This is a genomic window from Thiohalocapsa sp. ML1 (assembly GCF_001469165.1).
In the GTDB taxonomy this organism is placed as follows: Bacteria; Pseudomonadota; Gammaproteobacteria; order Chromatiales; family Chromatiaceae; genus Thiohalocapsa.
Genome location: NZ_JABX01000003.1, coordinates 115,344 through 222,469, shown reverse-complemented (window position 1 = coordinate 222,469; position 107,126 = coordinate 115,344). Strand labels below are relative to the sequence as shown.

At 66.5% G+C, this 107,126-nt stretch carries 91 protein-coding genes; 55 read left to right on the top strand and 36 right to left on the bottom strand.

Annotated features, from left to right (window positions below):
• Positions 1-69: 69 nt before the first annotated feature.
• Entirely contained in the window at positions 70-1,998 is a 1,929-nt protein-coding gene (locus ML01_RS03275) for a propionyl-CoA synthetase (RefSeq protein WP_058553961.1), read from the bottom strand.
• A gap of 351 nt (positions 1,999-2,349) precedes the next feature.
• Here ML01_RS03275 and ML01_RS03270 point away from each other — a divergent pair, with 351 nt between their 5' ends.
• Positions 2,350-3,069 carry a hypothetical protein gene (locus ML01_RS03270; RefSeq protein ID WP_254045123.1) on the top strand — a complete coding sequence of 240 codons (720 nt, stop codon included), beginning with the start codon at positions 2,350-2,352 and terminating at the stop codon, positions 3,067-3,069.
• A 69-nt stretch (positions 3,070-3,138) separates the two neighbouring features.
• Here the strand turns inward: ML01_RS03270 and ML01_RS03265 are convergent, their stop codons facing one another.
• From ML01_RS03265 to ML01_RS28340, 7 genes are all read right to left on the bottom strand, one after another.
• Positions 3,139-4,437 (bottom strand): citrate synthase, encoded by a 1,299-nt coding sequence (locus tag ML01_RS03265; RefSeq protein WP_058553960.1) that lies wholly within the window; start codon positions 4,435-4,437, stop codon positions 3,139-3,141.
• Between the two features lie 219 nt (positions 4,438-4,656).
• Positions 4,657-5,601 carry a malate dehydrogenase gene (gene mdh / locus ML01_RS03260; protein ID WP_058553959.1) on the bottom strand — a complete coding sequence of 315 codons (945 nt, stop codon included), beginning with the start codon at positions 5,599-5,601 and terminating at the stop codon, positions 4,657-4,659.
• Positions 5,602-5,718: 117 nt separating this feature from the next.
• Positions 5,719-6,978: a malic enzyme-like NAD(P)-binding protein gene (locus tag ML01_RS03255; RefSeq protein WP_058553958.1), complete on the bottom strand. Its 1,260-nt coding sequence runs from the start codon at positions 6,976-6,978 to the stop codon at positions 5,719-5,721.
• A 328-nt stretch (positions 6,979-7,306) separates the two neighbouring features.
• Positions 7,307-7,507: a 50S ribosomal protein L31 gene (gene rpmE / locus ML01_RS03250; protein ID WP_058553957.1), complete on the bottom strand. Its 201-nt coding sequence runs from the start codon at positions 7,505-7,507 to the stop codon at positions 7,307-7,309.
• A gap of 569 nt (positions 7,508-8,076) precedes the next feature.
• Positions 8,077-8,499 carry a PIN domain-containing protein gene (locus ML01_RS03245; RefSeq protein ID WP_058553956.1) on the bottom strand — a complete coding sequence of 141 codons (423 nt, stop codon included), beginning with the start codon at positions 8,497-8,499 and terminating at the stop codon, positions 8,077-8,079.
• Entirely contained in the window at positions 8,477-8,719 is a 243-nt protein-coding gene (locus ML01_RS03240) for an AbrB/MazE/SpoVT family DNA-binding domain-containing protein (protein ID WP_058553955.1), read from the bottom strand. The genes ML01_RS03245 and ML01_RS03240 overlap by 23 nt, the downstream gene beginning before the upstream one ends.
• A 274-nt stretch (positions 8,720-8,993) precedes the next feature.
• Positions 8,994-11,570, bottom strand: a complete 2,577-nt coding sequence (locus ML01_RS28340; protein WP_058553954.1) for a tetratricopeptide repeat protein — start codon at positions 11,568-11,570, stop codon at positions 8,994-8,996.
• A 509-nt stretch (positions 11,571-12,079) separates the two neighbouring features.
• Here ML01_RS28340 and ML01_RS03230 point away from each other — a divergent pair.
• Complete coding sequence (locus ML01_RS03230; RefSeq protein WP_058553953.1) at positions 12,080-12,529, top strand: hypothetical protein; 450 nt, start codon at positions 12,080-12,082, stop codon at positions 12,527-12,529.
• 225 nt (positions 12,530-12,754) lie between these two features.
• Here the strand turns inward: ML01_RS03230 and ML01_RS03225 are convergent, their stop codons facing one another.
• Positions 12,755-13,519: a mobilization protein gene (locus tag ML01_RS03225; protein ID WP_216819097.1), complete on the bottom strand. Its 765-nt coding sequence runs from the start codon at positions 13,517-13,519 to the stop codon at positions 12,755-12,757.
• 492 nt (positions 13,520-14,011) lie between these two features.
• Here ML01_RS03225 and ML01_RS03220 point away from each other — a divergent pair, with 492 nt between their 5' ends.
• The 3 genes from ML01_RS03220 (at position 14,012) to ML01_RS03210 (ending at position 15,992) form a co-directional block, all read left to right on the top strand.
• Positions 14,012-14,371, top strand: a complete 360-nt coding sequence (locus tag ML01_RS03220) for a hypothetical protein (RefSeq protein WP_058553952.1) — start codon at positions 14,012-14,014, stop codon at positions 14,369-14,371.
• Between the two features lie 12 nt (positions 14,372-14,383).
• The gene (locus tag ML01_RS03215) at positions 14,384-15,016 is read left to right on the top strand and encodes a Uma2 family endonuclease (RefSeq protein ID WP_058553951.1); all 633 of its coding nucleotides are present in this window, start codon (positions 14,384-14,386) and stop codon (positions 15,014-15,016) included.
• A gap of 343 nt (positions 15,017-15,359) precedes the next feature.
• Entirely contained in the window at positions 15,360-15,992 is a 633-nt protein-coding gene (locus ML01_RS03210) for a Uma2 family endonuclease (RefSeq protein WP_058553950.1), read from the top strand.
• Between the two features lie 69 nt (positions 15,993-16,061).
• Here the strand turns inward: ML01_RS03210 and ML01_RS03205 are convergent, their stop codons facing one another.
• Together ML01_RS03205 and ML01_RS30975 are read right to left on the bottom strand one after the other, a co-directional pair.
• Positions 16,062-16,922: an SGNH/GDSL hydrolase family protein gene (locus ML01_RS03205; RefSeq protein WP_256363612.1), complete on the bottom strand. Its 861-nt coding sequence runs from the start codon at positions 16,920-16,922 to the stop codon at positions 16,062-16,064.
• A gap of 3 nt (positions 16,923-16,925) precedes the next feature.
• Positions 16,926-17,057 carry a hypothetical protein gene (locus tag ML01_RS30975; RefSeq protein ID WP_256363611.1) on the bottom strand — a complete coding sequence of 44 codons (132 nt, stop codon included), beginning with the start codon at positions 17,055-17,057 and terminating at the stop codon, positions 16,926-16,928.
• A 616-nt stretch (positions 17,058-17,673) separates the two neighbouring features.
• On the opposite strand from ML01_RS30975, the gene ML01_RS03195 reads away from it, so the two are divergent.
• From ML01_RS03195 to ML01_RS03180, 4 genes are all read left to right on the top strand, one after another.
• Positions 17,674-18,870 (top strand): metallophosphoesterase, encoded by a 1,197-nt coding sequence (locus tag ML01_RS03195; protein WP_058553947.1) that lies wholly within the window; start codon positions 17,674-17,676, stop codon positions 18,868-18,870.
• Positions 18,870-21,989, top strand: a complete 3,120-nt coding sequence (locus ML01_RS03190; protein WP_058553946.1) for an NACHT domain-containing NTPase — start codon at positions 18,870-18,872, stop codon at positions 21,987-21,989. Before ML01_RS03195 ends, ML01_RS03190 begins: the two co-directional genes overlap by 1 nt.
• 147 nt (positions 21,990-22,136) lie before the next feature.
• Entirely contained in the window at positions 22,137-24,695 is a 2,559-nt protein-coding gene (locus tag ML01_RS03185; RefSeq protein WP_156427530.1) for a tetratricopeptide repeat protein, read from the top strand.
• A gap of 511 nt (positions 24,696-25,206) precedes the next feature.
• Positions 25,207-25,596, top strand: coding sequence for a tetratricopeptide repeat protein (locus tag ML01_RS03180; RefSeq protein WP_058553944.1), 390 nt, complete (start codon positions 25,207-25,209; stop codon positions 25,594-25,596).
• A gap of 233 nt (positions 25,597-25,829) precedes the next feature.
• On the opposite strand, the gene ML01_RS03175 is transcribed toward ML01_RS03180, so the two are convergent.
• The 3 genes from ML01_RS03175 to ML01_RS03165 all read right to left on the bottom strand — a co-directional run bounded on the left by ML01_RS03175 (position 25,830) and on the right by ML01_RS03165 (position 27,812).
• Complete coding sequence (locus tag ML01_RS03175) at positions 25,830-26,132, bottom strand: DUF5615 family PIN-like protein (RefSeq protein ID WP_058553943.1); 303 nt, start codon at positions 26,130-26,132, stop codon at positions 25,830-25,832.
• On the bottom strand, positions 26,129-26,365 hold the full coding sequence (locus tag ML01_RS03170; protein WP_254045122.1) for a DUF433 domain-containing protein: 237 nt from the start codon (positions 26,363-26,365) through the stop codon (positions 26,129-26,131). The genes ML01_RS03175 and ML01_RS03170 overlap by 4 nt, the downstream gene beginning before the upstream one ends.
• A gap of 433 nt (positions 26,366-26,798) precedes the next feature.
• Entirely contained in the window at positions 26,799-27,812 is a 1,014-nt protein-coding gene (locus ML01_RS03165) for a GTP-binding protein (RefSeq protein ID WP_058553942.1), read from the bottom strand.
• A gap of 239 nt (positions 27,813-28,051) precedes the next feature.
• Between ML01_RS03165 and ML01_RS03160 the strand changes: the two genes are divergently transcribed.
• From ML01_RS03160 to ML01_RS03100, 13 genes are all read left to right on the top strand, one after another.
• A complete protein-coding gene (locus tag ML01_RS03160; protein WP_058553941.1) occupies positions 28,052-28,852 on the top strand; it encodes a DUF4198 domain-containing protein in 801 nt (266 codons plus the stop codon).
• A gap of 9 nt (positions 28,853-28,861) precedes the next feature.
• On the top strand, positions 28,862-29,482 hold the full coding sequence (gene cbiM / locus ML01_RS03155; RefSeq protein ID WP_058553940.1) for a cobalt transporter CbiM: 621 nt from the start codon (positions 28,862-28,864) through the stop codon (positions 29,480-29,482).
• On the top strand, positions 29,475-30,143 hold the full coding sequence (locus ML01_RS03150; RefSeq protein WP_058553939.1) for a hypothetical protein: 669 nt from the start codon (positions 29,475-29,477) through the stop codon (positions 30,141-30,143). Before cbiM ends, ML01_RS03150 begins: the two co-directional genes overlap by 8 nt.
• Positions 30,143-30,895 (top strand): cobalt ECF transporter T component CbiQ, encoded by a 753-nt coding sequence (gene cbiQ / locus ML01_RS03145; RefSeq protein ID WP_058553938.1) that lies wholly within the window; start codon positions 30,143-30,145, stop codon positions 30,893-30,895. Before ML01_RS03150 ends, cbiQ begins: the two co-directional genes overlap by 1 nt.
• Complete coding sequence (locus ML01_RS03140) at positions 30,892-31,668, top strand: energy-coupling factor ABC transporter ATP-binding protein (protein ID WP_058553937.1); 777 nt, start codon at positions 30,892-30,894, stop codon at positions 31,666-31,668. Before cbiQ ends, ML01_RS03140 begins: the two co-directional genes overlap by 4 nt.
• A 452-nt stretch (positions 31,669-32,120) precedes the next feature.
• Positions 32,121-34,208 carry an N-6 DNA methylase gene (locus tag ML01_RS03135; protein WP_082673908.1) on the top strand — a complete coding sequence of 696 codons (2,088 nt, stop codon included), beginning with the start codon at positions 32,121-32,123 and terminating at the stop codon, positions 34,206-34,208.
• A 94-nt stretch (positions 34,209-34,302) separates the two neighbouring features.
• Positions 34,303-34,563: a hypothetical protein gene (locus ML01_RS03130; protein ID WP_156427529.1), complete on the top strand. Its 261-nt coding sequence runs from the start codon at positions 34,303-34,305 to the stop codon at positions 34,561-34,563.
• Positions 34,560-34,796 carry a hypothetical protein gene (locus ML01_RS03125; protein ID WP_058553935.1) on the top strand — a complete coding sequence of 79 codons (237 nt, stop codon included), beginning with the start codon at positions 34,560-34,562 and terminating at the stop codon, positions 34,794-34,796. The genes ML01_RS03130 and ML01_RS03125 overlap by 4 nt, the downstream gene beginning before the upstream one ends.
• Before the next feature lie 2 nt (positions 34,797-34,798).
• On the top strand, positions 34,799-35,212 hold the full coding sequence (locus ML01_RS03120) for a putative toxin-antitoxin system toxin component, PIN family (RefSeq protein WP_254045121.1): 414 nt from the start codon (positions 34,799-34,801) through the stop codon (positions 35,210-35,212).
• Positions 35,213-35,266: 54 nt separating this feature from the next.
• Positions 35,267-36,670 carry a hypothetical protein gene (locus ML01_RS03115; RefSeq protein WP_058553933.1) on the top strand — a complete coding sequence of 468 codons (1,404 nt, stop codon included), beginning with the start codon at positions 35,267-35,269 and terminating at the stop codon, positions 36,668-36,670.
• A complete protein-coding gene (locus tag ML01_RS03110) occupies positions 36,670-40,833 on the top strand; it encodes a protein kinase (protein ID WP_058553932.1) in 4,164 nt (1,387 codons plus the stop codon). The genes ML01_RS03115 and ML01_RS03110 overlap by 1 nt, the downstream gene beginning before the upstream one ends.
• Positions 40,833-42,539: a hypothetical protein gene (locus ML01_RS28335; protein WP_156427528.1), complete on the top strand. Its 1,707-nt coding sequence runs from the start codon at positions 40,833-40,835 to the stop codon at positions 42,537-42,539. The genes ML01_RS03110 and ML01_RS28335 overlap by 1 nt, the downstream gene beginning before the upstream one ends.
• On the top strand, positions 42,536-48,103 hold the full coding sequence (locus tag ML01_RS03100; RefSeq protein WP_058553930.1) for an ATP-binding protein: 5,568 nt from the start codon (positions 42,536-42,538) through the stop codon (positions 48,101-48,103). The genes ML01_RS28335 and ML01_RS03100 overlap by 4 nt, the downstream gene beginning before the upstream one ends.
• Positions 48,104-48,263: 160 nt before the next feature.
• On the opposite strand, the gene ML01_RS03095 is transcribed toward ML01_RS03100, so the two are convergent.
• A complete protein-coding gene (locus ML01_RS03095) occupies positions 48,264-49,814 on the bottom strand; it encodes an ATP-binding protein (RefSeq protein ID WP_058553929.1) in 1,551 nt (516 codons plus the stop codon).
• Positions 49,815-50,125: 311 nt separating this feature from the next.
• Here ML01_RS03095 and nikR point away from each other — a divergent pair, with 311 nt between their 5' ends.
• From nikR to ML01_RS03075, 5 genes are all read left to right on the top strand, one after another.
• Positions 50,126-50,599, top strand: a complete 474-nt coding sequence (gene nikR, locus ML01_RS03090) for a nickel-responsive transcriptional regulator NikR (protein WP_058553928.1) — start codon at positions 50,126-50,128, stop codon at positions 50,597-50,599.
• Positions 50,600-51,083: 484 nt separating this feature from the next.
• The gene (locus ML01_RS03085; protein WP_058553927.1) at positions 51,084-52,718 is read left to right on the top strand and encodes a cytochrome ubiquinol oxidase subunit I; all 1,635 of its coding nucleotides are present in this window, start codon (positions 51,084-51,086) and stop codon (positions 52,716-52,718) included.
• A gap of 3 nt (positions 52,719-52,721) precedes the next feature.
• The gene (gene cydB / locus ML01_RS03080; protein WP_058553926.1) at positions 52,722-53,864 is read left to right on the top strand and encodes a cytochrome d ubiquinol oxidase subunit II; all 1,143 of its coding nucleotides are present in this window, start codon (positions 52,722-52,724) and stop codon (positions 53,862-53,864) included.
• Between the two features lie 128 nt (positions 53,865-53,992).
• Positions 53,993-54,115, top strand: a complete 123-nt coding sequence (gene cydX, locus ML01_RS26820) for a cytochrome bd-I oxidase subunit CydX (protein WP_082673907.1) — start codon at positions 53,993-53,995, stop codon at positions 54,113-54,115.
• A gap of 356 nt (positions 54,116-54,471) precedes the next feature.
• Positions 54,472-55,662: a Fic family protein gene (locus ML01_RS03075; protein ID WP_254045120.1), complete on the top strand. Its 1,191-nt coding sequence runs from the start codon at positions 54,472-54,474 to the stop codon at positions 55,660-55,662.
• 121 nt (positions 55,663-55,783) lie between these two features.
• Here ML01_RS03075 and ML01_RS03070 read toward each other — a convergent pair whose 3' ends face one another.
• Together ML01_RS03070 and ML01_RS03065 are read right to left on the bottom strand one after the other, a co-directional pair.
• Positions 55,784-56,437 carry a GDSL-type esterase/lipase family protein gene (locus ML01_RS03070; RefSeq protein WP_058553925.1) on the bottom strand — a complete coding sequence of 218 codons (654 nt, stop codon included), beginning with the start codon at positions 56,435-56,437 and terminating at the stop codon, positions 55,784-55,786.
• The gene (locus ML01_RS03065; RefSeq protein WP_058553924.1) at positions 56,434-57,477 is read right to left on the bottom strand and encodes a thioredoxin fold domain-containing protein; all 1,044 of its coding nucleotides are present in this window, start codon (positions 57,475-57,477) and stop codon (positions 56,434-56,436) included. Before ML01_RS03065 ends, ML01_RS03070 begins: the two co-directional genes overlap by 4 nt.
• A gap of 79 nt (positions 57,478-57,556) precedes the next feature.
• On the opposite strand from ML01_RS03065, the gene ML01_RS28330 reads away from it, so the two are divergent.
• Positions 57,557-57,841, top strand: coding sequence for a hypothetical protein (locus ML01_RS28330; RefSeq protein WP_156427527.1), 285 nt, complete (start codon positions 57,557-57,559; stop codon positions 57,839-57,841).
• Between the two features lie 48 nt (positions 57,842-57,889).
• Here the strand turns inward: ML01_RS28330 and ruvB are convergent, their stop codons facing one another.
• The gene (gene ruvB / locus ML01_RS03060) at positions 57,890-58,942 is read right to left on the bottom strand and encodes a Holliday junction branch migration DNA helicase RuvB (RefSeq protein ID WP_058553923.1); all 1,053 of its coding nucleotides are present in this window, start codon (positions 58,940-58,942) and stop codon (positions 57,890-57,892) included.
• A gap of 439 nt (positions 58,943-59,381) precedes the next feature.
• On the opposite strand from ruvB, the gene ML01_RS26815 reads away from it, so the two are divergent.
• Together ML01_RS26815 and ML01_RS03055 are read left to right on the top strand one after the other, a co-directional pair.
• Positions 59,382-59,570, top strand: coding sequence for a type II toxin-antitoxin system HicA family toxin (locus ML01_RS26815; RefSeq protein WP_082673914.1), 189 nt, complete (start codon positions 59,382-59,384; stop codon positions 59,568-59,570).
• Between the two features lie 107 nt (positions 59,571-59,677).
• Positions 59,678-60,115 (top strand): type II toxin-antitoxin system HicB family antitoxin, encoded by a 438-nt coding sequence (locus ML01_RS03055; RefSeq protein WP_058553922.1) that lies wholly within the window; start codon positions 59,678-59,680, stop codon positions 60,113-60,115.
• Here ML01_RS03055 and ML01_RS28325 read toward each other — a convergent pair.
• From ML01_RS28325 to ML01_RS03040, 4 genes are read right to left on the bottom strand one after another with little or no spacing between them, the layout of a single operon-like run.
• Positions 60,099-60,284 carry a hypothetical protein gene (locus ML01_RS28325; RefSeq protein ID WP_156427526.1) on the bottom strand — a complete coding sequence of 62 codons (186 nt, stop codon included), beginning with the start codon at positions 60,282-60,284 and terminating at the stop codon, positions 60,099-60,101. The genes ML01_RS03055 and ML01_RS28325 overlap by 17 nt on opposite strands.
• Positions 60,285-60,324: 40 nt before the next feature.
• Positions 60,325-60,693, bottom strand: a complete 369-nt coding sequence (locus tag ML01_RS03050; RefSeq protein ID WP_058553921.1) for a hypothetical protein — start codon at positions 60,691-60,693, stop codon at positions 60,325-60,327.
• 23 nt (positions 60,694-60,716) lie between these two features.
• Entirely contained in the window at positions 60,717-60,998 is a 282-nt protein-coding gene (locus tag ML01_RS03045) for a DUF2442 domain-containing protein (protein WP_058553920.1), read from the bottom strand.
• The gene (locus tag ML01_RS03040; protein ID WP_058553919.1) at positions 60,995-61,300 is read right to left on the bottom strand and encodes a DUF4160 domain-containing protein; all 306 of its coding nucleotides are present in this window, start codon (positions 61,298-61,300) and stop codon (positions 60,995-60,997) included. Before ML01_RS03040 ends, ML01_RS03045 begins: the two co-directional genes overlap by 4 nt.
• Before the next feature lie 316 nt (positions 61,301-61,616).
• Here ML01_RS03040 and ML01_RS03035 point away from each other — a divergent pair, with 316 nt between their 5' ends.
• The 7 genes from ML01_RS03035 to ML01_RS03005 all read left to right on the top strand — a co-directional run bounded on the left by ML01_RS03035 (position 61,617) and on the right by ML01_RS03005 (position 69,259).
• Complete coding sequence (locus ML01_RS03035) at positions 61,617-62,678, top strand: glycosyltransferase family 2 protein (protein WP_082673905.1); 1,062 nt, start codon at positions 61,617-61,619, stop codon at positions 62,676-62,678.
• Between the two features lie 35 nt (positions 62,679-62,713).
• On the top strand, positions 62,714-64,282 hold the full coding sequence (locus ML01_RS03030; protein WP_058553975.1) for a glycosyltransferase family 39 protein: 1,569 nt from the start codon (positions 62,714-62,716) through the stop codon (positions 64,280-64,282).
• Positions 64,275-65,162: a phosphatase PAP2 family protein gene (locus ML01_RS03025; protein ID WP_058553918.1), complete on the top strand. Its 888-nt coding sequence runs from the start codon at positions 64,275-64,277 to the stop codon at positions 65,160-65,162. Before ML01_RS03030 ends, ML01_RS03025 begins: the two co-directional genes overlap by 8 nt.
• A gap of 167 nt (positions 65,163-65,329) precedes the next feature.
• Positions 65,330-66,115, top strand: coding sequence for an ABC transporter substrate-binding protein (locus ML01_RS03020; RefSeq protein WP_254045119.1), 786 nt, complete (start codon positions 65,330-65,332; stop codon positions 66,113-66,115).
• A 23-nt stretch (positions 66,116-66,138) separates the two neighbouring features.
• On the top strand, positions 66,139-67,122 hold the full coding sequence (locus ML01_RS03015; protein WP_058553916.1) for an iron ABC transporter permease: 984 nt from the start codon (positions 66,139-66,141) through the stop codon (positions 67,120-67,122).
• The gene (locus ML01_RS03010; protein ID WP_058553915.1) at positions 67,119-67,901 is read left to right on the top strand and encodes an ABC transporter ATP-binding protein; all 783 of its coding nucleotides are present in this window, start codon (positions 67,119-67,121) and stop codon (positions 67,899-67,901) included. The genes ML01_RS03015 and ML01_RS03010 overlap by 4 nt, the downstream gene beginning before the upstream one ends.
• Positions 67,898-69,259: a cobyrinate a,c-diamide synthase gene (locus ML01_RS03005; RefSeq protein ID WP_082673903.1), complete on the top strand. Its 1,362-nt coding sequence runs from the start codon at positions 67,898-67,900 to the stop codon at positions 69,257-69,259. The genes ML01_RS03010 and ML01_RS03005 overlap by 4 nt, the downstream gene beginning before the upstream one ends.
• A 14-nt stretch (positions 69,260-69,273) precedes the next feature.
• Here ML01_RS03005 and mnmE read toward each other — a convergent pair whose 3' ends face one another.
• The 4 genes from mnmE to rpmH all read right to left on the bottom strand — a co-directional run bounded on the left by mnmE (position 69,274) and on the right by rpmH (position 72,986).
• Complete coding sequence (gene mnmE / locus ML01_RS03000) at positions 69,274-70,662, bottom strand: tRNA uridine-5-carboxymethylaminomethyl(34) synthesis GTPase MnmE (RefSeq protein ID WP_254045118.1); 1,389 nt, start codon at positions 70,660-70,662, stop codon at positions 69,274-69,276.
• Complete coding sequence (yidC, locus tag ML01_RS02995) at positions 70,659-72,353, bottom strand: membrane protein insertase YidC (RefSeq protein ID WP_058553914.1); 1,695 nt, start codon at positions 72,351-72,353, stop codon at positions 70,659-70,661. Before yidC ends, mnmE begins: the two co-directional genes overlap by 4 nt.
• 13 nt (positions 72,354-72,366) lie before the next feature.
• Positions 72,367-72,756 (bottom strand): ribonuclease P protein component, encoded by a 390-nt coding sequence (rnpA, locus tag ML01_RS02990; protein WP_254045124.1) that lies wholly within the window; start codon positions 72,754-72,756, stop codon positions 72,367-72,369.
• A 95-nt stretch (positions 72,757-72,851) separates the two neighbouring features.
• The gene (gene rpmH / locus ML01_RS26810) at positions 72,852-72,986 is read right to left on the bottom strand and encodes a 50S ribosomal protein L34 (RefSeq protein WP_082673902.1); all 135 of its coding nucleotides are present in this window, start codon (positions 72,984-72,986) and stop codon (positions 72,852-72,854) included.
• Between the two features lie 443 nt (positions 72,987-73,429).
• Between rpmH and dnaA the strand changes: the two genes are divergently transcribed.
• The 4 genes from dnaA to gyrB all read left to right on the top strand — a co-directional run bounded on the left by dnaA (position 73,430) and on the right by gyrB (position 79,596).
• Positions 73,430-74,773: a chromosomal replication initiator protein DnaA gene (gene dnaA, locus ML01_RS02985; protein ID WP_058553912.1), complete on the top strand. Its 1,344-nt coding sequence runs from the start codon at positions 73,430-73,432 to the stop codon at positions 74,771-74,773.
• Positions 74,774-74,976: 203 nt separating this feature from the next.
• Positions 74,977-76,080 carry a DNA polymerase III subunit beta gene (gene dnaN / locus ML01_RS02980; protein WP_058553911.1) on the top strand — a complete coding sequence of 368 codons (1,104 nt, stop codon included), beginning with the start codon at positions 74,977-74,979 and terminating at the stop codon, positions 76,078-76,080.
• 23 nt (positions 76,081-76,103) lie between these two features.
• Positions 76,104-77,117, top strand: coding sequence for an AAA family ATPase (locus ML01_RS31245; protein WP_082673901.1), 1,014 nt, complete (start codon positions 76,104-76,106; stop codon positions 77,115-77,117).
• A gap of 70 nt (positions 77,118-77,187) precedes the next feature.
• Positions 77,188-79,596: a DNA topoisomerase (ATP-hydrolyzing) subunit B gene (gyrB, locus tag ML01_RS02975; RefSeq protein ID WP_058553910.1), complete on the top strand. Its 2,409-nt coding sequence runs from the start codon at positions 77,188-77,190 to the stop codon at positions 79,594-79,596.
• Between the two features lie 49 nt (positions 79,597-79,645).
• Here gyrB and gmhB read toward each other — a convergent pair whose 3' ends face one another.
• Genes gmhB through glyQ form a run of 3 tightly spaced genes read right to left on the bottom strand, consistent with a single transcriptional unit; the run spans position 79,646 to position 83,197 of the window.
• The gene (gmhB, locus tag ML01_RS02970; RefSeq protein ID WP_058553909.1) at positions 79,646-80,188 is read right to left on the bottom strand and encodes a D-glycero-beta-D-manno-heptose 1,7-bisphosphate 7-phosphatase; all 543 of its coding nucleotides are present in this window, start codon (positions 80,186-80,188) and stop codon (positions 79,646-79,648) included.
• Entirely contained in the window at positions 80,185-82,266 is a 2,082-nt protein-coding gene (glyS, locus tag ML01_RS02965) for a glycine--tRNA ligase subunit beta (RefSeq protein ID WP_058553908.1), read from the bottom strand. Before glyS ends, gmhB begins: the two co-directional genes overlap by 4 nt.
• A 13-nt stretch (positions 82,267-82,279) precedes the next feature.
• Positions 82,280-83,197: a glycine--tRNA ligase subunit alpha gene (gene glyQ, locus ML01_RS02960; RefSeq protein WP_058553907.1), complete on the bottom strand. Its 918-nt coding sequence runs from the start codon at positions 83,195-83,197 to the stop codon at positions 82,280-82,282.
• A gap of 213 nt (positions 83,198-83,410) precedes the next feature.
• On the opposite strand from glyQ, the gene ML01_RS02955 reads away from it, so the two are divergent.
• From ML01_RS02955 to ML01_RS02925, 7 genes are all read left to right on the top strand, one after another.
• A complete protein-coding gene (locus tag ML01_RS02955) occupies positions 83,411-84,616 on the top strand; it encodes a cation diffusion facilitator family transporter (protein WP_058553906.1) in 1,206 nt (401 codons plus the stop codon).
• A 347-nt stretch (positions 84,617-84,963) separates the two neighbouring features.
• Positions 84,964-86,370 carry a glutamate--ammonia ligase gene (gene glnA / locus ML01_RS02950; RefSeq protein ID WP_058553905.1) on the top strand — a complete coding sequence of 469 codons (1,407 nt, stop codon included), beginning with the start codon at positions 84,964-84,966 and terminating at the stop codon, positions 86,368-86,370.
• A 196-nt stretch (positions 86,371-86,566) separates the two neighbouring features.
• Positions 86,567-87,151 (top strand): DUF4124 domain-containing protein, encoded by a 585-nt coding sequence (locus ML01_RS02945; RefSeq protein WP_162267952.1) that lies wholly within the window; start codon positions 86,567-86,569, stop codon positions 87,149-87,151.
• Between the two features lie 346 nt (positions 87,152-87,497).
• Positions 87,498-88,580 (top strand): nitrogen regulation protein NR(II), encoded by a 1,083-nt coding sequence (gene glnL / locus ML01_RS02940; protein ID WP_058553903.1) that lies wholly within the window; start codon positions 87,498-87,500, stop codon positions 88,578-88,580.
• Between the two features lie 8 nt (positions 88,581-88,588).
• Positions 88,589-90,022, top strand: a complete 1,434-nt coding sequence (gene ntrC / locus ML01_RS02935) for a nitrogen regulation protein NR(I) (RefSeq protein ID WP_058553902.1) — start codon at positions 88,589-88,591, stop codon at positions 90,020-90,022.
• 117 nt (positions 90,023-90,139) lie between these two features.
• Positions 90,140-90,532 (top strand): hypothetical protein, encoded by a 393-nt coding sequence (locus tag ML01_RS02930; protein WP_058553901.1) that lies wholly within the window; start codon positions 90,140-90,142, stop codon positions 90,530-90,532.
• Positions 90,533-90,961: 429 nt separating this feature from the next.
• A complete protein-coding gene (locus ML01_RS02925) occupies positions 90,962-92,329 on the top strand; it encodes a KamA family radical SAM protein (RefSeq protein ID WP_058553900.1) in 1,368 nt (455 codons plus the stop codon).
• Between the two features lie 161 nt (positions 92,330-92,490).
• Here the strand turns inward: ML01_RS02925 and ML01_RS02920 are convergent, their stop codons facing one another.
• Positions 92,491-92,715, bottom strand: coding sequence for a hypothetical protein (locus tag ML01_RS02920; RefSeq protein WP_058553899.1), 225 nt, complete (start codon positions 92,713-92,715; stop codon positions 92,491-92,493).
• Between the two features lie 187 nt (positions 92,716-92,902).
• On the opposite strand from ML01_RS02920, the gene ML01_RS02915 reads away from it, so the two are divergent.
• Positions 92,903-93,382 carry a tRNA (cytidine(34)-2'-O)-methyltransferase gene (locus tag ML01_RS02915; protein ID WP_058553898.1) on the top strand — a complete coding sequence of 160 codons (480 nt, stop codon included), beginning with the start codon at positions 92,903-92,905 and terminating at the stop codon, positions 93,380-93,382.
• Here the strand turns inward: ML01_RS02915 and ML01_RS02910 are convergent.
• The 4 genes from ML01_RS02910 to ML01_RS02895 form a co-directional block, all read right to left on the bottom strand.
• Positions 93,379-94,392, bottom strand: a complete 1,014-nt coding sequence (locus ML01_RS02910) for an NAD(P)H-dependent glycerol-3-phosphate dehydrogenase (RefSeq protein WP_058553897.1) — start codon at positions 94,390-94,392, stop codon at positions 93,379-93,381. The two genes, ML01_RS02915 and ML01_RS02910, sit on opposite strands and share 4 nt — an antisense overlap.
• A gap of 36 nt (positions 94,393-94,428) precedes the next feature.
• Positions 94,429-94,908 carry a protein-export chaperone SecB gene (secB, locus tag ML01_RS02905; RefSeq protein WP_058553896.1) on the bottom strand — a complete coding sequence of 160 codons (480 nt, stop codon included), beginning with the start codon at positions 94,906-94,908 and terminating at the stop codon, positions 94,429-94,431.
• Positions 94,909-94,995: 87 nt separating this feature from the next.
• Positions 94,996-95,418 carry a rhodanese-like domain-containing protein gene (locus tag ML01_RS02900; RefSeq protein ID WP_058553895.1) on the bottom strand — a complete coding sequence of 141 codons (423 nt, stop codon included), beginning with the start codon at positions 95,416-95,418 and terminating at the stop codon, positions 94,996-94,998.
• 133 nt (positions 95,419-95,551) lie between these two features.
• Complete coding sequence (locus ML01_RS02895) at positions 95,552-95,911, bottom strand: helix-turn-helix transcriptional regulator (protein ID WP_082673899.1); 360 nt, start codon at positions 95,909-95,911, stop codon at positions 95,552-95,554.
• Between the two features lie 85 nt (positions 95,912-95,996).
• Here ML01_RS02895 and ML01_RS02890 point away from each other — a divergent pair, with 85 nt between their 5' ends.
• The 6 genes from ML01_RS02890 (at position 95,997) to gspE (ending at position 104,941) form a co-directional block, all read left to right on the top strand.
• Positions 95,997-97,316 carry a murein hydrolase activator EnvC gene (locus ML01_RS02890; RefSeq protein ID WP_058553894.1) on the top strand — a complete coding sequence of 440 codons (1,320 nt, stop codon included), beginning with the start codon at positions 95,997-95,999 and terminating at the stop codon, positions 97,314-97,316.
• Between the two features lie 154 nt (positions 97,317-97,470).
• Positions 97,471-99,120 (top strand): S41 family peptidase, encoded by a 1,650-nt coding sequence (locus ML01_RS02885; protein WP_082673897.1) that lies wholly within the window; start codon positions 97,471-97,473, stop codon positions 99,118-99,120.
• Positions 99,121-99,170: 50 nt separating this feature from the next.
• Entirely contained in the window at positions 99,171-99,725 is a 555-nt protein-coding gene (locus tag ML01_RS02880; RefSeq protein WP_058553893.1) for a DJ-1 family glyoxalase III, read from the top strand.
• An 18-nt stretch (positions 99,726-99,743) separates the two neighbouring features.
• Positions 99,744-100,832, top strand: a complete 1,089-nt coding sequence (locus ML01_RS02875; RefSeq protein ID WP_058553892.1) for a glycosyltransferase family 4 protein — start codon at positions 99,744-99,746, stop codon at positions 100,830-100,832.
• Between the two features lie 22 nt (positions 100,833-100,854).
• Positions 100,855-102,744: a nucleoside-diphosphate sugar epimerase/dehydratase gene (locus tag ML01_RS02870; protein ID WP_058553891.1), complete on the top strand. Its 1,890-nt coding sequence runs from the start codon at positions 100,855-100,857 to the stop codon at positions 102,742-102,744.
• A complete protein-coding gene (gspE, locus tag ML01_RS02865) occupies positions 102,737-104,941 on the top strand; it encodes a type II secretion system ATPase GspE (RefSeq protein ID WP_082673896.1) in 2,205 nt (734 codons plus the stop codon). Before ML01_RS02870 ends, gspE begins: the two co-directional genes overlap by 8 nt.
• 359 nt (positions 104,942-105,300) lie before the next feature.
• Here the strand turns inward: gspE and ML01_RS02860 are convergent, their stop codons facing one another.
• Together ML01_RS02860 and ML01_RS02855 are read right to left on the bottom strand one after the other, a co-directional pair.
• Entirely contained in the window at positions 105,301-106,095 is a 795-nt protein-coding gene (locus tag ML01_RS02860; protein ID WP_058553890.1) for a SapC family protein, read from the bottom strand.
• 690 nt (positions 106,096-106,785) lie between these two features.
• Positions 106,786-107,067 (bottom strand): hypothetical protein, encoded by a 282-nt coding sequence (locus tag ML01_RS02855; protein ID WP_058553889.1) that lies wholly within the window; start codon positions 107,065-107,067, stop codon positions 106,786-106,788.
• Positions 107,068-107,126: the final 59 nt, after the last annotated feature.

The following is a 107,126-nucleotide window of genomic DNA, read 5'->3' as shown; positions in this document are numbered from 1 at the left end:
ATACAGCGCTGGCACCGACATCGCGGATCGCGGCTGAAGCCGCTCCCACGAGGAGCCGCACTCAGTGGCTCAATGCGCGCCGTAGCCGGCCCCGGTCAGCGCCTGCTCGATCTCTTCCAGGATGGCGGGGTCGTCGATGGTGGCGGGCATGCGGTACTCGGTGCCGTCGGCGATGCACTTCATGGTGCCCCGCAGGATCTTGCCGGAGCGGGTCTTCGGCAGCCGCTGCACCACCAGCACGCTTTTGAAGGCGGCGACGGGGCCGATCTCGTTGCGGACCTTGGCGACCAGCTCCTTGCCGATGTCGGCGTCGGTGCGGTTGACGCCGGCCTTGAGCACGACGAGCCCGAGCGGCAGCTCGCCCTTCAGTTGGTCGGCGACGCCGATGACGGCACATTCGGCGACGTCCGGATGGCTCGCCAGCACCGCCTCCATGCCGCCGGTGGAGAGCCGGTGCCCGGCGACGTTGATGATGTCGTCGATGCGGCTCATGACGAACAGATAGCCGTCCTCGTCGATGTAGCCGGCGTCGCCGGACAGATAGAACCCCGGCTCGGCGGCCAGGTAAGACGCGCGGAAGCGCTCGTCGTTGCCCCACAGCGTGGGCAGGCAGCCGGGCGGCAGCGGCAGCTTGATCATGATGCGACCGATGGTGCCGGGCGGCACGGGCTCGCCCTCGTCGCCGAGCACCTGTATGTCGTAGCCGGGCACGGGCTTGGTCGGCGAGCCGGGCTTGATGGGGAGCTGCTCGAGGCCGAGACAATTGGCCGCGATGGCCCAGCCCGTCTCGGTTTGCCACCAGTGGTCCACCACCGGCACGCCCAGGATCTCGCCGGCCCATTCCAGCGTGTTGGGGTCGCAGCGCTCGCCGGCCAGGAACAGCGCGCGCAGGCTTGAGACGTCGTAGCGCCCGAGATGCTGGGCCTGCGGGTCGTCCCGCCTGATGGCGCGAAACGCCGTCGGCGCCGTGAACAGCACGGACACCTTGTGCTGCTCGATGACCCGCCAGAAGGCGCCCGCGTCCGGTGTGCCGACGGGCTTGCCCTCGTACAGGATGGTGGTGCAGCCGTGCAGCAGCGGGCCGTAGACGATATACGAATGGCCGACCACCCAGCCGACGTCCGAGGCGGACCAGAACACCTCGCCGGGCTCCACGTCGTAGACGTTGCGCATCGACCACGTCAGCGCCACCGCGTGCCCGCCGTTGTCGCGCACCACGCCCTTCGGCTGGCCGGTGGTGCCGGAGGTGTAGAGGATGTAGAGCGGGTCCGTGGCGGCCACCGGCACGCAGTCAACAGGCGCGGCGTCCGCCATCAGCGCCGCCCAGTCCAGGTCGCGGCCGGCGATCAGCGTCGCCGGCTGCTGCTCGCGCTGCAGGATCACGCAGCGCTCCGGCTGGTGGCTGGCCTGCGCCAGCGCGTCGTCGAGCAGCGGCTTGTAGGCGACGACGCGGTTCGGCTCGATGCCGCAGGAGCCGGCGACGATGACCTTCGGCTTGGCATCGTCGATGCGTGTGGCCAGCTCTCGTGCCGAGAAGCCGCCGAACACCACCGAATGCACGGCGCCCAGGCGCGCGCAGGCGAGCATGGCGATGGCCGCCTCCGGCACCATCGGCATGTAGATGATGACGCGCTCACCCTTGTCGACGCCCAAGCCCCGCAGGGCGCCGGCGAAGCGGGCGACCTGATCTTGCAGCTCCGCGTAGGTGATGGTGCGGATGCTGTCCGTGACGGGGCTGTCGTGGATGATGGCCGCCTGCGCGCCGCGGCCCGCGGCCACGTGGCGGTCCACCGCGTTCCAGCAGGTGTTGAGCTCGGCGCCGGCGAACCAGCGGTAGGACGGCGCGTTGCTGTGGTCCAGCACGCGCTGCCAGGGCTTGATCCAGTCGACGGCCGCCGCGGCCTCGCCCCAAAAGCCCTCGGGGTCGGCGAGGGAGCGCGCGTGCGCCCGGTCTTGGGCGTTGCCCGAATCGCTGCCGGTGAAGGATGCGTCTGCCATGATCGTGCTCCTCAGTGGTGTGTGCGGCGGTCCGCTGCCGCCGCTGTTGTTGGTGTCTGCCGAAGCAGGGCACGTTAGCGCAGCCGCGAAACCACGGCAATCGCGCGCATGGGCTATGCAATGCATTGAGAAATAGGCCGGTTTCCGCGTGCGCGGCATGGGCTCCGCCACCCTGCAGAAGGTGCCGCGCCGAGCGGCTCCCGCGTCGCGGCGCCGGCGGCGGCCCGACGCAGGGCAGAGGCATCCCGCGGAGCGCGGGCGGCCATCACGTCGGGCAACGACGGGCGCAGCCTGGCCCCGTCGGCGGTTATGATGGCGGACGCGTGCTGCCACCTCAGAGCGAGAGAGCCCATGCCCAGGCGATCCGGATCCAAGGCCGTTGCGGCCGCCACCGCCCGACACCCGAAGCGGCGCGCTGCCACCGCCGCGGAGGCGCGCGGCCAGCACCATCACCGCTGTCTGCACGAGCGTCGCAGGCTCGCCTACGAGTCCGCGCGCATCCTGGCCGAGCAGGGCCCGGGGGAGTTCGACCGCGCCCGCCGCAAGGCCGCGGCGCGCTTGGGGATTACGGACAAGCGCTGCTGGCCGGACAACGAGGAGATCAACGACGCCCTGATCGCGCAGCAGCGGCTGTTCGAGCCGGACCTCGACGCCGACGTGGCCGATCTGCGTCGGCACGCGTTGCAGGCCATGCGCGAGCTGGCGGCCTTTCGGCCGCGGCTGGTGGGGCCGGCGCTGCGGGGCACGGCGACGCGTGCGCATGGGGTCGAGCTCAGGCTCTTTGCGGACAGCCCGGAAGAGGTGCTGATGGCGCTGATGGACCGGCGCATTCCCTGGCGCGAGCGGGAGCTGTCCGCGCGCTTCGGCAACGGTGCGGTGCAGATGCACCCGGTGTTCGAGTTTGTCGCGGGCGATGTGCCGGTGCACCTGCAGGTGCTGCCCTGGCATGCGCTGCGCCAGCCGCCGCTGGACCCGGTGTCGGACCGCCCGGAGCGGGGCATCGATGCCGAGGAGCTGGCGGCGCTGCTCGCGGACATGAGCGGGCCGAGCGCGGCCGACGCGGCCCCCTGAGCGCCGCGCCGCAGCGCCGCCAAGCCCCAGGCCGCCGGGCCGAAGCCCGGCACGAGACGGGAATCGGGCTCAGCGCTTGGAGATGGGCACGTACTCGCGGGTCGCCGGGCCGCAATAGATTTGACGCGGGCGGCCGATGCGGTTGGCCGGGTCGCTCATCATCTCGGTCCAGTGCGACACCCAGCCGACGGTACGCGCCACCGCGAACATGACCGTGAACATGTTGGTCGGGATGCCGAGCGCGCTGTAAATGATGCCGGAGTAGAAGTCGACGTTCGGATAGAGCTTGCGCTCGACGAAGTACTCGTCGTTCAGCGCGATCTCTTCCAGTTTCAGCGCCAGCTCGAACAGCGGGCTGTTGGCGGTGCCCGGCAGCTCTTCGAGCACCTGATGGCAGACCTCGCGGATGATCTTCGCGCGCGGGTCGTAGTTCTTGTAGACCCGGTGGCCGAAGCCCATGAGGCGGAACGGGTCGTCCTTGTCCTTGGCCTTGTCGATGAACTTGGGCACGTTCGAGACGTCGCCGATCTGCATCAGCATGTCGAGCACCGCCTCGTTGGCGCCGCCGTGGGCCGGGCCCCAGAGCGAGGCGATGCCGGCCGCAATGCACGCGAAGGGGTTGGCACCGGAGCTGCCGGCGAGCCGCACCGTGGAGGTGCTCGCGTTCTGCTCGTGGTCGGCGTGCAGGATAAAGAGCAGGTTCAGCGCCTTTTCGGCGAGCAGGGCCGGCTCGTAGTCCCCGCAGGGGGTCGCGAACATCATGTGCAGAAAGTTCGCGCCGTAGCGCAGGTCGTTGCGCGGATACATGATCGGCTCGCCGACGTTGTGCTTGTACGCTGCGGCGGCGATGGTCGGCACCTTCGCGATCAGCCGGTGCGCCGAGATCTCGCGGTAATGCGGATCATTGACGTCGATGGACTCATGGTAGAAGGCCGACAGCGAGCCCACGACGCCGCAGAGGATGGCCATGGGATGCGCGTCGTAATGGAAGCCGTTGAGAAAGTTCTTCAGGTTCTCGTTGAGCATCGTGTGCGTCATGATGATGCGCTCGAAGTTGACCAGCTCCCGATCCTTCGGCAACTCACCGTAAAGCAGCAGGTAGGCCACCTCCAGGAAGCTCGCCTTGGTGGCGAGCTGCTCGATGGGGTAGCCGCGGTAGAGCAGGATGCCCTGCTCGCCGTCGATGTAAGTGATGGCGCTGTGGCAGCTCGCCGTGGCCATGAAGCCCGGGTCGTAGGTGAAGATGCCGGCGTCGCGGTAGAGCGCTGAAATGTCTACCGCCGGTGGCCCCATGGTGCCCTCGTGCAGCGGGTATTCGTGACTCGTGCCATCGATGTTGTTGGTGATGGTAGCGGTCTTGTCGGTCATGGACAGGGCTCCTCGTGACGGCTGGGGAGGTGCGTTGGCCGCTCAGCGGCAACTACCGGGTTGCGCTGCCCCGCCTTGGTGCAGCACGCCGCGCCGGCGGTGACGGGCGAGGCCCGCCGGGCAGCGCCGATGGGTCATCGGCGCCCGTGTGGGCGCCGAACCATCGGCAGATCAAGCATGAACTGTGCCGACTTCGCGCAGGGCGCGCGGCCGCGGCGCTCAGCCCGCGTCAAGGGCCAGCTCGGCGAGGCGCCCGATGTCCGCGCGCACGGCGGCGACGGAGCTTGCGAAGTCCGCGCGCTCGCGCTCGTTCAGATCCAGCTCCACGACTTGGGCAATGCCGGACTCGTCGAGCACGCAGGGCACGCCCATGGCGATGCCGTGCTCCCCGTACTCGCCTTCGAGCAGCGCGACGCAGGGCATGAGCCGGCGGCGGTTGTGCGCCATTGCGTCCACCATCGCGGCGACGGCGGCGGCGGGGGCGTCATAGGCGCTCGAGTTCTTGCGCAGCGCGAGGATCTCGGCACCGCCCTTGCGCGTGCGCTCGATGATGGCATCGAGCCGCTCCGGCGGGATGAAGTTGCTCACCGGCACGCCGTTGATGGTGCAGTAGCGCGGCATCGGCACCATGGTGTCGCCGTGGCCGCCGAGCACGATGGTGGTGATGTCGAGCGCGGAGAAGCCGGTTTCCTCCGCGATGAACGCGGCCATGCGGGAGGCATCGAGCACACCGGCCTGGCCGAACACCCGCGAGCGCGGCCAGCCGGTGCGCTGCGCCACGCGGTAGGTCAGCGTATCGACGGGGTTCGACACCACGAGCACCGTGGTGTCCGGCGCGTGCGCCATGAGGTGGTCGGTGACCTCGTCGATGATCTTGACGTTGGCCGCGAGCACGTCGGAGCGCGACATGCCGGGCTTGCGCGGGAAGCCGGCGGTGATGATGACGAGGTCCGATCCGGCCATGATGGCCGGGTCGTTGCTGCCGGAGAGCCGGCAGTCGAACTCGAAGAACGGCGCGGTCTGAAAGATGTCGAGCGCGACGCCCTCGGGCACGTCCTCGCGGACGTCGTAGAGGGCGATCTCGCGACAGAGCTGCTCTTCGGCCAGGATCTGGGCGGTGGTCTCACCGACCCGGCCGGCCCCGACAATGCTGATCTTCTGCACGGTAACTCCTCCGATTAGGGGCCCGAATGGCGATGCATGTCGGGCGTTGCGGTGAGCGAGCGGGGGTCTCTGCCCCCGTTGTTCGGCCTTTGGCGCGCGTCGGCTCGACGCCGCAGATCAACCCTCGGCCGGCGCCTGGGCAACGCCGCTGCGCACGGCCGCGGCGGCCACCGCGGGCGCCACGCGCCCGCGCAGCCGCGGGTCGAAGGGCTTGGGGATGATGTACTCCGGGCCGTGCGCCAGGGCGTCCAGCCCATAGGCGTCGAGCACGGATTGCGGCACCGGCTCGTGCGTCAGGTCCTTGAGCGCGTGCACGGCGGCGATCTGCATCTCCTCGTTGATGCGCGTCGCGCGCGCGTCGAGCGCGCCGCGGAAGATGAACGGGAAGCCGAGCACGTTGTTGACCTGATTCGGATAGTCCGACCGGCCGGTGGCCATGATCATGTCGCCGCGGACCTTCCACGCGACCTCCGGGCGAATCTCGGGCACCGGGTTCGACAGCGCGAAGACGATGGGGCGCGGCGCCATGGACGCCAGCATCGCCGGCGGGATCAGGTCCGGCCCCGAGACGCCAATGAACACATCGGCACCGTCCATCGCGTCGGCCAAGGTACGCTTCTCGGTGTCCGCGGCGATGCCGAACTTGTACGGGTTCAGGTCGCGCCGGCCGGTGTGGATGACACCCTGGCGGTCCACGGCGAAGATGTTGTTGCGATGCGCACCGAGCGTGATCAGCAGCCGAATCGCCGCGATGCCGGCGGCCCCGGCGCCGAGCACGACGATGCGCGCGTCTTCCAGCTTCTTCTGCTGGAGCTCCAGCGCGTTCAGGAGTCCCGCGGCGATGATGATCGCGGTGCCGTGCTGGTCGTCGTGGAAGACGGGGATGTCGAGCTCCTCTTGGAGGATCTGCTCGATCTCGAAGCAGTGCGGCGCGGCAATGTCTTCGAGGTTGATGCCGCCGAAGGTTGGCGCGATGCGCCGCACCGTGTCGATGAACTCCTGCGGGTGGCGCGCGTAGACCTCGATGTCGAACACATCGATGTCCGCAAAGTGCTTAAACAGCACCGCCTTGCCTTCCATGACCGGCTTGCTCGCGAGCGGACCGACGCCGCCTAGGCCGAGCACGGCGCTGCCGTCGGTGATGACGGCGACGAGGTTGCCCTTGTTCGTGTAGCGATAGGCCGCGGCAGGGTCCTCGGCGATGCGCCGCACCGGCTCGGCGACGCCGGGCGTGTAGGCCAGGGACAAGTCGCGCTGCGTGCTCGCGGGCTTTTTGATCTCGATGGCGGTTTTGCCCGGCGTAGGCTCCGCGTGGTAGGTCAGCGCCGCGGCATTCAGCTCCGCATCGGCGTGGGCGAAGCTCTCGTCGTTCGACATGGTCGGCTCTCGGTGTGGGCTTGGGTACGCCGCAGGCAGCGGCGATGCGCGGGCATGGTGCGCCGCGCGTCGCTGGCAACGGGTCGGTTATGCGGCGCCCGGATCAAAGACGGAAGCATGTCCCGATCGTTGCGGCTTCGCAAGCCGGGCGCCCAATGAGAACCATTGCCCCCGCTGATACTTTGATCCGGGGCAATAGAAAACAGGCCCGGCTGCCGAGCGGCCCGGGCAGGGGTAAGGATGCAAGGAGGAGTCGCGGGCGACGCGTTGCGCGCCGGCGCGACGCCGGGTCAGCGGGCGACCCGGCGGGGGCGTCAAGGGCCTTCGCTCAGCGGCCGTAGCGACGGCGGAACTTGTCCACGCGACCGCCCGTGTCGAGCATCTTCTGCTTGCCGGTATAGAACGGATGGCAGGCGGAACAGACCTCGACATGCAGCTCGCCGGAGAGCGTGGAGCGGGTCGTGAATTCGTTGCCGCAGCTGCACACGATCTTGACGTCTTGGTACTTCGGGTGAATGTCGGCTTTCATGGCCCTGAAACCTGGAGGTTGTTGCCGGAGGGTCGAGCCCGGCGACGCATGTTGCTGTGCTGGGGCGACAGTAAACCGCGCAGAGTAGGCGAATCCGCGGGCTGATGCAACCGATCCGCGGCTTTCTCGGCGCTTGCCACGGCTTTGTGCGCCGTCGCGGTGGCGGCGTCCCGGCCGTGGGCCGCCGCATCTTGCCGCTCCGGCCAAGCGGCACCGACGTGTTGCCGCGGGTCATTCCGCGGGTCAATCTCCGGAGCGCATCAGAACCGACAGGCCAGGCGCAGACCGGTGCCCTGGGGGGGAGGGTTAGGTCTTGGGGGCGTCAGGGGACGTCAGGGTCAGGTCAGGCGTCAGGGTCAGGCCTTGCAATCCAGCATCCGGCCACCCAGCGCGGGAATGCGTGGATGCAAGCCCCCAGGCTTGCGTTGTTCTAATTCAGCAATTCGAGAAAAGGGCTCTGACCCCTTTTCCGCTACGCAGGCAGCGGCCAAGGTGCTCGGCGTGATCATCGAGGCCGCGCGATCCAGCACGCGTCAGATCCGACGGCGTGCAAGACCGACATCGGCGGATCAGTTCTCCTGGTCTTCGGCCACCACCAGACGCTGGGCTTCGGGCAGTTGTGCCATGCGTCGGTCGAGCGTGAGCGTCCGCAGCTCCACCCGCGCGTAGTCGTTGGCGATGAGGCGGTCGAGCAGACCGCAGCCGCCGGTCGCCGCCAGTGCGTCGAGCACCGCGCTGCCGTTCAGCGGCGCCACGAGTCCGCTGCGGAGCACGTCGCGCAGGCCCTCGCGGGCTTCGGCTTTGGTGATGCCGTAGTGGTGCTGGACGGCAATGTAGGCCTCGCCGATGACTTGATTCGACGCGAGCAGCACCGCGCCTTGGTCGGTCACCAGCCTCGTCAGACGCTCCCGAACCAGTGCGTAGAGATCCTCAGGGTCACCGGTCACGAGGCGCACCAGAACGGAGGTGTCAATCCCGTAACGCGGGGTCATGAGGCTCCTCGCGGAAGCGGTCCAGGTCGAAGGTGCCGCGTCCGCGCCGCAGCCTATTGCGCAGCGGGGCCAGGCGCTCCGGATGGATGCGCCGCGCTCGCAGCACATAGCCGTCCGGCCCGGGTTCCAGCTCCATCTGATCGCCGGGGCCGACGCCCAGTGCATCGAGCACCTTGGCCGGGAAGGTGACTTGGCGCTTGGATGTGATGCGAACGTACACGGACTTGACTCCTGGGCTGCTGTTGGGTTGATGCGGGGCGCTCACCCGACGCCTCCTTACTCACAGGCTACCGCTGTAAGGAGGTTGGCTCAACCGGCGCGTCATCGCGTGCCGCGAGCAGCGGTTGCGCGGCCCCGCTTCCGTCCGGTATCGCCGACGAGAATCGGGAGAAGACCTGCCGATCCCGCCGCTGCCGAAGGTGGCATGAAGATCAAGCTCGATGGGTCGGCGCGGCAGCGGGCCGGTGGCCTGTCGGTTGTCGGGTTGGGCCGTGCTAAGGCGCCCCGCCGGCCCCGGGCGGCTCCCCGAGCAGCTCCGCGAGCAGGGCCGCCCACGTCGCCTCGTCGAGACCGGCCTCGGGGCCGAGGGACGCGAGCCGCGGGGCGATCTCGGTCGGGTCCTCGGCCTGCGCCAGCAGCAGCCCGCGATAGTTGCCGATCGCCGCCCGAAGGTGCGGATGCCGGTGGCCGGTGTCGCGGGTGAAGGCGAGGAAGATCAGCACCATGCGTCGGGACAGCGGCTCGGCCTCGGCCAGGCGGTTGGTGTCCTGGAGCAGTTGGGCCAGGTTATTGAGGTCGCGGGCGACATCGGGATGCTCCGCGCCGTAGCTCGCCTCATCGATGGCCAGCGCCCGGCGCATCAGCGGCTCGGCCTCGGCGAGGCGGTTGGTGGCCATGAGCAGTAGGGCCAGGTTGTTGAGGTGGATAGCGACATCGGGATGCTCCGCCCGGTAGCTCGCCTCATCGATGGCCAGCGCCCGGCGCATCAGCGGCTCGGCCTCGGCCAGGCGGTTGGTGGCCTGGAGCAGTTGGGCCAGGTTGTTGAGGTCGCGGCCGACAGCGGGATGCTCCACCCCGTAGCTCGCCTCATCGATGGCCAGCGCCCGGCGCATCAGCGGCTCGGCCTCGGCCAGGCGGTTGGTGGCCTTGAGCAGAAGGCCTAAGTTGTTGAGGTCGCGGGCGACAGTGGGATGCTCCGCCCCGTAGCTCGCCTCATCGATGGCCAGCGCGCGGCGCATCAGCGGCTCGGCCTCGGCCAGGCGGTTGGTGTCCTGGAGCAGAAGGCCTAAGTTGTTGAGGTCGGTGGCGACATCGGGATGCCCCGCGCCGTAGCTCGCCTCATCGATGGCCAGCGCCCGGCGCATCAGCGGCTCGGCCTCGGTCAGGCGGTTGGTGGCCTGGAGCAGAGTGCCTAAGTTGTTGAGGGCGGTGGCGGTCTCGGCATGCTCGGCGCCGAGCCGCTCCTCGGCCAGCGCCAGGGCGCGGCGACAGAGCGGCTCCAGCAGCCCGTGGCGGGCGGCGTCATAGAAGACCGTTTGGCGCTGCCAGAACCAGCCCAGCGCCGCCTCGGCGTCGTCGCTGTCGCGATGGTCGAAGGCCTCGCGCAGCGCGGTCTCGTGCTCGGGGGTGATCTCCCGCGGGCTCGGCGGCCGGCAGCGGGCGTCGTACCACTCGAACAGGAAGGCGTGCAGGGCGCGGCGCAGGTCCGGGTCCAGGTCGGCGAGCAGGTGCGCGCGCATCAGCGCGTGCAGCCGCCAGCGGCCGTCGGCGCCGGGCTCGATGATGGACAGGTCGCACAGCTCGGGGAAGCGGGTGCTTGGGTAGCCGGTGCGAAAGTGCGCCATCAGCGCCCCGAACAGGTCGCGGTCGAAGCCGGCGGGGCCGGCCAGCACGCGCAAGGCCTCGATCTCGGCGGGGTCGCGGTGGCGCAGGAAGCGGGCGAGCACATCGGCATGGGTGCCGCCGAACTGGCCCGGGCGCGGGGGCGTGCCGGCGGCGCAGAGCTTGAGCCAGGTGTCGACGGCCAGGTCCAGATAGAAGGGGTGGGCGCCGGTGGCGCCGGGGGGCGGGTCCGGCTCGTTCTCGGCGCTGGCGCCGTCGATGATGGCGCGGCGGATGGCGGCGTCATCAATGGGGATCTGGCACAGGAACCAGTCCGCATCGGCCTCGGCCAGGCCGCCGAGCAGGTGCTGCTCGGCCAGCAGCGCGGCCCAGTCGTCGTCGGGGAAGCGCCGGTCCCAGCTCAGGCGCTCGCGCCCGAGGATGACGAACAGGGTGCCGGGGGCGGCACTGATGAGCTCGCGCACCCAGGCGTCGGTCTCGACGGCGGCGGCGCCGGTCTTGTCCGGCGCATCGCTCCAGAGGGCCTCGTAGGTGTCCAGAAAGCAGATGGGCGCGCCCTGCTCGGGGTGGTCGGCACGGTGGGCCTGTAGGTCCAGGCCGAGGTACCAGGGCAGGCGCTCGGCGATCTGGTCGGCCTCCAGCGCGGGCAGGTCGGCCAGGGCGGCGCAGGCGCGATGGGCGCCGCGGTCCTTGAGCCAGCGGTGGGCACGGTTGATGAGCTTGAGGGTCTGGCCGACGCCGAAGGGCACGTCCTCGGCCAGATCCAGGGCATCCCGACCGCTCTGGGCCAGCTCGCTCAGGATGCCGTCGCCGTCGCTGAACAGGTCGTCCAGGGCGCGGGTCACATCCTCGCCGGGGTAGGCCCGCTCCCAATAGCGGGCGATGGCGACGTCGAAGACGGGCGTGCGGATCTTGCCGGACGCGCCGAGGCGCCGGCGCAGCTCCAGCAGGCCCCGGGGCGGGTCGCGAAAGTCCTTGACGTAGAAGTCGACGGCGCCGAAGCGGTGGCGGCGGGGCTGCTCGGCCGCGAGCCGCCGCATCAGCTCCCGGCGCAGCGCGGTCTTGCCCTGACCGCCGACGCCGTAGAAGACCAGCAGCCGGTGCTGGTCCGGCGGCAGCTCGGCGCGGGCCTGGTCGAACTGGGCCTTGGGGGCGTCGCGGTCGGTGAAGACGCGGTTGGCCTTGAGGCGGGTATCGTCGGCCTGGTGGTCGTGGCGGGAACGGGGCATGGCGGCATCCCTCCGGCGTGGCATGGTGTCAACGCTGAGGATTGTGCCGACGGGCTCGGCGGGTGGCAAATTCGGATTGGGCCATCGCCACCGGCGCCTGCGGAACGCAGCATGGCGAACGAGCATCCGGCACCCCTCTGACGAAGCGGTTGTCGATCTCGATCAGGTCGTCCTCCGGCACGCCCTATCTCGTGCCCTACACCGTCGCCGACGACGAGATCGTCATTCTGCGCATCGTCCGACCCCGGTCGGCTTGTTGTTCCGGCCGCGCGGCGGATGCCGGCGAGCGCAACCCGAAGGGACGGCGCGGCCCAGTGCGTTCTCGCTCGCCCTCGCTTAGCGTTCGTTCAACCCGTAGGATTGGCGACGGTTTTCGCTCAGGCCGGCGCGCGCGGCTGCCGAGGCGCCTGGTTCCGCGATCCGCGGTGAGACAGGCGGGCGAGCCCGGCTGCCGTCCGTGGTGCGCGACCCCATGTCGAACATCGACCCCCGTCACACGAGGCAATGCCATGAGCAACAATGCAACCCCGAACGATGACGAAAAAAGCGTGCGTAACGTGGTGGCCGCGCTGATGACCGACCCGGAGCTGGTCGGCTTCCTGCGGGAGCTGGCCCCGCAATGGGGCTCGAGCGTCGGCAAGACACGCTCATTCCGGAGCATGCGGCTGATGGCCGATCCAGACGCACGCTGCACCCTGCGGGTCGACTCCCATGCCGCGATCATGCTGAATGATGCCCTCTACAGCGTCGACGGCACCGGCCCTTGGGTCTGCTCGATGCGCGATGCATTGCTCCATGCGCAGATCGACGAGGGCGGGCGGCGTTGCGTGATCCATGTCCCCGAGCTGGGCGCGCTCCAAGTGCGGGTGGAACAGTACGTAGACGCGCAAGGCGCGGAGGTGGCGCCGGATTCGCAGAGTCTCGATCATCGCGTTGTTTCGATCGCCAAGATCGCATGACCCGGCGCCCCATGCGTGCGCCCGCGGCCGGGATCGCCGCGGCGACGCAGATCGCTGGGCGGTCGCCGGCGGCGGGGACTTCGGCCGGGAACGTTTCTCAGGGGACCAACGCGATGCCAACGCAGGCAGATACGCCGCAGGAAAACCGAGGACCGAGGAGGGCTGCCTTGGCCCTCGGCCCTCGGCCCTCGGCCCTGCCGTCCCTGGCTGGTGCGCTGGCTGATCTCAGGCGGCCGGTTCTGCCTGGGCCTGGGCCTGGGCCTCGTCGGCGACCACCAGGGTCGGGCGGGCGGCGGCGGTGCAGCGGCCCGCGCCGAGGGAGTCGAACTGCTCGTAGGCCTTGCGCATCCACACCCGCACCCGCTGGCGCTCCATGAGCCCGAGGCCCGTGGCCTTGTTCTCACTGGCGGCCCAGAAGCTCAGGTCCCCATGGTCGAGCTTGCGCATGGTGGCGGCGTGCAGCTCCGGCAGGGTGATGACCGGGGCGTCGAGGGTGTTGGCGGCGGCGCGGGTGCGGGAGCGCTCGAGCTCGGAGAAGTCCTTGCCGCGGCCGAGGTTCCGCACGATCACGTAGGACAGCCGGTCACCCTGCTCGTCGAAGACCTTCTGCAGCAGGTTGATGCCGTCGGCGCCGTCGTCCATCACGTGCCAGAGGGTCACCTTCACCCCCTCATCGGCGGCCAGGCCGAGGAGGTCGTTGTCCGCCATCCACTGGAACAGGGGGCGGCTGCTCTGGGCCGCAAGGTCCACCAGGACGTTGCGCTCGGTCTCGACCGCGGCCTCCATCAGTTGATCGACGCTGTCGTAGTCGGATAGATCGATGGCGCTCGAGAACTCCCCGTAGAAGCGCAGCAGGGCGCCGTGGGAGCGGTCGCTGTCGAAGGCCCGCAGGGGCAGCTTGCGGTCGATGTGAAACTGTGCCAGAAGACGTGCCAGAACGGACTTGCCGACACCGCCCTTCTCGCCCCCGATGAAGTGGATATGACTCATGCCCCATGAGCTCCTATGGGTTGCTGGTTTGCTTTGGGGCCGCGATCCTTGCGGATCACCTCGCCAAGTCAACGCGGCATTCCAATCGGCGATCGAATTGCCCGTGATTGCATCGAACCGGTGCAATAACGGGGCGAGCTTGTCGCAAAGTCAACACGGGAGGCGGGGCCCGGGGCCAAGACGGGACACCGACAAACCCGCAGCCCCGGCACGGGCATCCGGTGATCGGGGCCGGCCTACACCGATGCGCCCACCAGAGCCGGCCAAGCTCTCGTCCGCGCGCGCGAGGCGCTCGCGCGACGAATCCGTCGTCGCCACGCGCGCAGCGCGGGCACCGCTGTCAAGGTCTATGCTTGCGAAGTGTTTCGGCGGCCAGGTGCGTTGACGGCGCCGGCAGGCGAAGCGCTTGTAAGGGGCACGCGTGACCGCGTGCCTATCCGACAACCCCGGCGTTCCGAGACGCCGGAAAGCCAACTCACGGGAGTACGGCCGATGACCGAGCCCTGCCACACCCATCCGCACCACGACCACGAGCATGGCCCCGATTGCGGCCACCAAGCCATCCGCCACGGCGATCACGTGGACTATCTGCACGACGGCCACCTGCACCACCCGCACGAACAGGGCGGCGAGGTGCACTACGACGAGCACGTCATCGAGGTCAGCGAAACCAACCCCGACGGCTGCGAGCACCGGGAGACGGGCTGCCAGGACAGCGGCCACGTCCACGGCCCCGGCTGCGGGCACGAGGCGGTGCCGCATGGCGACCACGTCGATTACATCGTCGACGGCCGCCTGCACCACCCGCACGGCGACCACTGCGACGATCACGGTCCCGTAACGCTGGTCTGAGCGCCCTTTGACATGAACGCACCCGCCCTGAAGATGCGCCGCTTCACCTACGGCGACTACCGCCGCTGGTCCGCGGAAGAACGCTGGGAGCTCATCGACGGCGAGGCCTGGGACATGTGCCCGGCACCGACGCGACCGCACCAGCAGATGGTCGTGGAGCTGACCCGCCAAATCGGCAACTTCCTCCTCGGCAAGCCCTGCGAGGTCTACTCGGCGCCGTTCGACGTGCGCCTGCCGCGCGCGGACGAGGCCGATGATCAGGTCGACACCGTGGTGCAGCCGGACATCGCCGTCATCTGCGACCCCGCCAAGCTCAACGACGCCGGCTGCCGCGGGGCACCGGACTGGATCATCGAGGTCCTGTCCAAGCGCACGGCGGTGAAGGACCACACCGTCAAGCGCGACCTCTACGAGCGCCGCGGGGTGCGCGAGTACTGGCTGGTGCACCCCACCGACCGGGTGCTGACCATCTACCGGCTCCTCGACGGCGCCTACGGCAAACCGGACGTGCAGGGGCTGACGGGCGAGACGCCGGTGCGCGTCATCGAGGGCTTGAGCATCCAGTGGGGCGACGAGCCGGACGCGGCTGCGGGGCCGGATGAGCCGGCCGCGGGTGGGGCGGAGCAGGGATTGCCACCGGGTTGATCGACATGGCGCCGGCCAGCGCTGCGGTCGGCGCGACTTGAGCCGCACCCGCGGCGCGGGCGCGGCACTCGTCACCTGGCGGCATGACCGGGCGCTGTCGCCGCCGCTCGCCGCCGCACTTCACAGGCGACTGGACTGCACGCAGCGCGAGCACCGGCTTCAAGGTCTATGCTTGCGAAGTGTTTCGACGGCCGGGTGCATGGAAGGCGCCGGCAGGCGGAGCGCTTGAAGGGGCATGCGTGCATTGATGCGCGTGCCTGTGCACAGAGCCGGCAGCTCGCGACGCCGGCGAGGCAACTCCGTGGAGTAGGCCGATGAAACGCTGGTCTGCGCGCCCCGTGGCATGAACGCACCCGCCCTGAAGATGCGCCGCTTCACCTACGGCGACTACCGCCGCTGGTCCGCGGAAGAACGCTGGGAGCTCATCGACGGCGAGGCCTGGGACATGTGCCCGGCACCGACGCGACCGCACCAGCAGATGGTCGTGGAGCTGACGACCCAGATCCACGGCTTCCTGCGCGGCAAGCCCTGCGAGGTCTACTCGGCACCCTTCGACGTGCGCCTGCCGCGCGCGGACGAGGCCGATGATCAGGTCGACACCGTGGTGCAGCCGGACATCGCCGTGATCTGCGACCCCGCCAAGCTCAACGACGCCGGCTGCCGCGGGGCGCCGGACTGGATCATCGAGGTCCTGTCCAAGCGCACCGCGGTGAAGGACCACACCGTCAAGCGCGACCTCTACGAGCGCCGCGGGGTGCGCGAGTACTGGCTGGTGCACCCCACCGACCGGGTGCTGACCATCTACCGGCTCCTCGACGGCGCCTACGGCAAACCGGACGTGCAGGGGCTGACGGGCGAGACGCCGGTGCGCGTCATCGAGGGCTTGAGCATCCAGTGGGGCGACGAGCCGGACGCGGCTGCGGGGCCGGATGAGCCGGCCGCCGACGGGGCCGAGCGGGGATCGCCTCGGCCATGATCGGCACGGGGCCGGCCAGCGCGGCTCGGTGCGGCCTGAGCCGCACCTGCCGCGCAGGCGCGGCCCTTTTCACCTGGCGGCAGGACTGAGCGCTGTCGCCGCCGGTCGCCGCCGCACTCCGGCGCGGCGGCGGCGCAATACGAGCAGCGGCCCCAGCGCGAGCAGCGCCAGCGGCAGGGTGCCGGGCACGGGCACGGCGCTCGGGTTCTCCAGTTGCTCCAAGATCCGGTCGGCGAGCAGCGACAGCACCGCTGTGGTCTTGTGGGCGCCATCCCAGTTGATGTAGGTGGCGGCCACGCTCGGGTTGGTGTAGCAGGCCGGGTCCGCGGCGCAGTGGGCGCCGGTGGCGAGAAAGCCGAAGGTGGCCGGGTCGCGCATGACCTCGGCGATGATGTCGTAGGCGTCGAACAGCTCGATGCTGGCGCCGTAGGTGGCGTCGAGCAGCGGGATCAGCGCCCGGATCTCGGCATTCAGCGCCTGCCCGCGCAGGTCGTTCGCGCTGTCGAGTACGTCCCGCGGCGTGCGCGTGCCGACCAGGATACGGCGCGCCCCGCCCGCGTCGAGTCGCCCCATGGCGGTGGCGAGATTGGCCTTCACCCCGTCGATGCGCTCCTGCAAGGTCAGGTCCACACCGGACGACTCGAACAGGTCATTGGACCCCGCCCAATAGACGAAGAGGGCGTTCGGGTCGGCGGCACCGCCGGCGAGGTCGGCCTCCCAGTCATTGAGCTGATTCAGCACGCCGGTATTCGCGAGGTCCGGCGGGGTGGTGCCGACGATGCGAAAGTTGTTGTCGGTGCCGCTCCAGGCGCCCGCGACGCCGTAGTTGGTCTGCGTCACGCCGAGCGCGGTGGCGACAGATTCCATGGTCAACGGGCCGTTGGAATAGCGGCCGTTGAAGTTGGGCGGCGGGACCGTCGCCGGATTGATGCGCTAGGCGTTGCCGATATCGACGTTGGAGTCCCCGAAGGTGACGATGCTGGAGATGGCTCCGGCGATGGTTGCGGCGGCGCTGCGCGCGAGCAGCAGCGTGGCGACCATCAAGACAATGGGCTTGCGTGACATGGGGTGACCTCGTTTGGCGGAAATCCTTGACGGCGCAAACTGCCTGGAGATCCGTCAAGTTTCGCGACGATATCGCGCTTGGGGAGCAAAGGGCCGGAGACAGCGCACGATATTCGCGCAGGATGGTCGGAGGAGCTCGGAGGATATGCCGGGACAGACCATGCGCTGTGCCGGCTTTCCGGTCCAGCAGCGCAAGCGCGCGTTGGCCGACCGACGGCACAAAGGATGTCTGCTGCGCCATGTGCGTCGGCGGCGCTCGCGCGCGAGCGCCGATCGGCACCACCCGGCGCCGGCTGAGCCGACCCCCGGCGGGGCCGAGCAGGGATCGCCACCGCGTTGAGCCTCACCGCGCCGCAGCGCCGTGGAAAGTCGTCCTGTCGCCATCGCACTGCCGGTAGACTTGCCGCAGACCGCCCGTCCGGCCATTGCCGCCATCGGAGTACCGCGATGCAGCGCGAACCAGGTGCCGCGGCCCCTGGCCCTGCCCAGGGATCCGGACGGCTTTGCGGTCCTGCGCCTGGACTTGGGCCACCGCGGCCAGTGCGCTGGCCTTCCCCGACCGTTGGCCCTGGCCGATAATCCGGCGCGCACCAAGAACCACAACCTGAATTTGCCAATGGACGCCCAGCAAACCCCCGTCCGCATCCTGCACCTGTCGGATTTCCATTTCAGCGTCGGGCGGCATTGGGACGCCGACCCGATCCTGCGCGAGCTGGCCGCCTTCATTGGCCAGGACATCGCCGGTAACGGCCTCACCCCGGACCTCGTCGTTATCACCGGCGACCTCGCCCAATCCGGCAAGCCGGAGGAATACGACCTCGCCCGGACCTGGTTGGAAAACCAGCTTTGGCCACGGCTTGCCGATCCGAATCACCCGCTGCCCCGCGACCGCCTGCTGCTGGTGCCCGGCAACCATGACGTCGATTGGGCGCGGATCGGACCCGCCGCCAAGGACGCGCACCAGGTGATCCTGAAGGCGAAGCACCAGGACGCCGTAACCGACCGTCTTCGCCACGATGCCACACGCCAACTCCTGATCGAGCGGCATGCCGCCTACCAGGCGTTCCATGGCGACTGGCTCGGCCAACCGCAGCCACTGCCCTGGTGGCAGCGCAGCCTGACGATCCAAGGCCAGCGGCTCCATATCGCCGGGCTCGACTCCGCTTGGTTGGCGGCCCGCGACGACGACAGCCGCCTCGTCATCGGCACCTATCAGATCAACCAGACCGCGCTCCACCGGGATGCCGACGCCGACCACGACTGGCGCATCGCGCTGCTTCACCACCCCTGGGATTCGCTCGCCGAGCTCGACCGAACCGAGGCCAAGCGCACCCTGCACCGCCGCCGCGACCTCATCCTGCGCGGCCACCTGCACGAGCCAGACCCGGTGCGCCTCGTCCCGCCGGACCCGAAGCGCAGTTGCGTCGAGCTGGCCGCCGGCTGCTGCTACTCCGGCAAGAGCTACCCCAACGCCTTCCAGTGGATCGAGCTGTACGGTTCGCCCCGTCGCCTCCGCGTGCTGTTCCGCCAGTGGAACCGACACGACTGGGACGTCGACCGCAACCAACCCGGCTGCCCGGACGGCACCTGGACACTGGACCTGGACGAAGCGGGGCAGAACGCGCCCGCAACCTTCGGCCCCGCGGGCAGCATGCCGAACGCAACCGCGCGCACGTCCTCGGCTTTGCCCATCTGGCAAGAAAAGCTCGACTACCTGCGCGTACAGCAGGCCATCTGCTCTGATCCGGCGCAGAAATTCACACTGCGCAAGCTGATTGAGGAGGCGGAGGCCAAGCTCCGGGATCTCGACTGATGGCCGGGCAGGACGCGAAGCAGACTCTCACTGAGAAGCTCGAATATCTTCGCAGCGAATACGCTAAATGCTCCGACGCCGCTCAGAGATTCAAGATCGAAAAGGATTTCGAGGAAACGAGAGAGCTTCTATCTGCCCTAGGCGTCGTCGCGCCGCCCCTTCGCCGCCACCTGCGGGCCAAGCGACCATGCGCCGGTGCGGGTTACAACCAGCGCCTGAAGTCTTGGCTCGAGAAGATCGAGAACGCCCTCGACAATTACGCGAGGCAGACCGATTGGAGCAGCGAGTACTTCGCGCCGCTCCAGGTCGAAGTCGAGGAGGCCGGTAGCCCAGGAAGGGCCAGGGCGGACCTGCTCAGCATGTTCCGCAGGCATCGACGCAAACGGACCCTGAGATTCTGGCAAAAGAACCCTGGCGAGATCATCCGTCTTACGGGTGACCCCGGAAGCGGCAAGAGCGTCGCCCTCAGGCGCCTCTGCCAAGACCTGCTCGCGGAATGGCGCCCAGGCACGCCGGTTCCGCTCTATATCAGTCTACGGGAATGGCATTTGCCCAAGGACTGGAGCAGCGCATCGCCACCCGCACAGGACACCGTGATCCGCTCTTTGCGCGATTTCATCCTAGACTATGCGCGCAGCGAGATTGGCGACGATAAATTCATAGACGATTGCCTGAGCGACCTAATCGACCGCGGCACCGTGTTCCTGCTGTTGGACGGCTTCGACGAGATCGGCACCGTGCTCAACGAGGCGGACGGCTCAAAACTGATCGATGTCCTCTCCCGCGCAATCTTCGCCTTTCTCCAGGATCCCTGCGGCGGGCGTGGCATCCTTGCCTCGCGGAGATTCCGCAGCCCCACGCTCAGCTTCCGGCAGCATGCCCATTTCAAGATCCTGCCGATGTCCAACGAGCGCGTCGATGAGTTCATCAAGAGGCGGATCGGCCCCAGGGGCCCTGTCGTCAAAGAGTATCTACACCAGCATAGGAGCGAGCTGGTACCGATTGCGCGGAATCCCTTCTTCGCCATGCTGCTGGTGGAGTACGTACGCCGCAACCTGGCACGCGCTACCGTAGACGACCTGCCCGCCGACAAGGCTACCTTCTATTCCTCGTTCATCGACAGTCGCCTCGCAGATGTCACCGACATGCATGCGCGCCTCCGATCCACGGACATTCCAAGACTTATCGAGGCATGCCGGAGGCTCGCCTACCACATGATCGACTCCGCCACCTTGGACCTGCCACGGCATCGGGTTCTGGCAGTCGCCGGCTTGCAGGAGGACGAGCTTGCCTGCCTGGCTGAGGCTCCGGGGGCCAAGCTCCTGCGAATCGGGCCTGGAACGGAGCCGATGGTGTCGTTCGTGCATCGGAAGTTCGCCGAATACTTCGCGGCACAGATCCAGGCCCGAGAACCGCATCTACCGACAGACTCCATCCCGCGAGACAGCGCCTGGAGAGACACCCTCGTGATGGTTTGTGAGATCGTCGAGCTTCAACGGGCGCAACGACTGGCCAACGAGTGCTGGGACACCTTGAGTCGGGGCTATCTCGCCGGCAAGGACGAAGCGCGTCGGGATGCGATCCACTACTTTCGCTTCTTGATCGACGCCTTTGGTACCCGACGGGAAGCGTGCGTCGACTTCAAGGACGCAATGGGGGAGCAGATCTTCAAGAGATTGCGCGGGAGAGATCTCGTACCCGCACGCTTCATGGTGGAGCTCGCCGGCATACTCAAGCCCAGCAACCTCGCGAACATCTTGTCCGAGGTCATCGGCTGGAACAATCGCTTGATCAATCAGCCCGCCTTTTGGTCTTGCAGAAACCTAGAGCAGCCCGACGACCGAATCAATCATCAACTCGCGGCCCGCCTTGCCGCACTGCCGCCCTTCCACCACTTGACGCGAGGCCGCGAGCTGCAGAAAAGCCTGGCCTGGTCCAATGCCTTTCGGACGCTGCGCCCTTTCAACCGCTGGCTGTGGATCGAGGATGTGACCTTGACCTTGTGCCTCACGGCGAGCGTCATTGTTCTGCTGATGCAACTGTTGGGTGGGAATCTGGTCGCAGGTACCCTGTTGCTTCTCGGGCCGGCTTACGTCCTGCTCAACGTCCTTCGGGCGATCGGTATAGATCTCCGCGGCGTCGGGCGCCCCCATTACCTCGGTTTACTGTCGACACGACCGAAAGCGCGGTTGTTGTCCGACCGAGCAGGAACATTCGGTCTGGCAGCTCTAGCCTTTGCGCTTGCCTGTCTGTTCCTCTTGCCACCCTTTGGACTATTTCTACTCTTGCATGCCGTTGGAGTGGACTTTGATGCCGCGATCAAGGCGTTCCGCATTTACGCCCAGTACCTGCAACCCCTCGCCTACGCAGGCTTGATGTTCGGACCCTACCTGGTCGCCTACCTCGTGCGGAATCACCTTTCCCCACCTCTGCCGGACGTGGCCGCCGCAGCGAGCAGGGAACGGGCCGCTGCCGAGGAAGTCCGGAAAAAGTTGTCGAAGAAAAGGACTTCCGAGCGGGTCGAAGCACGAACCGCGGGGGAATGGTTACCTTGGTATCGGTTCCGCAAGGGTCTGAGGGAGCTGGTCGCCAATATCCGCAACGCTGGCGCCGAATTACTCTCCACAACCGTTGCATACTTGGTATTAGGTCTCGCTCTGGGTCTTTTGGGTGGCGCCTTTGCAGGCGTCTCCTGGGTTTTCGGTCTGATATTCCCCGGGTTATTTCAATGGCCCTCCCGGACCGAAGTGACCACGCCCGACATCTCCTGGGAAAAACTTGGGGTCGTGCTTGGCGTCGGTTTCCTCATTGCTCTTGTGTTGGCCGCTGTTTATGGCGTTGTTAGAGTTGTTGTTGAGATCATCCTCCCTTGGGTAAAGGACGGGGATCGGTTGCACAAGGTAATAATTCCCGAGAATCCCTGTTGCGCCGAGATCGAAGCCGAGTTAGACGCGTTGCAGACCAAAGGGGGGAAGCGGCGCTATCTTCAGCGTTTGGATAAGGAGGTGACGCTGCTGCAGGGAGACTGGAAATACGGCAGGCCGCCGAAGACCGGCTGCGATGAGCTGGATACCCTGCTCGCGGAGCTAGAAATTCGTTGGTTAGGGATATCACGATGACCAAAGAGTGCGCTCGATGATCCTCAGGCGGTATCTACCTGATCGCGCCTCCCCGGTGTGGCCTTTTTCACCGCCACCGGTGCACACGTGCAGCGGACCTGTTACGCGCAACTTGGGCTAATGCGGAAGCTCAGAGGGTAGTCTTTCATGCAGGCTTGCACACGGACTTGGTCCCGACTCTGGTGGACATCAGCTATTGTGTTGCTGGTCCTGGCCGGCTTGCCATCCTGTGGGCGAGAACAGTCCCTTGAAGAACACACTTATGCCTTGTTCGAGGCTCGCTCCGATCCGGAGCGCTCTCTCGATCAGCTCGTGCCGAATCTTCAACGTCTCGCAAGCGACGGCGCGAGCCTTAAGGCGCACGGGTTGCTTGCACTCTGCCATTTCTACGGCATCGGGACTGCGCCGGATCGCAGACAGGCGGAAACGCACGCCGCCCTGGGCAAGTCCGACGCGAATGCCGCGTTCACACGGGCAAAGCTTGTCCATGTTCCAGCAGACCCGGAGGCCCCGGTAGACCAGGAGCAGATTATCCGGCTATACCGCGAAGCAATCGAGCTGGGCAGTCCCCATGCGCCAAACAACCTGGCTCGCGTGCTCGCTGACAGCGAAGACAGCTCGGCGCAGGAGATCCAGCACTTGCTTGAGGTTGGCGTACAGCGTCTGGACTTGGTGGCTCTCTGGTCTCTTTCTTGGCGTCTATGGGAAGGCGGTGAGCGCGAAAAAGTCGTTGAATTGTTGCCACTCGCCTTTGTGGACGAGAAGTACCGGACCATTTCTCCAGCACTTGAGGCGGAGATCCGGTGGTTGGCAGCAGATTGGTTTCTGCGTATCTATTTGGACTCCTCGGACAAGCAAGCGGGCAAAGAGATACCGGCCGAGGCCCAGGCGGCCCTGATCTATTTGAATATCTATCTGCACCTAATTGCGCTGGACACGGGCGCTTGGGACCTTGATGATGCGGAGAAGCATCGAGTTGCGCAAACCGATCTCCTAGCGCTTGCGAGAATACTTGTTGCAGCCGAGAAAGCGGGCCGTCGAGTCCCTGGCGAATTGTTCCGCCTATGGAACGCCTTCGCAAATCAACACCATTTATTGCTCGACCCGCTGCGGTCTCGCGCTGTGCTGGAGAAGCTAGAGGATCTGGACGCCGATTCGCGAATGCGAGACCGCATTAGAGCACTGTCCCGCAAGATCGTCGAACGGATGGAACAGGCGGCCACAGAACGGCAGCTTGCGCCCCTGATGTTTGATATCGGCGCAATCTATCATTTTGGTTATGGCGTCGCAAATTCGTACCGCAACGGGTTCAATTGGTTTCTCAAGGCGGCAGAAGGTGGCCACGAAGTCGGCATGTGGAATGTGTATGTAGGGTATCGAGATGGGAAAGGCGTGCTGCAAGACGATGAGGCCGCCGCAACGTGGTTACGGCGTGCCGCTGATCGAGACTACCCTAATGCGAAGGGCGCGTTGGCGCTCGTCTTGATGGACGGTCACCTCGGGGTTCAGCCCGATCCTGCCGCAGGTGCGGCTCTCCTCCGGGAAACCGCAAGCTCGGGCATTCCGGGCGATCTACCATGGAGAGCCGCCTTGGAGCTTGCCGAGCGCCTCCCGACCGCCTTTCCCGATTCAAGCAGAGATGAAGTGGTCGCCCAGTATCGGGAGGCCTACCGCCTTGTCGAACAGGAACTGGCAAGGACACGTCAAGATGCAGAGGCCGCGGACGGGCGGGCACAGGAACTATCGGCTACGGGTGAAGTCTTCAGTGCCCTTCTCAACTACTTGATAGAGCAAGAGCCTACGATGCCGCGAGTCCCCGCCGAGATGCTGGGCATCCAGATTGAGCAAGACCTACGGCAACTCGTCGCTCAGGGAAAATCCCTAGTCGAGAAGGCAGATTACGAAGCGGCGCGTGCACTGTTATTCCGGGCCGCCATGGCAAATGAGCCCAAATCCTTCTACCACATTGGTCTCTTGTACGCACTTGGAGGGCTCAACGCCGGCAACGACGCCCAAGCGCGGCGGTTGGCGCGGCGATATCTCGTCGCCTCAGCAGAACGCGGCATCTCTGATGCCCAGTCGTTCCTCGGCTATTACGACATCTACCTTCGCCTAGTCGAAATCTTTGAGATCTTCGGGATAGATTACCCCAAGCTATTCACCGCGAGGTACGAAGCCGAATTGAAAGAGCGGGACTTCTACGAGTGGCTGCAGAAGCATCCATATCTCACGGCTGACCTTGGCGTTCGCTCCGCCGCAGCACTTGTGCTGCTCATGTTCTCGGACTCAACCGAGAGCCAACACCTGACAACCCTCCGCCAGGCAGCCCGTGAACTGGAGCGGGAACGGACCATCTATACCTCCGGCGTGGTTGGGAACGACCTGATCCTGGGCTTCAAAGACGGGCGAACGGTAGCGATCCGTCCCCGGGCGGACGCAATCGTCGCAGTTTTGCGTCTGGCAACAACAGTCGAGCATCCACACCCTGCAACAGAGCTTGCGGGGATGGTCAAGGTTCCGAATGCGGAGACGAACGTCCACGTCTCGACCGACAACAGCGAGCTCGCGGTCGAGATTGCATCCCGACCTTTACCTGGAGATGTCTGGGATGCAAAGCGGATGTTGGCTGGGTTCTATTCTAGTTGTGAGCAGATCTGGAAAGCGTATAGGTCGGTTGAAAGGAGCACCTCCGAGGAGAAACGCTGATCGAGTTGTTCCACCCACTACCCCAGTTGCTGGAGCAAGATCTCTCACAGGGGTGATCCACTGCGGCTGCTGGAAAGGCGACGACTTCCATTGCCGTTCGGCGTGCCGGTTCGGCAGGCTCCCGTCGCGCCGGCACGACGACCTCGGCTTCCGCCTCGCGAGAACCCTATAGCTCGGCCCGGCCCGCGCCGCCTGCGCCCCGCGCCCCGGGCCGAGGGCGCCCCAGGGACAGACCACGGTTGGCGCCGTCTCCGCGAATCACGGAATTCGAAGAAGAGCTCGCGCAAAGGTGCAGAGCCGCAATAGGAGAAGACGCAAAGTCTTCGTTTTTTACTTTTTCTCTTGGCGCCTTTGCGTCTTTGCGTCTTTGCGTCTTTGCGCGAGGTATTCTTCTTGTGACGCGGCGTCGCCGGATACCTGCCCAGCCTCCGACACGCGGGAGCCAGTCGCGCTGGTGGCTCAGATTATGCCGTGGGACATTAGACGCATCCCTTGCGCCATCTGCCGCCGCTTGGCCGAAGCCGAGCCGCTGCTGCGCCGGGCGCTCGCCATTGACGAGGCGAGCCTCGGGCCCGAGCATCCCGACGTCGCCCGGGATCTGAACAACCTGGCCCAACTGCTTCAGGCCACCAACCGCCTGGCCGAGGCCCAGCCGCTGAGCCGCCGCATGCTGCTGATCCTGCTCGCCTTCACCCGCGACACCGGCCATCCGCATCCGAGTCTTGGACCGGCCCTATCAAACTATCGAGCATTGGCGCTGGCGCTGGGTATGAGCACAAGCGAGGCCGACATGCGCCTGGTTTCTCTTGGCGCCGATGTCGGTATGGCTCCGGCACGCTGGCAGCCGCTTTTCGTCGAACTCTTGGGAGAGTTTGCGCTGAAACAGGGTGCCGATGGCTGAGCTGTTGCTGCCCTCGTGACGCCGATGCCGCGCCTCCCCCGGCAGCGCCGCCTTCACCCGGCCCTGGGGTCGGCGACTTCAGTCGCCGCCCTGCCGCGGACTGAAGTCGGGGCCCTCGCCCTGGCTGCTCGCGGCCGGTAGCGGTGCCGGAGCGCCAGCGCGCTCAGATCGGCAGCAGGCGGACGCGCGAGCTGCGGACATCCAGGGTCAGGATCGCGCCGCGTTGCAGGGCGTCACGCGCGGCGTCGAGCACGGACAGCAGGGTCTTGCCCAGGGTCGCGGGGGCAAGATCCTGCCCTCTGAGCTGAACCGCTCTGAACCACGCTCGGCCCGGACGCCCAGGTTGCCGCCAGGATGGCGCTGAAGTCGAGGTCGTTCGTGATGACGTAGCAGCCGTGCGCCTTCGCCCAGGCCATGATCTCCGCGTCCGCTGCGTTCACCGCCCCGACCTCGCTCCAGTGCTGCGTGTGCCAGCCATGAGCTTCCAAGAGCGGCTTCCAGGCCGGTGACAGATTCATGTCCAGCAGCAGGTTCATGCAGCGTCGATGCGGGTCTCGACCTCTTGCGCACGCCATGCCGCGTAGCTGAGTGCCTGATCGATATCAGCGGGTTCGAGGTACGGGTACAGTTCGAGCACGGCTGCCTTGTCGTGTCCGGTCGCCAGCATCCCAACGATCATGCCGACGGTGACGCGCATGCCGCGCATACAGGGCTTGCCGCCCATGATGGCCGGATCGAAGGTGATGCGGTCGAGTTGCTTCAGTTCCATGCCTGTGCTCGGTTCGATAGCCTTGCCCGGAGGTTAGCACGCGGGTGATGCGGCGGCGTCGCGGCGCGGCTGGTCGGTGCCGGCGCTGGCCGCAGCGACAAATGGCTTCGTGGCGCTTGTCGACCTCATCACGAAGCTAGCCGCGCTGGCCAGGATCTCCGCGACCAGTGTCGGCCCGAGATCCGCGCAGTGCTCTCGGAGCGGTTGTTGCGGGCGCCTCAGGGACAGACCACGGTTGGCGCCGTTTCTCGCGCAAAGGTGCAGAGCCGGTTCCGCAAGGCGCGCCTCCTGTCCCGGGTAGGATCGACTCGCGGAGGCGCAACGCGACCTCGCACCGACGATGCGTCTGCGCGCCATGACCTGCCAACAGCGGGCTGGGCCGAGGGCCGAGGAGGGCTCCCTTGGCCCTCGGCCCAGGTGTCGGCGGCTGCGTCTAAGGCCGCCGCCAGACCTCAATGAACTCCGCAAGCGACGCCTCGATGGTCGCGCGCGGGATGTCGCGGGTGATGCAGACGATCTTTGAGCGGCGGTCGGCGTCGGGCCAGGCGGGCAGCTCCACCGGCGGGTGGAAGATGTGCTGGACGCCGTGGATGGCGACCGGGGCGGCGCGCTCGCGCAGGTTCAGGATGCCCTTGACGCGCAGCAGGTCCGGGCCGGACATGGACAGCAGCAGGTCGAGCCAGGCGTCGAGCATGCTCTCTGCCAGCGGCTCGTCGATGACCAGGCAGAAGGCGCGGATGCGGTCGTCGTGGCGGTTCGGGTCGTGCGCGTGGTGCGCGTGGCGATGCTCGGCGTGGTCGTCGTGCACGTGGTTATCGTAGTGGTGGGTGCCGCAGGCGTCGATGGCACCGGGGTCCGCGCCGCCCGGGTAAGCCTCCTCGTTCAGCCAGCGCGCAACGTCCGGGATCTTGCTGTCCGCATCGAACAGCCCGAGCCCGAGCAGCGCGGACGCTGCGACGACGCAGTGCTCAAACCGCAGGCGCCGTGCGGCGGGGTTGATGCCCTGCAGGCGTGCTTCCAGCGCCGCAACCGCCGCGGGCTCGGCGAGGTCGGCCTTGGTGAGCAGCAGGCAATCGGCCATCGCCGCCTGTTTCAGGGCCGCCGGCTGGGCGTCCAGCGGCGCGGGGTCGGCGAGGCCGGTGGTCTCGATGACCACGCGGTCGAACTGGCGCTCGCCGCCGCGCGAGAAGCGCCAATGCGCGTCCTTGAGCGTGCCGATCAGGTCGCCGCGGATGGTGCAGCAGAGGCAGCCGCTCGACATCTCCACGACGCTGTCGTCCGCGATCCGTGTCAGCAGCAGGTGGTCGAGGCCGATCTCGCCGAGCTCGTTGATGATGACCAGCGTGCGCGCGAGCTCCGGCTGGCGCACCAGGTGGTTCAGCACCGTCGTCTTGCCGCTGCCCAGAAAGCCGGTCAGCAGGGTCACGGGGATCAGCGGGGTCGGCATGGGGGCTAGTCGTGGCGGGTGAGCTCGCTACGGCCTGGTGCAAGGTCGGCGGGCGATCCCACCGGCTGCCGCGGGCGGTCTCAAGCAGGGCGAGCATGCCATAGCCGCCTTACACGCGCGCTTGCCGCGCGCTCGACCCCGCCGGTATGATCATTCCCGACAATGCTCATATCAGCTCGCTGCGCGGGTGCTCGTTCGGGCCGGCGTGACGCGGGCGACCATCCCGACAGGAGGCCCCGATGCCGCAGCCATGCCCGACCGATGCCCGCCCCGCGCGCTTCCCCCGCGCGCTCCTGCCTGCGCTGCTCCTGGCCGTGCCGCTGGGCGCGGCGGCGCACTTCCAGGAGCTGATCCCGTCCGCGGAGATCATCGACGCCGACACCGGCGCCGAGCTGTCCCTGGCGCTCACCTTCACGCATCCCATGGAGCAAGGGCCGGCCATGGCGATGGCGACGCCGGCTGCCTTCGGCGTGCTCACGGCGGACGGCAAGCAAGACCTCAAGGACGCCCTGGAGCAGGTGCAGGTGGACGGCAAGGCGGCCTACAAGGCAAGCTTCAAGGTGCCGGGGCCGGGCGGCTATGTCTTCTTCGTCGAGCCCGCGCCCTACTGGGAGCCGGCGGAGGGGGTGATGATCGTCCACTACACCAAGACGGTGGTGGATGCCTTCGGCGCCGAGGAGAACTGGGACGCCATGGTGGGGCTGCCGGTGGAGATCGAGCCGCTGACGCGGCCCTACGGCCTCTGGACCGGCAACCTGTTCACGGGCGTGGTCAAGAAGGGCGGTGCGCCGGTGCCTTTCGCGGAGGTCGAGGTGGAATGGCGCAACGACGGCAGCGTGACGCCGCCGGCGAGCCCCTTCGTGACCCAGGTGCTGAGGGCCGATGGCAACGGCGTGTTCAGCTACGCGATGCCGCGCGCCGGCTGGTGGGGCTTCGCGGCCCTGATCGAGGGCGATGAGCCGATGCAGAACCCGGACGGTGAGTCGGTGCCGGTGGAGCAGGGCGCGCTGATCTGGGTGCGCGCGCGCGACATGGAGTAGCCTCACGCGATGGCCCACATCCCAGACGGCGTCTTGAGCGCACCCGTGCTCGTGACCGGTGCGCTCCTATCGGCGGGGCTCCTCGCCGTCGCGCTGCGCCGGCTGGACTATGCCGCGCTGCCGCAGGCGGCGGTGCTGGCGGCGGCCTTCTTCGTCTCGTCGCTGATTAGCATCCCGCTGGGCCTAAGCAGCGCGCACCTGTTGCTGAACGGGCTGATGGGCCTGCTGCTGGGCTGGACGGCGGTGCCGGCGTTGTTCGTCGCGCTGGTGCTCCAGGCCGCCTTCTTCGGTTACGGCGGGGTTGTCGTCCTCGGCGTCAATACGCTGAACATTGCCCTGCCGGCGCTCCTGTGTGCGGCGGCGCTGCGACCGCTGCTGGGCCGGGCGGGCCCGAAGGCGGTGTTCGGCATCGGCGCTGCGGCCGGCGCCGCCGGTGTGCTGCTCACCGCGGCGCTGGTGGCGCTGAGCCTGGGGCTGAGCGGTGAATCCTTTTGGCCGGCGGCCAAGGCCGTGCTGGTGATCTATGTGCCGCTGGCCCTGGTGGAGGCGTTGGTGACCGGCACGGTGCTGAGCTTTCTCAAGCGCGTGGCGCCGGAGATGCTGCCGGGGGCGGAGGCGCGCCATGCCTGAGGACGCACGCGCGCGCCGTCGCCGCCGCGGCTTTGGCCATGTGCTGTACTTGGCCGCGACGCTGCTGTGGCTCTTGGCCGCCGGCCCGGCGCTCGCGCACAAGCTCAATCTGTTCGCCGCCGCCGATGGCCGGGTCATCCGCGGGGAGGTCTACTTCGCCGGCGGCGGCAAGGCGGCGGACGTGCCGGTGCGGGTGCAGAGCGCCAGCGGCGAGCCGCTCGCGGCGCTGCGCTCCGGGGCCGACGGCGGCTTCGCCTACGCGGCGACGGCGGCCGTCGATCATCAGATCATCGCAGAGACGCCGGACGGACACCGGGCGACCTGGCTGATCCGCGCCGCCGAGCTGGCCGGGGCGTTCCCGCAGGGCGACGTCGCCGATGCGGCCAGCTCGGCTGCTGCGCCGCTGCAAGCGGCAGATCGCCCCGCGCTGCCCGCGGCAGCGGCGACCGACATCGGTGCCGCCGAGCCCCGGCTCGATCCCGACCTCATCGCCGCCATCGAGCGCGCGGTCGCGCGCCAGGTGCGCCCGCTGCGCGAAGAGGCCGCGGCGGCCCGCGATGCGGCGGGGTTCCGCGACGTGCTGGGCGGCATCGGCTACATCGTCGGCCTTGCCGGGCTCGGGCTCTGGTGGCAGTGCCGGCGAAACGGCGGCGGGCGCTGATGCCATCGCCCCTCGCGCCGAGCGCCCAGGGCACCTTTGCGCGCCGTGACCCGCGGCTCCTGATCCTCGCGCTTGTGCTGTTTGCGCTGGTCACCGTGAGCCTGGAGCGCATCGGCGCCACCGGCCTCGCGCTGGCGCTGGCGGTGCTGGTCGTATTCGCCGCCGGGCTGCCGCCGCGCCTGCTGCTGCGGCGCCTCGCGCTGCTCGAAGGGCTCATGCTGGCGCTGCTGCTGACGCTGCCCTTTACCGTGCCGGGCGCGCCCGTGCTGGCGCTCGGGCCGTTCGCGGCGAGCGCTGAGGGGCTGCACAAGGCGGCGCTCATCGCGCTCAAGGCCAACGCGGTGGTGCTGGCCATGCTCGGGCTGCTTGGCGGGCTCGAAGCCCCGGCGCTGGGCCACGCGCTTGGGCGGCTGGGCCTGCCGGACAAGCTGGTGCACCTGCTGTTGCTGACGGTGCGCCAGATCGCGCGGCTGGATGACGAGCTGGGGCGGCTGCGCCGGGCCATGCGCGCCCGCGCCTTCGTGCCGCGCAGCAATCGCCACACCTGGGCGAGCTACGGCAACCTCATCGGCATGCTCTTGGTGCGCAGCCTGGAGCGCGCGCGGCGCGTCGAGGCGGCGATGCGCTGCCGCGGCTTCCATGGCCGCTTCTATCTGCTGGACAGCCAGCGCTGGCGCGGCGCCGACACGGCGTGGCTGCTCGCGCTGCTACCGCTCTGCGCGGGGCTCGTCGCGCTGGACCGGCTGGCGTGAGCGCGCCGCTGCTCGCGCTCTGCGGCGTGCACTTCGGCTTCGCGGACCGGGCGGTGCTGCGGGGTGTGGACTTTGCGCTGCACGCGGGGGAGCGCGTTGCCGTGACGGGGGCCAACGGTGCCGGCAAGTCCACGCTGCTGCATCTGCTGGTGGGGCTGCGGCAGCCGAGCGCGGGCGAGGTTGCGGCCTTCGGCGAGGTGCGGCGCGCCGAGGCCGATTTCGTGCCGGTGCGCGCGCGGGTTGGGCTCGTGTTCCAGGACGCCGATGATCAGCTCTTCTGCCCGACGGTGCTGGAGGACGTCGCCTTCGGCCCGCTCAATCTGGGCCGCTCGCCGGCGCAGGCGCGGGCGGATGCGGAGGCGACGCTGGCCGCGCTCGGGCTCGCCGGCTTTGCCGAGCGCGTCACGCATCGGCTCTCCGGCGGCGAGAAGCGCTTGGTGGCGCTGGCGACGGTGCTCGCGATGCACCCGGACGTGCTGTTGCTCGACGAGCCCACGAACGGGCTCGATGCGGCCACCGAGGCGCGGCTGCTCGCGCACCTCACGGCGCTGCCGCAGGCGATGGTCATCGTCTCCCACGACCGCCGCCTGCTGGAGCGCCTGGCAACCCGGGCGGTGTGCCTGCACGAGGGGCGACTCGCGGCGGCGATGCTGCACCGGCACGCCCACGTCCACGCCCACGAGCATCTGCACCTCCATGCCCCCGGGGTGGCGAGCGATCATGTGCATGCGGGACCGGCGCCGGCACATGATGATCATCATGCGGAGGAGTGATCGCGGCGGTCGCGGCCAGCTCGTTGTCGCTGTCGTTGTCGTAATCGCCCGGCCTGGAGACCACGGCGACCCTTGCTGCTCTCGCGACGGGTGGGAGAGATCGATACAGCGCGTCACCATGACGCCTCGTCAAGCGACCTATCGGCTCCGCGCGTGCGGCTGCTCGCACAGTGCCGAGCGCCCCGTGCACGCCACAAGGGCGGGGCGGGCACGCCGATGCGTGAAATGCGCGTGCAAGGGCTTCCATCGACGACCCCGCCGGCGCCGTGTTCCCGGGTGGCGACGGCGACAGTCGAATCTAGCGCGCAAAGATCCTTCTGAGACCCTTATCAAGCCCGACCGGCGCCGTGATTGCTCGTCGGACGGTTGACGAGCTTGGAGACAAGCGGTAAACCGACGGTCGGAGCGCGCTGTACCCCGTGCAGTTGCCGCTGGAGCCTGGAGCACCTACCGTGTCCGCAGAGCCTGCAACCGAGTGCGCCGCGATCCTCGAAGAGGGCCGCGTGCTCGACTACATCACCGGCAAGCCGGTCAAGGACAGTGCCAAGGAGCAGGTGCGCCAGCACATCGCCCGGGCGCTGTTCCACGAGTACGGCATCTCCGTCGACGATATGGCTGCCGGCTTCAAGGTGCCCTGCGATGGTCGCGTGCGCACCGCGGACATCGCCATCTTCGAGCCCGGCACCGAGCACACCCCGAACAATCTCCGGCGCATCGTCGTCTGCCAGAGCGAGCCCAAGTCCGGCGGCAAGAAGCGCGCGGTCAAGCTGCGCGACCACGAGCAGGCCCGCAAGGACCTGGAAGACCTCAAAGACATGCTGGCCGCGGTGCCTGCCGCCACCTACGGCCTGTGGACAAACCGGCTCGACTTCTTTTTCCTCAAGAAGCAAGAGACCCGCTTCGACACCCGCTTCGAGCCCTTGGGCGACTGGCCCCTCGCGGACGGCACCTTGGGCAGCAAGGATGTCGTCTCGGAGGCTTACCTGCGCCGCGCCACCCCGGAGATGCTGCGGATCGCCTTCCGCCGCTGCCACAACTACATCCACGGCAACGAGGGCATGGCGAAGGACGCCGCCTTCTGGCAATTCCTGTATCTCATCTTTGCCAAGATGTACGACGAGCGCACCGCCCGCGGCGAGCTGCGCCGCTTCTGGGCCGGCCCCACCGAGCAGTTCGACTCCGCGGGCCAGGCAGCCATCCGCGCCCGCATCGAGCCCCTGTTCGCCGAGGTCAAGCGCCGCTGGTGCGACATCTTCGGAGACGCCGACCAGATCTCCCTGAGCGACCGCGCGTTGGCCTTCATGGTCTCCGAGCTCGCCAAGTACGACTTCCGCCGCACCGGGCTCGACGCCAAGGGTGCCGCCTACCAGGAGATCGTTGGCACCAACCTGCGCGGCGACAAGGGCCAGTACTTCACCCCCGGCGGCGCGGTCAAGCTCATGGTCGCCATGCTGGACCCGCAGGAGCACCAGCGCTTCCTGGATCCGGCCTGCGGCACCGGCAGCTTCCCGGTGGCCGTGCTGGAGCACATGAACAGGACCTTCCGCGAAGCCGCCGGCATCCAGCAAGGCACGGACGAGACCACAGTGGAGTTTCTCGGCGTCCATGAGCGCCTGCGCGAGTACACGACGCGCATCTTCGCCGCGGACTTCGACCCCGCCCTGGTGCGCGCCACTCAGATGAACATCCTCATGGCCTCGGACGCCGAGGCCCGCGTGTTCCACATGAACTCACTGGAGTTCCCGGGCGGGAGCCTGAGCGGCGTCAAGCCTGCCCAAGCCTGGGTCCGGCTCGGCACCATGGACCTGGTGATGACCAATCCGCCCTTCGGCTCGGACATCCCGATTACCGAGCCGGCGATCCTGAGCCAATACGAGCTGGCCTGCACCTGGGAGCGCACCCCGGACGGCGGCTTCCGCAACACCGGCACGCGCAAGAAGAGCGTCGCCCCCGAGGTGCTCTTCATCGAGCGCTGCGTGCAGTGGCTGAAAGAAGGCGGGCGCATGGGCATCGTGCTGCCGGACGGCATCCTCGGCAACCCGGGCGACGAGTACATCCGCTGGTGGATCCTGCGCCACTGCTGGGTGCTCGCCAGCGTCGATCTGCCGGTGGAGGCATTTATCGTCGAGGCCAATGTCAATATCCTGACCAGCCTCCTGTTCCTCAAGAAAAAGACCCACCAGGAGAAGCAGGCCGAGGACCTGACCGGCGAGCCCTTGGACTACCCGGTGTTCATGGCCGTGGCGGAAAAAGTCGGCTTTGACCGCCGCGGCGCCCCGCTCTTCAAACGCAGCCCGGAAGGCGAAGAACTGCTTGAAGACCAGGACGAGACCGAGCGCGTCCGTTACCGGGGCGAATGGGTCACCCGCACCTTGAAGCGCAAGCGCCGCATCCCGGACAACGACTTGCCCGCGATCGCTGCCGCCTACCGCAAGTTCCGCGCCGAGCACCCGGAGCCCGGGGCGTCGGGTCCGCTGTGCGGACCGTCGCCCGCGACGCGCCCCGCCTCAAGGCCAACCCATTCGAGACCGGAGCAATGATTCTAATCCGCTACGACACCGATGACATCGTGGTCACCGTCCCCAAAGATCTGGCGTCCTCCACTATGTCCAGACCTTCTTGGAGCGGCTGCGCGTGGCTGCCATCCTGTCCGGGAGCGCCGCGACCGACGCCCAGATCCGCGCCTTGGCCGACGAGATCGACGCCGCTTGGTGGGCGCGCAATCGCGAGCGCTTCGTCGGACAGGCCGGGCCGGAGCGGTCCCGCATCGACCGCATCGAGATTCCCACCCGCGAAGAACGCAATTCCGTCAAGAATATGACTAGCTGCCCCCTGGGCAAGTCCCGAACGGGCGCTGCAGCGGAATATCCATCGGAGGTCGGAGAAATCGAATGAACGCGTTCAAGACTTATGCCGAGGTAGACGAGCAGGGCCGATTGGTCGTGGAAGGCGTGCCGTTTCGCGCCGGCTCGCTCGTGGAAGTCCTACTGGTCGACTCCCAAGCGGATGCCTACGATCCGAACACCTGGCGCGCGCTGTTCGAGCATATCCGGTCTCTGCCCCAATCCCGGGGCATTACGGAGGCCGACATTGCCGAAGAGATCGATGCCTACCGGAGCGGCCGGTGAGGGTGGTCATCGACACCAATGTCTTGCTCTCCGCCGTTTATCGGGACCGATTGCCGGAACGGGTCGTGCTCTGGTGTATCGACCGCGCCGACAGCGAATGGCTGGTGTCGGAAGCGATCATGGACGAGTATTGCAACGTGCTCGCCCGGCCCAAGTTTGCCCTCTCGCGCGCGACGCTCGCGCATTGGCTCGACGTGCTCCACCGGCGAACCCGAGCTATCGATGCGCCCGCACGGATGGACCTGCCACGCGACCGCAAGGACGCGAAGTTTCTCGACTGCGCGCTGGCGGGCCGCGCCGACTTTCTGATTTCCGGCGATGCCGACTTCGACGATGCGGCCCGCGTGGTGCCCTTTCGGATTGTCTCGGTGCGCGCATTCGCAAGCCTATGTGCGCCGCAGCTTCTCGGCGAATAAAAATAGCGACATGATTTCCGATCGCAACCACCGAGGCATAGGCCGGCGCAGGGCATGAAGGTCAAAGCCGTCCCAAGCAGTTGGATTCATGGCGAGCGGCGGCGCCTCGACGTGGGACCCTTTCTGTACGGCGCGGTGGAGGCCCGCGAGCGCATCCGCCGCCTGGACGCGCCGAAGGAGCCGCTCAAGTCGCTGACCGCCGGGCCCGGGGGCGGGATCTTCAACGGCCCCCAGTTCTCGCGGCGCTGGGTGACCGACCCCGCCCACGGCGTGCCCTTTCTCGGCTCCAGCTCCATGCTGCTGGCCGACCTGTCCCACCTGCCGCTCCTGAGCCGCAAGCACGCGGACTTGCCCAAGCTCCGGCACCTGGAAGTGCGGCCGGGCATGACCCTGATCTCCTGCTCTGGCACCATCGGGCGCATGGTCTACGCCCGCCCGGACATGGCTGGCATGTGGTCCTCGCAGGACATCATGAAGGTCTGTCCGGACCCCGTGCGCATCCCGCCCGGCTATCTCTACGCCTTTCTCTCCAGCCGCTTCGGCGTACCCCTGGTCACCGCCGGCACCTACGGCGCAATCATTCAGCATATCGAGCCGGAGCATATTGCCAATGTACCGGTGCCCAGATTGGGCGCGGAACTGGAGGAGGAGATTCACGACCTTGTGGAATTAGCTGCCGCGCGTCGCGCAGAGGCGGCGAAGCTAGGCGGCAAAGCCACAAGAGAGCTGATTGCCTCTGCGGGGCTCCCGGATATAAAGCACCCGGGGTCTGTGCAACCGTTTTCCGTGACGGCGGCACTCAGTAGCCGTATCGTACGCCGATTGGATGCCTTCTATCACAGTCAGTTCCATTTGGATGCGCTGCAGCCTCTCCAATCGGGCCCAGCAACGGTTACCGTGTCCGAGCTCGCAGAAGCGATCGCCGAGCCCGGTCGCTACAAGCGCGTGACGGTGACCGACAGCAGCTACGGTTTGCCCTTCTTCGGTACGTCGGCGATTCAATGGTCGGACCCTGCAACGGACACCTTTCTGGCAATGGCTCAACGCGGCCTAGAAGATCTCAAGGTGAGCGAGAACACTGTCTTGGTTCCTCGTTCCGGACAGCTTTCTGGAATTATCGGCCTACCTGTCCTGCCAATCGGGGCAGTGATGAACGGCGCCGTCTCCGAACATGCAATACGGGTTGGTTGCCGCGCGGACTTCGTGGCTGGGTTCCTATTCATCTTCCTTCGCTCAGAGTATGGGCGTCGTCAGCTCAAGGCACGGGCCTACGGGACATCTATCCCGACGCTAGACGTGGCGCAGATAGGCAGCGTAATCGCTCCAAAGTTGCGCGACGACGTTGTTGAAGCCATCGGATCTCAAGCTATCCGCGCCGCCCAGCTTCAAACAGAAGCGATTCGCCTTGAAATGCAGGCGCGGAGCGCAGTCGAGCGCCCGATATCAGGAGCCGCCTAATGCCCGCCAAAGTCATCTCCGTCGGCGAGCCGGTGAACGAATCGGAGCGCCTCGCCATTGCGCACCTGCGGGACCGGCTGCCGACCGGCTACGCCGTCATCCACAACTTCGAGATTCTCCATAACGAGACCCGCTACGAGGTGGACTTGGCGGTGGTGGCGCCGCATGCGCTGTATCTGGTGGACGTGAAGGGCACCCGGGGGCGCATCGAGGTGGACGGGTCCTACTGGTGCCCGCAGGGGCGGCAGTGTTTCAAGTCCCCGCTGCTGAAGCTGCGCGGTCACGCCAAAGCGCTCAAGGGCCTGATCGTGGACAGCGACCCGGCGCGCCATGCCGAGCTGGGGCGCATCTTTGTCGGCAGCGCTGTGATCCTGACGGCGCCGGACGCGGCCTTCGACGACCGCACCGAGCGCGACGCGGACGAGGTGGTGCGACTGGAGCAGGCGGTGGCGTTCTTCACCGACCCGGAGCGGGTGCCGAGCCGATTCGACCGCGCCGTCGGCAAGCTGATCTCGGCGATCTCGAAAGCGCTGAAGATCGCCGTGCGCAAGCCCAAAGGCCCCGCCCGTTACGGCAACTGGGAAGTGGTGGAGCGCATCTCCGGCGGCGAAGGCTATACCGAGTACCGCGCCGCCAACCCCTTCGCCGGCGCGCGGGCGGGCACGGTGCGCCTGCGCGTCTACCGCGCCGACCCCTACCAGGACGCCCCGTCGCGGGAGGCGGAGCGGCGCCTGATCGGCAACGCCTACCGTGCCCTGAGCCGGCTGCCGCCCCACGCCAGCATCGTCGGCGCGCGGGACTTTTTTCCGTTGGAAGACGAGTCCGGCTATGTGCTGGTCACCGACGATGTGCCCGGCTCGGCGCTGCGCCTGCACCTGGAGCGCCCGGCCCTGGCGCTAACCCTGGACCAAAAGCTTCGGATCGCCGAGGAGCTCCTGTCCGCCCTTGCCCACGCCCATGCCCATGGCGTGGTGCATCGCAACATCTGTCCGGCGACCGTGCTGCTGGGGCAAGACGGGCATACCCGGCTCCTGGGCTTCGACTACGCGCGCGCCGTCCCGGGCGGCAGCCAGACCGTAGCGGAGCAGGTCGCCGGGGAGCTGGATCGGGACTACCAGGCCCCCGAGCTGCATGTCGGCCCGTCGGCTGCCACCGGCGCATCCGATGTGTTCAGCGCCGGACTGGTGCTGTACGAGCTGTTTGCGGGGGAGCGGCCCTTCGACGACTTCACGGCCATGTTTGCGTTGAACGCCGTCTTCCCCCAGGGCGCCGGCGACCTGGCACCAGGCCTGCCGGAGGGGCTCGGCGCCTGGCTCCAATCGCTTTGCACCTTCCAGATCGACGCCCGTCCGAGCGCGGCGGAGGCCCTGGCCGCCTTCAGGCCCATCGTCACCGGCCAAGAACAGACGGGAAGCCGTCGGGCCGAGGGGGAAGACATGCCGGGCGCCGAGGGCTCCCTGGACTATCTCACCCTCAAGCCCGGCACCCGACTGGGGCAGAAGTTCGTGGTGATGGAGCAGTTGGGCCGGCCGGGGGCTTTCGGGGTGGTCTACAAGGTGGTCGACACCTTCGGCGACGTGACCCGGGTCCTGAAGCTGATCCTGCGGGACCGGGAGTCCACGCTGAACCGGCTGAAGAAGGAGTACCAGACCCTGCTCCGGGTGCCCGAGCACCCGAATGTCGTCAAGGTGGTGGACGCGGACGTGCTGCCCGGGGACCGCACGCCGTACCTCGTCTTCGAATACGTGGACGGGCTGGACGTGGCGGATATGGTGCGGTCCGGCCCCATGGACCCGGAGGATGCCCTGGCCCTGGGCCGGCAGGTGGCGGCGGGGCTCGATCACCTGCACCGCCACAACGTGTACCACTGCGACATCAAGCCCGGCAATCTGCTCTGGACCGATGCCGGGGTGCGCATCATCGACTTCAACGTGGCGGTGCACACCCAGCGTGACGAGGGCCTGGGCGGCGGCACCCGCCGCTATGTGCCGCCGGACTTCGACGCGGGGGCCGATGCGACGCCTGAAACCTTGGCGGACCGGGATCTGTACGCCCTGGGCGTGACCCTGTTCGAGATCCTGACCGGGCGGCCGCCCTGGGATGGCGCGCCGAGCCTGTCTGCCCTGGCGCCGGACCCGCGCGGCGCTCCCGATGGCGACGGGCTGGACGGCGCCCTGGCGGAGCTGGTGCAGCGGCTCATCTCACCGCGGCGGGCCGAGCGTCCGGCGTCCGCGGCCGAGGTGCTGGATGCGCTCCAGGCCATCCCCCGAGCCCGGCGCGTCGTTCTGCCCGCCGTGTCGGACCTGACGGGCCATCGCATCGAAGGGTTCGCGCCGCCTGGCTCGGGCCGACCCGGAACCCCGGGGAACCCCTTCGTCGACTATCTGCTGACCCTCTACAGCCAAAGCCGCACTAGCAACGCCGGTACCCGCGGACTCGACGCGCTCGGCAAGAAGCTCTATGTCGAGACCGCCCTGGACGAGGACTTGGTGGAGGCGGTGCTGGCCGGCGGGCTGCGCTTGGTGGTCGTAACCGGCAACGCCGGTGACGGCAAAACGGCATTTCTGCAGGTGCTGGAGCAGCGCGCCAGAAAACGCGGTGCCGCGATGGACCCTCCGCGCGTCAACGGCTGCCGCTTCACCCTGGACGGCCGGGTCTATCTCAGCAACTACGATGGCAGCCAGGACGAGGGCGAGCGCAGCAGCGACAGCGTGCTGCTCGACTTTCTCGGCCCGTTCGCCGGCCCGCTGCAAGACGACGGCACCCTGCCGGCCGCCGCAGCACCTGGCACCGAGACCCGTCTCATCGCCATCAACGAGGGGCGGCTGATCGACTTTCTGGAGACCCGGGGGGACGACTTCGCCGGGCTCGCCCAGGTGGTCCGCCGCGGGCTCGCCACCGGGGCGCGCCAAGACGGCATCGCGGTGGTCAATCTCAATCTGCGCAGCATCGTCGCCCTGCCTCGCGCAGGCAGCGGCAGCCACAAGAGCCTGTTGCGGCGGATGATCGAGAGGCTCGTCGATCTGGACCTTTGGACGGCGTGCGAGAACTGCGAGCTGGCCCCGCGCTGCTACGTGCGCCACAACGTCCGGACCTTCCAGGACAGCACCGCCGGCGAGAAGGTCGTCGAGCGCCTGGAGACCCTCTACGCACTGACCCACCTGCGCGGGCGGCTGCACATCACGCTCAGGGATCTGCGCTCGGCGCTCGCCTTCATGCTGGTCGGAACCCGCAACTGCGCCGAGATCCACGCCCTGTATGCCGCGGGCGATGCGCAGGCCGTGCTCCAGGGGTTCTATTTCAACAGTTGGATGGGCGGCGACGGCGAGAACCGGGACCGCTTGCTGACGCTGCTGAAGCAGGTCGATATGGGCCGGGTGCCGGACCCGCGGCTGGACCGCGGCCTGGACTTCGTCTCCCCCGGCGAGGAGCCCGCGCTGCACCGCTTCGCGGAGCGCGGGGGCTACGACCTGGAGCTGCTCAAGGGCCTGTTCGAGCGGCTGCCCCGGGGCTATCAGGGCAACGCCGAGCGCGCGGCCATGGCCCGGCACCGGCAGTATCTCGCCATGGCCCGGCGTCGCCAATTCTTCGAGCGCCGAGACCCTGCCGTCGCCGCCATGCTGCCCTACCGGGCGGGCATGCGAATGCTCGGGATCATCCGCGGCGAGGTCTCCACCGAAACCGTGCTGCCCGAGCTTATCGACGCCATCAACCGGGGCGAGGGCCTGGCGGACACCGGCCGCCTGGGCGGCGCATTCGCGCTCCAGGTCCGCCGGGTGGACAAGGGGACCATCAAGAGCTTTCGCCTCTTCCCCCGCGAGCGCTTCAGCCTGGATGTGAGCGACGAGGCGCGCGACGCGGAGTTCATCGAGCACATGCCGAGCCGCTTGGTGCTGCGCTACCGCGCGGAGCACGGGGCCGACCCGCGCCTGCCCATCAACCTGGACATCTTCGAGATGCTTCAGCGTCTCAACCAGGGCTACCGACCGGGGGTAGAGGAAAGCCAAGGGTTCTACATGGGCCTCGAGGTGTTCAAGAACCTGCTCGGCTCAGCACCCTATCAAGAGGTGCTGCTCACCACCTCCGGACACGACTTCTACCGCATTCGCCGCGAGCCCACCGGGCGGCTCGTCATGGACCAACCGGCACTGGAGACCGAGTGATGCCTCTGTCGAAACGCGATAAAGATTTTCGCCTGCAAAAAGTCAATTACTTGGACTTTCAGTTCATCGAGATGGATCGCGTCTTGACGAACTTTTTCGGACGGGTCCAGTTTAATGGCCTGACGCCCAGAGTTCAGCGCAAACGCTCGCTGGAAGTTGCCGCTTTTGTGGACCAGATCATCCAGGATAGAGAAGGATTCGAAGGGTTTGAGCGATTTCCAACAGCGACCCATCGGTGGGTGGAAACGCACTTGCTGGACATGGTTAACCGAGGAAGAGCGAACGCGACGGTTGCCGCTCCGCGCCCGCTGCACGGTTATACATATCGATTTCGCAACGTCCTGCATTCGCGCGACTATGGAGCGGCACAGCATATTTACGAAGCGATCTACGCCGCACGACGAGACGCAGGCCAAGCAGTAATCGATCAGTTGAAGCGCTTTTTCTTTCAGGGCTTCGATCCGCTCACCGGTACCGCGGCAACTGCAGCTCACATGGACGTAGAAACGCAAGCTTTGCTGTCATTCTCCGTCCATGTTAAAGACACGGCGGACGAGCGTTTTCCGCGGGACTGCTTTCCGCCGACCTGCATCGGCGGCGCGGACTTGCTGACAGAAGACGTTCAACGACTGCTTTGCTACTCCCCGTTCGTTCCGCGCTCGGTCATGGTCGAATACTTAAAGGTTCTGCTCTCCTTTCATCTCGCAATCTATCACTTGAAGCTGATCAAGCTCGTCCCTCGCCTCGTTCGAGGCGCTAAGGCAGACCCAACCTGCCATCCGCGTCGGTGCCCGATGAACCCCCGAGTTGACAAAGATCCGCAAGGCGATTGCCCTTACAAGGTAGCAATAGTCTTGGATGTTGCCGGCAACCCCAATAGCCCGGTTTCGAGCTTGGCGATTCGGAGCTTCGACGCCCATCTTCGCCGAATCACCCCGTTTGTGAAGTCATATTTCTCTTTGCGCAAGTTGGACGAATTTTCCGAGGATCTTCGGAAGCTTGGCAAGCTCCATCCGAGCGACGGGAAAACTGCCAGCTTGGCCGAATTGCTCGCGCTGCTTGGGGAAGCCTATCAATCCGAACGCGAAAGATATTTCGAGTATCGAATGATCAGCTTGGCACGCGACTGCACCGACGACGCGGGCGAGCTTGAGCCCGAGCTACGGCGAGCGCAAGAGATGAAGCTAAGCGCATTCGACACGTACATCGAAGTACTGATGAAATTTCGGGGTGAGTATCACCGCGCCCAACTCACTAGCTGGCTTGATTCCCTGCTGCTCAAGAACCGTCCCGGTGCGCTCGTGGCCCAGCAGCGCACCAAGGGCGCACCGCGCCGCTTCATCCTCGACAGTCGCTTGCTGGAGGTGCTGCTACAGGTGATCGTGCTGCGGCCGGGCGGCGTGCGCGGCTACCACACGGCGAATCTTCGCGTCGATGAAGTGCTGGACGCGCTTCGCGAGCGCTACGGGCTTTACATCGACCGTCTGCCGGACGGCGACGGCTTCGCCGGAAGCACCATCGCCGAGCGGCGGGCATTGCGCTCCAATCGCGAGGCCTTTGTCGGCCGCCTGCGCGAGGTCGGGTATTTCCGCGACCTATCCGACGCCTATGTGGCCCAGACCGTGACCCCCCGCTATCCCATTGCCAAGGAAACCGGAGCGGACGGCGACACCGATCACGCGCATGCCGGAGGCGCCGCCCAATGACGAAAGGCATTCGAGACATTTCCGCCCAGGATCTCAATGCGGAGCTGTGTGGGCTGTTGCAGCCGCGGCTCGCCGCGAGTCTGCGCGCTCGCGGCCCCGGTCATTGCATGCGGGTCCAAGATCTCGACGACGCCTTGACTTCCCGCCTATGCAGTGCCCTGCGCGCGGAGGTCTCTGACGCCGCGGTGGTCATCCTCGCGGATCAGCATGCGACGGACGTGGCGGACCCCTATGTCTCGCCAACCAAGCTCGTCGAGTTGCGCAACCCGGAGGCAGACGGGTCGTTGCGCCCGCCGCTCTTGGTGTTCATCCCGAGCGGCCTGCGTGCTGCGGCCGAGGACTCATTCGGCGTCGCCACCTTCGAGGAGCTGGACCTGTCAGATGCCTACCGGGAGCTGGAAGATCAGATGATTGCGGCGCTCGGCGAGCCCTACCGCGGTATCGCGGCGCAACTGCTGCGCGATCTACGCGGCGACGCACGCTCGGGCTTGTTCGCCGATTCCGCGGCGGCGGTGCGCTGGCTCCTGACCGCGAGGGCGAACGGCAACGCTCCCGAGACCTTGGGGGCGGCGCTGTTTCATCTCGGGCTGATCCCGGACTTTGAATGGCTCTTGGACCCGCTGAAGGCGCCCCAGCAAGCGCGCAACAACCGGAGCAAGGTCGAGAAGATCACCTGGTCGCCGCTGTCCGAGCGCGGCCGCGTGCAGGAGCTGGAGCTGAAAGACGGGGGCTTCCGCAACCGATTCGGTGGCTTTCTGGAAGAGACCGGCACCGAAAGTCCGCGCCATTGGACCCGCCGCATCGCGATGGACCCGTCGTGCTGGCAGTTTTCGTTCGACAAATGGGAGTTCGTCAGCGAGCAGACCCCCGATCATGTCTGTATCTACAACGTGGACACGGGGCTGCCCATCGCGGAGCCGAGCGAAGAGAACCCTGCCATCGATGCGCTGGCCGGGCAGCGCTATCTCCCACTCGGGCCAAACGGACTGACCAAGTTCACTGCCAGCTTCCAGGTCGAGCCACACCCCCAGAGCGTTCAGGGGCTGGAGCGCTTCGTGGTCCATGTGGTCTCGGTAGACAGCGGCCCCATCGGTTTTTCCAGGAAGAAGAGCGCCTGGAGGCCGAAAACCTTGCGTGCCACGGTGACTTTCAGCAACCTGGGTAAGGTCGCGTGGGAGGAGGGTTGGCACTTTCTGCGCGTGGTCGCCGAGACCGCCGACGGCGAGCCTATCACCCTCGTGGACGCGGACGGAAACATGGTGCTCGAAGGCCCATCGGACACCGGGCAGCGACCTGCGAATACCTCCGACCTGTTCTACGTTCTGCCCGAGGGCGATATCGACGTGGAGCCACCCCAGCGCGCGGTCCAGCGCTCGCCCGGCCTGCTCCACGCCTTGTTCCAGCTGCAGTTCGCCGCGCTCTCCGGCGGCCGAGATCCGAACCTGGTCCGGCCGGGGGAGCCGCGCTGGGTGGACCGGAACAGCCGCGACCTGGACCTGCTTGAAGTCCCCTTCGGACGGGAGGGCACCCGGGCCATTCCGGTCTCCAAGCGTCTGCGCGAGATCGAGCAGCGCATCCTGAGGGAGCCGGAGGGCCCGGTCTGCTGGCGCCTCGTCATCGGCCACGACGGGGCGGAGTCGGCCACGGAGGACGCGTTGCCGTGGCCGAGCGCACCCCTGACCGAGGAGCTCAAGACCGCCCGCGCTGCCTACCTGGCCGGCATCGCCGGCGATGCCGGCGGCCTCGTCTCCGAGGCGGCGGACTTTCGGGATCTGCTGGAAGAAGCCCTGGGCTACGCGGATGCCTTCGCCCGCCTGGTGGAAGAGCTGCGCAGACTGGCCGAGCGCGGTCATGCGGCGCTCGCCGAGCTACATGCCCTGCTGCGTCTGGACACCGTGGCGGTCGTGCTCGGCGATCACCGGGGTCAGACGCGCGAGGCCTTGCTGCTGGCACCGACCCACCCCTTGCGCGCCCTGTGGTACGCCCTCTGGGCGAAGCTAGGCGAACATTGGCTTGCCGCGTCCGCGGGACTGGCGCCGACGCGGGTGACAGCGGTTCGCGACGCCTTGCTGCGCTACCTGACTCCGGCGGGCTTTCCCGCGGTGCTGCCGGTCGGCAGCGGGCGGCTGTTCGTCCTGGTGGATAACTTGAGCCCGTTCTGGAGCCTGTACGCGCCGAGCACGGAAGCGGACCCGCGGGGCCTCTTGGGCCAGTTGTGCAGCGCCCTGGGCCTCCCGGAGCCCGGCATCGGCGGGTCCGTGATCGACGGAGAGTATCTGGCGAGCCGGTTCGAGCGCTATCTGGCCCAGCATCCCTATGTCGGCACCTTGACCGTCAATGCGTTCAATGCCGGGCGGGCGGGCGTCATCGCGGAAGCGCTGCTTGCACTGGAGCGGGAGCCGCATCTGCGGGATCTGCGTTACGACATCCGCCTGTTCGCGCCGGACAGCGCGTCCCCGGCCCTGGCCGAAGGTCTGACGGAGCTTTTGAACCCCTCGGCGAGCACGACGGTGGCCGAGGCGGACGCCTTCTGCACCCCGGCGGAGGATCATCTGTCGCCGAAGCTTGCCGTCGCCGTGCGCGGCATCGGGGACTATCTGGGCCACCCCGACCACTACCGGGCGCACCTGACCCTGCTGTTCGATGTCTTCGCCGCGTCCGAGGTGGGGGCCACGCCGGGGGATCGCCGCGACGGGGTTGCCCCGGTCCACGGGCTGGTGCTCGACATGGCGACGGAGTATCAGGAGGACGAATCGCTGGTGGCTTGGCGGCGCCATCCCCGCTTTGGCGTGCCGCTGCCGATCGCCGAGCTTGCCGACGAGACCCGGCTCCTCGCCCGCTTGGGGCTGGTCCTGGCGAATGCGACGGCCAACGTGGCGACCGGGCGCAGCGGGATGGACCTGCGCCCCCAACTGACGCTCGCCCTGTCCCCCGACCACAAGGCCCTGCTGCATCTGGTGCACGAGCACAGCGACTGGGTCTTTACCGTCGATCGCAACATGGGCATCGAATACTTCGACCATGGCGGCCCGACCGGCCGGCGGCGCTCCCAACGCCCGGAGTACTTGATCGACCATTCGCCAGATATACGCCAGAACGCCGGTCCGAACCTGGCGATCAGCTCCCGCTCCCTGCACGAGGTGGAGGCGATGCTCGCGCCGGTGTTGCACGCCTTCGAGCTGCCGGCGGACAGGGCCTACGCGGTCCTTTTGCTGGACCAATTGCGGAGCCTGTCCGGGCGGTTGGCACTCAAGCTGGTCAGCGCGCCGAATCAGCAGGCGGAGGCGATGGGCTTGGCCCTGTCCAGACTCTTCCTGGAAGATCAGGGGGTCTTCGCCGATCAGATCGTCGTGCCCCTCGATGCCCACCTGGAGCTCTACCGCAGCGCCAAGGCCGCGGCGGACGAGGTCGGCGAGGCCATGAGCTTCAAGCGCACAGATCTCGCGCTGTTCGATTTAGACCCGCGCCGGCGGGAGATCGTGTGCCGTCTGGTGGAGGTGAAGTGTTACCGCCAGGTGGCCGATCTGTTCGGCAGCGCGTCGCTGCGGCAGGCGATCGCGGAGCAGATCGGCGAGAGCGAGCGCGTGCTGGCAGGTCATTTCGATCTCGACGCGGACGGCCAGCGCCGGCCGGATCACGTCGTCAAGTCCCGCGAGCTGAACGTGCTCCTGGACTTCTACCTGGCACGGGCGGAACGCTACGAATTGGTGTCCGCCGCTGCGGCGGAAGAGGCGCGCTTCTTTCTGCGTACCATCGACGAGGGGTATCGACTGAGCTTCACCCGGACCGGACTTGTGTTCGACTTCGCCAAGGACGGCTTGGACCAGCCCGACGTGGACCTCGGCGTGGAGTTTCACCGCATCGGCGCGGATCGCATCAAGGGCCTGCTGGCTGCGGCCTGCGCGGTCGCAACAGCGTCCGATGCCGTGCCCGGGCTGATGGCCGCGCCCGCGCCGCGCGAGCCCACCGTGCCCGTGCTGCGCACCGCCGCGTTCCTGAGCCCGCCGCGGGATCGCACGGTCGATTGGGAATCCTTTGCGTCTCCCGACGGGCTGCGTACTGGCACTGTCGGCGCCGACACTGCCGCGTCATCGCTCGCTGTTTCGCCGACGTCGTTTGTGACGGGCGCTGCGTCCGCGCCGGCCGCACCGACAGTGCCGGGTACCGTGGAGCAGGTCGCGAAGCGAAGCGAAGCTTCGGCTCGAGGCGCGGATTCATCGGGGCAGGACAAGCGTATAGCGGAGTCCGCGGTGCCGACACCCTATGTCGAGCCAGGGCAAGCGCCTGTCGATCGGCCGCTGCCGGTACGGTCAGGGGCGGACGCGACAGACCGCTTGGGCACCGACCGTCCGCCGGATTACGACATCCTGCTGGGCAAGCGCGAGCCATCGCCGCAGTACGGTCTCTTGGGCGAAACCCAGGGCCGCAGAGTGGCGCTCGATCTCAACGAAACCCACACGATCAGCCTGTTCGGTGTGCAGGGCGCCGGCAAGAGTTACACCTTGGGCGCGATGGTCGAAATGGCGTTGCGACCGCTGCCCGGGATCAACGCGCTTCCCAAGCCGCTCGGCGGTGTCATCTTCCATTACTCGCCGACGATGGATTACGCCCCGGAGTTCACCAGCATGGTGCGGCCCAACAGCAAGGCCGAGGAGCTTGAGCTGCTGCGGGGACGCTACGGGGCGGAACCGACGCGCCTCGACGATGTGCTGATCATCGCGCCGGAGGCCCAGGTCGAGGAGCGACGCCGGGAGTTTCCGGGCATCGAGGTCACGCCGCTGCGGTTCAGCGCCGCCGAACTGCAGGTGAAGCATTGGACCTTCTTGATGGGCGCAGTCGGAAACCAGGCCCTTTACCTGCGCCAGCTCAAGCAAATCATGAAGGAGATCCGTCGCGATCTGAATCTGGACGGCTTGCGCGACGGGATCGAGCGGTCCCGCATGGCGGAGAACCTGAAAGAACTGGCCCGCACGCGCCTGGACTTCGCTGCCGATTACATCGCTGACGGCGCCTCGATTACCGCGCTGTTTCGACCTGGTCGACTAGTCATCGTCGATCTTCGCGACGAGCTGATGGAGAAGGACGAGGCGCTGGGGCTTTTCGTTGTGCTGTTGCACCTGGTGGCGGAAGCCACTTGGAATGGTGAGCGCTTCAATAAGCTCGTGGTCTTCGACGAGGCCCACAAATACATCCAAAACCCCGACTTGGTGGATGGGCTCGTTGAGGTCATCCGCGAGATGCGGCACAAGGGTACCAGCATCCTGATCGCAAGCCAGGATCCGCAGTCGGTGCAGGTCAAGGTGATCGAGCTCTCAACGCAGATCATCCTGCACAAGTTCAATTCGCCGGCGTGGCTGAAGCATGTGCAGAAGGCCAACGCGGCGCTGTCGGGTCTGACCGCCGAGCGCATGGCCGCGCTGCGGCCGGGCGAGGCCTTCGCGTGGTCGAGCAAGGCCAGCGACGACGGCTGCACCCGCGCCCCGATCAAGCTGCGCTGCCGCCCGCGCGTCACCGCCCACGGTGGTGCAACGCGAACTGCCGTGGACGACGCCACCCCCGGGTAGATAACCCTTTCCATGGGAAGCCGGCGCCTAGGAGTCCGAAGGGTCATTTTGCGATGCAGCATTCCGCAAAGCTTGATTGCAAGACCTGAGGGCAGCCCCGCTTTTGTGGTCTCCCCCGATTTCTGCGCGATTAGTGCGGCGATTCGTGCGCGGGGGAGGGTCAGCCCAGCGTCTCGACCTCGAAGCCGACCACGCTGCGCTGCTGGCGGCTGAATTCGACGCCGATGAGGTGAATCGGGCGGCCGTCGCCGCGGTAGGGCTCGGCATAGCCCTTGTCCTTGAGCTGTTGCAGGGCGCGACCCTCGGGGGCCAGCTCGACCACCTTGAATTCGAACAGGTATACCTGGCCGTTGAAGCGCAGGGCCATGTCCAGGCGGCCGGCGTTGCTCGCTTCCTCCGTGCTCAAGTCCAGGCCGAGCGAGGCGAAGTAGGCGTAGAAGACGCTCGCGTAGAAGCCCTCGTAACGGGCAATGCGGTTGTTGCGGTGCCAGTCGCCGGGGATGCTGTGGAAGAAGGCGGTGAAGAGCTGCTGCATGCCGGCAAAGTCGTTGGCGAGCAGCAGGTCATATAGGCGCGCGGTCTGCTCCGGTGCGGCGCTGTCGAAGTTGCGCAGCGGCTCCAGCATGGCGCCGTTGAGGCTGGCGAAGACCTCCTGGTTCGGGTAGCGCAGCCGGTATTGGAGCAGCGCGCCCACCTGCCGCACCGAGTCGATGGTGAGATAGCCGGTCTGAAACAGCAGCGCCTCGGTGGCGATGCGCCCGACGTCGAAGCTCGACAGCAGGGCCTCGCTGGCGAGGAGCTGCCCGAGCCGCGGCAGAAACACCTCGCGCTCCAGCAGCAGGTCCACCAGGAAGGTCGGCGTGGCCGTCTCGAACCACCAGGGGCGGAACTGGCGCTTGTCGAACAAGAGCAGCACGTCGAAGGGGTTGTAGACGGCCTCGCCGGTCCAGTTGTAGCCGTTGTACCAGTGGCGGATCGCGTCGCGGTCCAGCCCCTGCAGCTCGGGGGCGAAGACGGTGTCGAGGTCCGCCTCGGTGTAGCCGCAGATGGCCGAGTAGGCGGCATCGACGGTGATGTCGTTGAGGTTGTTGAGGCCGGAGAACAGGCTGACTTTGCTGAACTTGGATACGCCGGTGAGGAAGGCGAAGCGCAGGTGGGCGTCGCTGTCCTTGATGACGGAGTAGAGGTTGCGCAGCCCGTCGCGGATGGCGCGGGCGGCCTCGGGGCGGGCGAGGTTGTCGAGGATGGGCTTGTCGTATTCGTCGATGAGCACGACAACGCGCTCACCCCGCGCGGTCGCCGCGCGGCGGATCAACTCCGCGAAGGTTCCGCTGATGTCGAGGTGCTGCGGGACGGCGATGTCGAGCGCCTCCGTGTTGATGCGCAGCAAATCCCGAATCCGCGCGTCCAGCGCCTCGGGACTCTGCACCACGCCGCCGCCGAAGCTGATGCGGATCACCGGAAACCGCCGCGAGAAGTCCCAGCGCCCGTGCGCCTGAAGGCCCTCGAACAGCGCCGCGTTGCCGGCGAACAGCTCGGCGAGGGTGTCGAGGAACAGCGACTTGCCGAAGCGCCGCGGGCGCGACAGGAAGTAATACTTGCCCTGCTCGATGAGCCGCAGCGCAAAGCCCGTCTTGTCCACGTAGTAGTGCCCCTCCTCGCGGATCTCGCGGAAGGTCTGGATGCCGATGGGCAGGCGCAGGCGGGTCATGGCGGGCAGTAGTCGGGCGGGCGGGCTTAGGCCCAGTGTAGCCGCGGTGGGGGCCGGTCGCATCGCCTGACCCGGGTCGGCGGTCGGGGGCGCGCAGGAATAGCTCGGGCCGGGCGCGGCGCGCCCGGTCTGGTGCCCGCGCGACCACGGCGCCGCTTGATGCCGAGCCGCTTGGACTCGCGCGACGCGGAATCGCGAACGCGCGTCCGATCCTGAGATCCCGATAGCGATCCCGATTCGGACAGCGCGGGCGATTCCGGCGCGGCGCATCGGCTATGCTCCCGTACTCGACCGCGGGCCCGGAGAGATCGATGCAACGCGTCACCATTACCCTCGACGATGACCTCAACGCCGCCTTCGAGCGTTTTCGCGAGGCTCGCGGCTACGACAACCGCTCGGAGGCCATCCGCGACCTGATCCGCGAGCGACTGGAGTCCGAGCGGCTCGCCACCGAGCCCAGCGGCCCTTGCATCGCGACGCTGAGCTACGTCTACAACCATCACGAGCGCGAGCTCGCCGCCCGCCTGACCCAGGCCCATCACCAGCACCACGACCTTGCGGTGTCCACGCTGCACGTGCACCTCGACCACGACCATTGCCTGGAGACAGTCGTGCTGCGCGGCGCGTCGGACCGCGTGCGCGCCTTCGCCGACGCCGTCATCGCCCAGCCCGGCGTGCGCAACGGGCGGCTGTCGCTGCTGCCGGTGCGCATCGCCGAGGAGGCGCATCGGCACGGCGCCGAGGGGGCGGGCGCGCCGCATCTGCACTTGGAGCCGTTGCCCTGATGGAGCCGGGGCAGGAGCACGCTCGTCGGAGCGGGTTTTCGATGACGACAACGACAACGCTTCGACGGTATGTCAGAGACTTGGAGCGCGCATGATCGGTACGCCGCGAGCGGCTTGCCCAACTCCGGCTGATACCCTCAGCAAAATCGTTTATCCGTTTGTTTTGGCTGGAAAGATTCGGGCCGACCCTTGACCGGCATCAGCGAAACAACGGCTTTACCCCAGCGGAATTGTCGCCCTTGACAATTCGCATGTCGGGGTACGGCACGAGCCGAATATAAGATCTTCCTAATACATGGACGACGCCCGCGGCGCGCCGGTGCAACGCCGGGCGGCGGGTGGCCAGCGCCGGACGCGCCACCGCTGGCGCGCCGCCGCAGGGGCAGCGCGGCGCCCGGTCAAGGACGGGCCACGGGGGATGCGCCGGGTCTGCCGGTAGTCCGCCTCGTCCGATGCCACCACCGCAAGATGGAAGATCGACCTTATGCTTGACAGCACCATGATCGAGCTCTCGCGCTGGCAGTTTGCCGCCACCGCGATGTACCACTTCCTGTTCGTGCCCTTGACGCTCGGCCTCTCCTGGATCCTGGTGATCATGGAGAGCGTCTACGTCATGACCGGGCGCGAGATCTACCGGGACATGACCAAGTTCTGGGGCAAGTTGTTCGGCATCAACTTCGCCCTCGGCGTCACCACCGGCCTGACCATGGAGTTCCAGTTCGGCATGAACTGGGCCTACTACTCCCATTACGTCGGCGATGTATTCGGCGCGCCGCTGGCCATCGAGGGGCTGATGGCGTTCTTCTTGGAGTCCACCTTCATCGGGCTCTTCTTCCTCGGCTGGGACCGGTTGACCAAGCGCCAGCATCTGATGGTGACATTCCTGATGGCCTTCGGCTCCAACCTCTCGGCCATGTGGATTCTGATCGCCAACGGCTGGATGCAGAATCCGGTCGGCGCGGTGTTCAGCTTCGAGACCATGCGCATGGAGATGACCAGCTTCTGGGAGCTGCTGATGAACCCGGTGGCGCAGGTCAAGTTCGTGCACACCGTGGCCGCGGGCTATGTCACCGGCGCCATGTTCGTCGCCGGCATCAGCGCCTGGTACATGTTGAAAGGCCGGGATCTCGCCTTCGCGAAGCGATCGTTCTCGGTGGCCATGGGCTTCGGCCTTGCGTCCATCCTGTCCGTGATCCTGCTCGGCGACGAGTCCGGCTACGAGGTGGGCGATGTGCAGCGGGTGAAGCTCGCCGCCATCGAGGCGGAGTGGCACACCGAAGAGGCCCCCGCCGGCTTTACGCTGTTCGGCCTGCCGAGCAACGAGGACGAAGAGACGCACATGGCCATCAAGGTGCCTTGGGCGCTCGGGCTCATCGCGACGCGCTCATTGGACAAGGAGGTCGTTGGCCTCAAGGACCTGATGCGCGAGCACGAGGTGCGCATCCGCTCCGGCATGATCGCCTACGAGTACCTGCAACGGCTGCGCGGCGGCGAGGACACGCCCTATAACCGCGGCGCCTTCGAGGAGCACATGGATGATCTCGGCTACGGGCTTCTGCTCAAGCGCTACGTGGACAACCCCGCCGAGGCCACCGAGGAGCAGATCCAGCTCGCCGTGAAGGACTCCATTCCGGAGGTCGCGCCGCTGTTCTGGAGCTTCCGCGTCATGGTCGCGGCGGGCTTCTGGATGCTGCTCTTGTTCGTGCTCGGCTTCTACTACAACGCGGCGCGCAAGATTCAGGACAAGCGCTGGCTGTTGCGCGCCTTCGTCTTCAGCATCCCGGTGCCCTGGATCGCCGCCGAGACGGGCTGGTTCGTCGCCGAGTTCGGCCGCCAGCCTTGGGCCATCGGCGAGGTGCTGCCGACGTCCATCGCCGCCTCCAGCCTCACCGCGAGCGATCTGGTCTTCAGCCTGTCCGCCTTCGTCATCTTCTACACGGCGCTGTTCCTGATCGAGATGTTCCTGATGATCAAGTTCGCGCGCCAGGGGCCGAGCTCCCTGCATACCGGGCGCTACTGCCACGAGCGCGGCGAGCGCGGCCAGCATGCCGACGACGATGCGAGCCACGGCGCAGGCGCGACACCCACGACTGCACCGGCCCAACGGCGGGAGGACTGATCCATGATCCTGGACTTCGAAACCCTCAAGTTCATCTGGTGGCTGTTGGTGGGCGTGCTGTTCATCGGCTTTGCCGTCACCGACGGCATGGACATGGGCGTCGGCACGCTCTTGCCCTTCCTCGGCAAGAACGACGACGAGCGGCGCGTCATCATCAACACCATCGGCCCGCACTGGGACGGCAATCAGGTGTGGCTCATCACCGCGGGCGGGGCGATCTTCGCGGCCTGGCCGCTGGTGTACGCCACCGCCTTCTCGGGGTTCTACTTCGCGATGCTGCTCGCGCTGTTCGCGTTGTTCTTTCGGCCGGTCGGCTTCGACTACCGCAGCAAGATCGCGAGCCCGATCTGGCGCAATGCGTGGGACTGGGGGCTCTTCATCGGCGGTGCGGTGCCGGCCTTGGTGTTCGGCATCGCCTTCGGCAACCTGCTGCAGGGCGTGCCGTTTCACCTTGATGAGCTGCTCCGGCCCTACTACACGGGGAGCTTCTTCGAGCTGCTGAACCCCTTCGCGCTGCTGGCGGGGCTGATCAGCTTAGGCATGCTGACCATGCACGGGGCCATCTGGCTGCAACTGCGCACCGAGGAGCCCATCGTGGGGCGTGCGAAGGCGTGGGCCAAGGTCACCGGGGTTGCGACCATCGTGGCCTTTGCGCTCGCCGGGCTGTGGCTCGTCATCGCCATCGACGGCTTCCGCGTGGTGAGCATGCCGGCGCTGGATGCACTGCCAAACCCGCTGACCAAGGAGGTGGTCATCGCACGGTTTGCGTGGTTCGCGAACTACTGGAACCACCCCTGGACGCTGTTGTTCCCGATCATGGGCTTCGCGGGCTTGGGCTACGCCGTATCGCTGTCGATGGAGGACCGCGCCGGGCTCGCGCTGGTGGTGAGCAGCTTGGGGATCACCGGCATCATCATGACCGCGGGCGCGGCGATGTTCCCGTTCATCATGCCGTCGAGCACCAACCCGGGCAGCAGCCTGATCGCCTGGGATGCGACCTCGAGCCACCTGACCCTGACGGTGATGTTCTGGGCCGCGGTGATCTTCATCCCCATCATCCTCGCCTACACCACCTGGACCTATGCGCGCATGTGGCGGCGGGTGACGGTGGCGGAGATCAAGGCGCAGGATACGCTGGCTTACTAGGTCCAAGGGCCAAGGGCCAAGGGCCGAGGCGCGCCTTCCTCGGCCCTCGGCCCTTTTCGGCGCGCCGCACCGGCTTTCGCAAAACGATGGCAGCCTGACCTCAACCTCTGCTCAATCGGAGCCCCAACATGTGGTACTTCTCCTGGATGCTCGGCGTCCTGCTCGCCGTCGCCTTCGGCATCATCAACGTCATGTGGTATGAGTCCGAGCAGTGCCTCGGCGAGGCGGACGACAGCAAGCTGGACGCTTGAGCCCCATCGGCGCGGAGCGTCTGCCGCTCTGCCCGGCACGACAAGGCGCTCGGCGGGCGACAGCCGAAACGCCAGGCCCCGGCATGCGCCGGGGCCTTTCCGTTGTAGGTGCGGACGAAGCAGGGATTGCTGCCCGACTCCCTTGTCCTGTGCGGCCCTGCTGGCTTTAATGCAGCATTCTCATGGAACGACCGCCCCGCATGCCCAAGGTCGATCCAAGCTCGGCGATGCCGCGCTTCGTGGACAAAAGCGCCCAGGGCCAATAGAGCCCTCCTCGGCCCTTGGTACACTTGCGACAACGAGCGGGTTGCGCCACAGGCGGATCTTGCCCTTAACGCGTGAAGGCTGTTGTGGACTTGTCGACGCTGCTTCCCGGCATTCCCTTCACCGGCCGCTTTCACTACAGCGACGCCATGGTCAGAAGCCTTGGCCTGGTCGAGGCCGCGCGCGCGGTGGTTGCCGTGCTGCCCTTGCCGCCGGATCGGGAGCTCTGCCTGCGTCAGCAGGCGCGTCAGCGCGCGACGCGACATTCCACCCGCATCGAGGGCAATACCCTGGGCTCGGCCGAGATCGGTCGGGCGGTGATTGCCCTGGACCGCACCCAGACCGAGATGCAGCAGGAGGTGCGCAACTACTGGCGCGCCCTGGAATGGATTGAAGAGCAGATCGAGGCCGAGCGACAGCCGTCGGAAGAGCTGATCCGCGAGCTGCACAGCATCATCCTCGTGCACGGCATGGGCCGGCGGCGCCGACGCAGTGACTATCGCGGCGCGGAATGCCCGGTGGTGGACAGTGCCACGCGCCGCATCGACTACGCCCCGCCCAGCCCCAAGGACGTGCCGGACTATGTGTCCGATCTGGTGGATTGGTGGCGGGGGGAGCGCGCCGCGTCCTTGCCCGGACCCGTGCGCGCGGGGCTGCTGGCCCACCGTTTCGTCAGCATCCATCCCTTCCCGGACGGCAACGGCCGTACGGCTCGCGCCCTTGCGACCCTCGAGCTGTGGCGCAGCGGCTATGAGATGCGGGGCTTTCTGTCCCTGGAGGAGCACTACACCGCGGACCTGGGCGCCTACTATCGGCATCTGCAGATGGGTTTGCCCGTGGATTTCTACGACGGGCGCCACGACCCGGATCATGGCCAGTGGCTTGGCTTTTTTCTCGACACCATGGGCGAGGCCGCGGAGACACTGCGACGACAAGCGGTGGCGCTGTACGCGCCCGAGCGCCAACCCCCGGCGCCTTGGGAGACGCTCCACCGGGTGCAGCAGCAACTGCTCACACGGCTCTTGATGCGCGGGCAGGCGCTCGGCGCCGAGGCGATGACCTTCAGCCCCGGGGATATCGCCGAATGGTTCGGCGTCTCCGCAAACACGGCGCGGGAGTGGCTGGAACGCTGGCGTGAGCAGGGATTCGCCGTGCCCGTGAACCCGGATGCGAAGCGCGTGCGGCTCTACGGGCTGGAGGGTCGCTGGACCGAGTTGTTGCGGCAAGCGCTGGCCGGTGCGGGGTTTAGCACAAGCCTTAACACAAGTGAAACGGCGCGGTGAAGCGGCTGAACTACAGAATAACAATGCGTTACGCGACTCAAGCCGCGCATTTAGCACAAGTGCCGCGCGACCGTTAGCGCGGTTTCCGGTCGGGCCTAACCAACATCGGCGCTCGTTCGGCTCAGGGTAAGGCGCCGCGCTCCCGCAGCAGCCGGTCGAGCCGCTCCGCGAGCAGGCCGTAGCCGGCGCCGTTGGGGTGCACGCCGTCGGCCTTGAGCGCGGGGTCGGACAGCACGTCGGTGAGGGCGCGTTGCTCGATGACGAGGCCGTGCTCTTTCGCAAGGTCGGCATAGGCAGGGTGCGGTCGCAGGCCGAGGCCGAGCGTCGGCACCGCGAGCAGCATCACGTCGGCACCGGATGCGCGCGCCGCCTCGATCATGCCGCGAAAGTTGGCGCGCAAGTCGGCGCGTAGCTGCTCGCCGTCGCTGCGGCGCAGGATGTCGTTGCCGCCGTGGCAGAGCAGCACCAGCGCGGGGCGGTGCTCGGCGAGCAGTCCGGGCAAACGGGCTAGACCCTGCGCGCTCTGCTCGCCCGGAATGCCGGCGTTGATGACCTGAAGGCCCGACAGCGCCGCAAGCCGGCTCGGGTAGTCTTCGCCGGAGCCCGCGCCCGTGCCGGCGGTGAGGCTGTCGCCGAAGGCGAGCACCACGGTGCCGGGCGGCAGCCGCGCCAGCTCCGGGCCGCCGCCGCAGCCGGCTAGCAGCAGGAGCAGGAACAGGCCGATGAGGGCCGGCGGCAAGCGCCGGCGGTGGTCGGTGCGCTCAGGTTCCGTCATTCCATCAGGTCGTAGTCGATGCCGCGGGCATGCAGCGCGTCGGTGCGATGCTGCAGCCAGCGCTGGAAGTTGGGCTGGTGGCGGTAGGCACCGGTGGCGATGTAGTCCAGCACGCCGTGGACGTGAAAGCCGCGCAGATAGCCGTCGGTGCGGAAGACCTCTTTGCCGTCCCCATCGAAGAATACGAGGCTCGGCGTGTAGTTGATGCCGAGCTCGGCGGCCCAGTCGCGGGCCTGCAGCTCGCGGCCGTCCGGCGTCTGGATGGTCTGCGGCGAGAAGGCATCGACGACGGCGGCGTCCAGGTTGGTCAGCGCCAGGGCCACGGGGTCGCGGCGCAGGATGTCTTGATGCAGCTCGTCGCAGGCGGCGCAAACGGGCTGCTCGAACATGACCACCAGCGCGCGCGTGCTCTCCGCACGGTTGTCCGCGAGCTTGATCGGCGGCGTGAGGAAGCCCGGCTCTTGGTGCAGCTTGCCGCTGGCGGCCTCGGCGTCCTGACGGTGGTAGAAGTCCCGGAAGGCCTCGCCCGCCTGCTCGCGCTTCAACGCCACGTATTGCAGGCCGGCATGGAACTGGTTCGGCGGGTAGTAGCCGTCGATGCGCAGCACCGTGGCGGCGTCCTCGTCCAGCAGCAGGATGGTCGGCGTGTACTGCACGCCCAGCGCCGCCGCGAAGGCCTTCTCGGTCGTCTGCGCGCCGTCGGTGCCGGTGACCTCGCGATCGCCCCAGAGGTTGATGGCGATGACGTCGAAGCCGTCCCGGGCCGTCTCGCTGATCGCGCGATCGCCGAAGTTCTCGCGCAGGAGCTTTTCGCAGTACGGGCAGCCGTCCTGGTAGAAATACAGCAGCACGCGCTTGCCGGCCGCGGTGGCCTCGGCGACGTCCTCGCGGATGTCCAGGAAAGAATTCTTGAACCAGTCGGGCTTGGCTTGATAGCCGGGGTTTTCGAGCTGGGTCAGCACCTCGGCATCGGTTGCGGCCAGCGCCGGCTGTGTCACCGGCGCTGCCGCGAGCAGCAACAGGCAGAGAAGCCTCGTCATTGGTGGTTACCGTCGTTGTTGTTGTGAAGTGCCGATGGTGGGGCAGCCGGGGCGAAGCTCAACGCGGATTTGCGGCGCGGTGATCGGGAATCCCCGTGCCGGTGAGGCCTTCGCGTCGTTGTCGTTATCGTTCATCGGGATTCAGCAAGACGACAACGACAACGACAACGACAAGCTTGACCTTGTCGTGGGGAACGGAGCAACCGCGGCTAAGGGACGCTTCAGCAACAAGTTGAACGACTTGGTAACAGATCAAAAACAAGCAACGCAGTTTTTTCAACTACGAAACACGCGAAATACGCGAAAGAACAAGCCGGACAGTCGGGGTTCGCTGAAATTCTCGCGCTTTTCGCGTGTTTCGTAGGTTCAAGGGGATGTGTAACTTGTTCTTGACTCGTTACTAAGGTCGTTACTAAGGGTCTGCTGCACCATCGAACAGATCCGCCACCGGCGCCGCGTCCCGCCGCGGCGGCGCAAGTCCAAAGTGGCGATAGGCGCTCTGTGTCGCCATGCGCCCGCGTGGCGTGCGCATCAGATAGCCCTGTTGGATCAGGAAGGGCTCGAGCACGTCCTCGATGGTGCCGCGCTCCTCGCCGATGGCGGCGGCGAGGCTCTCCACGCCCACCGGGCCGCCGTCGAACTTCTCGATGACGGCCTGGAGCAGCCGGCGGTCCATGTGGTCGAAGCCGAGCGCGTCCACCTTCAGCATGCCCAGCGCCTGGTCGGCCACGGCCCGGGTGATCTGCCCGCCCGCCTTCACCTGTGCGAAGTCCCGCACGCGCCGCAGCAGCCGGTTGGCGATGCGCGGCGTGCCGCGGGAGCGCCGGGCGATCTCGGCGGCGCCGTCGGGCTCGGTATCGATGGCCAGGATCGCCGCGGAGCGCCGCACGATGTGGGTGAGGTCCTCGGCACTGTAGTACTCCAGCCGCTGCACGATGCCGAAGCGGTCGCGCAGCGGGCTGGTCAGCAGGCCGGCGCGGGTGGTGGCACCGACCAGCGTGAAGGGCGGCAGGTCGAGCTTGATGGAGCGCGCGGCGGGGCCCTCGCCGATCATGATGTCGAGCTGGAAGTCCTCCAGGGCGGGATAGAGGATCTCCTCGACCACGGGGCTAAGACGGTGGATCTCGTCCACGAACAGCACGTCACCGGCGTCGAGGTTGGTGAGCAGCGCGGCGAGGTCGCCGGGCTTCTCCAGCACCGGGCCCGAGGTCTGGCGCAGGTTCACCTGCATCTCGTGGGCGATGATGTGCGACAGCGTGGTCTTGCCGAGCCCGGGCGGGCCGAAGATGAGCGTGTGATCGAGCGCCTCGCCGCGACCGCGGGCGGCACCGATGAAGATCTCCATCTGCTCGCGCACGGCGGGCTGGCCAACGTAGTCCGCCAGCCGGCGCGGGCGGATGGCACGGTCGAGCGCGCCGTCGTCGGCGGACTCGGCGGGGGTGATGAGGCGCTCCGGCTCGCTCATCGGGCTGCGATTCGGCGCGGATCGCTGCACGACCGGCGCCGTGCATCGACTGCCGGCGCAGCGGCAAGGGAGACAAGTCGCATCGGCATCTTCCGTCGAAATTCAGCGGGTGAGTGTGTCTGGCCGGGTCCGGGCTGTCCAGTGGCGCCCGCGCGCCGAACCCGGCCCCACGTCCCTACGCGGTCCCGAGCCCATCGCCACGCCCGGCCGAACCCGGGCGCCGCTGCGTCCAGCCGGAGCTAGGTCCGAATCTGTCCACCTGGGCGAGCGGGGCGCCGCAAAGCCTGAAGCTGGGCTCGTCGCGGCGACCCAAGCACAACATAAAAGTTGTGTGTCCAGCCTGCGTTATGTAGACTTCCATCTGCGACGGGATTGCTCGAATTTACTGCGAGAAGTGGAATTATGTATTTTGTAAAACGTTTTTTGTTCGGTGGGGCGCATGACGGGGAAAGATGCAGTTAAGAAATTGAAAGAAAACGGTTGGGTTTTGGACCGGATTAAAGGAAGTCATCACATCATGAAGAAAGAGGGCTTTCGCCCCGTGCCGGTCCGTGCGGGACGGGACATCCCGAAGAGTCTGATCTCCGCCTTGGAGCGTCAGACGGGTGTGAAGCTCTCGCAGGATTAGGCGGCTACGAGCGGCGAGCGGGTGCCGAGGCAAGTCCCCGGCACCCGCATAGCCGGAATCTGAAGCGCTGAAAACGCGTTATCAAAGTATCGGTCGGTAGGTACGCTATGTTGGAGTTGGAATTGATCTACGGTGCCACCTTGTCGCATGACGAGGACGGGATTATCGTGACCTTTCGCGACCTGGAGAACGTTTTCAGCTGGGGGGAGACCCTGGAAGAGGCGATCTTCAACGCGCAGGAGGCGCTCGACGGCGTTCTCGAATCCATGGCGGCGCAGGACCTGGACATTCCCTTGCCGAGCGCTATTCGAGACGGTGAGGTCGGTATCCCGTTGAGCGCGGATGTGGCGGCTCCCGTCATGTTGTATATCTTGCGCATGCAGCAGCACAAGTCGTTAGCCCAGGTGGCGAAAACGCTCGGTAAGTCGTATCAAGCCTATCAACGCATGGAAAAGATGGGCTCCAACCTAACTTTGAAGTCGCTCAAGCACGCAGCTGCCGCTCTCGGGGCAACCGTGGAGATTCGTTTCAAAAAGGTCGTTTGATCGGCGGTCCGCAGCCCGGCCTCGCCCAAGCACTTCTTGCGCAGCGCCTCAAAGGGCGGGTCGCATCGGCCGCCTCAACCTCGTGCCCGTGCAGCACCCAATCGGCGATGAGGAGCATCTCGACCAGCGCCTGGTACGCCTGCTTGGGGAAATCGATCTTCATGGGCATCCCGGGATCATTGGGATGCCGCGATGGCCATGGTGCTCGACTACCGGGGGTTCTCGTCGATGGCGGCCATGACCCGGCTCGCCTTGATGAGGCTGCCCGGTGCCAGGAACTGGTCTTGGCGCACCGCCTGCATGACGAGAACGAAGATTCCCACCAAGAACCACAGGGTGTGCTTGATGTCTGCGAAGGCCTCCCGCAGCGCCCGGCGCTCATCGGTGCCGATCTGTTGGTAGGCCGCGAACCAAGCACCGCCCTGGCGGGTGCAGGCCAGCCGCCGGCCCAGGCGGGCGAGGAAGGCGTCTACGTCCTTGCGCTGGGACTCGCCGGCGAGAAAGCGCCAGGGGTCCGGATAGCGGACGTTGCAGATGAGCTCGCCGGACAGGTGCAGGGTGGCGGCTTGCTCGAACATCACCGTCTGAGCCGGCACGGCCTTCAGGCCGCCGCCTCACCCTCTGCCTGGTGGCTGATCCGGTTGCGGTAGAGGTCCATGATCGGGAAGCAGAGATCGAAATCGCCCCAGAGCAGGTTGCCGTATTCCACCCGGAAGGCCCTGAAGCGGCGCTGATCGAGAAAGGCGCGGATGTCGGGATGCCGGGACTGGGACAGGAAGGGCAGAAAATCGACGGTTTGACGGCTGCCGTCGTCGAAGTGCAACCGGATGCGGTACTCGCCTTCCCACTCGGCGCTTTGAATGTCGATCTTGGGGTCGTTCATTTCAGCCTCCGGGTGATGCGCTCGCTCGGCACGGGCTTGTTCAGGACGAAGAAGTCGATCCACTTCCGCACGATGTCCTCAGCGCGGGCCGTGACGATCTCCTTGAACAGTACCGCCTCTTTCGCCGCAAGCGGCGCGCGGCCGGCAGCTCCGCCGAAGCGGATCTCGGTGATGACGCCATCGACGATGATCAGCTCCGCACGCCCTTCCCTGCCCTGGCAGTTGCCGTGAACATGCACCGGCTCGTGCTCGTTGGCGTAGAAGAAGATCACCAGGCCAAAGTACTCGTACAGCTTAGGCATGCGTGATGTCGCCTGTCATCTCGCGGGCGCGCCCACGGGCGCTGTCGATGGCCTCTGGCCATCGCGTTCGGTCCGGTGTTGGACGCTTGTCGGCAAGCGTACACCCACTCGCATGCCTTGCGACAGCGCGGCATGCGCAACGATCTATTGCGCCACTCAGCCAGCGCATGCCGATATGGCGTCGGCGTGGGATGCAGTGGTCAGTACTTCGATGGTCGACGTCGCGGAGCCTCGGTTCCCGCGGTGGACGCCCCGGGGCACTGCGCTTAAGCTGCGCGCCACGCCGCGACAGCGGTGACAGCCGTCAGCAGCATCCATGACCCAACCCGACCCCCATGCCCTGCCGGACGCGGCGACGATCTCTGCGCCCTTGCCGGCCGAGCCGGCAGCCGATCCGCGCAGCCTCTCCGTCGTGGTCCCGCTCTATCGCGAGGCGGACAACGTGCTGCCGCTGGTGGCGCGCGTGCACGAGGGGCTCGCGGACTATCGGCACCCGTGGGAGCTGATCCTGGTGGACGACGGCAGCCGCGACGCGACGGCCGCGCGCTTGCAGGAGGCGGTGGAGCACTACGGTGCGCACGTGCGCGTGATCCGCTTTCGGCGCAACTTCGGCCAGACGGCGGCGATGCAGGCGGGCTTCGATGCCGCGCGCGGCCATCTGGTGGCGAGCCTGGACGGCGACCTGCAAAACGACCCGGCGGATATTCCGCGCATGGTGGCGGAGCTGGTCGACCGGGACCTTGACCTGCTGCAGGGCTGGCGGCGTAACCGTCAGGACGCGCTGGTGCAGCGCAAGCTGCCGTCGCGCATCGCCAACGCGCTGATTGGGCGCGTGACGGGCGTAACGCTGCACGACTACGGCTGCAGCCTCAAGGTCTATCGCGCGGAGATCATCAAGGAGGTGCGGCTGTTCGGTGAGATGCACCGGTTCATCCCGGTGTGGGTCGCCACCATCACGGACCCGGCGCGCATCGGCGAGACGGACGTGAGCCACCGTGCGCGCGAGCGCGGCGAGTCCAAGTACGGGCTCTCGCGGACCTTTCGCGTGCTGCTGGACCTCTTGGTCGCGTTCTTCTTCCTGCGCTACGGCGCGCGGCCGGGGCACTTCTTCGGCAGCATCGGGCTCGGCTTCGGCGCCGTCGGCGGGCTGATGATGGCTTGGCTGATGATCGTCAAGTTCGGTTTTGGCGAGGACATCGGCCAGCGGCCCATGCTGTTCGTCGCCATCCTGTTCATCGTCGCGTCGCTGCAATTCCTGACCACCGGGGTGCTGGCGGAGGTGCTGTCGCGGACCTTCTTCGCCTCCGGCGAGCGCACGCATCACTGCATCCGCTGGCAGTCGGACCCGGCGCGGGCGGGCTGGAAGGGGGCGGCTTGAGCGCTCCTGCACAGCCGGGGCTTGGGCAGCGCTCGCTGTTCGCGCCGCCGGCGGCCTTTGCACTGCTGGCGCTCGCGGTCTGGCTCGGCTTCTTCTGGCAGTTGGGCGCGGTGCCGCTCTATGACCTGGACGAGGGCGCCTTCACCGAGGCGACCCGCGAGATGCTGGCGTCCGGCAACTTCATCACGCCGCACCGCGACGGCGCGCCGCGCTACGACAAGCCGGTGCTGATCTACTGGTTGCAGGCGGCATCGGTCAGCGTGCTCGGCTTCAACGAGCTCGCGTTGCGATTGCCGTCCGCCATCGCCGCGACGCTGTGGCTGGCGGCGCTGTGGGGCTTCGTGCGCGGGCGCCTCGATGCGGCCACCGCCACGGTGGCGGCGCTGATCATGGCCTTCGGGCTGCAAGTGGCCATCATCGGCAAGGCGGCGGTGGCGGACGCGGTGCTGAACCTGTTCATGGCGCTCGCGTTCTTCGATATCTATCGCTGGCTGGAGACCAAGGCCCCACGCCGTGGTCTGCTGCTGCGGGTGTACCTGTGGCTGGGCTTGGGCTTTCTGACCAAGGGGCCGGTGGCGGTATTCTTTCCGCTCCTGGTGAGCTTTGCGTACTGCTTGTCGCTCGGGCGATGGCGGGATTGGCTGAGGGCGGTGTTGGCGCCGCTCGGCTGGCTCGTGTTCATCGCCGTCGCCGGGCCCTGGTATCTCGCGATCTTCATCGACGACGGGCCGGGGTTCTTTCAGAGCTTCTTCCTGGACCATAACGTCGGGCGCTACGGGGGCGTCAAGCACGGCCATGCGGGCTTTGCGGGCTACTACTTCGTGATGCTGCCGGTGGTGCTGTTGCCATTCACGGGCTGGTTTCTGCGCCTGTTGCCCATGGTGCGCAGTTTGTGGGCGGAGCCGCTGGACCGGTTCCTGCTGTTGTGGTTCCTGTTCGTGTTCGTCACCTTCTCGTTCTCGGACACCAAGCTCCCACACTACATGGTCTACGGCATCACGCCGTTGTTCATCCTGATGGCGCGCCACCGCGACGCGCTGCGATCCCGCTGGCTCGCCTTTGGCCCGCCGCTCCTGTTTATGGTGCTGCTGGCGGCGCTGCCGCTGCTGTTACCGTTGTTGGCGGGGCAGGCGGAGCGTGCGCACGAGCAAGCGCAGCTCGCCGAGGGCGCGCGGGTGCTCGATTGGGCCTATGTGCTGACCACCGTCGCGGGGCTCGCGACTGTGATTGTGCTGATCGGCTATACGCGCATCCCAGTGTGGCAGCGCCTCGTGCTCGCGGGCGCGGTGCAGACGCTGGTGGTGTTCGGCGCGCTGGTGCCGCGGGTGTTCGAGGTGATGCAGGCCCCGGTGAAGGAGGCTGCCCTGCTCGCCCGGGCGCTGGACCGACCAACCGTGGTCTTTCGCACCAGCATGCCGAGCTTCAGCGTGTACCGGGGCGCCATCACGCCGCAGACGGACCGGCCGGCACCCGGCGAGCTGGTCTTTCTGCGCGTAGACAAGCTTGATGCCCTCGCCGCGACGCGACCGGGCGAGCAGCTCGAAGCAATCTATCGGCGCGGGCCGGTGGCGCTTGCGACGTTCCGGCAGGCGGACGATGGCTGACATCCGAGCCGGCAGGCTGAGCGCGCTGTGGCAGAGGCTCGCGGCCGATCTGCACGACGCCTTGCAGCACGGCGCCGCACGGGACCCGGGGCCATCGCCGGCCGGTGAGGCCTGGCTCACCCACGCCGGTCTCGCGGCACTCGTGCTTGGTAGCGGTCTTGCGCTGCTCGCGGGCTATCACGCGGGCTTCATGCCCCTGAACACCGCCGCGGCGATGCTGCCCTCGACCCTGTGGCAGGCGCTGACGATGCTGGGGGACGAGCGGGTCGCCTTCGCATTAAGCCTGTTCTTTGCCCGCCGGCACCCGCGGGTGTTCTGGACCCTGGTCTGCTCTGCGCTGGTGGCGATTCTGTATTCGCGGGGCTTGAAGCCGCTGGTGGACGCGGCCCGCCCGCCGGCGGTGCTGCCCGCCGGAAGCTTCATGCTCATCGGGCCTGGCCATCGCGGCGAGGGCTTTCCGTCCGGGCACAGCGTCACGGCCGGGGTCTTCTTCGGCGTGCTGATCGCCTATGCGCGACGCCTCCCGTGGCGGCTCGTGTTCCTGTTCATCGCGGTGCTCGCCGGATTGAGCCGCATCGCAGTCGGTGTCCATTGGCCGGTGGACGTGGCCTTTGGGCTCGGCGGCGGTTTCCTCGCCGCCTGGGTCGGTGTCAGGATCGCCTCGCGCATGCCCTGGGGCGTCTACGACGGCTCGGTGCACCTTGCGCTGGTGACCCTGGCCGCCATCGTGACTGTTGGGCTCTGGGTGGACGACGGGGGCTACGCGGCAATAGCGCCCGGGTTGAAGCTGCTGACGGCCGCGGCGCTGACGACGGTTGTGCTTGGCTACGTGGTACTGCCGCTGCGACGCTGCATGCGCGCCGGGGTTTCGGCGCCTTGACGCTTGCGCGGCCTGCCTTGCGTTGCCGCGGCCGTGGGCCAACCTCTCCCGCCATGCCGCATCGCTCTCCCCCAGCATCCCGCGTCCGCAGGCTGCGTCTGGGCCTTGGGCCCTTGGCGTTGATGCTGGCATCCGCGGCCGTCCCGGCAGAGGGTCTGCCGAGGGTCATGAGCACGAACCTGTGTGCGGATCTGCTGCTGTTGTCCATTGCGGCGCCGTCGCAGATCGTCTCCGTGTCGCGGCAGAGTCAGGACGCGACGCAGTCGCCCGTCGCCGAGCAGGCGGCGGCCTATCCCGCCAACGCCGGTGGCGTCGAAGATCTGCTGTACCGCAAACCGGACATCGCGCTCGTGTATTCGGGCTGGAACGGCGGGCGCTTCGGTGACCTGCTGGCGGGGCAGGGCATCGAGGTGGTGCCGGTGCCCTATCCGACGGACTGGGACGATGCGCTGGACACGGCGCGCAAGGTTGCGGCGCGCATCGGCCGCGCCGAGCAGGGGGCGGCGCTTGCGGCCGGCGCCGAACAGCGCATGCGAGCCCTGGCGGCCGGGGTGCCGGCGCTGAAAGCCCTGTATCTGCGCCCGAGCGGCGGCAGCGCCGGCCGCGGCACCTACGTGGATGATGTGCTGACACGGCTCGGTCTCAGGAACCTCGTCGGCGAGCATGGCCACGCGGGTTGGGCCGCCTATCCGCTGGAGCGGATCGTGCTCGACCCGCCCGACGTCTTCCTACTCGGTTACTTCGAGCAGCGCCAGCCGCTCACGGCATCGGCCTATGCGCGGCATCCGCTGCTGCGCAAGCTGCTGGCCGAGACACCGCAAGTAGCGGTACCGAGCCGGGTCTGGGGCTGCGGCGGCCTAGAGCTGGTGGGCGCCGCGGAAGCCATCGCCGAAGCCGTCGTCGAAGCCATCGCCGAGCCGGTGCAAACGATCGGCAGCGGTGTGGCACGGTGATCTTGGGGCCTTCGCCGGCGCGGATGCTCGCGCTGCACGCGACGCTCGCGGCGGTGCTGTTGGTGCTCAGCATCCTGTCGCTTGGACTCGGCGCGGCGCCGATGGGGTGGGGCGAGGTCTTGGGCGGCTTGTTCGGCACCGGGCCGGAGGAGCACCGCATCATCGTCCGGCAGATCCGGCTGCCGCGAGTGCTGCTCGCCTGGCTCTTGGGTGCGGCGCTCGGCATGTCCGGGGCGGCACTGCAGGGCCTGCTGCGCAACCCGCTGGCGGAGCCCGGACTGCTCGGGATCTCGGCCAGCGCCGGGCTGGGTGCCGTGCTGGCGCTGTACTTCGGGCTCACGGCGTTCGGCATCTGGATACTCCCGAGCTTGGCGATGGCGGGGGCGCTCGGCGCAACCCTGCTGCTCTATGCGCTGACCCGGGGCGGGACCTCGAACCTGACCCTGATCCTGGCGGGTGTGGCGCTGTCCTCGCTCGCCGGCGCGCTGACATCGCTGGCGCTGAACCTGGCGCCGAATCCGGCGAGCGTGCAGGACATCGTGCTCTGGCTGCTGGGGTCCATCGCCGACCGCAGCCTCGCCGACGTGGGGCTCGTGCTCCCCTTCGTCGCCGTGGGTCTCGTCTTGCTCATGGCGGCGGCCCCAGCGCTGACGCTGTTGACGCTGGGCGAGGCAGAGGCGGCGAGCCTCGGCGTTCAGTTGCCGCGACTGCGCGGGCTCATCATCACGGGCTCGGCGCTGGCCGTCGGCGCCTGCGTGTCGGTGACGGGCACGATCGGTTTCGTCGGCCTCGTGGTGCCGCACCTATTGCGCGGGCTGGTGCGGCATCAGCCGGGCAGCCTGCTGCTGCCGAGCGCCCTCGGCGGCGCCGTGCTGGTGCTGGGGGCCGATCTGGTCATTCGTCTGCTGGACACGCCGCAGCCGTTGATGCTGGGCGTGGTCACGGCGCTGGTGGGCGCGCCGTTCTTCCTGGCGCTCGTGGTGCAGAGCCGGCGGACCCTGCCATGACCCGGTTGACGGTGCAGGGTTTGGCGGTGAGCCTCGGCGGTCGTGCTCTAGCAGCGGGCGTGGACCTGTGCGTGGAGCCGGGCGAGCTGTTGGGGTTGATCGGGCCGAACGGCGCCGGCAAGTCCACGGTGGTGAAGGCCATCGCGCAGCTTCTGCCGTATCGGGGCGAGGTACGGCTGGGGGCATGGCGTTTCGACCGGATCGGTGCCCGCGACAGGGCTCGGGCGGTTGCCTACCTGAGTCAGGATGATCAACTACAGTGGCCCATCAGTGTGGCCGAGCTGGTGGCGCTCGGGCGCTATCCGCACCGTTCGGGCTGGGGCGGCGCGCTGGGTGCCGCCGATGATGCGGCGGTGGCAACGGCCATGCGCGCGGCCGACGTGTGGACGCTGCGGGAGCGTCGCGTGGATCAGCTCTCCGGCGGCGAGCGCGCGCGGGCACGGCTGGCCCGGGTGCTGGCGGTGGAGGCGCCGCTCATCCTCGCCGACGAACCGGTCGCGGCGCTGGATCCAAAGCATCAGCTCCAGGTCATGGCCCTACTGCGCGCGCACTGCGCCGGCGGCGGCAACGGCATCGTGGTGCTGCACGACCTGACCCTGGCGAGCAGGTTCTGCGACCGGCTGCTGCTGCTGGACGAGGGACGGCCCGTGGCAACCGGCACCGTCGCCGATGTCCTGACGGCGCAGCACCTTCACGACGTTTATGGAATAGACGCCGTCACGGGCGTGCACAATGGCCAAACCTACATCGTGCCCTGGGCGAATCGGAACAACGCATGAACAACGGTTCCATCTCAGCGCCGGCGCGGGGCGACACATCCGGCGGCCCGGGGTCCGACGGCGAGCCCGCCGGGTCGCGACACTGCCCGGCGCTGCTGCTGTCGGCCACCGGTTCCGGTCAAGGCAAGACCACGGTGACCGCGGCGCTTGCGCGACATCATGCGCGCGCGGGCCGGCGGGTGCGGGTGTTCAAGGTGGGACCGGACTTTCTGGATCCGATGATCCTCGCCCGCGCGAGCGGGGCTGAGGTGTCGCCGCTCGACCTCTGGATGGTAGGCGAGGCCGAGTGCGCGCGGCGCTTGTATGTGGCCGCGGGCGAGGCGGATCTGATCCTGGTGGAAGGGGCCATGGGGCTGTTCGACGGCGATCCCAGCGCGGCGGACTTGGCGCTTCGGTTTCGGCTGCCGGTGGCCGCGATCATCGACGCGCGCGGCATGGGGCAGACCTTCGGTGCGCTGGCGCTGGGGCTGGCGAGCCACCGTCCCGGGCTCGACCTGGCCGGCGTCATCGCGAACCGGGTCGGCAGCGCGCGCCACCAAGAGATGCTGACCGCGCAGTTGCCGCCGTCGGTGCCGCTGCTCGCGGCCTTGTCTCGGCTCGACGACGCGGCGCTGCCGAGCCGGCACCTGGGGTTGGTGCAGGCGGACGAGATTGCCGATCTGGACCGGCGCCTGGAGCTGGCCGCGGACGGGATCAGCGGCACGACGCTGGCGGCCTTGCCCGCGACGGTGAGCTTCAGCGGTGCTCGCGACGCGACGCTGCCGCCGCTGCTCGCGGGCAAGCAGATCGCCATCGCACGGGATGCGGCGTTTTCCTTTCTGTACGCCGAGAACCTGCGGCTGCTCGAAGCGCTGGGCGCCGAGTTGAGATTCTTCTCGCCGCTCGCCGACACCGGTATCGACGCCGATGCCCTTTACCTGCCCGGCGGGTATCCGGAGCTGCATCTCGCGGCGCTCGCCGGTAACACCGCCATGCACGCGGCGCTCAAGCGGCATCTGGCGGCGGGCAAGCCGATCTACGCCGAATGCGGCGGCATGCTCTACCTGCTGGAGCGGCTTACGGATCTGTCGGGGCAGGGTGCTGACTTGGTCGGCCTGCTGCCGGGGGAAGCGCGCATGCAGCCCGGAGTCGTCGGGCTCGGCATGCAAGCTTTGCCAACGGCGCAGGGCGAGCTACGCGGGCACAGTTTCCACCATTCGGCGATGACGACGCCGGCTGAACCCGTCGCTTACGCCATGCGCCAGCATGGCGTGCGACGCGGCGAGCCCCTGTACGCGCTGGGTCCGCTGCGCGCGAGCTATCTGCATCTGTATTTTCCGTCGAACCCTCGCGCCGCGGCGGCGCTGTTCCTGCCCTGAGCCGATCCGCGGCGTCATTTGCCGATACAGAACTCGCTGAAGATGCGCCCGAGCAGCTCATCGGAGGACACCACGCCGGTGATCTCGCCCAGGCTGTGTTGGGCGAGCCGCAGGTCATCGGCCACCAGCTCGGTCGGCAGGCCCTCGGTGGCGCCACTCAATGCGGCCTGCAGGTGCTCGCGGGTGCGCCGCAGCGCGTCCAGATGACGTCGGCGGGCACTGAGCTCGGCGCCGGCGTCGCCGCCGAGACCCGCATGTCGGAGCAGCGCCTGGCGCAGCGCGTCCAACCCGGCCCCTGTCGCGGCCGAGCAGGCGATCTCGGTGCCACCATCTGCGCAAGGCTGCTCGCCGGGGTCGCGGGCGCTGAGATCGATCTTGTTGCGGACCCGAAGCACGGTCGCGCCGGCGGGTAGCCCGGCGGGCGGCGCGGAGTCGCCCGTCGGCTGCGCATCGTCGATGATCCAGAGCACGAGGTCGGCGCGCTCGATCTGCTCTCGGGCACGGCGGATGCCCTCCTGCTCGATGGGATCGGCGGACATCCGCAGGCCGGCCGTATCCACGACACGCAGCGGCAGACCTTCGATCTGGACGTCCGCGTGCAGCAGGTCGCGCGTGGTCCCCGGGATCGGTGTGACGATGGCACGCTCGGACTCCGCGAGGGCGTTGAGCAAGCTGGACTTGCCCACGTTCGGGGCGCCGGCCAGCACCACCAGCAAGCCGTTGCGCAGGCGCTCACCGCGGGTAGCGACCGCGAGGAGCGCGTCGGTCTCCTCAAGCAATGGGGTCAGGTCGCGATTGACGTTCCGAGCCAACGCGGGGTCCAGCTCCTCGTCCGGAAAGTCCAGGCTCGCTTCCAACAAGGCGCGCGCCCGGGTCAGGCCCTCCAATAGATGCTCCACGCGGCGCGCAAAAGCGCCCTGCAGGGTACGCACCGCAAGGCGAGCCTGCTGTTGTGTGCCGCTCGCGATGAGGTCCGCAATGGCCTCTGCTTGGGTCAGATCCAGCTTGCCGGACAGGAAGGCGCGCTCACTGAACTCGCCGGGGCGAGCCTGCCTGGCACCGAGCTCCAGCACCCGTGTCAAGAGACTGTCCATGACGACGGGGCCGCCGTGGCCCTGCAGCTCCAGCATGTGCTCGCCGGTGAAGGAGTGCGGCGCGGGAAAAAAGAGCACGAGGCCCTGATCGATGGACTCGCCGGCTGCGTCCATGAACGACGCCAGCAGCGCTACGCGGGGCTCCGGCAGCCGGCCGACGACACGCCGGGCGATGTCGGGCACATCGGGACCCGACAGCCGCAGGATGCCGACAGCACCGACGCCCGGCGCCGTCGCGATGGCGGCGATGTTGTCGCGCGGGCTGGCTGCGGCGCGCACCGAGGTCGATGCCGCGTCGCAGCCGGTCAAGCCTTGTGCTTTGCCGCGTCGGCCTTCTCGATCTGGCGCGTGATGTACCACTGCTGCGCGATGGACAGGAGCTGGTTGACGGTCCAGTACAGCACGAGGCCGGCCGGGAAGAAGGCAAAGAACACCGTAAACACGAACGGCAGGGCCATGAAGATCTTTTCCTGCATCGGGTCCGGCGGCGGCGGGTTCAGCTTCTGCTGGACGAACATGGACACGCCCATGATCACCGGCAGCACGAACCAGGGATCTGGCGCGGTCAGATTGTCGATCCACAGCATGAACGGGGCGTGGCGCAGCTCAACGCTTTCGAGCAGCACCCAGTACAGCGCGATGAAGACGGGGATCTGCACTAGGATCGGGAGACAGCCGCCGAGCGGGTTGATCTTCTCCTTTTTGTACAGCTCCATCATGGCCTGGTTCAGGCGCTCCTTGTCATCCCCGTAGCGATCCTTCAGCGCCTTCAGACGCGGCGCGACCTGGCGCATATGGGCCATGGACTTATAGCTGGCCTCGGAGAGCTTGTAGAAGGCGAGCTTGATCAGGATGGTCAGGATGATTATTGCCCAACCCCAGTTGCCGACCAGGCCGTAAATGGCCTCCATCAGCCAGAAAATGGGTTTGGCGAGGACGGTAAGCCAGCCGTAATCGACGGCAAGCTCCAGTCCGGGCGCGATGGTGTCGAGCCGATCCTGGAGCTTCGGTCCGACGAAGAGCCGGGTCTCAAAGCTCTGCGAGCCGCCGGGTGCCACCGTGACCGACGGAGAGTACTGGCCGATGATATAACGGTCGCCACCGACGACCTTCGTGTAGAAGGTCTGCTCCTGATCCGCCTCCGGAATCCAGGCGGCCATGAAGTAGTGCTGGATCATCGCGATCCACCCGCCCGTGACCGCGAGATCCAGCGGCTCCTTCGCCATGGCGTCGAAGCTTTCCCGCTTGTACTTGGTCTCAGGTCCGTAATAAACGGCGCCGGTATAGGTGTTGACGAAGCGGGACTTGTTAGGGTCGATCAGGTCCGTGCGCTGAAGTTGGTCATAGTTCCGAAGCGCGACGACGCTGTCGCTACCGTTATCGACTCGCTGTTCGGTGTGGATCAGGTAGCTGCCGCGCTCGAACCGGTAGCGCTTCGTCACCACCAGGCCGTCCTCACCTGTCCACACGAGGGTGACCTGGACGGCATCGTCGCCGTCGGCCAATGTGTAAGCGGTTCGGTCGGCGCTGAACAGTGCGTTGTGCGTCGGCAGTCCACTGTCGGCGGCGCCAAGCAAGCCCGACTGCACGATGCACATGTTCGGATCGTTCGGCTTCAGCAACTGCAACGGCTTATCGGGCTGGCCGGCAATCTCCGCGTACTTTTTCAGCCAAAGCGCTTGCAGGGTGCCGCCGCGGGTAGAGATCTCCGCTTTGACGACATCCGTCTCGACAGTGATGATCTCTGCGGCCTTGCCGGTGTCCCCGGTGTCGCCTGATTGTCCCGTTGCAGCCACGGGCATCGCGGGCGGCGCGTTTGGCGCGTCGCTTGGCAACGCGGGTTGTTCCGAGTCGTCCCCCGTCGGCGCCGACAGAGGCTGTTCCGATGCGGTCGTTACAGGGGCCTGCGGGATGCGCCCGTAGTCCTCCATCCAGGCTTGGTAGATGAGGAATAGCACCACGCCGAGGGACAGCAGGAGGATGAGCCGAAGGTTGTCCATCAGATTAACTGCTTCAGTAGGGGGCTTGCGCAGACCTAGCCGAGGCCGGCTGCGGGGGTTCGATAGGGGGCAGCGACCGGCGCTCGCCCTCGGGCCGCTGACGACAGAGGTTCTGCGCCAACTCGCTGAAGTGCCGTGTTATGGACGCCCTGACGCGGGCATTGTCGGCTTGCTTGAGACCTGCTCTCGCAACGACCACGAGGTCGATCGCGCAGGGAAACCGCGTGTGACGGAACATCTCTCTAACCAACCGCTTTACGCGGTTGCGGTCAACGGCGCGCGGAAGGGCCTTGCGGGAAACGGCAAGCCCGAGCCTGGGGAGCGAGCCGGGGTCTGCGTCCACGCGTCGGCGGCCGGCGACGCTGAAACAGTCGTCGCTGCTGCGGACGGGCCGCCGAAACACCTGTTGAAACTGGCTCCCTGTCAACAACCTGCGCGAGCGCTCGAAGCCTGTCGCGTCCACTAACCGCGGAGCGGCGGCGTACGGCGTAGCATGGGTTACGGACAGAGCCTAACACGCCCCTTATTGCGTCGTGCTTTCAAGACCTTGCGACCGTTTCGGGTCGCGTTGCGAACGCGGAAGCCATGGGTTCTGGCGCGCTTCAGGCGGCTTGGCTTAAAGGTCTGTTTCATCTTCGTTCCAGGTATATCGGCGAGGCGGCGGGTTGCTGAGATCGCCGCAGAAAAAGACCCAGAACAATACCCTAACGGCGCCTGCACGGCAAGGCAGAGCAGAAAGAGTTGGCGGTCCGTCGGTCGGCTGTGGATAACCTTGGCGGTTGTGGATATAGTCTGGCGACGGTAGTTTGGCGCTGACGACAGGTACGGCCAGAATCTCTCCGCCATGGCCCAGATCCCCGTCTAGGGGCTGAGCAGCAAGCTCCTGGGCGTCGCCCGAGGGCGAGGGACGACAAGCCGTGGCGTCCCTTTAGCAGCGTCTTCGAGTCGCTTCCTTGCCTGGGGGGCCAGCGCCTTGTGGTCAAACCACCGGCGTCGGATTGCGGAATTCTGCCTTCTGCACTTCTGCCGCCTGCTCCAGTCTTGTCAATCGTTCCGTTGCCAGCAGGATTTTGTGCATGAGTGACCTTTGGGCAGCCTGCGCCGCCGCATTGAAGGAAGATCTGACGGCGGCTGAGTACAGCACCTGGATCATGCCGCTGCAGGCACAGGACGCAGACGGGGCCATCTGCCTGTTGGCGCCCAACCGCTTCGTGAAGGACTGGGTCAAGCAGCACTACGAACAGCGGATTGTGCGACTCTGCAACGAGATCAGCGGCGGGCGCGTACGCCAGGTCCGCTTCGAGATCGGCGCGTTAGTCGCCAGCGGCAGCAGCGGCGCCGGACCCGAGAACCCCCGCGTGCATATCAGCGCAGAGGCGGTCTTGGAGCGTCGGCGTGCGGAGAGCAACCTAAACAAGGACTTCACGTTTAGCACGTTCGTCGAAGGCAAGTCGAACCAGATTGCCCGTGCGGCGTCGATACAGATCGGCCAGAACCCCGGCACGGCCTATAACCCGCTGTTCATTTATGGCGGCGTCGGCCTCGGTAAGACGCACCTCATGCACGCGGTTGGTAACACGATTCTTGACACGAACCCTAACGCGAAGGTCATCTATGTGCACTCCGAGCGCTTCGTCTCGGACATGATTCGGGCGTTGCAGCACAACAAGATTGACGAGTTCAAGGGCCGCTATCGGCGTGTCAACGCACTGCTCATTGATGATGTGCAGTTCTTCGGCAACAAGGACCGCTCCCAAGAGGAATTCTTCCACACCTTCAACGCGCTGTTCGAGAGTAAGCAGCAGATCGTGCTGTCGAGCGACCGCTATCCGAAGGAGGTAACGGGGTTGGAGGAACGGTTGAAGTCGCGGTTCGGTTGGGGACTCACCGTGGGCATTGAGCCACCCGATTTCGAGACTCGGGTAGCGATCCTGCAGAGTAAGGCGGCGCTTCTGAATGTGGAGCTACCCGAGGATGTTGGGTACTTCGTGGCGAAGCGCATGACGTCGAACATCAGGGAGCTCGAGGGCGCGCTGCGGCGATTGGTGGCAAACTCCCATTTCATGGGAGCGCAGATCGATATGGGCTTTACGCGTGACGTGCTAAGGGACATGTTCGTCGCGCAGGATCGCCAGATAACGATCGAGAATATCCAGAAGACCGTCGCAAACTATTACAAACTGCGGGTCTCGGATCTGACTTCGGCGAAGCGCACGCGTAACATCGCCCGGCCGCGACAAGTCGCGATGGCGCTCGCTAAGGAGCTGACTAAAGCGAGCCTGCCCGAGATCGGCAACGCCTTTGGTGGGCGAGACCACAGCACGGTGATCCACGCGACGCGCAAGATCGAGGCCTTGCGCGCTAGCGATACGATGATCGAGGAGGACTACCGAATCCTGTTGAGAACCCTGACGAGCTAGCTGTGGATATCCTGTGGATTGATTGGGGGCGCCCTTGGAGCCGGGAGTTTTCCACAGCTTTCCAAACACCTGTGAACAGGGGTAACAGGCAGCTAAGTTGCTGCGAAAAAAGGGGAAAGTGGCGCTCCAAGGCGTTGTCCCCGGCTGTTATTACTATGGTTTTATACTATCCTCTTAATGAATATTAGAGGGGCGGCAGCGACGTGAAAATCGATATTCCGAAAGCAGATTTGTTGCGCGCCCTTGGCGCTGTTGCGGGGGTCGTGGAGCGCAGGCAAACACTTCCTATCCTAGCGAATGTGCTTATTGAAGGAGCCGATGACAGGCTGAGGCTTCGAGCAACCGACTTGGAGCTCGCGGTGGCCACTGTTGTCGGCGGGCATGTTGGGCAAGACGGTGCCATTACTCTGCCCGCGAGGAAGCTCACCGATTTTTGCCGGTCTTTGCGGGACGATGCGACGGTGAAGATCACGACGGAAGCGGAGCGCTGCGTGGTGTCAAGCGGGCGAACGAGATTCACGCTCGGCGCGCTGCCAGCGGGGGATTTTCCGTCTTTAGCGACGGAGGATGGGATGAGGACCGTAAGCTTGCCAGCGACGGACCTGAAGATGCTTCTGGATAAGACCTCGTTCGCGATGGCACAGCAAGACGTGCGGTATTACCTTAACGGGGTCTTGCTTGAGTTGTCGGGGAGCGAGATCACCGCGGTCGCCACCGACGGACACCGCTTGGCGCGCTACGTCGTCGGTTTGGAAGCTGCGGTTTCGGAAGACGTGCAGCAGATCATCATCCCGGCGAAGACGGTTGCCGAGATCAGGCGGATGCTCACCGACGAGGAAGAGTTGATCGAGTTCAGGTGGGGCGAAAGGACGTTGGTCGTTGCTGCTGGGGTTACCGTGCTGACATCGAAACTGGTCGAAGGCAAGTATCCGGAGTACCGGCGAGTCATACCTAGAGGGTTGGAGCGGGAAGTGATCGTGGATCGCGAGTCATTACGCTTGGCGTTGCAGCGGGCCGCGATCCTGTCCAACGAAAAGTATAAGGGGGTGAAGGTGACGTTTGAGAACGGCACGGTCCGCCTTCAGGCACAGAATCCCGAGCACGAGGTGTCAGAGGACGAGTTGGCCGCGGAGTACGATGGCGAGGCGGTAACGGTTGGGTTTAATGTGGCGTATCTCATGGATGTCTTGCAAAGCGTCGATTCGCCGAGGGTGGCGGTTAATCTTCAGGACGCGGACAGCAGTTCGGTTTGGAGAGGCGTCGAGTGCGAACAGGAGACGTTCGTTGTCATGCCCATGCGCTTATAGTCGGTCATACGTTCTTGAGCTGGATGGAATTATTGCATATCCGGAATCTACGCTGTATTCAACAGGCGGAGCTCGCGCTATCCCAGGGGCTGATTTGGTTTTTCGGCGGGAATGGAGCAGGCAAGACGACGCTGTTGGAAGCGGCTTACGTTCTGGATCGTGGGCGGAGCTTTCGTGGCCGTCGTGCTGGGCCACTGAGGACCCACGGGGCTGACAAGACACAGCTTTCGGCGGTATTGATCGAAGGCGAGAGTCGTTGGGCTCTGCGCTGGGTAGATGGCCAGCGGAGCGATGGACCTCGCCCGCGCGGCGCTGTCCGATTTGTGGGTGCATCAACCTTCGGGCTGTTGGAGGGTGGTCCGTCCTTGAGGCGCAGATTTATCGATTGGTCGATGTTCCACGTGGAACCAGGTGCTGGTCTTGCCCTAGGCAACGCCGGTCGGCTCGCCCAGCAACGCAACGCTTGGCTGCGCTCCGGCGCGAGGGGTTATCGGGTCTGGGACGGCGGGTACGCGGAAGCCTACGCGGTGCTGGCCGAGCACCGGTGCCGCTTCGTCGGGGCGGTGAACACGATTTTTGTTCAGTTGACAGCATCGCTATTCCCTGGCGGACCACTGTCTTTAGAGTGGGAAGGCAGTCTCTCTGCGTCTGAGGCGATGTCTGCCTTGTCACGACAATGGGCAGCAGATCGAAGTCGCGGGTTCACCCAGTTGTCGCCTTGGCGCGGAGACCTTGTGATCCTCCGAGGCGACAGGCGTTGGGGAGGCTCGCGCGGAGAAAACAAGCTAGCGGCTATGTTGTTGCAGCTAGCGGTGCATCGGGTTGCGGCAGAAACCTGCCCAAGCGCAGTCGTCCTAGTGGATGATCCATACGGCGAAGTTTCGCCGGCTCTTGTTCTGCCCGTTCTTCGCGAATGGGTGTCTCAAGCCGACCAAGTGTTAGTGGCGGCCTTGTCAGAGCCTCCTGCTGGGCTCAACGCGGACAAGGTGTTCCACGTGGAACATGGTCAAACATCCGTCCTTGCTCGCCACTGCTAAACAGAATAGACACCGGCCGCGACGCGGGCGACCCAGAACGAACGAGTACCCGAAGGTAACACCACGTACCATGACCTACGACTCATCAAACATTAAGGTTCTCCGCGGCCTCGACGCGGTGCGAAAGCGCCCGGGTATGTACATCGGAGATACGGACGACGGGACCGGCCTTCACCACATGATCTTCGAAGTGGTCGATAACTCAATTGATGAAGCCCTAGCTGGGTGCTGCAGCGACATAGAGGTCATCGTTCACGACGATTACTCCGCCACGGTGACGGACAACGGTAGGGGAATTCCCGTTGATATACACCCAGAGGAGAACCGGTCGGCAGCGGAGGTCATCATGACCGTGCTTCATGCTGGCGGTAAGTTTGACGACAACAGCTACAAGGTGTCTGGTGGGCTGCACGGCGTCGGGGTCTCGGTGGTGAACGCGCTCTCGGAGCGGCTGGATCTGCGCATAGCTCGAGAAGGGGCGCTGTACGAGCTCCGATTCACCCGGGGAGTGCCGGACGCCCCCCTCGCACGCGTTGGCGACTCGACGAACACCGGCACCTCAATACGATTCTGGCCAGCAGCGAGCATCTTCTCCGATCGAGATTTCCATTATGACATCCTGGTCAAGCGCCTCCGGGAGTTGTCGTTTCTTAATTCCGGCGTGCGAATCCGACTTCGCGACGAACGCTCACAACGGGAAGATACCTTCGAGTACATCGGGGGGATCGAGGCCTTCGTGCGATACCTAAACGAAATGAAGGCCGCAATCCACCCGACTACCTTCTACTTCAGTGCGACGCGGGACTTTGTGACCGTCGAGGTCGCCTTACAGTGGAACGACTCGTATCAGGAATCGATCTTCTGCTATACGAACAATATCCCACAGCGCGACGGCGGCACCCACCTAGCCGGCTTCCGCGCCGGACTGACGCGTACCCTCAACCAATATATCGAGCGCCAGGGATTGGATAAGGCGCAGAAGACGCGTCCCGTTGGCGACGATGCCCGGGAAGGCTTGACGGCGGTCGTCTCGGTCAAGGTTCCAGACCCCAAGTTCTCATCCCAAACGAAGGACAAGCTGGTTTCGTCCGAGGTCAAACCCATCGTCGAGTCTTTGTTGGTGGAACACCTCGACATGTTTCTTGAAGAACGACCGGCCGAGGCGAAGGTCATCGCCAACAAAATGCTGGAAGCGGCGCGGGCGCGTGAAGCCGCGCGCAAAGCGCGCGAGATGACCCGTCGAAAAGGGGTGCTGGATGTGGCGGGACTACCGGGCAAGCTCGCGGACTGTCAGGAGAAGAACCCCGCGGGCTCGGAGCTCTTCATCGTGGAGGGTGATTCCGCCGGCGGCTCGGCCAAACAAGGACGTGACCGGGCTTTTCAAGCGATACTGCCTTTGAAGGGGAAGATTCTGAACGTCGAGAAGGCGCGTTTCGACAAGATGTTGTCGTCCGCAGAGGTTGGGACGCTGATCACCGCGCTCGGATGTGGCATCGGCCGCGAAGAGTACGATCCAGATAGAGTTCGTTACCACCGCATCATCATCATGACGGATGCGGACGTTGACGGCGCGCACATCCGCACGCTCTTACTCACCTTCTTCTACCGGCAAATGCCTGAGCTCATTGAGCGCGGGCACGTCTATATCGCGCAGCCGCCCCTTTACAAGGTCAAGCGAGGAAAGCAAGAAGACTATCTCCTGGACGATACGGAAATGTCCGCTTCGCTGCTGCGCGCCGCCCTACATAACGCGACGCTACGCCTCAGTAGCGACGCCCCAGCGCTTTCGTCCGACGCCCTCGGCCAGCTAGTCGGAGAGTACCAGTCCTTCAAAGCTATCGCTTCTAGGCTGCAACGGCGCTACGACAGTCTCGTGATTGAGGAGCTCGTGGCGATGACACGGCTAACCAAGTCGATCCGGTCCGACGAAGCCGCCCTGGACGCCTGGGTTGGTAGCCTGGAGGAACGTGTCAAGCGTAGGACTGGACCGCCACACGATTATCGCCTTAGCGTCTCCTCGGCAGAGGGAGTCGCGCAACGGATGCTCCTGGAAGTGGTCCGTTTTGTTCACGGCGTCCCGGAGACGTCCTACATTCCGCTGGACTTCTTTGATAGTCCGGAATATGACCGCATTGCATCACTGGCAGAGAAGCTCGATGGCTTAGTGCAGCCTGGTGCCGCCGTGGCCCGGGGAGACAAAGAGCAACTCGTCGAGTCCTTTGTCGAGGCATACGACTGGCTGTTTGCAGAAGCCCGCCGGGGTTACCAGATTCAGCGATATAAAGGACTTGGGGAAATGAATCCAGGCCAACTGTGGGATACGACCATGGACCCGTCGACCCGTCGCCTATTGCGTGTGACAATCGAAGATGCCGTCGCGGTCGACCAAATATTTACAACGTTGATGGGGGAGTATGTCGAACCACGCCGCGAGTTTATCGAGCGATACGCCCTCGAAGCGTCGAACATCGACGTGTGACCTCTGGGGGCATGCCACTGGTCCGCACCGCGCACGAGCCGGCGTTAGACTATTGCGCTGAGATAATCGCTGCCGCCGCCGCCCTCAAATCCTTGTAGATGCGAACAGCTTTCAGCGAGGCTGACAGCGCGTTTGCAGTCGCAACCCCGTTTCCAGTCCGTACGAGAATCGGGATGGCGCCTGCGGCTCTGCCGGCTTCGAGATCGCGCAGTGAATCCCCAATGAAGGGTGTCGTTTCGAGCCCAACCGAAAAACGCCTTGCCAGGGTGATCAACAACCCCGGAGATGGCTTACGGCATGCGCAACGATCTGCTGGCCCATGCGGACAGAACGCAACGGCGTCGATCCGAGCGCCAACGGCAGCAGCACGAGCGCAGAGCGCGCCGTGCATTCGGTTCAGCGTATCGACGTCGAAGTAGCCGCGTGCGATCCCCGATTGGTTCGTTGCCACGGCAACGCTAAAGCCCGCCTGCGTCAGCAACCCCAGGCCTTCCAAGCTGCCATCGATGAAGCGCATCTCATCGACTGAGCGGATGTAGTCAGCGGAATCTTCGTTGATGACCCCGTCGCGATCTACGATAACCAGTCTCATGCAAATCGCAACTTAGAGATATCGGCGATGCTCGCGAACAGTGACCCAATCTGGCTTAGCAGCGCGAGCCTGTTCCGACGCACGCGCGGATCCTTGTCCATAACGAGCACCGCATCGAAGTAAGCATCCACGTCTCCACGAAGCAAGGCCAGCTCGTTCAGTGCCGCGGCATAATCCGCCTTCTCCAATAAAGGCACGACCCGACGCCGAACGGCCGCCAAGGTTGCGGCGAGTGCCTGTTCCGCAGGAAACTCAAACAGCGTGGGGTCAATGTCACCCGGTTGGGCGGCCACCTCGGCCTTCTTGAAAATGTTCGCGATGCGCTTGTTTGCCGCGGCCAACGCGGCTGCGGCCTCCAGCTCAGCGAAGCCAGCGACGGCACGCACGCGTTTGTCTATATCACTCGGGGCCGCAGGCTCTACGGCCAGCACCGCGTCGACCACCGAAGCATTGATCCCCTGGTCTGCGTAATAGCCGCGCAACCGTTCGACGATATAGGCGTACGTATCGTCCACCGCTTCGGATGCACCTAATGTCTCGGGGAGGTCAGCAGCGGCGTCGCTAATGAGTTTGCGAAGATCCAACGGCAACGGCGTTTCGATGAGTATCCGTAGCACCCCGATGGCAGCCCGCCGCAGCCCATACGGGTCTTTGACCCCGCTGGGGCGCTCGCCGATGGCGAAGATACCGATCAGCGTGTCCAACTTGTCCGCGAGCGCCAGTACGCGACCGCAGGGGCCTGCCGGCAATTGGTCACCCGCATGCCGTGGCATGTACTGCTCTTCCAAGGCCGCCGCGACGCAAGAATCCTCACCGGCCCGTTCCGCGTAGCGCCGACCCATGGTGCCCTGAAGGCCGGGAAACTCTCCAACCATCGACGTGACAAGGTCGCACTTTGCGAGCTGTGCCGCACGTTCCGCCGCGTCAGCGTCGTATCCCAAGAGCGTGGCTATCCTGCGACTTGCCGCTGCAACGCGTCGGCTCTTGTCCCCAACACTGCCTAGCTTGTGCTGGAACACAAGCTGCTCCAGGGCAGGGGCGCGCGCCGCGAGTGATACCCTAAGATCTTGGTCCCAAAAGAATCGAGCATCGCTGAACCGTGGCCGGATGACGCGTTCGTTACCTGCGCGCACGAGGCGCGGTTCCCTGCTGTCGATGTTCGCGACGGCGATGAAATATGGCAGGAGCGCATCGTCGTCCGCGCCCCGCACCGGAAAGTACTTCTGGTGTTGCTGCATGGTTTCGATAAGGACCTCGGGCGGCACGCTGAGGAAGTCCTCGTCGAATCGCCCGAGCAGGGCCACCGGCCACTCACACAAAGCGGTGACTTCGTCGAGAAGCTCCGGAGGCATGTGCGCCTTCCCTTGGACCGAGCGCGCGAGCTCGCTGACTTGCGCCCGAACGCGCTCCCGCCGAAGCGAGAAATCAGGCTCCACCGACGCCTTGCGGAGCGTGGGCGCATACTGCTCCGGCGTCTCAACAGGGAGGGGCCCAGGGTGATGAAACCGATGACCACGGCTGTCCTGCCCAATTGCTACTCCGAGAATGCTGCCTGGGACGACATTCGTTCCGAAGACCACGCAGGCCCAATGGACCGGTCGTACGAAGCTCACCTCGCCATCGCCCCACCGCATGCGTTTTGCGATAGGCAGTCTCTCAAGAGCTGCGGTGATAACCTCGGGCAGTAGGGAGGGCGTCGCCGACCCTGACTGTACTTGGCGATGGACCAGCCAGGCGCCTTTCTCCGATTCGTCTCGCTCCAGATCCTCGACAGTGACGCCACAAGACTTCGCAAAGCCCATCGCCGCCTTTGTCGGCGCCCCCTCGGCGTCGAACGCCGCGCTGACGGCGGGGCCCCGCCGCACCGTTTCCGCCTCGCGCTGATGGGTGGCGAGGTTCCGAACGAGGAGCCCCAGCCGACGCGGGGTGGCGAACTGCGCAATGGTACCGTGCGACAGACCCACGGCTAGAAGCTGCCCGGCCAAGGCGCTCGCGAACGCCTCGCTCAAGCCAAGCAAAGCCCTGGGCGGCAGCTCTTCGGTGCCGATCTCGACAAGTAAGTCCTGAACTTCTGGCATGTCGTCTGAACCCCTAGCGTGCCTGCGCCATCGGGAAGCCCAAGGCCTCCCGGCTCGCGTAATAGGTTTCCGCCACAGCGCGGGCCAAGGTCCGCACGCGCAGGATGAACCGCTGTCGTTCCGTCACCGATAACGCCCCGCGGGCGTCCAGCAGATTGAACAGATGAGAAGCCTTGAGCACCTGCTCGTAGGCAGGCAACGGGAGGGACAGCTCGATGAGGTACAGGCTCTGCCGCTCCGCTACGTCGAAGGCACTGAGCAGCGCCGCAACGTCCGCATGCTCGAAGTTGAATGCGGACTGTTCACGTTCATTCTGCAGGAACACATCGCCGTAGGACACCGGACCCTGCGCCGTATCGCCCCACTTGAGATCGAAGACGCTCTCAACCCCCTGCAGGTACATCGCGATCCGCTCCAGGCCGTAGGTGATTTCCCCGCTGACCGGCCGGCATTCGAGTCCGCCGACCTGCTGAAAATAGGTAAACTGCGTCACCTCCATGCCGTTTAGCCATACCTCCCAACCGAGTCCCCAGGCGCCGAGCGTGGGCGATTCCCAGTTGTCCTCGACAAACCTAATGTCATGCACGAGGAGATCGATGCCAAGCATCTTTAAGGAGTCGAGGTAAAGGTCCTGAATCTCCATCGGAGACGGCTTCAGGATGACCTGGAATTGATAATAATGCTGCAGGCGGTTCGGATTCTCGCCATAGCGCCCGTCGGTCGGCCGCCGCGAAGGCTGTACATACGCACAGCTCCAAGGCTCTGGACCGATGGCACGCAGGAAGGTCGCCGGGTGAAAAGTCCCAGCCCCCACCTCCATGTCGTAGGGCTGCACGACAACGCAGCCGCGTTCGGCCCAGAAGCTCTGCAACCGGAAGATAAGGTCCTGAAACGTGCTCGGTGTGGCGACGGAAGGGGTCAAGCGGATCATCCCCATGATGCTGAAAACAGTCAGTCATTCTAGCGACAACCAGCGCCCGCTAACCACAGTGCTGAAGCCCGACATGCCGATGGCGGCGCCCTCGCCTATAATCCGGCTTGCGGGCGCGGTGTCGTCTGCCGACCGCGGTCTCGCTGCCGGGGCCCCGGACACGTCGCGGCGCGGCCCGTCGAATGACCCCTGCAAACCGGCCTGGATGTCGCGATGGAACCCGCTGCTGCCGCAAGTACCGCGCTTGATGCCCGCCTTGATGCCCGCCTTGATGCCCGCTTAGCCGAGCGTCGTCACGCGATCGCGCGCACGGCCATCGTTGGCGCCCTCGTCAACTTTCTCCTGTCTGCAGTCAAGGTGGGTGTGGGCGTCGTCGGGCAGTCACACGCGCTCGTTGCCGACGGCATCCATTCGCTGTCCGACCTCGCTACCGACGCGCTGGTTTGGATCGTGGGCACGCAGTCGAGCCGCGCCCCGGACACCACGCATCCCTACGGACACGGACGCTACGAAACCATGGCGACGCTCGCGCTCGCGCTGGTATTGGTCGTCGTGGCCATTGGTCTCGGTTGGGATGCCGCGCAGAGGCTGTTTTCCCCTCAGGAACTGAGAACGCCAGCTTGGATTACCCTCTACGCGGCCTTGGCGTCGATCTTGGTCAAGGAATGGTTGTACTGGTACACGCTTGCGTACGCAAAGGCCGTGCGCTCGGACATGCTGCGCGCGAACGCCTGGCATCATCGGACCGACGCCATCTCGTCTGTCGTCGTGCTGGTAGGCATCGGCGGCACGCTCGCGGGACTGCCCTATCTGGATACGGTGGCGGCGTTTCTAGTCGCCGTGATGATCGCGCACGTCGCCTGGGAGCTTGGCATCGACGCGGTCAGGGAGTTGGTCGACACGGGGTTGGAGCCGGATCGCCTCGCGGCGGTGCGTGACACCATCCTGAAAGTCGGTGGTGTCCGCGATGTCCACATGCTGCGTACCCGCAGCATCGGCGGCAATGTCTCATCGGACGTCCACGTGCTCGTCGACCCGTACATCAGCGTATCGGAAGGGCATCTGATCAGCGTTAAGGTGGAGCAGGGCCTGAAAAAGCACATCGAAGAGATCGAAGACGTTACGGTGCACATCGATCCGGAAGACGACAACGTCGCACCGCCAACGATGGGGCTGCCGAGTCGCCGCGACGCACTCGCCCGCCTCGGTGCACACTGGTCGGATCTCCCTGCCCTGGAGAAACCGGAACGCGTGCAACTGCACTACCTGAAGGGTCGCATCGAAGTCGAAGTGTTCCTGCCGGAAGACCTCATGCAGGGTGCTGGCGTGCCGCATGGCCTGGCGACGCGAGCGAAGGACGCCTTAGCCGGGGACGCCGTGTTTTCCAGCGTGCGCATCTATTATGGCTCCGCGCCCTAACATGGTGCATGCCCGCGTCGGGTCCGCCAAGCGTGCCTCGGACTGGTGCGACCCTTTTCTGGCAACCGCCCTCGACGCCGGCAAAGGGGATCGTCAGCACACCACATCGGTCACGCCAAGTTCTTGGTGCTTCGGGACGGTGCCCGCGCCGGCGCTTGGGTTCTCCCTGATGGCGGCTCAAAAACCGGGGAGTGACGTCGCTTGGCATAAAACATGCCTTGCGCTCTAGCCGATGGCGGTGAAACGCGGCAAGCGCTCCACCGGGGAGGCGTCGGCCCCCCGCCCCCGAGCCCGCACAGCGCCGGCTCGAAATCAACCCCCCAATCGAAACGACCGGAGATCGAAGTATGGCATCGAAGATCATGGACACCATCAAGAGCGAGGAAGTCAAATTCGTCGACCTACGCTTCACCGATACGCGCGGCAAGGAGCAGCACGTGTCCCTGCCGGTCGGCGCCGTCAACGACTCGCTGTTCCAGGACGGCAAGATGTTCGACGGCTCCTCGATTGCCGGCTGGAAGGGCATTGAAGCGTCCGACATGGTCTTGATGCCGGAGGAAGACACCGCTGTCCTGGACCCGTTTGCTGACGAGACGACCCTGATCGTGCGCTGTGACATCCTGGAGCCGTCCACGATGCAGGGTTACGAGCGTGACCCGCGCTCCGTCGCCAAGCGCGCCGAGGCCTACCTCAAGTCCACCGGCATCGCCGATATCGCCTACTTCGGCCCCGAGCCCGAGTTCTTTGTCTTCGACGATGTGCGCTGGGGATCCAGCATGAATGGAACCTTCTACAAGGTCGACTCCGACGAGGCGCAGTGGAACTCCGAGCGGGTCTTCGAGGACGGCAACATGGGCCACCGCCCCAGTGTCAAGGGCGGCTACTTTCCGGTTCCGCCGGTCGACTCGCTGAACGACCTGCGGGCGGCCATGTGTCTGGCGCTTGAAGAAATGGGCGTGCCTGTCGAAGTGCATCACCACGAGGTGGCGACGGCCGGTCAGTGCGAGATCGGCACCCGCTTCGGGCCGCTGGTGCGCCGCGCCGACATGAACCAGATCACCAAGTACGTGATCCAGAATGTCGCGCATGCCTACGGCAAGACAGCCACCTTCATGCCCAAGCCGTTGGTCGGCGACAACGGCACCGGTATGCATGTGCACCAGTCGCTTGCGAAGGATGGCGTCAACATCTTCGCCGGCGACAAGTACGGCGGCTTGTCGGAAACCGCCCTCTACTACATTGGCGGCATCATCAAGCATGCCCGGGCTTTGAACGCGATCACCAACGCGTCCACCAACTCCTACAAGCGCCTCGTCCCCGGTTTCGAGGCCCCGGTGATGCTGGCCTACTCGGCCAAGAACCGCTCTGCGTCCATTCGCATCCCGCACGACGCCAACCCCAAGGGTCGCCGCATTGAGGTGCGCTTCCCCGACAGCACCGGCAATCCGTACCTGTCCTTCGCGGCCATGCTGATGGCGGGCCTGGATGGCATCCAAAACAAGATCCATCCCGGTGATGCGATGGATAAGGATTTGTACGACCTCCCGCCGGAAGAAGAGAAGGCCATCCCGCAGGTCTGCTACTCGCTGGATCAGGCCCTCGAGGCGCTGGACGGGGACCGTGGGTTCCTGACCACTGGCGGTGTCTTCACCGACGACGTCATCGATGGCTACATTGCGCTGAAGATGGGCGATGTCACCCGCATCCGTATGACGACGCACCCGGTCGAGTTCGATATGTACTACAGCCTGTAACGCAAGGCAGACCGCCGCCGGACGGCGGCGGTCGCCCCCTTCTGCGCGCTAGATCGCGACGCAGGTTCCATCTTCCGCCCCTCCTGGTTGCATCGCCCTAGGCACCGGGTCTACAACCGCGTACGACGATGCCACAGCCGAAGGCGTGGCAGCGACCGTCTGTGTTTGTTGTCTCAAGTCCAAAGGGGACGTGCCATTGAAAGCGCTGTGCCTGCTTCTCGTGCTCGTCGGTTACAGTGCCCAAGCTCAGGTCTACCGGAGCATCGGCCCGGATGGTCAGACGACCTTCTCGGACCGCCCGTTACCGAATGCAGAGCAGCTCGACCTGCTACTGGACGTCGCACCTGCGGAAGCGACGGACGATGGTCAGCCTGTACCCGAAGACACTACGCCCGTCGCCGGATTCACCGGCCCCTACGAGTTGTTCTCGATCTTGGCGCCGCCGGATGAGTACAAGACTCGGGACCTGAACGGAGAACTGCCTGTTTCTCTGGTCCTTGCCCCAACGCTTCAGGAGGGGCACCAAGTCATGGTCGAAGTCAACGGGATCGTGGTCGAAGGCGATGCGCCCAACAGCACGCACTTGTTGTTGCGTGGCTTGACCCTCGGCAGCCACAGAATCCGTGGCCTCATCAAAGGCCCGGATAGCGTGATCGTGGCGGCGACGCCTCTTATCGGCGTCCATGTATTGCCGAGTCTTCCGGCCTCGGCGGAGCTCCCCAGTGAGCCGGCCACTGACGGCGTCGGTACTGCGTCCGGGAGCGGGGGCAACCGCCCCTGATCGTAACGCCGCAGGGGCACTGTTTCTGCTCACCTGCGAACCACGAGTCCGCTTCGCTCGCGCGTCTTGTGCCTCGAAAGCCTCCTTTCGGTGCGCTGATCGCACTATAATGGTGCGCCGCTTCGCGACATCCCCACGCATTCTCTCCCGCTAGCACGCGACCTCGCAGAACGGCGCAGCATTCTGGCGATCGGGCTGGCTGGTTCGGAACTTGCTAGTACTCAATCCGCCGAGCGTGCGTGCGGTCGCTGATCTCAGGCCATGCGAGCCGCGTCGGTTCTCGTGCCGGCGGTTTCATCACCTGGGTCGGGTGACCGCTCTCCACTAGCCGGATCGGGTCGGATAGATGAAGCAGAAGAGCAAAGGAAACAACCAACTGGCCGCTTCGATCCTCGGCAACTTAAACACGGCAGTGCTGCTGTTCGACGGTGATCTGCGCCTCAGCTACATCAATCCCGCGGGGGAGCTGCTGCTCGCCGTCAGCGGAAACGCCGTGCTCGGTAAGTTCGCGGGGGGGTTGGTGCCCTGCCCCGCCGAGCCAGTGGAGCAGCGTCTGCGCGAATCCCTTGAGACGCGTCAGCCTTTCACGGAACGGGAAGTGGAGCTGCGGCGGCCCGATGGCGAGCTGATCCGCGTGAACTGCACGGTGCTACCGGTGCACCAATGCGAGCCGGATGCAGACCTGCTGATGGAGCTCCATCAAGTGGACCGGCAGATTCGGATCACCCGAGAAGAGCACCTCATTAGCCAGCACCAGGCGACGCAGGCGCTGTTGCGGGGCCTCGCGCATGAGATCAAAAACCCGCTCGGCGGCCTGCGTGGGGCGGCGCAGCTCCTGGAGCGCGAGCTCCCGAGTCCGGAGCTTCGTGAGTACACCCGCATCATCATCGACGAGGCGGATAGACTCCAGGGGCTCCTGAACCGCATGCTCGGTCCAAACCAGTTGCCGATGATGCGCAGCGTCAACATCCATCATGTGCTGGAGCACGTGCGCGGCCTGCTGAGTGCGGAGTATCCGAGCGGACCGACCATGATTCGCGACTACGATCCGAGTATCCCGGAGCTTCGTGCCGACTCCGATCGGCTGATCCAGGCGTTACTCAACATCGCCCGCAACGGTGCTCACGCAGCCGGTGACGGCGGCCAGCTCATCTTCCGCAGCCGGGTGCTGCGCCAGTTTACGCTCGGCAACGAGCTGCATCGGCTGGTCGTTCGCATTGAGGTGGAGGATTCCGGTCCCGGTATTCCCGAGCCCATGATCGATCGGATCTTCTTCCCGATGGTCTCCGGACGGGCCGGGGGAACCGGCCTGGGCCTGCCCATTGCGCAGGAGCTCATCAACCAGCACGGCGGCTTGATCGAATGCGAGAGCCGGCCCGGCTGCACCCGGTTCTTCGTCTATCTGCCGCTTGAGGCCAACGAGGGGTGAGGCTACCGATGACCAAGGTCCCGAGTGTCTGGGTCATTGATGATGACCGCTCCATCCGCTGGGTGCTTGAGCGTGCGCTCCGCCAGGCGGACATGGATGTGACCTGTTTCTCCAATGGCGTCGGCATCATGGACGCGCTCCACCGTGACCGGCCGGACGTGATTTTGTCCGACATTCGCATGCCGGGGATCGACGGCCTGGAGCTGCTGCAGCAGGTGACCGCCAGGTACCCGGGCCTGCCCGTCATTATCATGACCGCGCACTCGGACCTCGACAGCGCCGTTTCCGCCTTCCATGGCGGTGCCTTCGAGTATCTGCCCAAGCCTTTCGATCTAGACGATGCGGTGGATCAGGTGCGCCGGGCCTGCCGCGCCCAGGAGCATGCCGGCGGCGGAACTGTCGTGCTCGAGAACAGCCCGGACATCATCGGCGAAGCACCGTCGATGCAGGAGGTCTTCCGCGCCATCGGCCGGCTGGCGCGCTCCAACATAACCGTGTTGATCAATGGCGAATCGGGCACCGGCAAGGAGCTCGTCGCGCGGGCGCTGCATCGGCACAGCCCCCGCTCCGGCGCACCCTTCATCGCGCTGAACATGGCCGCGATCCCGCGGGATCTCATGGAGTCCGAGCTGTTCGGCCACGAGCGCGGCGCCTTCACCGGCGCCCAAACGCGTCGGGAGGGCCGCTTCGAGCAGGCGGACGGTGGAACGCTGTTCCTCGACGAGATCGGCGATATGCCGGCGGAGCTGCAGACGCGCCTGTTGCGGGTGCTCGCTGATGGCGAGTTCTACCGCGTCGGCGGACTGGCGCCCATCAAGGTCGATGTGCGCATCATCGCAGCGACGCATCAGAACCTCCAAGATCATGTGCGCCAAGGCCGCTTCCGAGAGGACCTGTTTCACCGCCTCAACGTCATACGCATCCATCTGCCGGCCCTGCGCGAGCGGCGTGAGGACATCGGTCTGCTCATGCGGCACTTCCTGAGCCAAGCCGGCAAGGAGCTCGGTTGCGAGCCCAAGACCATTGCCTCGGACGCGCTGGCGCACCTTGAGCGCCTGGATTGGCCGGGCAATGTCCGGCAACTGGAGAACACCGCGCGCTGGCTCACGGTGATGGCGTCGACGAAGGAGATTCGTGTCAATGATTTGCCGCCGGACCTCTGTGACTCGGGCGCGCATGGCGCCGACGATGAGCAGTGGGAATCCGCGCTGCGCGCTTGGACACGTCGGCGGCTACGTGACGGGGATGGCGCCATTCTGGAATCGGCGTTGCCGACCTTTGAGCGCATTCTGATCCAGGCCGCGCTGGAGCATACGGGCGGCCGCCGCCAGGAGGCGGCGAAGCTTCTGGGCTGGGGTCGTAACACGCTGACCCGCAAGATCAAGGACTTGAACATGGACTTCGGCGGGGCCGGCAACGACGAAGACGACTACATCGCCTGACCCCCGGCATCCAACGGTGGGGCTCGACCCCCGCCGCGACTATTGATTGCGGCCGCGGGGCAAAGACATAGGCAGGACAGATCCCCAGCACCGCCCAGGCAACACCGAAAGCAACCCATGGACAGCACCAGCATTCAGCTTGATGGCTCCGAGATCAGCGGCGTTCAACTGGAATCGGGCGTCTTGAGCGTCCATTTTTCACGCGCCATCATCATCAAAACCATGACCGGCTCGGCTGAACGCACCCTGTGGTGGCAAGCTGGTGATCTCCTGCTCGAGGCGCCCGAGCTCGACGGTGAGCTGCCCGCGGGCCCCGCGATCTGTACCGGCGGGGACATTGACGACAACATCTACACCTACAGGGACATGATCCCGCTGCCACTGGAAAGCCGTGGCTCGATCCGCTGTGACCTCCGCCTGCAAGGGCTCGCGCCATTGGTCGTGAGCGCCCGCGCCATCCGCCTGATGATGCATGGCACGCCGAAGTACCAGCACCACCTGCGCAAGTGACCGGATGACGGAACCTTGACGGCGCCAAGTCTCATGGCGACAAGGCGCTTGAGGGCCGAGGGCCGAGGGCTAAGGGAGCTCCCCTCGGCCCTCGGCCCTCGGCCCTTCCTCGTCGCGTAGACACGCTGCGGCGCCGCCTCGCGTCCTTGGGAATATCCCTCTGTCGCTGCCTCCGCCGGCTGTGTTAACGTGCTGGGCCGCACCAAGCGTTGAGCTCCTCGTCATCGCACGGTGGCGCCCGGCGCGCAACACGCAACTTGCGCTGCTAGCCAGTACCCGCCGGTCAGCGGGTCTTGCGGCTCTCGTCGGCCGGATTCCTGAAACACCTGACTTCGAAGCCGTTGGCCACCGACCTCCGCATGTGCTCGCCAGCAGCGCACGCACGCCTGCGGATCACGCAGAGCTGCCAACGCAGGAAGGAGAACGACCATGACTGCGACCAATCTGTTCCAGACGCGCCCGATCGGTGCAGATCCCCATGCGCAAGGACGCCCATTCCGCGCTTATACGCATCGCGACCTAGACCGCATCACCGCCATTCGGCATCTGCCCGCGGAGCAGCGGTTCGCGATGAAAGTGGTGTCCGCCGTACTGCCGTTTCGCGTCAACGAGTACGTCATTGAGCGACTCATCGACTGGTCCCGCGTCCCCGATGATCCCATCTTCCAACTGACCTTTCCGCAAATCGGGATGCTTGCCCCCGAGCAGTTCGAGCGAGTAGCCGACCTATTGCGGCGCGATGCGGGCCCAGCCGAGCTCGAGGCCGTGGTGAGTGGGATTCGGCACGAGCTCAACCCGCACCCCGCCGGCCAGCGGGAGCTCAATGTCCCGCGTCTGCCCAGCGGAGAACTTGTCACGGGTATCCAGCACAAGTATCGAGAAACCCTGTTGTTCTTTCCAAGCCAGGGGCAGACCTGCCACGCCTATTGCAGTTTTTGTTTCCGCTGGGCGCAGTTCATCGGCGACAAGGCCCTGCGGATGGCAACGAATGAGGCCCAAGGGCTGCACGCCTATCTGCGCCAGCAACGCTGCGTAACCGATCTGCTGTTGACCGGTGGCGACCCGATGGTCATGAAGACGCGCCACCTCGAGGCCTATCTGCAGCCTTTGCTGCATCGTGACTTCGAGCACGTACAGACCATCCGCCTCGGTACCAAGGCGCTTTCGTTCTGGCCCTATCGCTTCGTCACGGACCCGGACGCGGACGGTCTGCTCGCGTTGTTGGAGCGCCTCGTTGCCGCGGGTAAGCACGTCGCGGTCATGGCCCACTTCAATCACTGGCGCGAGCTGGATACCGAGATCTGCGAGCAGGCGATTGAGCGCATTCGCGCGACCGGCGCCGAGATCCGTGCTCAAGGTCCGCTGCTCGCGCACATCAACGACGAACCGGATGCCTGGGCGCGGCTTTGGCGCGAACAGGTGCGGCTTGGCGTCATGCCCTACTACATGTTTGTCGAGCGGGACACCGGCGCGCACCATTATTTCAAGGTGCCCCTGGTGCGTGCCTGGGAGATCTATCGCGAGGCGATTCAGCAGGTCTCGGGACTTGCGCGGTCCGCGCGTGGTCCGAGCATGAGCGCGGGCCCAGGAAAGCTGGAGATCAGCGGCGTTGCCGACATCGGCGGCGAGAAGGTATTCGTCCTTCGCTTCCTTCAGGGACGCAATCCCGACTGGGTGCATCGCCCGTTCTTCGCGCGATTTGATCCGGACGCGACCTGGCTCGATGACTTGAAGCCCGCCTTTGGCGAACGGGAGTTCTTCTACGAGGCCCAGTATCGCGAGCGCTGGACCGGATAGGGACGCTGAAGCTCCCGGACTTAACCGACGACGCTCGCCAACAGACGTCAGGGACGACGCTGCCAGCCGCAAACGCAAAAACCCCGCCCGGTGCAGACCGAGGCGGGGTTTCGTTCCTCGCTGCGGCGGGGCACCGCCGCACTTAGCGCGTCAGCTCGTGCTCAAAGGCGGCTGGAGCCGACGATCTCGTGCGCGATGTCCACAACGCGGTTGGCCATGTCCATATACTCCTGCCGGTAGCCCGCGAGAAGGCCCTCGCTGGAGGCCCAGTAGTCCTTGCCGCTGATGCCGTTCTCGTGCTCATACTCCATGAACTGCTTCTGCAGCTCCAGCATCTTGTCGATCAGGTCCAGCTTTTCTTTCTTCAGCGCCTCGATGTCGCTCACGTTCGTCCCCCCTTCGGGTGCTCGGTTGATCTCCCCGTCACGGGCAGCGTTGGAGCGTGCGCTCGGCGCAGGCGGTTTGGGGCTGTCCCGTCCGGAATATGCAGAATTGTTAATATATCATGGTTTTCCGGCACTCGGTCAAAGACCGACCAGAGTGCTCGACAGCCGACCCCGAGCGCCCAGTTGCATGTTCCACGTCATCCTCCATGAGCCGGAAATCCCCCCAAACACGGGGAACGTGATCCGACTTTGCGCAAACACCGGCGCCACACTGCATCTGATCGAGCCCATCGGCTTCGATCTCGACGACCGGCGGCTACGGCGCGCTGGCTTGGATTATCACGAGTACGCGCGCGTGGAGGTGCATCCGACGCTGGGCGCTTGCCGTGATTCGGCGCGCTGGTCGAGACTCCTGGCATTCAGCACGCGCGGGAGCGGATGCTACGCCGATGTCACGTACGGCGCGGGCGATGCCTTACTCTTCGGTGCCGAAACGCGGGGTCTGCCGCAATCGATGCTTGACGCGCTGCCAGACGCCAACCGCGTCAGGCTACCGATGCGCCCCGGTAGCCGAAGCCTGAACCTATCCAATGCCGTAGCGGTGGTCGTGTACGAGGCGTGGCGACAGTGCGGCTTTGCCGGTGCCGAGCGCCGGCACAGCCCTTAATCGTCGAGCTCGGACTTGCCCGCGCGTTCCAGTAAGCGCTGCGTTGCCTCCGCGGGGGTGCTGCCCTCGTAGAGCACCGCATGGACCTGCGCGGAGATCGGCATATCGATGCCGTGAGCCGCGGCCATCGCATGCACCGCACGCACCGTCACGACGCCCTCCACCTCCTGGCCGATGGCCGCCATGGCCTGCGCGGCCGGCTGTCCCTCCGCCAACGCCAGCCCAAGCCGACGATTGCGCGACTGGTTGTCGGTGCAGGTCAGCACGAGGTCGCCGAGCCCGGCGAGACCCATGAAGGTCTCGCGCCGTGCGCCGAGCGCTTCGCCTAGGCGAATGATCTCGGCGAGCCCCCGCGTGATCAGCGCCGCCCGCGTGTTGGCGCCGAAGCCGAGTCCATCGGCGATCCCGGTGGCAATGGCTATGACGTTCTTAGCTGCGCCGCCCACCTCGACCCCGATGAGGTCGTCGTGCGTGTAGGCGCGAAACCGCGAGCCGCGCACTAAGTCCGCGAATCGTTGGGCGTATTCGGGGCTCGACGCCGCGACCGTGATCGCCGTCGGCAGGCCGCGCGCGACCTCGGCGGCGAAGCTCGGACCCGACAGAATGCCAAGATCTCGCGGCCCGAGTAGGTCGAGTGCAACCTCGTGCAGCAGGCGCGCCGTCTCCGGCTCGAAGCCCTTCGTCGCCCAAGCGATGCCGAGCTGCGGGGGCAGATGGGGTGCGAGCTGCCGCAGCACGGCACTGAAGAACTGGCTCGGAACCACCACCAGCACCGCGGTTGCGTCGTCGAGCGCCGCGCTAAGCTCGGCCACCGCGGTGATCGACTCCGGTAGGGCGAAGCCCGGCAGGAACTCCCGATTCTCCCGGTCGTGGCGCAACGCGCTGATGTGCAAAGCATCGTGGCCCCAGAGCCGCACCGCGTGACCGTTACGGCAGAGCTGCAGGGCCAGCGCCGTGCCCCATGAGCCCGCGCCCAGGATGGCAACGCGTTCTGGTACGACCTTGCTCAACGCTCTGACCCCGCCCGCACCCTGACCCGCCGCGGCTCAGTGCGTCGTCGCGGGTTGGTCTCCGCCGCCGGCCTGTTCTGCGACCTTCTGTGCGTAGATGGCATCAAAGTTGACGTGCTGAAGAATCAGTTGCGGGAAGCCGCCCTTGCCGACCACGTCGGTGACGGCCTGGCGCGCGTAGGGGAACAGGATGCTCGGGCAGTAGACGTAGAACAGCGGCCCGTATTCCTGCTGCTCGAAGCCGCGGGCACTGACGATCCCCGCCTGTTGCACTTCCACCAGGTAGGCCGTGTTGTCGCCGGCCTTGGCGGTGACGGTCACGGTCAACACAATCTCGTGCGTGTCCGCATCCAAATTGTTGACTTTGATGTCGAGGTGCAGCGAGGTCTCTGGCTTCCATTCGCCCTGGAAGACCGCGGGTGCGTTCGGAGACTCAAACGAGAGATCCTTCAGATAGATGGTACGCAGCGCGAATTGTCGTTCGCCCGCGCCCGGCGGCTGTGTGTCTTCGGCCATCGGTGTCGGCTCCAAAAGTTGCTGTCGGGGTCAGCGGCCGTGCGCCGGCACAGCTCGCCGGTGGAATCTGTTCGGGGTAATCCGAGCTCAGCGCTTCTTGCGGGTCAGCGGCAGGTTTGCGCTTTCCCAGGCGAGCACCCCGCCCTTCAGGTTGTAGACCGCGGAGAAGCCCGCCTTGCGTAGCACTTGGCAGGCGGCCTGAGACTGTGCGCCGGAGCGGCAGGCCAGGATGATAGGCTTCTCCTTGAACTTCGCGAGGGTCGCCGTTTGGTTCTTGAAGCCGTTCATCGGGATGTTGGTGGCGTGCAGAATGTGGCCCTTGGCGAAGTCCGCCGCTGGTCGGACGTCGACGACGACGGCCTCCTGCTGATTGATCAGCGCGGTGGCGGCCATCGGGTCCACCGAACCCTTCTCGCCCACGATCAGGTTGTAGGTCAGGAGTCCGAGGATCACCCCGAGTGCCATGAACAGCACCCAGTGATCGCCCATGAACACGAGAATCTCTGGCATCAATGTCACCGACGGGAGCTGCGGAGGGCGTTAGCCCCCCGACGACGAAAGACGGGCGAGTATAGAGATGCGCCGGGGCAGCGTCACGTCGGCCGCGGGGACCGGCGCGACGACAGGTTCGCCGCCGTACCGATCAGCGCGACTGATGGCAAAACACCTCGCGCATCATGCCGATAAGCTGCAAGGTACGGGAGTCGCCGACGCGGTAGTACACGCGGTTGGCGTCTTTGCGCGAGGCCAGGATGCCCTTGTCCCGCAGGATCGCGAGGTGCTGGGAGATATTGCTCTGCGAGGTGCCGACGTGCTCGACAATGTCCTGTACGCTAACCTCTTCTGCGCCAAGCGTGCAAAGGATCTTGAGCCGCAGCGGGTGCGACATCGCCTTCAGCGAGCGCGAGGCGCGCTCGATGTCGGCATCGTCGGCAAAGAGCTCCAGCTCGTTGCGCTCGGTGTTCAAGATAGGCGTTGCGGATGCGGTAAAGTCGGGCGTCATGGCGCGGAAGTTTATATCAATTCATCATCATACGGTAATGGACTTTCAACGGGCTCCGATCACGGCCTGTTGCGATCCATTCGCTTTGAGCGGGCTGTTGCGCCGCCCGGCGCTTGGGGTCCGGCCGCCCCTGTCGGCCTGGCTTCGCGGCCAGGCCACGGCGCGGCCGCTTGCGCCGACCACCGCCGCCCTGCTGCTGCTCGTTGCGCTTGCGGCGGGTGCCCAAGGCCTCTCGGATGACGAGCTGGAGGTCGAGGCGCCGAGCGCGGACGCCCCCGCGCCCGACCTGCGGTTGTCGATGCAGGAGGCGGAGCTCGCGGCCACCGAGCAGCGGCTCGAAGCACTCCGTGCGCAGCTCACGGACCAGGAGGCATACCGCGCTGCCCTGTACGCGGAGCTGGAGCGCAACGACCGCGACATCGCGGCCCTGGCCCGCGCCGAGCGGGAGCTTGCCGCCGAGCGCGACGAGCAGGAAGCGCGCGGCGTCGCGCTCGGCACCAGGCTCGATGCCACCCGCGGCGATCTCAGCGATGCGCGCTCGCGCCTGGCGGCGCTGATCCGCTCCGCCTACGCGGTGGGCCCGGGCGATCGGCTGCGGCTCTTGCTGAACCAGCAGGACCCGGCGCGGGCGGGGCGCCAGCTCGGCTACTACCGGGCGATCGGGCGCCTGCGCGCGGCACGCGTGGGCGAGGTCGCGCGGCTCGCGGCCGAGCTGGAGCAGCTCGGCGCCGCCGCGCGCAAGGAGGCGGACCGGCTCGCGCGGCTGGTCGCCGAGCAGGCCCAGACGCGGCTGGCACTGGAGGCGGTGCGTGCAGCCCGCGGCGCCGTCGTCGCCGATCTGGAACAGGCCATCATTGATGATCGAGCGCGCGTCACCGAGCTCGACGCCAACGCCGCGGCGCTGCGCAAGCTCGTCGAGGAGCTGCGAGCCCGGGCGCGCATCGCCGACGAGATCGCCATCACTCAGGAGCCGATCACGCGCCGTCACGGCAAGCTGCCATGGCCGGTCGCCGATTCGGCGATTCTGCGCGCTTACGCCGGCAACGCAAGACCCGGAGATCTGCATGCCGACGGCATCCTGTTTGCCGTGGAGCCCGGCCGGGAGGTGTTCCCGGTGCACCACGGCCAAGTGGCCTATGCAGACTGGCTGCGCGGCTTCGGGCTGCTGGTGATCGTCGATCACGGCGACGGCTACATGACCTTCTACGGACACAACCAAGCGCTGTTGAAGGAGGTCGGCGAATGGGTCGGGCCCGGAGACGTGATCGCACTTGCCGGCACCGGCCCCGGCACCGATCTAAAGACCGACAACGGCAGTGGCGCCAACGGGCGGCTATACTTCGCGCTTCGCCGCGAGGGGCGCTCCCTGAACCCTCGGCCTTGGCTCGCCGCCGGGCCCGGCTGAGCTTCCGTTGGCTGCGTCGAGCCCCTGACGGAACGCGCGCCGCTCCGGCGCCTCTAATCCGCAATCCGGGTCGGCTCGCCAAGCATGCAGCGTCGAGAATCTCAACCCCGGAACCTCATAGCCATCTGACCGCGCCATGCGCCCGGAACCGCCCATGTCCCAAGCTACCCATCAGGCCAAGGTCGCGAGCCTCGGCCTGCTGTTTTCGCTACTTGCCTTCGGCCTGGCCGTGCAGGCGGAGCCGCCGGGCACGGCGACCCAGCCCTACCAGCCGCCCGCCCCTGTGGCACCGCCGGTTGAGCTGCCTGCCGCGACCGAGCCCGCCGCGGCACCGGAGGCTCCTGGCACCGTGGCGCCCGCCGTCACCGAACAGTCCGAGCAGCAGGGCGCCCCGGCCGAAGACGGCGGCGCCGCCCCGGACGCGCAACCGGAGGCTCCCGGCACCGAGGCTCCCGCCGTCACCGAACAGCCGGAGCAGCAAGGCGCCCCGGCCGAAGACGGCGGCGGCGCCCCGGACGCGCAAGAGGACCCGGTTGATGCCGACGCGGTCGCCGAAACGCCGAGCGAGCGCGAAGAACAGCCAGAGCAGGACAGTCTGCCGCTGGACGACCTGCGCACCTTCGCCGAGGTGTTCGGCCGCATCAAGAGCGACTATGTCGAGGATGTCGATGACCGCGAGCTGCTCGCCAGCGCGATCCGCGGCATGCTCGGCGGGCTCGACCCGCACTCTTCTTACCTGGATACCGACGCCTACCGGGAGCTACGCGTCGGCACCACCGGCGAGTTCGGCGGCCTGGGCATTGAGGTGGGCATGGACGACGGCTTCGTGAAGGTCATCGCGCCCATCGACGATACCCCGGCGCAGCGCGCCGGCATGCAGGCGGGGGACCTCATTGTGCGCATCGACGGCAAGCCCGTGAAGGGCCTGAGCCTGAGCGAGGCCGTGACCATGATGCGCGGCAAGCCCGGCTCGGAGATCGAGCTCACCGTCGTGCGCGAGGACGAGGGCAACCCGCTCAAGATCACCATCGTGCGCGACGTGATCAAGGTCGCGAGCGTCAAGAGTCGCACGCTGGAGCCCGGCTACGGCTACGTGCGCGTGTCGAACTTCCAGGCGCGCACCACCGAGGATCTGCTGAAGGCAGTGGCCGATCTCAAGGCGGAAAACAATGCCGGCCTGAAAGGCGTCGTCCTCGACCTGCGCAACAATCCGGGCGGCGTGCTGAACTCGGCCGTCGGCGTCAGCGATGCCTTTCTCGAAGAGGGCCTCATCGTCTACACCATGGGTCGCGACGAGGACGCCAAGCTCGAGTTCAAGGCCGGACCCGACGACGTGCTGGATGGCGCGCCGCTGGCGGTGCTGGTGAACAGCGGCAGCGCCTCCGCCTCCGAGATCGTGGCCGGTGCCCTGCAGGACCAGCGCCGGGCCGTGATCATGGGTGAGAAGACCTTCGGCAAGGGCTCGGTGCAAACCATCGTGCCCATCGACGAGCGCACCGCGCTGAAGCTGACGACGGCGCGCTACTACACCCCGTCCGGGCGTTCCATCCAGGCGCTTGGCATCGAGCCGGACATCGAGCTGCTGCGCGGCAAGGTCGCTGTCGATGCCGACCCCGGCGTCGCGCCGCTGAAAGAGGCGGATCTGATGCGCCACCTCGATGACCCGGATGATCCCGACGCCGCCAGCGACGAAGCAAGCGCAGAAGACCTGCCGCTGGCCGCCGAGGACTATCAATTGGGCGAGGCGCTGAACGTGCTGAAGGGTTTGAGTCTCTTCCGCGGCACCGCCGCCCGGCAAGACTGAGCTCGACGCGCAACACGAGCGCCGCCGGTGGGCGGCAGGAGGAGACGAGTATGGCGCGGGCACTGGTGCCGCTGGCCCAAGGCTGCGAAGAGCTGGAAGCCGTCACCATCATCGATCTGCTGCGCCGCGCCGGCGTCGAGGTGATCACGGCCGGCCTCGACGCCGAGCCGGTGCGCGGGAGCCGCGGCACCCTGCTGGTGCCGGACACCACGCTCGACGCCGTCGCCGCGCAGGCGTTCGATCTTATCGCCCTGCCGGGCGGCCAGCCGGGCGCGAACAACCTGAACGCGGACCCGCGCGTGCACGCAATGCTCCGCCGCCAGGCGGAACACGGCGGCTGGTGCGCGGCCATCTGTGCCGCACCCTTGGTGCTCGCCCATGCCGGGTTGCTCGACGGGCGCGCGGCAACGAGCTTCCCGGGTGCACTGACGACCGACGCGTTTCCCAATGTGCGCCTCAGCGACGCGCCGGTGGTCACGGACGGCAACATCGTTACCTCCCGCGGGCCCGGCACGGCCATGGACTTCGCACTGCACCTCATCGAGCTTCTGCTTGGCCGCGAGCAACGCGACGTGGTCGAAGCCAAGCTGATGCGCCCGCGCTGACGCTCCCGCACGCTCTGCATGCAGACACTGGCAGCGCCGCTCTTCGGTCCGGCCCACTGGCCGTTGGCCGTGCTGGTGGCGGCGCCCCTGCTGGCCTTCGGTGTCGGCTTGCTGCTGGTTTGGCTGCTGCGGCACCAGCGCATCGCCGTGCTGCGTATCCTCGACCACCCGAACGAGCGCTCCCTGCATTCGGCCCCGGTGCCGCGCACGGGCGGCGTCGGCGTGCTGGGCGGTGTTGCAGTCGGGCTACTAGCGGCGTTGCCCTGGCTCGGTGTCGGCGTCGGCATGCTTTGGCCCCTGCTGGCCACGCTGGTACTCGCGGTCGTGTCGCTGCTGGACGACCGGCGCCATGTGCCGGCACGTTATCGGCTTTTCGTGCACCTGTTCGCGGGCGGGCTGCTCTACGTCGGCGGCATCGCCTGGGTTGCGCCCGGGCTGCCGGGGCTTGGCGCGGCGGCCTTGCCCGGTTGGCTCGGCGCCTTGCTGACGGTCGTTTTCGTCGTCTGGATGATCAATCTGTACAACTTCATGGACGGCATGGACGGCCTCGCCGGCGGCATGGCGCTGTTCGGCTTCGGCGCGCTGGCGCTCCTCGGCTTCGGCGGCGGTGCACCGCAGTTCGGACTCGTGGCCGCGGTCATCGCCGCGGCAGCCGGCGGCTTCCTGCCGCACAACCTGCCCCGTGCCGGGATCTTCTTAGGCGACGTCGGCTCCGCCGTGCTCGGCCTCTGGGCCGCCGCGCTGGTGCTGTGGGGGGCGCAGCTCGGGCTGTTTCCGCTCTGGGCAGGCTGGCTCGTGTTCTCGCCCTTCCTCGTCGATGCCACCTGGACGCTGCTCCAGCGCCTGCTGCGAGGCGCGCCGGTGTGGCAGGCGCATCGCGAGCACCATTACCAGCGCCTGGTGCTTGCCGGCTGGCCAACACGGCGGGTGCTGGCCTGGGCCTATGTGCTGATGGCCGCGGCGTCGGCGAGCGCCATCGCGGCCGTGCAACTCCCGGCCTCGGAGCAATGGCTCCTGCTGCTCGGCTGGGCGGGCCTGTACGGGCTGGTGCATGTACGTGTGCGCCTCGCCGAGGGCGCCGCCGCGCGCGCGTTGGCGGAGCCCTGACGGTGCCGGCACGGAACCGACCATGACACCCTGGCTCGACCGACTGCGCTCGCGCACCGCCGCCTTTGCGCACGATCTGCTGATGGTGCCGGTGGCCTGGCTGCTGGCCTATTGGACGCGCTTCAATCTGGAGCGCATCCCGGCGGCGTTTCTCGACAGCGCGCTGCAGGCGCTGCCGGTGGTGCTGCTGTCGTCCGCCGTACTGTACTGGGCCTTCGGGCTCTACCGCGGGGTCTGGCGCTTCGCCTCGCTGCCGGACCTGATGCGGATACTGAAGGCCGTCGCCGCGACGGCCATCAGCGTCGCGGTGCTGCTGTTCGCCATCAATCGCGGCGAGAACCTGCCGCGCTCGGTGCCGCCGCTATTCTTTCTGTTCCAGCTCGTGCTGCTGGCGGGGCCGCGGCTGCTGTATCGCTGGCTCAAGGACCATCGACTCTCGCTGGGCACGGGCACGCGGGTGCTCATCGTCGGCGCCGGCCGCGCCGGCGAGATGCTAGTGCGCGACATGCGCCGCGCCGGCGCGCGCCAGTATCAGCCCATCGCCTTCGTCGACGACAAGCTTCGCCGCCACGGCGCCGACATCCATGGCGTGCCCATCCGCGGCGGCACCGAGCGCATCCCGGAGCTGGTGGAAACCCTCGCGATTGATCTCATCCTGCTCGCGGTACCGAGCGCCACCGCGGCGGAGATGCGCGCACTGGTGGAGCTGTGCGAAGACACCGGCAAGCCGTTCCGCACCGTGCCGCAGCTCGAAAACCTGATGACGGGGCAGGTGACCATCAGCGCGCTGCGTCCCGTGTCCATCGAGGACCTGCTCGGCCGCAACCCGGTCACCTTGGACTGGGACGGGCTGTGCGCGGGCCTCGCCGGGCGCGTCGTGCTGGTCACCGGCGCCGGCGGCTCCATCGGCTCCGAGCTGTGCCGGCAGGTGGTCGCCGCGCGGCCCCGGCGGCTGCTGATGCTCGACAACTGCGAATACAACCTGTACCGCATGGAGCAGGAGTTTGCCGAGCGCCACCCGGAGCTGAACCTCGGCCGCTATCTGATGGACGTTGGCGATGCCACGGGCGTCGATGCGCTGTTCGCGCGCGAGCGCCCGCAGATCGTCTTCCACGCCGCCGCCTACAAGCACGTGCCGCTGCTGGAGGACCAGCTTCGTGCCGCCGTGCGCAACAACGTCATCGGCACCGGCGTCGTCGCCGACGGCGCGCACCGTCACCGCTGCGAGCGCTTCGTGCTCATCTCCACGGACAAGGCCGTGAACCCGGCCAACGCCATGGGCGCGACCAAGCGGGCCGCGGAGGTGCTCTGCCAGGCGCTGGCGCAGCGCTCCGAGACCCGCTTCATCACCGTGCGCTTCGGCAACGTGCTCGGCTCCGCGGGCAGTGTGGTGCCGCTGTTCAAGCGCCAGATCGAGTGCGGCGGTCCGGTCACCGTCACGGACCCGGACATCGAGCGCTACTTCATGACCATCCCCGAGGCCTGCCAGCTCATCATGCAGGCGGCCGTCATCGGCGCGGGTGGGGAGATCTTCGTACTCGACATGGGCGAGCCCGTGAAGATTCGCGACATGGCCGAGCAGATGATCCGCCTCGCCGGGCGCGAGCCCGGGCGCGACATCGAGATCCGCTACATCGGCCTGCGGCCCGGCGAGAAGCGCTTTGAGGAACTGTTCTACGACGCCGAGGCGCTTACCGAGACCCAGCATCCGAAGATCCGCGTCGCCCGCCGCGAGGGCGCGGATGCCGAGGCCATCGCCGCGTGGCGGCAACGGATCGCGGACTGCACGGCGCGCTGCGACGGCGATGCCTTGGCCACGACCTTGCGCGAGGTCGTGCCCCAGTGGCAGGCTGCTCCAAGCGAGGCGCCCGTGCTGCGGGAGCCGCAACGCGCGGAGCTAAGCGATGTCTGACACCAGCGGCCAGCGGCAACGGCAAGTCACCACGGATTTCGATGCCTTGGCGGCGCTGATCCCCGTCGCCGACGCGCCGGGCGATGCGCGCGCACGCGCGGAGCCGGTCATCGACCTGGATCTCGATTTCGACCTCGAGGCCGAGCTGTTCGGCGAGGCCCGCCGCGCGCCGAGCCCGGCGCCGCTTCTGCCCGCGGCCGAAGGCCCCGCCCCGGCGTCGCAGCCCGAGCCCGACCTCGTGCTCGGCCTGCGCCCAGCGGCGGAGCTCGACATCAGCGCGCCCTCGGCGTCGGCATCGCCGGCCGAGCCCGCTTCTTTGATCCCGGCCGACGCCATCACCGCGCTTGCGCCGCCTGGGTCGGCGGACCTCGCGGAACAGCGGCATGAGCCGCTCCCGCCGCCCTCAGCGCCCGAGGTCGCCGCAACGGCCACGCTGCCGGACGTCATCGCCACGGAGCCCCTGCCCCGGGCCGCGACGGCCGCGTTGCTCGGCGAGCAGCCACAGGCGGACCCCGAGGCGGCCGTCATCGCTCACCTGCGCGCCCACGGCAAGCTGTCCGACGGCGACCTCGCCCGCGCCCGCAAGCTCGCCGACGACGGCGGCGAGGCGCTGCGCTCCATGCTCGTGCGCCTGGGGCTGGTCTCGGACCGCGACATGGCCGCGGCCTATGCCGCCGTGCTGGACCTGCCGCTCATCGGCGCCGAGGACTATCCCGAGGCGCCGGTGGCCGATGCTGAGCTGAGCCTCAGGTTTCTCAAAGACGCCCGCATGGTGCCGCTGCGCGAGGACGCCGAGACCCTGGAGCTCGCGGTGGCCGACCCGGTCGAGCGTTCCGCCGTGCAGGCGGTGGAGATGGCCGTCGGCCGACCGGCGCGGTTGCGGGTCGGCCTGCCGAACGAGATCGAGGCGGCGCTGGAGCGGCTCTACGAGGCCCCGGCCCCGGAGGATGCGGACACCGAGCTGGACGCGGACCTGGGCAACTTCTCGGAAGAAGACATCGAGCACCTGCGGGATCTGGCCAGCGAGGCGCCCATCATCCGGCTCGTGAACCAGATCATGCAGCGGGCGGTGGAGTCCCGGGCGTCCGACGTCCACATCGAGCCCTTCGCCGACGAGCTGAAGGTCCGCTACCGCATCGACGGCATCCTGAAGGAGTCCGAATCGCCGCCGGTGCGTTCCACCGCCGCCGTGATCTCGCGCATCAAGATCATGGCCAAGCTCAACATCGCCGAGCGCCGGCTGCCGCAGGACGGCCGCATTCCGCTGCGCATCCAGGGCCGTGAGCTGGACCTTCGCGTCTCCACGGTGCCCACCATGTTCGGCGAGAGCGTCGTCATGCGCCTGCTGGACAAGGAGTCCGTCAGCTTCGACTTCGATGCGCTCGGCTTCGACGGCCCGCCGCGGGAACGGGTGCTGCGCATCCTGGAGCAGCCCTACGGCATCTTTCTGGTCACCGGCCCTACCGGCAGCGGCAAGAGCACGACGCTCTACACCGCGCTGTCGCGCCTCAACACCGAGCACCGCAAGATCATCACCGTCGAGGACCCGGTGGAGTATCAGGTGCCCGGCATCAACCAGATCCCGGTCAAGGCCAGCATCGGCATGACCTTCGCGCACGCGCTGCGGGCCATTGTCCGGCAGGACCCGGACATCATCATGGTCGGCGAGATGCGCGATCTCGAAACCGCCCGCATCGCCGTGCAGTCCGCGCTCACCGGCCACGTCGTGCTGTCCACGCTGCACACCAACGACGCCGCGAGCGGCGTCACGCGCCTGCTCGACATGGGCGTCGAGGACTACCTGCTCACCAGCACCATCAACGGCATCCTCGCGCAGCGGCTGGTGCGGCGCCTGTGTCCGGACTGCCGCAAGCCCTTCCGCCCGGTGCCGGAGATGGCCGCCCGCTTTCTGCAACTGCCGGGCGTGGACGAGCAGAACCTGACGCTGTACCAACCCGGCGGCTGCCCCGTCTGCCACGGCAGCGGCTACCGCGGCCGGCTCGTCATCGCCGAGGTGCTCCTGATGACCGACCGCATCCGCCAGGCGGTACAGAACCACGCCACCGCCACCGAGATCCAGCGCATCGCCGTCGAGCAGGACATGCTCACCATGTATCAGGATGGGCTCCGCAAGGCCGCCGCCGGGCATACGACGGTGGAGGAGGTGCTGCGGGTGGCGGCGGTGAGCGAAGACTAGCGCGCCGCTGCGCACTGCCCCTACCCTGAGCGGTCAGGAGCGCGGCAGCGCCGAGTCCCGCACTGGTTGCGCGACCAGCCGCAGCCCAACGGCCTTGCATGCCTTGGACACGGCCTCGAAAGGCGGAACTTTCGGACATATTTCTCGATCCTTGGTGAGCTTGCACTGCCAAGGATAGGAAATTTCGGAGGTTCTGCTGCCCTCCCTCAAGACGATATCTCAGTGCGCTACCGGGTTTTGGTCGGAGTTATGATCAAGGTCCGACGGGGCCTCGATCGCTATCCGACCGACGCGGCGGGCTCCCTGCGGCGTCGGGGCTTCCAGCCCCGCTCCAGCTCGGCAATGCGCTGCGACCGTCCTCAGTGCAGCGGCGGAGCGCCGTCGGACTCGTGCTCGTCGCTGCTGTCGCCCTCGGCCTTTGCCGCAGACGCGGGGACCGCGCCGGCCCGCTTCAGGAGCGCGGTGAAATTGCTCATGGATTGCAGGTGCAGGTAGATGAGCTCCAGCTCGTCGCGCTTCGCCATCTGCGCGAGCACCGCGTCGTCCAAGTCCTTCAGCTTTGCGCGATTGACGGCCATGAAGCCCGTCAGGTTGCGCCGCTCGCCGTCCGGCTGCGTGAAGGTGGCCTGCATCGGCTCCAGCAGGCCCAGCTCTTTTAAGCGCGCACAGAAGGCGCGCGTGCGGTTGAACTGGGCCTGGTACTCCTGCACGAAGCTGAGCACCGTGCTCAGGTACTGCGTGCGGTTGCCGTCGGCGTCGAAGAGCCGCTCGCCGCGGCCGTCGGTGTTGCAGCCGGCAAAGCTGTCATCGATGCAGAGCGTAAAGGTCTTGCCGTCGTCGCCGCTCGCGAAGACAAACGGGTAGCGACGGATGAAGGCGGGAACGTAGTCGCCGTCCCAGGTGCCGTCCTCCTTGAGGAACAGGTTCTGCTCGGCCATTGTGCCCAAGATCGCCACGGGCACGATGTTGTCGTCGACACCGGCGAACACGACCACATGCTCGCGGGTCGCCGCTCGAAACTCCACGGCCGTCAACGGCACCGAATTGACGTTGCGCGCAAAGGAGAAATCCCCGCCCTGCTTCACGTACAGGCCCGCATGCTGCCCGCTGTTGACGGGGATCGCGTGTGCATAGAACAAGAGCTGTGTCGTCATCGCGGCAACCTCTGCTGACTTTGGTGATGCTGACTTTGGTGATGCTGACTTTGGTGATGCTGACTTCGGGTGACTTCGAAAAAACAAGACCCGCATTCCGGGGCGTCGGCCGATCGCGGCAGCGACGCATCCATCGGGGCAAACCCTAGCACGGCGCGGCGCTCCCGTTTGCCGGCCTGCGTGAAGAGTCCATGAGCGGGGGCGCTCGACCGGCGCGAGCAGCCGAGCGCCCGAACGACGGATTCACGCTGCCGATGGCAACCGGCGAAGCCGGAATGACAAAGCGTGGGCGAACAAGCGTGGGCGAACAAGCGTGGGCGAACAAGCGTGGGCGAACAAGCGTGGGCGAACATTGCATCCGAGAGCCTGGTCGAAGGTTGTGCGGCTTCCGATTCCGCAGATTCCGCAGATGCCGCGGACGGTCGCCGCAAGCGGTCGGCACCGTCCGGTCTCCGCCACAGCCGTGCTGCCCAAGCAAGACTGTCGCAACGGTGCGCTCAACGTCCCCCATGCGGGTGTCAGGCCAGTGTCGCGAGACAACAACAGACAGGAATTCGTGCTCCGCATCGACGCGATCGGCGCGGCGAGCCGGTGCAGATCTGCAACTGGTGCAGGCGGTGCAGGTGCAGGACGCTTGGCTCGAGGTGGAGGCCGCGGTGCAGCGGCTCGGGGAGGCGGACCTGCCCCCGCTCAGCCACGGTATCTGCCCTGCTTGCGGTGATCGCCTGACGCGCCTTGGAGTTGTCGCATGAAGATCCTCGTCGCCGAAGACAAGTCGCCGAAGACAAGTCGCCGAAGACAAGTCGCCGAAGACAAGTCGCCGAGAACAACCATATCCTCGCCACGATCCTGGCCGATTACCTGACGGGTCGCGGTCACGCGATCGTCGCCGCCTACGACGGACGGCACGCGGCGGTCTTCTGCCGGCAGCGGGATATCGACGATGGCGCCGCGCCTGGCGGCGGTCGGCATCGACGCGGTGATCAGGGCCGTTCTCGTTCTCGGAGATCGATGACGCCCTGCCCGGCTGC

What these genes read in the sequence shown, in the direction of transcription:
- ML01_RS03275 (WP_058553961.1), bottom strand. Translation starts at nt 1,998, where the DNA reads ATGGCAGACGCATCCTTCACCGGCAGCGATTCGGGCAACGCCCAAGAC.
- ML01_RS03270 (WP_254045123.1), top strand. Translation starts at nt 2,350, where the DNA reads ATGCCCAGGCGATCCGGATCCAAGGCCGTTGCGGCCGCCACCGCCCGA.
- ML01_RS03265 (WP_058553960.1), bottom strand. Translation starts at nt 4,437, where the DNA reads ATGACCGACAAGACCGCTACCATCACCAACAACATCGATGGCACGAGT.
- ML01_RS03255 (WP_058553958.1), bottom strand. Translation starts at nt 6,978, where the DNA reads ATGTCGAACGACGAGAGCTTCGCCCACGCCGATGCGGAGCTGAATGCC.
- rpmE (WP_058553957.1), bottom strand. Translation starts at nt 7,507, where the DNA reads ATGAAAGCCGACATTCACCCGAAGTACCAAGACGTCAAGATCGTGTGC.
- ML01_RS03245 (WP_058553956.1), bottom strand. Translation starts at nt 8,499, where the DNA reads ATGACCCCGCGTTACGGGATTGACACCTCCGTTCTGGTGCGCCTCGTG.
- ML01_RS28340 (WP_058553954.1), bottom strand. Translation starts at nt 11,570, where the DNA reads ATGCCCCGTTCCCGCCACGACCACCAGGCCGACGATACCCGCCTCAAG.
- ML01_RS03230 (WP_058553953.1), top strand. Translation starts at nt 12,080, where the DNA reads ATGAGCAACAATGCAACCCCGAACGATGACGAAAAAAGCGTGCGTAAC.
- ML01_RS03225 (WP_216819097.1), bottom strand. Translation starts at nt 13,519, where the DNA reads ATGAGTCATATCCACTTCATCGGGGGCGAGAAGGGCGGTGTCGGCAAG.
- ML01_RS03220 (WP_058553952.1), top strand. Translation starts at nt 14,012, where the DNA reads ATGACCGAGCCCTGCCACACCCATCCGCACCACGACCACGAGCATGGC.
- ML01_RS03215 (WP_058553951.1), top strand. Translation starts at nt 14,384, where the DNA reads ATGAACGCACCCGCCCTGAAGATGCGCCGCTTCACCTACGGCGACTAC.
- ML01_RS03210 (WP_058553950.1), top strand. Translation starts at nt 15,360, where the DNA reads ATGAACGCACCCGCCCTGAAGATGCGCCGCTTCACCTACGGCGACTAC.
- ML01_RS30975 (WP_256363611.1), bottom strand. Translation starts at nt 17,057, where the DNA reads ATGTCACGCAAGCCCATTGTCTTGATGGTCGCCACGCTGCTGCTCGCG.
- ML01_RS03195 (WP_058553947.1), top strand. Translation starts at nt 17,674, where the DNA reads ATGGACGCCCAGCAAACCCCCGTCCGCATCCTGCACCTGTCGGATTTC.
- ML01_RS03190 (WP_058553946.1), top strand. Translation starts at nt 18,870, where the DNA reads ATGGCCGGGCAGGACGCGAAGCAGACTCTCACTGAGAAGCTCGAATAT.
- ML01_RS03185 (WP_156427530.1), top strand. Translation starts at nt 22,137, where the DNA reads ATGCAGGCTTGCACACGGACTTGGTCCCGACTCTGGTGGACATCAGCT.
- ML01_RS03175 (WP_058553943.1), bottom strand. Translation starts at nt 26,132, where the DNA reads ATGAACCTGCTGCTGGACATGAATCTGTCACCGGCCTGGAAGCCGCTC.
- ML01_RS03170 (WP_254045122.1), bottom strand. Translation starts at nt 26,365, where the DNA reads ATGGAACTGAAGCAACTCGACCGCATCACCTTCGATCCGGCCATCATG.
- ML01_RS03165 (WP_058553942.1), bottom strand. Translation starts at nt 27,812, where the DNA reads ATGCCGACCCCGCTGATCCCCGTGACCCTGCTGACCGGCTTTCTGGGC.
- ML01_RS03160 (WP_058553941.1), top strand. Translation starts at nt 28,052, where the DNA reads ATGCCGCAGCCATGCCCGACCGATGCCCGCCCCGCGCGCTTCCCCCGC.
- cbiM (WP_058553940.1), top strand. Translation starts at nt 28,862, where the DNA reads ATGGCCCACATCCCAGACGGCGTCTTGAGCGCACCCGTGCTCGTGACC.
- ML01_RS03150 (WP_058553939.1), top strand. Translation starts at nt 29,475, where the DNA reads ATGCCTGAGGACGCACGCGCGCGCCGTCGCCGCCGCGGCTTTGGCCAT.
- cbiQ (WP_058553938.1), top strand. Translation starts at nt 30,143, where the DNA reads ATGCCATCGCCCCTCGCGCCGAGCGCCCAGGGCACCTTTGCGCGCCGT.
- ML01_RS03125 (WP_058553935.1), top strand. Translation starts at nt 34,560, where the DNA reads ATGAACGCGTTCAAGACTTATGCCGAGGTAGACGAGCAGGGCCGATTG.
- ML01_RS03115 (WP_058553933.1), top strand. Translation starts at nt 35,267, where the DNA reads ATGAAGGTCAAAGCCGTCCCAAGCAGTTGGATTCATGGCGAGCGGCGG.
- ML01_RS03110 (WP_058553932.1), top strand. Translation starts at nt 36,670, where the DNA reads ATGCCCGCCAAAGTCATCTCCGTCGGCGAGCCGGTGAACGAATCGGAG.
- ML01_RS28335 (WP_156427528.1), top strand. Translation starts at nt 40,833, where the DNA reads ATGCCTCTGTCGAAACGCGATAAAGATTTTCGCCTGCAAAAAGTCAAT.
- ML01_RS03100 (WP_058553930.1), top strand. Translation starts at nt 42,536, where the DNA reads ATGACGAAAGGCATTCGAGACATTTCCGCCCAGGATCTCAATGCGGAG.
- ML01_RS03095 (WP_058553929.1), bottom strand. Translation starts at nt 49,814, where the DNA reads ATGACCCGCCTGCGCCTGCCCATCGGCATCCAGACCTTCCGCGAGATC.
- nikR (WP_058553928.1), top strand. Translation starts at nt 50,126, where the DNA reads ATGCAACGCGTCACCATTACCCTCGACGATGACCTCAACGCCGCCTTC.
- ML01_RS03085 (WP_058553927.1), top strand. Translation starts at nt 51,084, where the DNA reads ATGCTTGACAGCACCATGATCGAGCTCTCGCGCTGGCAGTTTGCCGCC.
- cydB (WP_058553926.1), top strand. Translation starts at nt 52,722, where the DNA reads ATGATCCTGGACTTCGAAACCCTCAAGTTCATCTGGTGGCTGTTGGTG.
- cydX (WP_082673907.1), top strand. Translation starts at nt 53,993, where the DNA reads ATGTGGTACTTCTCCTGGATGCTCGGCGTCCTGCTCGCCGTCGCCTTC.
- ML01_RS03070 (WP_058553925.1), bottom strand. Translation starts at nt 56,437, where the DNA reads ATGACGGAACCTGAGCGCACCGACCACCGCCGGCGCTTGCCGCCGGCC.
- ML01_RS03065 (WP_058553924.1), bottom strand. Translation starts at nt 57,477, where the DNA reads ATGACGAGGCTTCTCTGCCTGTTGCTGCTCGCGGCAGCGCCGGTGACA.
- ruvB (WP_058553923.1), bottom strand. Translation starts at nt 58,942, where the DNA reads ATGAGCGAGCCGGAGCGCCTCATCACCCCCGCCGAGTCCGCCGACGAC.
- ML01_RS26815 (WP_082673914.1), top strand. Translation starts at nt 59,382, where the DNA reads ATGACGGGGAAAGATGCAGTTAAGAAATTGAAAGAAAACGGTTGGGTT.
- ML01_RS03055 (WP_058553922.1), top strand. Translation starts at nt 59,678, where the DNA reads ATGTTGGAGTTGGAATTGATCTACGGTGCCACCTTGTCGCATGACGAG.
- ML01_RS28325 (WP_156427526.1), bottom strand. Translation starts at nt 60,284, where the DNA reads ATGCCCATGAAGATCGATTTCCCCAAGCAGGCGTACCAGGCGCTGGTC.
- ML01_RS03050 (WP_058553921.1), bottom strand. Translation starts at nt 60,693, where the DNA reads ATGTTCGAGCAAGCCGCCACCCTGCACCTGTCCGGCGAGCTCATCTGC.
- ML01_RS03045 (WP_058553920.1), bottom strand. Translation starts at nt 60,998, where the DNA reads ATGAACGACCCCAAGATCGACATTCAAAGCGCCGAGTGGGAAGGCGAG.
- ML01_RS03040 (WP_058553919.1), bottom strand. Translation starts at nt 61,300, where the DNA reads ATGCCTAAGCTGTACGAGTACTTTGGCCTGGTGATCTTCTTCTACGCC.
- ML01_RS03035 (WP_082673905.1), top strand. Translation starts at nt 61,617, where the DNA reads ATGACCCAACCCGACCCCCATGCCCTGCCGGACGCGGCGACGATCTCT.
- ML01_RS03025 (WP_058553918.1), top strand. Translation starts at nt 64,275, where the DNA reads ATGGCTGACATCCGAGCCGGCAGGCTGAGCGCGCTGTGGCAGAGGCTC.
- ML01_RS03020 (WP_254045119.1), top strand. Translation starts at nt 65,330, where the DNA reads ATGAGCACGAACCTGTGTGCGGATCTGCTGCTGTTGTCCATTGCGGCG.
- ML01_RS03015 (WP_058553916.1), top strand. Translation starts at nt 66,139, where the DNA reads ATGCTCGCGCTGCACGCGACGCTCGCGGCGGTGCTGTTGGTGCTCAGC.
- ML01_RS03010 (WP_058553915.1), top strand. Translation starts at nt 67,119, where the DNA reads ATGACCCGGTTGACGGTGCAGGGTTTGGCGGTGAGCCTCGGCGGTCGT.
- ML01_RS03005 (WP_082673903.1), top strand. Translation starts at nt 67,898, where the DNA reads ATGAACAACGGTTCCATCTCAGCGCCGGCGCGGGGCGACACATCCGGC.
- yidC (WP_058553914.1), bottom strand. Translation starts at nt 72,353, where the DNA reads ATGGACAACCTTCGGCTCATCCTCCTGCTGTCCCTCGGCGTGGTGCTA.
- rpmH (WP_082673902.1), bottom strand. Translation starts at nt 72,986, where the DNA reads ATGAAACAGACCTTTAAGCCAAGCCGCCTGAAGCGCGCCAGAACCCAT.
- dnaA (WP_058553912.1), top strand. Translation starts at nt 73,430, where the DNA reads ATGAGTGACCTTTGGGCAGCCTGCGCCGCCGCATTGAAGGAAGATCTG.
- ML01_RS31245 (WP_082673901.1), top strand. Translation starts at nt 76,104, where the DNA reads ATGGAATTATTGCATATCCGGAATCTACGCTGTATTCAACAGGCGGAG.
- gyrB (WP_058553910.1), top strand. Translation starts at nt 77,188, where the DNA reads ATGACCTACGACTCATCAAACATTAAGGTTCTCCGCGGCCTCGACGCG.
- gmhB (WP_058553909.1), bottom strand. Translation starts at nt 80,188, where the DNA reads ATGAGACTGGTTATCGTAGATCGCGACGGGGTCATCAACGAAGATTCC.
- glyS (WP_058553908.1), bottom strand. Translation starts at nt 82,266, where the DNA reads ATGCCAGAAGTTCAGGACTTACTTGTCGAGATCGGCACCGAAGAGCTG.
- glyQ (WP_058553907.1), bottom strand. Translation starts at nt 83,197, where the DNA reads ATGATCCGCTTGACCCCTTCCGTCGCCACACCGAGCACGTTTCAGGAC.
- ML01_RS02955 (WP_058553906.1), top strand. Translation starts at nt 83,411, where the DNA reads ATGGAACCCGCTGCTGCCGCAAGTACCGCGCTTGATGCCCGCCTTGAT.
- glnA (WP_058553905.1), top strand. Translation starts at nt 84,964, where the DNA reads ATGGCATCGAAGATCATGGACACCATCAAGAGCGAGGAAGTCAAATTC.
- glnL (WP_058553903.1), top strand. Translation starts at nt 87,498, where the DNA reads ATGAAGCAGAAGAGCAAAGGAAACAACCAACTGGCCGCTTCGATCCTC.
- ntrC (WP_058553902.1), top strand. Translation starts at nt 88,589, where the DNA reads ATGACCAAGGTCCCGAGTGTCTGGGTCATTGATGATGACCGCTCCATC.
- ML01_RS02930 (WP_058553901.1), top strand. Translation starts at nt 90,140, where the DNA reads ATGGACAGCACCAGCATTCAGCTTGATGGCTCCGAGATCAGCGGCGTT.
- ML01_RS02925 (WP_058553900.1), top strand. Translation starts at nt 90,962, where the DNA reads ATGACTGCGACCAATCTGTTCCAGACGCGCCCGATCGGTGCAGATCCC.
- ML01_RS02915 (WP_058553898.1), top strand. Translation starts at nt 92,903, where the DNA reads ATGTTCCACGTCATCCTCCATGAGCCGGAAATCCCCCCAAACACGGGG.
- secB (WP_058553896.1), bottom strand. Translation starts at nt 94,908, where the DNA reads ATGGCCGAAGACACACAGCCGCCGGGCGCGGGCGAACGACAATTCGCG.
- ML01_RS02900 (WP_058553895.1), bottom strand. Translation starts at nt 95,418, where the DNA reads ATGCCAGAGATTCTCGTGTTCATGGGCGATCACTGGGTGCTGTTCATG.
- ML01_RS02895 (WP_082673899.1), bottom strand. Translation starts at nt 95,911, where the DNA reads ATGACGCCCGACTTTACCGCATCCGCAACGCCTATCTTGAACACCGAG.
- ML01_RS02885 (WP_082673897.1), top strand. Translation starts at nt 97,471, where the DNA reads ATGTCCCAAGCTACCCATCAGGCCAAGGTCGCGAGCCTCGGCCTGCTG.
- ML01_RS02880 (WP_058553893.1), top strand. Translation starts at nt 99,171, where the DNA reads ATGGCGCGGGCACTGGTGCCGCTGGCCCAAGGCTGCGAAGAGCTGGAA.
- ML01_RS02875 (WP_058553892.1), top strand. Translation starts at nt 99,744, where the DNA reads ATGCAGACACTGGCAGCGCCGCTCTTCGGTCCGGCCCACTGGCCGTTG.
- ML01_RS02870 (WP_058553891.1), top strand. Translation starts at nt 100,855, where the DNA reads ATGACACCCTGGCTCGACCGACTGCGCTCGCGCACCGCCGCCTTTGCG.
- gspE (WP_082673896.1), top strand. Translation starts at nt 102,737, where the DNA reads ATGTCTGACACCAGCGGCCAGCGGCAACGGCAAGTCACCACGGATTTC.
- ML01_RS02860 (WP_058553890.1), bottom strand. Translation starts at nt 106,095, where the DNA reads ATGACGACACAGCTCTTGTTCTATGCACACGCGATCCCCGTCAACAGC.
- ML01_RS02855 (WP_058553889.1), bottom strand. Translation starts at nt 107,067, where the DNA reads ATGCCGACCGCCGCCAGGCGCGGCGCCATCGTCGATATCCCGCTGCCG.